A 97,098-nucleotide genomic window follows, 5' to 3' on the forward strand; every position below is an offset into this window, starting at 1 on the left:
GCTCGAAGAAACCTGCCATGCTGACCTCCATGATACGGTTTTCCTATCATTTCGAAGGCTTCAGGCGTAGGTTCCTTCAATATTGTACCTACCACTACTTCGGAGATGTCAAAATGCGTTCGCCCTGCCGGCGGTCTTTGCCAAATCCGCCCGAGTCGACTATAATGATTGTCGGCTTCATGCGGAGCCGCAACACAATCGAAGACGTGGGAGTGAAGATCAACATCATGGCTGCGGAAACATCAGCATTGCAGAGAGCACGATCAGCATACCAGCCGAAGCTGCCGGGGGCACTGAAGGGCGGCAATACTAGGGTGAAGTTTGGAGATCCGTCGCGCCCCGAGACAGATCAGGACGAGATCAGGAGTCTCTTCCCGAGCACCTACGGCCAGCCTATCGTCAAGATCGAGGCAGGAAACGGCGTGCTGAAATCGGACCCGTTGACGGTGGGGGTGGTTCTGTCAGGCGGTCAGGCGCCCGGCGGACACAACGTCATCGCGGGGCTCTACGATGCGCTCAAGGCGGCTAACTCTCAAAGCAAGCTGTACGGTTTCCTCAAGGGACCCGGCGGCGTCATCAAGGGCAAATATGCCGAGATCACGGACCAGATGGTCGCAGAGTACCGCAACACGGGCGGATTCGACATGATCATGAGCGGCCGCGACAAGATCGAGAAACCCGAACACCTGAAGACCTGCCGGGAGAACTTCGAGAAGATGGGGCTCGACGGCCTGGTGATCGTCGGCGGCGACGACTCGAACACGAACGCGGCGATGCTGGCGGAGCATCTCAAGACCGAGGGATGCCGGACGGTTATCGTCGGCGTTCCGAAGACGATTGACGGCGACATGAAGAACGAGATGATCGAGGCATCTTTCGGCTTCGACACCGCGTGCAAGGTCTACTCCGAACTGATCGGGAACATCGCGCGCGATGCGACCTCGGCGGTGAAGTACTGGCATTTCATCCGCCTGATGGGACGCGCCGCGAGTCACGTTACGCTCGAGTGCGCCTTGCAGACACACCCGAATATCACGCTCATCTCCGAGGAGGCGCAAGCGAAAGGGACGACGCTGGAAGAGATCGTGGACTACATCACCGATGTGATCGTCAAACGAGCCGAGAAGGGACGAAATTACGGCGTGCTGCTCGTCCCCGAGGGTCTGCCGGAGTTCATCTCCGACATCAAGGTCATGATAGACGAGTTGAGCGCACTGCTCGGTAAGGAAGAGGAGTACATCTACGGACTGCCCGATCACTCAGAGCGCGCGCAGTATATCTCCGGCCAGTTGAGCGCTCCGAGCGCAAAGGTATACAACACCCTGCCCGTAGACATCCAGAGAGTGCTGCTCAAGAGGGACAGCCACGGGAACGTGCCGCTCTCTCAGGTAGAGACTGAGCGACTGCTTATTGACCTCGTCTCGGACAAGATCCGGCGGTTGAACGAAGGGCGCGACGAGAGAGACAGATACAAGTTCAGTCCGCTCGGCCACTTTTTCGGCTACGAGGGGCGCTGCGCCGCCCCGACGAACTTCGATGCGGACTACACATACTCGCTCGGATACACAGCGGCCCAGCTCGTTCGAGCCGGGTTGACCGGATACACTGTGATGGTGCAGAACCTGACCAAGCAGTCGGACGAGTGGGTAGCCGGCGGAGTGCCGGTCACGATGATGCTCAACATGGAGACGCGGAAGGGCAGGAAGGTACCGGTGATCAGGAAGGCGCTCACGGACCTCGATGCACCACCCTTCAAGAAGTTCGCCGAGAATCGCGAGTCCTGGGCGCTGAACGACGAGTACACGTTCCCCGGCCCGATCCAGTACTTCGGCCCATCCGAGGTCGCGGACAGGACTACCGAAACGCTCGCTCTCGAGAGAGGGCGCTGAGGCGCGAACACCCCGCATCAAACGTCCGACACTGAGAGTGGAACCCCCGGCCGGAGCTTTCTTCGCCGGGGGTTCTGCATTACAGCGCCGTGATATCGTGCCGTTCGATCAGGTACTCCTTCGCGGCCTCCATCTGCTCGGAGGTCGGCTCGCGGAACGGGTTTGGGGCACGTTCAATTCCCAGGCGGAGGTACTTGGAGTCACCGAGAGGATGGTACGAAAGCAGTTCGATCCACCGGCAGTTGCGTAGTGACCGGTAGATATCGGCCAGCCGGTCGAGGTGCCGCTCATCCAGGTTGACGCCGGCGATCAGGAGGCACCGAAGAATCGTAACGCCGCCCGCTTCATCGACCAGACGCAAATTCTTCAATATCGGTGCGAGCGGCACCCCGGTATTCGCCTGGTGGCGCGCCTCGTCGGTGTCCTTGACGTCCCATAGAAAGAGGTCCACCAGCGGGACCATCTCCAGGAAGTGCCGGGACGGCCCGAAGCCGCAGGTCTCGACGCAGGTGTGCAGCGCAGGCCGCCCTTCGATACACTCGCTATGCGAGCACTCAGGGCTGTCGGTGCTGTTCCCGGGGTCTGCACCGCCCAGTCTCGAGTAGCGAAGCATATCGAGAGACGGTGGCACACCATACCTAGCTCCCTCAAGTATCGCACGAGTGAACTCAAACTGGCACAGCGGCTCTCCGCCGGACAGGGTCAGTCCGCCGCCGGACTCCTCGTAGAAGACGCGATCCTTCTCGACCTCGGCTATCACGTCGTCGGCGGTCATCTCCCGGCCCGCGACCTCGAGGGCCCTGGCGTAGCATACCTCGGCACAGATCATGCAGGCCCGGCAGAGGGAACGATCGAAGGCGTGACCCTCCTCAGTCATCAAGTGCGCGCCCTCGGGACAGGCAGAGACGCACTTCGCGCATCCGATGCAGAGCTGCGGCGTGTAGAACAGCTCACGGCGGCTGCTTTTCGATTCAGGGTTGTGACACCAGGCACAGTCGAGCCAGCAGCCCTTGAGGAAGACGACGGTCCGGATGCCCGGACCGTCGTGCGTGCAGAATCGCTGGATGTCGAAGATAGTTCCGGTAGTCAAGTGCCTGGCAAATCCCGAGTACGATTACGATTAGGAGTGCGAGTACGAGCGCCCACGCTCCCGCGCTCTGCTACACCACCTGCTGCGTGCGACCGATCACCATGTCCTGCCAGTTCTTGTCCAGGGTAGCGAATCGCGCCGACCATCCAGCGATGCGGACCGACAGGTTAGGGTACTTCTCGGGGTGCCGCTGGGCATCCAGCAGGAGTGCCGTATCCACGATATCCACGTGCATGAAGCACCCGCCGAGTTTCACGAAGCTCTTCATCAGCCCCACGAGCGCCTTGACGCCCTGCTCGCCCTTGACCGATGCCGGCAGGATCTTCAGCTCGAGAGTGCCGACGTTGGGCAGGTTGGTGTAGTCCATCTTGCAGTAAGACTTGAGCATCGCCGTCGGGCCTTTGCGATCAGTCCCGGGCGACGGGGAGAAGTTCGTGGCGAGTATCTCGCCGAGGTGGTGGCCGTCGGCGGTCGCCTTGCGATACGCCCGCCACTCGATCTCGCGGCCGAAGGTGCTGATCCCCGCCGGGCGGAGGACGCCGTTGCGATCTTTGACCTCTGAGGCCATCCGGGTGTAGTCGTCGAAGACGCGCTTGACCATCGCATCGGCCTCGTCGTTGTCGTTTCCGTAGGTCTCGACGCGGTTGAGCACCAACTGCCGGAGGTTCTCCTGCCCCTGCCAATCGGAGCGCAGGATGTCGATCAACTCGTTCAAGGTGAGCCGCTTCTCCTCGTAGACGAGCTTCTTGATCGCGAGCAGGCTGTTCGCCGTGTTGGCGATCCCTCCGATGTGCGGCGCGAGGGCAGTGTAGACCGGCCCGCGGTCCCAGTAGCCGCGCCCCTTCTCGATGCAGCCCTCGACGAGCATCGACACGACCGGCGGTGCGGCCCCTCCGAGGCAGTATCCGTCCGCGCCAGCATTGTGAGCGTCAACCGCCGCCCGGAGTTCCCTGCAGAACCCGGCGTATAGGCTCTCGAAATCGGTGTACTCGGGATGCTTGTCGCCATCGAGCATCAGCGCCTGCTGGAGCATCTTGAGCGAGTCCTGCGGCGAGTAGATGAAGTTCGACTTCCCGGGGATGATGGCCTCCCAGCAGCCGTCGTTGGCGAACCGTCGGGCCTCGTCGAGCGGGTAGCCGAACTTGACGAGCGCGGCGATGACTACCTCCTCGTTGTAGACGGCCACGATACCGCCGCCGTGGCGCTGAACCTCCGCGATGCGCTTGAGCAGCTTCTCCGGCGTGTGCTTGTTGAGCCGGACCGCGATCGGGTAGTCGCTGATATGAAGCTCCTCGACGACGTCGAGCACGAGGTAGGTCACCTCGTTGGTGACCTCCTTCCCGTCAGCATCGATACCCGCCAGGATGATGTTCTGGTAGTGCTGAGCGTCGCCGCCCCAGTAGCCGCCCGCGCCGCCGATCCACTCCGTGCCCTTGATCCAGAAATGGGCGAGGTCTTCGCGCGCCTCGTCGAGCGTCGTCGTCCCCTGCTCCAGGTCGCGCTTCAGGCAGGGCCAGAGCATCTCGTCGATGCGGCCGATTCCCGACCAGTTGCCGCAGAGACGCTGGAACGCATACGCGAACCAGAGCGACTGGACGGCCTCCGCGAACGTGGTCGGCGGGTTCTCGGGGACGTTCGCCAGATTGCGGAGAACGCGCTCGTAGCCGGACCTCTCAGCGCCGGTGGACTCGGCGATCAACTCGCGGAGGTGGCTGATGTTGCGCGCGTGCCATCGGTCAGCGGCGTCGAGGCAAGTCTTCATGGCGTTCAGCAGATCGACACCCTTGGCATCGAGGCCACCCCGTGCCAGTCGGACAGCGATCTCCTTGCGGATGCCCTTGTATCCGACGCGAAGCACCTTGTCGAAGCCGAGGGTGGTGTGGCTGACGCTGCCTTTGTTGTAGATCGGGACCGCATGCCCGACCGCCTCGGAGAATGTCGCCGATCCGACGATCCGCTCGCCTGGGAGGATGCGCAGAGGCGCGCGCTCGGCGATGAACATGATCGCGTGGGCGCACTTCATCTCCTCCGACGTGCCAGTGACGTCTATCAGGTCCTCGATCTTGACGCCTGAGGGGACCATCGAGCGCCCGAACTCACCGCTCAGCCCGCGCTCGGCGAGGGAGCGGGTGACGTCCGACAGCCGCTTCGGAGTCGGGAAAGGCGCCTCGATGCTCAGAGTCTTTGCTGTGCTCTCCGCCTCCGCCGACTCGCCCGTGCTCAGGTAGAACAGTCCGCCGCCAAGCGCGACCATCCCGGTCTTGATGAAGTCCCGCCGGTCGATGCCATTGTCCTTCGCCATGTCAGCCTCCCAAACGCAGATCCCACTTACCCTATTATACACGAAGACGCGGCATCCCTTACCGGTTATTCGTGGAGCAATCCGGCAGTTCGGGCTGGCGCGGGTGGTCTGCAGCATCAACCCAGCGGACGACATGCGAGCGAGGGAGTTGAAGGAAGCGGACTTCACCGACGAGGGCATCTACCGCGCCTGGTACTTCGAAGGCCGTAAGTGGCACGACGAGCGCTGGTTCTCCCTCGTTAAGTGAGATCTCTAACTAGTGGGGCACGAGTACGACTCCTGACGCAACCTACCGAAACCCCAATGGCTACCGATTCGGCAGACTACTCCGCAAAGAACGACTTCAGGAACTCGGACTCCGGGCCGGGGTAGACCGCCTCGGCGAGGTGCTCTACGCCCTGCTGGTTGCCCCATGAGTAGACGATGTGCGTCTTGCCCTCGAACTCGCAGAAGTCTACGTCCGAGTTGTTGCTGTCCACCGCGCCGGCGATCCGCTCGCGCTCCTCCTGCGTAAGCTTGGGGTTGGCGATCAGCTTGTCCTCGATCGAGTAGTGCATGATCGGGTTGAGCGCACTACTCTCCCACTTGACGAGGTCCTTCGAGCGCACGATGCAGGGGTTGTACGCCGGTCCGGGGTACGCCTCGAGATAGATCATGTAGTACCGGCCCTGAACGTATCGGATCGCGGGGCAAGCGGTATAGCGCTCCTTCGAGTAGACGCACTCCGAGGGGGCAAGCTTCCATTCGCGGCAGTCCTTCGACTCGGCGAACCGGATGGTGAACGGCACGCCGGTCTCCTCCGCGGGGCGGCCGATCTCGAACGCCATGATGTAGCCGTCCCGACCCTTGCAGACCGAGGTGTTGAAGATCCCCCACCCCGGCAGGTTCAGCGCGGTCTTGCTCTCCCACTGCTTGAGGTCCTTCGACCAGAAGACTTCGACTTTCTCACCGTCCCACTTGTTCACGCCGAACGCATAGGCCGTGTCGCCGTCCACGAACGCGCTCCCGAGGTGGTAGCCCTGCGCGAAGCCGGGGGTTTCTTCGCCGGTCTTCATGTCAACGAACCGGAAGTACGACGGCTTGCCCTCATTCGGCTTGTAGTACTGATCGCGCACGTACTCGAAGCGGTAGAGCTTCCCCTTGAAGACGACCGGTGTCGCCTCGACCAGGTCGCACACGGTGATGCCCAGCTTCTTGATCTTCGGCGGCTGGGGAGGGAGTGCAACTCCATCCCCAACGTCTGTGGTGGCGCGGTACTCATCTTTCTGCAAACCGATCTCCTCCATTGGAATGCGCTTGAAGCCGAGCTTGAAGGCGGGTGAGTCGTCCCTCAGCCGGAAGTCCTCACCAGCGAAGTCGACAAACCCAGGATCGGCGTCCACCATGTTGTCCTTGAAGGTGAAAAGCTCGTTGCAGATCGGGTCGATCACCGGCAGCCACCGCCCGCCGAAGGACACGTTCTGCTGAACCCTGTTGTACTTCGGAGCGCCGGGCTCGTCGTCGTAGAGAGTGAGCAGTTCGGGGTAGCGGTCCTTCCAGGGCGACGTGCGGTAGGGCATCGCCTCGAGCTGCTGCTTCATGTAGCCATCCACCGTAGGCTTGGCCCAGTTCATGCCGCGCGCATCCACAAAGACCGAGGGATGGCAGTCGACGAACAGGTTGTTCTCCACGATGCAGTCCCGGCCGCCGCCGATGCAGACGCCCATCTTGGCCTTGTGGAAGACATTGCCGTAGATGCGCATTCCGCTCGCGCAGTCGTCGATGTAGACCGAGCGGACGTCGCCCGTGCCCATGTGATGGAAGTAGTTGTAGCGGATGACGTTCCCCCGCCAGGAGAAGTCGCGCCCGGTGTAGAACCCGCCCGCGTCGCTGGTCTCCATGCAGACGTGGTGCGTCTCGTTGAACTCCATGACGTGGTCGTTGCCGTGGAAGAGGATGGCGCTGTGCGGCGCATCGTGCATCAGGTTGTGCGCCGCCCGGTTGCCGACGCCGTAAATCAGGATCGCGGGTCTATAGGTGCGGCTGAACCGGCTGAAATGGTGAATGTGGTTGTTTACGGCGAAGCACCGGCCCGGAGTGAGCGTGGTCCGGTCGCCCGCGTTGATGGCGATGCCGGTCTCGCCGATGTTGTAGAGATCGGAGGACTGCACACCTGATACCGTGCTCCCCTGGATGCTTATGCCCGTGCAGCCGATGTTCCGGACCGTGCACCCGGCGATAACATTTTGCGAACCGCCGTGGATCAGGAAACCGTCGCCGCGCACGTGCTCGAACGTGATTCCCTGGAAGATGATCTGGGAGGCGCCTTCGATGCTGACGAGCGGAGTCTCCATGATAGAGACGAACACCTCGGCGTTTTTGATGGGCGCGGGCGGCCAGAAGTAGAGTATGCCGGCCTTCCGGTCTACATAGAACTCGCCGGGCTGATCCAGTTCCTCCAGGATGTTCTCCCAGTAGAAGCGCTTGCCCTGAGTGTAACCGTAGACCCCGTGAGGCGGCTCGGTGGCGACGACCCGGTTCGCCGAGTCGATGCTCTTGACCTTCTCGTGCGTCTCGGCCCAGTCCCAGGTCCAGTAGCCGTGGACCCAGATGTCGTCGGCCGACTTCCAGCGGGACGGACGGTCTCCCTCGTAAGAGAACTTGCCGCCCTGGGGTCCGTCGGGGACGCCCGCGATCTTCGCCCACTCGCCGTTCGGGTACCGAGCGATCTGCATCGGCTGGTCGTTGAAGAACAGCTCGAGCGCGGCGGTGCCGCCTCCGCTGAAGCCTCGCCGCTTGAGGGAGCCGAAGTCGGTGATGCCCTGAGCCTTCAGGTCGGCCATGAGGACCGACTTGCGGGCAGCTTCGTCGAGACGAGCCAGGGTGTCGGGACCGGTGACGGGCCGGAAGCCCTTGACCTGCCGACCCCCGGTGATGCGTACGGTCTCGCCCTCGCGGGCACGGTAGACGATCTCCGCACCCTCTGTACCGCCGTCTCCCGCGGTCAGCGTGAACGTCTCGGTGCGGTTGTAGACTCCGCCGCGAATCCAGACGGTCGTGGCGCCGGGGCCTCTCTTCGTGAGGCGTAGGACGTCGCGGGCGCGCTCAAGGGTGGCGAAGGGCTTCGCTTTGGTGCCGGGATTCCTGTCGTTCCCATTGGGAGCAACATAGAACTCCGTCGCCTGAGCGGCCGCGGCAAGGAGAAGCAGTAGCAGAATAGCGAATGGTCTCATGTCGGCTCACCCCCTGAAGTCATTACTCAAGGAGTTCGACGAGGGTAGAGACATGACCTGTCGGGCGTCAGCCGTTCTGCCTGCGCAGCCGCAGGATCAATCCATCGACCCAGACATCCATCACGGAGTATACGAGCCAGAGGAAACCGGCAAACGCGGTGACGATGAACATCAGCCCATGGTTACGGAGCGCACCCATGACTGACATCCACACATACTCCGGCCTGGTGATGATATCCCAGCTGTTCAGCCGCAGGATGAGCCCGAGGTAGACGCCAAGCGACATCAGCAGGAAGAACGGGATCGCCCAGACCCACGGAGTGAGACGAACCTGCCGCATCAGCCAGACGACGGGCCGAATCGCGAGGGCGAACGTCAGCACACCGATCCCACTGTAGAACATGTAGAAGAGGGTGTATGTCATGAGTTCGACCGCGGCCGTCCTACTGACATGCCACTCCGAATAGAGGTTCGAATAGCCGACCCTCGCGAGGAAATGGCGCCACTCGGTCAGCAGGTAGCAGGTGTTCGGCATGAACGCGAGCCACACGATACCGAGGAGAACCATCGCGACCTTGACGGGGATCGTTCGTCGGCGCGGGATCCTGTAGAGGGTATACATGGCATACCCTGCGACAACCGGAATCAGCGCCAGAAAGGTGTTCCAAGTAACCCAGCGAATGAGGTAAGGGCTCGCATACATATCTGAGAATACGCAGAGCAGCCGCGCAAAGTTTCCCGGCGAAGGCCGCGCGCGATACCAGTCTAGTTCAGCACCCGAATCAGGTCGGACGAGGCAATGAGCGACGCATCCGTCGAGGACGGCCGCTGGAGGATACCCCGGACGATCACATATCGGCCGCTCGTCAGGCCATGGGACGGGCAATATACCGTAACAGGCTTGCCGGAACCGTCGTCCACCGTGAACGAGTTGCTATCGAGCACGGCCGCTTTACCCCAGACCATGAACAGGAACTCCCACTGCCTCTCAACCGTGAGTTCGTCGAAGATCGCCCGGTTGGCCGTTGAGTACACGGGAGCGGTGGTGTACGCGCCGTTCGAATCGCTCGCGACGTTGCCCGCCGCGTCTTGGACTTCAACCAGAACGGAATGCGAGCCGAGAACCGCATCCGCCGGTACAGAGCCGGACCAGATTCCGCCGTCTGCAGCAAGGGGAATGCCGTTTGCCGTCACCGTCTGGACCCACAGATTGTCGGATGCACTCACCTGCACCAGGACCGGATCTCCGGCCGCGGCCAGCGACGGAGACACCGCAACCGAGGTCACGACGGGCGGAGTCACATCGGCGAAGAACACCGGGCTCAACGAGGTCCACTCGCCCCACGCGCCGCCGACGGCCTGCGACCTGCCCCACACCCTTCCGTCGGCCCGGAAGACAAAGACCTGGAGTCGGCCATCGTCATGGTGACCCACGATGGGCGCGCCGACGGCCGATCCGCCGAGCGACGTCCAAGCGCCCCATGCACCATCCGCGACCGCCTGGAAGCTTCGCATGACCTGTCCCGAGTCGTCCGTAAAGAACATCTCCTGAAGGCCAGACGGCGTGCGGGCAAGCACGGGATCGGACCCGGAAGATGCGCTGATCGCGGTCCATCCTAACCAGGATGTACCCACGTCGAGGCTCGCCTGACGATTGTACCGCAGAGTGCCGTCGGCGAATCGGCAGAAAACCTCGGTTCGGCCGTCGGAGGCTCTTCCCATCGCAGGCTGCCCGACGATTGGTCCACCCAGGGAAGCCCAGACAGGCCAAGACCCGTTGTTGGCCTGGTACTTCCAGTAGAGCGCGCCGTCCACACCGCGCACGTAAAGCTCCTGCCTGCCCTCCCACGTAAGCGCGACGACGGGATCTCCGGCTGCGATGCCACCGAGCGATTCCCACGCCTGCCAGCCGCCTCCCGAGGCCTCCCACTTGTGGTGGATGCTTCCATCGGACATCCTGCAGAAGATGTCCAGGCGCCCGTCGGGGCTCTTGCCGACCGCAGGTTCGCCTTGTATCGGCCCGCCGAGGCTCGCCCAGTCGGACCAACTCCCGCCCGCAACCACCTGCGCGCGGTAGTAGAGGTTGCCGTCAGTGAATCTGGCGAAGACCGTGTTGCCCTTGAGGCGGTTGGTGGCGGCAACCGGGTCGGAGGCAACCGTGCCGCCCAGGTTCGTCCATCCGCTCCATCCGCCGTTCGGAGCCGTCTGCCGCATGAAACAGGTTTCGCCTGCGATGCTGCGGGCGAAGAGACCAATCCTGCCTCTGGTATCGGTGACGATCGGTGCGGCGGCCTGATAGGTGTAATAGGGATACCGGCCGTACACCAGATTCGGCATCACGGCGATCAACACTCCGCCCGCGTGATAGAGCCACACATGCGCGATCTGGTTCGCATTGTAGACGACATGATCCCACCGCGAGTCCGCGCCGGCGGGGTCGTTGCAGATATAGTCACCCGAAGACGTCACTCCGACCATCAGCACCAGGTGCCCGTTGGTGGAAGGAATCGGCGAGTTCGTGAGTTCGCCCGCGCTATATGCCATGCTCATGATCACGGCGTTGCCGGCGGCAAACTGATCCCTCAACGGCTGCTGCCCGTTGGCGCGGAAGGTGTATGCCTTGAACCCGTGCCTGGCCGCGCCCTGCGCGATCATCGGCCAGTTGCCGTAAAGATCATTGTAGTCGTCATAGCAGTCCGCCGCGACGGTCGCGGTGGGCAGGTTGCAGCCGTAATAATCCTCGGCCATGGTAAGAGAAGTGGGGCCGCAGATGACATCGCCGATGTCCGGTACCCAGTACTGCGAACGCCAAGGGACGGGCAGAGAGGTGGTGGCTCCCGGGCCGGGCAACGGAGAGTATGATATCAGCGTGCCGGTGTCGGCGTAACAGAGAGACATCAGGCGTAGCGTCGGCGTCGCACCGAGCCTGTTCGTGTACAAGGTGACCCGGTATTCGATCCGAGGCCAGGCAGTGTAGAGCATGAGGGTATCTATGTCAATGTACCCGTACGAATCGCTCTTGTTGCGCTTGATGCCACCCGGGATGTAGCCCATACGGGCGACCTCGTACCAGATCGTCGAGGTACCGCCGTTCACCGCTCGGACCTCCGTCCTGGCCCCTGTGCCTTCGGGGAAATCCAGATTCCAGGAGGGCACGACGTTGTTCACCAGGAAAGGAGCGTTCGTTCCGGTGAAGCTCGCAATACCGCTGGTCGCGGTGGAAGTCAGACGTATGCCCGTGCCTGAGACGTACTGGGTATTCGCATCCAGGGCAACCGGCGCAAGGGCCGTCTGAAGGTCAAAGACGCTTGTCGAACTACGAGGCGAAGTCGTTTGTGCAAAGGCGGCGGAAGCGAGAGCCAACACGGCCACGAGAACTGCATGTGGCGCAAGACGCATGGTATAACCTCTTACGGACGGTCCGCACTACATGCCATTATACGCGATGCCGCCGAAATGTCAATCCGTATGCCGTTTCGTGAGGCGCAGGAGCGGCGTCCTCAGCCTTTTATGCCTGTAAGAGTTATGCCTTGAATGAAATACCGCTGGGTGAAGAAGAAAACCAACAGGACAGGGAGCATCACGAGCGTCGAGGCGGCCATGAGCAGGCCGTACTCAGCGCCGTGCGCGCCCTGGAAGAGCTGAAGCGCGTACGCGAGCGGCATCTTCTCGGGCGAGTTGACGTAGATGAGCGGACCCATGAAGTTGTTCCACGAACCCATGAAGGTCATGATAGTGAGCGCCGCCAGTGCGGGCTTGATGAGCGGAAGCATGATCCGCCAGTAGATGCCGAAGTAGCTGCATCCGTCTATCTTCGCCGCATCCTCCAGATCGTTCGGGATGGTCATGAAGAACTGGCGCAGCAAAAAGACACTGAACGCTCCGCCGAAGAACGACGGCAGCCAGAGCGGTCTGAGCGTGTCAATCCATCCGAGCGCGCGGAAGATCAGGAATACCGGGATCATTGTTACCGCGCCGGGGAGCATCATCGTCGCCAGCAAGACCACGAAGAGCTGGTCGCGCCCGGGCCATTTGAGGCGTGCGAACGAGTAGGCCACTAGCGAACTCGACATTATCGTGCCGAGGATGCTCAGAATCGTGATGTAGATGGTGTTCCAGACGTAGATGAGGCCCTTGCGAGTCTCGACAGGCAGGTATTCCAGCGCATCAGAATAGTTGTCCCACTTGAGCGCAAATCGCCGGACCCTGGTCAGTTCCGACCTGGCGACGACGGCGGTCTCGCCGGCTCGCGGCTGAGGGGGCAGCACCTTGATTCGCTTGCCGCCGTCCTCGAGTTCGGCGATCTCGGCTACCGTCACGTTCCCCGACTCGGTCTTCCAGGTCGAGACACCACGAGGTTCACCGTCCACCATCACCTCCACCTGTCGAGTCGGCAGCCAGACCGGCGGGTACTTAAAGATCTCGTCCTCCTCCTTGAGCGACGTCGTCAGCAGCCACGCGAACGGTACCGTGAAGATGACGGATCCGGTGAGCAGTACGAGGTGCAGGGAGACCTTGCGTCCGTACTCCTTGCGTTGCTTGATCCGCCGCCAGTCCATCACGGTCCTCTCGATCACGATCTGCGCCAGAGCGAGTCCGATGACGGCCGCCGCGACTACGGCGAAGTATCTGACCGGGCGAGCCGACTGCACCTGCGCAGCGACTAAGGCAGCGGGCGCCAGCGAGACGATCGTGCCAAGGAGCATCGCGGGCGCGCGGCATCTGGCGGCTTCGATTACCTGCACGAGCAGGAGCCTCAGCACCGCGTAGAGCAGAACCGTGCCGAGCATCCAGAGCAACGGGTAGAGCGTCTGGTTCATTTCCCCTTCTCAGCCTCGTAATGGACCCAGCGCGGCGCGAGCTTGAGCTGAACCACCGTCAGCACGAGTATGATCACGAACAAAAGCCATGCGAGCGCCGACGCGTATCCCATCTTGAAATATGTGAATGCGTTGTTGAAAAGATAGAAAACCGGAACGATCGTCGAGTCCACCGGACCACCGCCTGTCATGATATAGATCGTCTCGAAGGTCTGCAGCACGCCGATCGTTCCCATGATCAGGTTGAAAAACAGGTACGGCGTCAGCATCGGAATCGTGACGTTCCAGAATCGGCTCCACCAGTTTGCGCCGTCAATGTCGGCGGCCTCGTAGAGATGCTGAGGTATCCCCTGAAGGCCCGCGAGCCAGAGGATCATGCCTCCGCCGGCGCCCCAGAGTCCCATCATGATGAGCGCAGGCTTCGACGTTGACTCGTGGCTGAGCCAGAGCGGAGCGGAGAGGTTGAACCAGTTGCCAAGGGTCGCTCTCCACGCGGCGTTGATAAGGCCGAACTCGGGATTGAGCACCCAGACCCAGAGGATCGCGTTGGCGACGATCGGCACGATCGAGGGCAGGTAGTAGATCGTACGGTACCAGGTCATCCCGCCCACCTTGGTGTTCAGCAGCATGGCGATGGCGAGTCCGGTCGCCATCCCGAGCGGCAGCCCGAAGACGGCCAGGAACCCCGCGTTATAGAGCGCCTTCGACAGGTAGTACCAATCGTCCTTCAGCAGCTCTCGGTAGTTCAGCAGGCCGACCCAGCGCGCCGCGTGAAGGACGTCGTAGTCGCAGAAGCTGAAGATGATCGAGGCGACGATCGGCCCGATGGTAAACACCAGGAAGCCGAGTATCCACGGCGCGGCGAAGAGATAACCCGCGATCGCCTCACCTTGCCCCAGCTTACCGATGGGCCCGTACTCGCGGAGTTTCCTGCGGATGTATGCCGCGAGCAGAAGCATGCCACCCGCAACGATCAACCCCGGGTACAGCCAGTTGAGCCGGGGGTACTTCTCACGGTTGAAGACCTTGTCGAGTTCTTTCTGAACAGTCCGCGCGCCATCCGCCATCGCAACCTGGGGAGTCTTCTTGTGATGCGTCGCCAGGTCGAAGGCCCGGACGTGCTCGTCCCAGAGCCGCTGTCCGACGAACGTGACCGGGCGGTACTTCGAGACCTGCATCAGGTCCAAGAAGAGGCGCAGGGGTTCGCGAAACTTGAGCGCACCCGGGGCGAACTCACGGAAGACCGTCTCGTTGACCCTCCTGTTCGCGGTCATACTCGGCACATACGGACGACCCTTGCTCAGATTGTACTCCTGCTGGGCGGCGCACGATATGCGGTTGGCCTCCTCGGAGCACATCCACTTGATGAACTCCCATGACTCGTCCACGTTCCTTGCCCCCCCTCGGGATCGCCAGAGAGAACCCTCCGCTCCAAGTGATGAACTTCGGCTCCCCGGCGAACCGTCCCCTGCCCTCCAGACGCTCGCGAGGGACCGGCGCGGGGGCGACCCCGAAGTCGAGGTCCGGACCAAAACGCGCGATGCCGTTGAGGAACCAGTTGCCGTCAATCTTCATCGCCACGAGGCCGGTCAGGAACGGGTCGAGTTCGTTCGACTTGAAGCCGGACGAGAACGAGTTGATCGAATCCACACCCTTCAGCTCGTCGTAGACCCTTACCATGAACTCAAGCGCCTCGACGGAGTACTTGTTGTCAAGGGTGCACGTCCGGCCGTCCGGGCTCATGAACTCGCCGCCATTCTGCCAACTGTAGAGGTAGAGCCAGCTGTTGCCGAAGTTGGGAATGAAGCCGATACGCTTGAACCCGCCGTCCTTGCGGTAAGCTGTGAGCTTTTTCGAGCAGGTGAGCAGTTCGTCCCAGGTCCGGGGCGGCTTGTCGGGATCGAGGCCGGCCTCGCGGAAGAGCGACTTATTGTAGTAGAGGGCGCGGTCGTCGGTGCTGAAAGGGATCGCATAGACCTTGCCCTCGTAGCAAGCCTCGGCCCAGCAGGCCTCGTAAAACTCCTCCTGTCTGATTGGAGGAGTGCGACCGGCCTGACCCATCCGGCCTGTCTGGCGCAAGTCCCGCGCGATCAGATCGTCTAGCGGCATGAAGGTGTCCCGCGAAGCCCAGTCGCCGATGGTGAAGCGGTCCTGGTGGACGATGTCCGGCGGGACGTTGCCCGCGATGGCGGTCATGAGCTTCTGGGGGTTCATGCCGCCCGCGCCCATAGCGAGGATGCGGACGTCAACGTTCGGGCGGCGCCGCTCGTACTCAGCGACTGCGGCATCCAAGCCCTTGGACTCCTCGCTCGACTGGAGTCCCCAGACGACGAGCTTGATCTTGCCCGCGTCCTTCGCCATGCATCCCGTGATGAGGAGGGTATTGATGATCACGGCCAGCAGAATAATATGGCTCTTTCTCATGGCTTGCACTCAGGCAGGGACGGCATCGCTTCGAGCACGTGGCAGACGGTGTAGAGGTGCTGTGAGTACCAGTTAGACCTGGGCTTGGCGTTCGGCTTTTCGTTGACCTTCTGGAAGAACGTGGCGAACAGCCCGGCGGGCGACTGCATGTAGGTAAGCGCGTTGACGCCCGAGATTGCCTTACGCTTCGCCTCCTTGTCACCCGTGGCGGCATAGAGGTCGGCCAGCGCCAGGCAGTAACGGGCCGTGTGGCCGGGCATCATGTGCTCGAACCCCTCCTGCTCCGACACAGCGGGCGCGGGTGCGGCGGGATGTCCCTCAGTGTGAACCAGCCGCCCCTCGAGCCGACCGAGGATGCGGCGTCCCATCTCGATGTACTCCGGGTGCCTTTTCGCGTGGCGGAAGAGATAGTCGGCTGTGAAGCACATCGGCTCGGCGGAGTACTTGTTCTGCGGCTTGTTCTTCACGTCTTCGTGGTACGTGCCCCAGAGGTCCTTCTCGACGTTCCGCTCGATCATCAGTTTCAGCGCCCGGTCATGGGCCTTCCGGTAGGCTGGCTTCTTCTCGTAACGCAGCATGTCCTCGAAGAACTGGACGAAGAAGACAGGCGCTCCTCCAAACTCCTGATAGACCTTGCCATCGCCCCACACGACTCTGAACGGCCAGCTTCCGTCGTCGTTCTGGCGCTTGACGAGCGTCTCGGCGATGGCCTTCGCGCCATCGAGGTACTTCTTCTCGGAGGTGACTTCATACAGCGCGAGGTAGGCGCTCCCGATGAAAGCCGCCTTGTCCGGCTCGGTGCTGTCAAGATCCCCTGAGCCTCCGGGTTTGCCGTCGACATACGCCGAGTAAGGGATATTCGGATAGTGGGCATCCGATGGAGTGGAATGCGCAAGGTTCCAGTCTGCGAGGTCGCGTGCTCGGATGAGCCATTCCTTCTCGCCGCTGTACTTGTAGTAGGCGATGAACGTGCGTATGAAGTAGGCATGCTGGCGCGCAGGGAATGCGAGCTGCCGATCCACGCGCGATCCATCCTCATTGACGTGGGCGCTAAGGAAATAGCCGGCCAGTTCGCGGTCGATCCTACCAGGCACATAAGCGCCATCGGCCTTCTTCAGGAACTTCATGGCGTCGGCGATGGCCTCGGTCACGGGCCGGAGCGGCATGACGAGGCCGTCTTTGACCACGACCTTCGGGGTCTCCTGTGCGGAGCATGTGATCAGCACGCATCCAATGAGTATGGCCACGAAGACACCCCAACCGACCGACTCTCTCACGTTACTCGTCTCCTTCTATGCTTTGAGTCCGGATATCACGATCCCGCGGACGAAGAACCGCTGGTTGAAAATGAACACCAGCAGCACCGGCAGCAGCACGATCAGGGACGCCGCCATCAGCATCGTCCAGTCGGTGTTGTACTGCCCCTGGAACGATGCCAGGCCGACCGGGAGCGTCTTCATCCCGGTGCTGTCCGTCACGATCAGCGGCCACATGAAGTCGTTCCACGAGCCCATGAAGATGATCGTGGCCAGAGTCGCCAGCGCTGGCTTGCTGAGCGGCAGGATCACGTTCCGGTAGACCCCGAGCTTCGTGCAGCCGTCTATTCGCGCCGCGTCCTCCAGGTCCTTCGGGATCGTCAGGAAGAACTGCCGCAGCATGAACGTCCCATACGCCGAGAACATCCCCGGCAGGATCAGCGCCTTGTACGTGTCGCGCCAAGGGACGCCGGTCCATGCGTCCAGGTACTTCATCAGGACGAACACCGGGATTATCGTCACGACGCCGGGCACCATCATCGTCGCCAGGTAGCCGAGAAACAGCCTGTCCCGCCCCGGGAACGTCAGCCTGGCGAACGCATACGCCGCGAGCGAACTCGTCAGCAGTTGGCCGAACATGATGCAGAACGCGACTACCAGGCTGTTCACGTACCAGACCAGGAAGCCGTCCGCGTTCCGTATCAGGCCGAAGAACGCCTCGTCCACCGGGAACGCCTTCCATGCGCGCGTGTAGTTCGACCAGACGAACTTGGTGCGCTCGACAGGCGTGAGGTCCCTCCGCCGGACGGTCAGGATCTCGCCGCCCTCCGCTCGGACTATGGTGTATGATTTCTTCTCCAGCAGGCGCAAGACCTTCATTCGCCGACCGTCATGTTCGAGCCGCGCGGCCTTGAGGTAACGGTCGCCCTCGCGCACGACGACCTGCTCGCTCGGAATCCACTTCGGGGGGAAGCGGAAGACCTCGCCCTGCTCCTTCAGCGATGTCGAGATCATCCACACCAGAGGCGCAAGCATGGTCACCCCGCCCACCGCGAGCACGATGAACACCAGTACGCGGAGCATGCGCGCCTTGAGTTTCATGAGTAGTGAACCAGCTTTGAGCCGACCCGCCAGTTGATGATCGTGAAGCCGAGCACCAGCATGAACAGCACCCATGCGATCGCGCAGGCGTATCCCATGCGGTAGAAACCGCCGAACGCGTTATTGTAGATGTAATACATGATCGTCGTGGTCGAGCCGGCAGGCCCGCCGCTCGTCATCAGAAACGCCTGCATGAATCCGCCCTGGAATCCGCCGATGATGCTCATCACCGCAATGAAGAAGGTCGTCGGGCTGAGCAGCTTCCACGTGATGTGCCGGAACTTCTGCCACGAGCCCGCGCCGTCGATGTCCGCCGCCTCGTAGTACTCCTGCGGGATGCCCTGGAGGCCTGCGAGGTAGAGCAGGCAGTTCATCCCGCCGACGCCCGCCCATAGGCCCATGATGATCAGCGACGGTTTTGCGAGCGCCGGGTTGTAGAGCCACATCGGCGCTTCTCTGAAGTGGACGAACTTCGACAGGAATGCGTTCAGCAGGCCGTATTCGGGATTGTAGATCCACCTCCAGAGAAGCGCGACGGCGACGCCGGAGCAAATGCTCGGCAGGAAGTAGATCGTGCGAAAGACGGTGACGCCGCGGATCTTCTGGTTGAGCAGCATCGCGGTGAGCAGCGACCCGGCGATACCCAGAGGGATGCCGAGCATCAGGAATACTGTGTTCCAGAGGTACTTCCAGAAGTCGGGGTCGTTGGCGATCAGTCGTCCGGCCTCGCGGTGGAATCCGAGCAGCTCGCCGAAGTTGCTCAGCCCGACGAAGTTCTTCGCGTTAAGGGGCTGGAGGACATCCCAGTCTGTGAGGCTGAGCGCGAGCGACGCCAGGATCGGGAGGAAGGTAAACACCAAGAAGCCGATGAGGTTCGGCAGCAGGAACGCATACGCCCCGAGCGCATCCTTGAACCGCCCTCCCCTTCTCGACACCGGATACTGGTCACTGGTCACTCGATCCCCGGTTTCCATGCCATGTCCCAGCGCTGATTGTACCGGAGCACCAGATGCGGTGGCAAGTGCTAGCGTGTCAGCAGTTGGCAGATAAGCGCGAGCGTGGTAGAATGCTGTCGGAAGAATCAACAACAGGTGCGACTATGGACATCAAACAACGACCGAACCACAGATTGTATATAGAGACGCTGCGGCGCATGACGCCGGAACAGAGGCTCATGAAGGCGTTTGAGCTCACAGAGTTCACACGGTCTTTATTCATGCACGGGCTCCGTAGCCGCTTCCCTGATCTCCCGGAAGATGAACTGACTGAGTTATTCATGGAGCGCCTGGACAAATGTCACAACCAGAACTACTGAAGAGAGTAGTAGAGGCTCTGGATGAAGCCGCCATCGACTACATGGTAACAGGCTCGGTTGTGTCCAGCCTGCAGGGTGAGCCACGCTCCACCCACGACATCAACGTGGTCATCTCGCTATGCTCTGAATCCAGTCCCAGACTGATTCAGCAATTCCCAGCGCCAGATTTCTACCTCGACGAGAACGCCGTCAGCGATGCAGTCGCACGCAAGAGCATGTTCAACCTGCTTGACGTCAATGGCGGGGACAAGGTGGACTTCTGGATGCTGACAGGCGAGCAATACGATCTTGCAAGGTGGGCTCGGGAGTGTGTGAGAACATACTCGGCGAAGACGTCATGGTTTCTGCCCCAGAGGACACGATTCTGGCGAAGCTGAACTGGGCCAGAATGTGCGGAGGCAGTGAGAAGCAGTTTACGGATGCACTCCGGGTCTACGAGGTTCAACTCGGAAAACTTGATCTGGATTATCTGCACGACTGGGCGAAGAAGCTGGGGGTGGAAGATCTGCTGGAGCGCCTGGAGTCACAGGCCACCGCATGAGTAAGCCCGTTATCGGAATCACAGCAGGGCGGAAGATCGAGGAGTACGCGAAGTACCCGGAGGCGATCGAACTCGCGGGTGGGGTGCCGGAGTTCCTCAACATGGAGAAGAACTCCCCGGCGGAACTGGAGGAGATCGTCGCGCGGTTCGATGGGATCCTGTTTACTGGCGGATGGGACATCCACCCCGACTACTACCCCTCGCGGGCCAATCCCGGCGATGAGAGCCTCTCGACCGACGATCTGCTCACTGAGTATCACATGACCTGCACCCCGGAGCGCGACGCCTTCGAGATTCCGCTTGCGAGCTTGGCCTACGAGAAGAAACTCGCTATGCTCGGCATCTGCCGGGGATTCCAGGTGATGAACGTAGCACTCGGCGGAGGCCTGATCAAGGACGTACGCACCAGCCTTCGACATAGGGCTTATGTGGAGGCTGACGCCCCTAAGCACGAGCCGGGAACGAGTGCTATGCACGGAGTATCCGTCGATCTGAACAGCCGATTCTATCACATCACGTGGACCTGGCCCTGCGTCGTGAACAGCAGGCATCATCAGGGGATCACGCTCAAAGAGATGTCGCCAAAACTGAAGGCATCGGCTTTCGCGCCGGACGGGATCGTGGAAGCCGTCGAGGCGACCGAACACCCGTGGGCAATCGCGGTGCAGTGGCATCCCGAGAGGCAGGCGGATGAGTACGTCTACGAGCCGTGCAAGGCTCTGTTCAGGGCGTTCGTGGCGGCAGCGCGCCTCTACTCGTCGCCGAAGTCCTCATAGAGGCCGTCGTCGGGAGACATCTCGATGATCTCATCAGCCTCGAGCCAGATCGGCGTCACCCCGCGGTACAGGGTGTAGAACCGGCCGAGTTCCTTCGATACGTCCATCAACTTGTCGGATCGAACTGCGAACCGCTCCCTGTTGGTCCCCGTCTCCAGAGGATAGCGGTACTTGATCTTGAAGCTCTTTCCGAGGGTCATCTGGTCTTCCAAGGCCGCCAGGTCAAACTGCATGTCCTCTCAGCCTCCTCGGGCTGCATTCGCAGGCATCCCGGATTTTCGACGTTTCGCTTCTGAGAAACCTGGGTATGAAACACTAGTGCCGATATAGCATAGTGCATCGGACGACGTAACAACGCATCCGGAGCCCTGCTCGTTTCGGTCCCAAGCCGAGACGTGATGCTATGCGGTTACCTCTCTCCATAGGCGCGGCAGCAGACGGAGCGGCACCGGCTGCTGCCGCAGCCATCTCACTCTCATCACGACCGCGCCTTGACAGAGGCTTTCTTCGCCGCAATTCTAGCAAAGCCGCGACGCGGTGTCAAATGAGCCGGTCGAGCCATTCCCGGCTTCCGACGTCGAGTCCCTCGATGCAGATTTCATACCTGTTGCCGTCCACGTCCGTGAGCACATATCGGCCGACCTCGACCTCGGTCATCGTGTCATGGATGCCCTTGGTAATCAGGCGCTTTGGTCCGCGGTCGGTGTCCACGCGCCATTCGATGCCGCCGAAGCGTTGGCGAATCGTCTCGATCTTCCTGACCTGGGGAACGTAGTAGCGCATCTCGAGATCATCCTCTATCAGGGTCCTGCAATCCTTCGGCAGTTCGTGCAGATTCGCTACGATGCCGATCTCGCCGTCGGACCCGTCTCTGATGGAGATGAACCTCTCCGGGAGTGAGTAGGGAAAGCACCGTCTGCACTTGACCCGGAGAACCGACTTCTCGCCGTGGAGCGTGAGCCTGAGCGCGCCTCCGCCGGTACGCCACAGAGAGAAGTCGTCGGCCCCGAGATAACGCACGGCACCCGCATCTCCCTGCCAGTCGCTCATCCGCCCACCCCTATCGTCTTCGAGAGCTCGCTCTGCATCTCGACGAGCTTCGCATAGGTGCCGCCCTTCTTGACGAGTTCCTCGTGAGTGCCGAGTTCAGCCTGTTTCCCCTTGTCGAGAACGAGCAGCCGGTCGGCGTTGCCGAGTGTAGAGAGACGGTGGGCGATGGCAAAGGTCGTGCGATTCTTCACAAGCCGTCCGAGCGCCTCCTGAATCTGCTTCTCCGTCGCGGAGTCAATCGAACTCGTCGCCTCGTCGAGGATGAGAATCCGCGGATCGTGCAGGATCGCGCGGGCGATGGCAATGCGCTGCCTCTCCCCCCCGGAGAGCGATTGGCCTCGCTCGCCGACCTGCGTCTCATAGCCGTCGGGGAAGTTGACGATGAAGTCGTGCGCGTTGGCCGCCTTCGCGGAGCGGATGACTTCCTCCAGGGTCGCGTCGGGCTTCGAGTAGGCAATGTTGTCATAGATGGTGCCGCTGAAGAGATAGGACTCCTGCGGCACCATCCCGATCTGCCTGCGCAGGTCTCCGAGGCTGATCCGCCGGATATCCACGCCGTCAATCTCGATATCACCTTCCTGCGCGACGTAGAACCGCGCGAGCAGGTTTATGATCGTGCTCTTGCCTGCGCCGGACGGGCCGACGAGGCCGATCATCTCGCCCGGACTCACCTCGAGGTCAATATCGTGAAGGACCGGGTTGTGCTTGTCGTAGCCGAACTTCACGTGGTTGAACCGAACCCGACCCTTCATGTCCTCGATCCGCACCTGATGCTCAGGATCCGTCTCCTCGCGCGGCGAATCCATGATCTCAAATACGCGCTCCGAGGCGGCAAGGCAGCGGCCGATCCAGTCCCACATGCGAGTGACGATCTGGAGCGGCCCGTAGAGCATACCGATGTAGCCGATGAACATGATGAGCGTTCCGGTCGTCAACCCGAAATCCAACACGCCGATGCCCCCCGCGTACCACACGATGAACTGCCCGGAGCTGAGCACGAACCACATGATCGGAAGCATGGTCGCCCAAGTCTGCTCGGCATGCATCGAGGCCTGGTAGAGATCGCGACTGCGGCGCTCGAACCGACCGATCTCCTTGTCTTCCTGGGCGAACGCTTTCACGACCCGCAGGCCCTGCAGGCTGTCCGACATCACGCTGTGGAGCTTCGACCACCGGTGCCAGACCCGCCGGAAGACCCACCGTAGCCGAGTGAAGATGAACATCGCCGCAACCGAGGCGATCGGAGCCGGTATGATCGTAAGCGCCGCAAGTCTCCAATTCTGCTGGAACATTATCGCCAGGACGAATACGAGCAGAAGCGTGTTCGACACGATGAACTGGATGTCGAATGCGAGGAACTCCTGCAGTGCGTTCGTATCCTGCGATACCCTGCTGATCACGGCACCCGTCTGACGCTTGTCGAAGAATCCAACCGTCAGCCGCTCGAGTGACGAGTAGAGCTCCATCCGTATGTCATGGATCATCCGCGATCCCAGGTACGCTGTCATGCGCGACTGGAAGATTCCCATCACCATTGAGATCAGCCGCGTGACGACCAGCGCCAGTACGATCAGGCCCAGCATGTGCAGCAGGTCCGCCCGAAGCTCTCCCGGCACCTTCCCCCGGTACGGCTCTGCTTTGCGAAGCACATCGTCCACCAACACCTTCGTAAGGTACGGTGGCGCCAGCATCATCAACTGGCTCGCGAGCATGAGAAGGCCCGCTGCGATCGTCAGCGTACGGTACGGCCGTACGTAGCCGAGCAACCGCCGGATCGCGCGCGCCTTGTTCACGCAGTTCGGGCATACGTCGGAACCTGTCTCCAGCGGGAACGCGCATTTCGGGCATCTGCGCGTGCGATCCTCGTCGGTTAACGGTGGGGCTTCCTTGCCCTGGGCCTGGGCCTCCACCCGCTTCGCCGCATATCCGAACTCCTTCGTCATGGCATTGGAATATCGAATGAGAGGAACGAACTCGCCCCCGACATTGGCGATCAGACAGCCGCTGCCAACCTGGGCTTCGGCGTTGACGCCGATGACATCGGCCAGCGGGAGATCGCGACTGACCGCAGGCCGCCCGTGATCCCGGCTGATTACGTAGACGCGGTCATCGGTGGTGATGAGCCACTGCCTGCCGATCTCCCCGTCGGGCGAGAGGTCGCTCTCGACGGACAGGCGGACCGTAGGGCTATCGCTCAGCCCCTCGACGTGCTGTTTGATTTCCTCAGGAAGAGGGTGCATCGCTCGACCATCCTAGAATGCGCAACCAGTTAGTCTATCCTCTTCAACCCGTCGGCGGTCACGTAGTGATTCTTCACACCAAGCTGATCCATCCATGCGCGGACCTCCAGAGTCCGCCACGGGCCGGTACCCTTGCCCTGCCCCCCGATGTTGTTGTCCCAGAGCCAACTTGGGGTCGGCCAGAGACAATACTGGGGTGATGCGGCCTGATAGACATCGAAGTTGACGCCGTTCTGCCCATGGTGCGCCATCTGAACATAGTCGCAGTCCAGGCGATCCCGGTACTTGCCCTCGAGCAGCTTCCTGCCGCCCTCGGGCCCAAGATCGCCGAGGAACAGGACCGACTTCGAACTATCACTCACCCTCAACACGATGCTGGAGTTGTTGATCCCGTTGACACGTATCTCCGGGTTCGCGACGCCGAGAACCTCTACGACCGCTCCGTCCACATCCATCCTTCCCCCGGGCCGAAGCTGGATGAGCCGCCGCCCGACGCTGCGCAGAGCCTGCTGGAAATCGATCCACGAACTGAACTCGCCCTCACCTCCGTATTGCCTCACCCACTCGTCATCCAGTGTAGAGGCGTAGATGCGGCCAATACGCAGACCAGACGGCTTCCGCAGAATCTCGCCGAGCGCGCCGAAGTGATCGTCGTGCAGGTGTGTGACGAACCAGATGTCCACTCTGTTCCCACACTCAGCCAGGAATGCCCGGAGGTAGTCAGCGTCACCGGGCATGCCGCCGTCTATGACAATAACCCTGCCGCCGACCGTACGGACGACATAGGACATCATCTGGCTGTGGGTCTGCTCGGGAAGCTGCCAGAGAGTGAACCCAGATCGGGAGGGCCTCTCGGCCAAGGCGCAGATCGCAGGCAGGCATATGGAACAGAGCAGAATGCAGAGTATCAAGGCAGTTGGTTTCACGACGTTCGGCATCTCTTTTCGTGCTTCCGCGCAGGTCTGGAGTATACGCCGCGCGCTCTGCGGTGTCAACTCCAGGAAACTCCGTCCGGGCGCAGACGACTACGCCGGCAAGAGCACTTCCGCGTTCCGAAAGGCGATCTTCTCGTATGCATCCTGGGGCAGACCGACCGTGCGCAGGTGCTCGATGATCGGCGTCTCCTGGTCCTCCTTCAGCTTGTCCGTGCCGAAGAGCAGCTTGTCCTGGTAGGTCTCGAGGAGCCAGCGTCCGAACTGCGGGTCGCGCGTGACGGCATTATGCCCGCTGCCTGCTGAGAGATCGCCGTAGAGGTTCGGGCACTCGGCGATCAGCCTCTCGGCCGGTCCGACGCGCTTCACCGGTCCTTTGGGGTAGATGCTGAACTCCTCATCCCTGACATCCGCGGATATCTCCGACCAGAAGTGCTGTCCATGCCCAATAAAGATCGTCTGCGGGAAGCTGCGCACCATCGCCTCGAAGCGCGGGAGGCCCTTCTCGTCGATGCAGCGTAGTGCATCGAGGTGAAAGACGATCGGCAGCCCGAGTTCACCACACGCCGCGTAGATCCTCTGCAGGCGTGGATCGTCTACGTACAGGCCTGCGAGCACCTCGCCGAATCCCCTGCATCCACGGTCGCGGTATTCTCTGAGCATGCCCAGGAAGTCGGTCGAGAGATCGGCGCTCCTCCTCCTCGGGTCGATGTTGCAGAACGGGATGAAGCGATCCGGATGCCGCCCGGCCTCTACAAGGATCTGGTCCGTGGTGACGTAGTAGTCGGTCTCCTCGGGGTTCTCGATCGGCAGAAGGCATGCCTTCTGGATGCCGTTTGCATCCATGAAACGAAGCGCATCGTCGGCTGTGAACGGCTTGTCCATGGAGGTGTAGAGCCGCCCTATGTGCAGATGGATGTCGATCATGTTCCCCCTCCAATTCTGTCACCAGTCTAGCACATATCGCCGCCTCCATGGTATGCCTTGACAAGGCGCGGCAGCCGGGGCTATCCTGTCGGCAAGACAGGGAGGCGATAGGCCATGACGCCAAGAGACCGAGTCTACCGCGCGATTCAGTTCCAGGATACCGACATCGTCCCGTATCACGTCACCTTCACGATCCCCGCGAGGGAGAAGATGGCCGAGTTCTACGGCGACCCCCACTTCGAGAAGCAGATCGGCAACCACCTTGCGATGCTGCGTCTCGGCAGCCTGAGGGAGTGGGAGGAGATCAAGCCCGGCTACTTCCGCGACGTCTGGGGAGTGGTGTGGAACCGGACCGTCGACAAGGACATCGGCAACGTCGAGGGCCTGGTGCTTCCGGAGGCCGATCTCCGAGGGTGGAACCCGCCCGCGTGCGAAGGCCAGGCGCTCGACGCCATCTACAGCAAGTTCGTGGCCGGTCATCCCGACCAGTTCCGCGTGGCGAGCCTCGGTTTCTCGTTGTTCGAGCGGGCTTGGACCCTCCGAGGGATGGAGCGTCTCATGATGGACATGATCGGGAACCCCTCGTTCGTCCGTGAGTTGCTCGACCGCATTGCGGAGTACAACCTCGAGCAGATACGCATCGCCACCTCCTACGACATCGACTGCGTCCGGTTCGGCGACGACTGGGGCAGCCAGGCGGGTGTGCTGATGGGCCCGTCGCTCTGGAGGGAGTTCATCAAGCCGAGGATCAAGCGCATGTACGACGCCGTTCACGAGGCGGGCAAGTACGTGATGATCCACTGCTGCGGCGACGTGAAAGCGATCCTGCCGGACCTTGTGGAGGTCGGCGTCAACATTTTCAACCCGTTCCAGCCCGAAGTCATGGACATATTCGAGACGAAGAGGCGCTACCACGGACAGCTCTCGTTCTTCGGCGGGATAAGCGTCCAGCGACTTCTTCCCCTCGGAACGCCCGATGAGGTGCGGACCGAGACCCGCAGGCTCCTCCGCGAACTTGGACCGGGCGGCGGGTACATCGCCTCCCCCTCGCACGACATCCCGTCCGATGTCCCCGCCGAGAACATGGCGGCGATGATCGAGGTACTGCGGAACCAGTGACCGGCAGGTCCCGTCCGTCCCATGGGACGGATGGGGTTTATGGGACACATAGGAGAAACACGATGACCAATCGCGAACGATTCCGACGGGTGCTGAACTTCGAGCCGGTCGACCGGCTGCCGGTCATGGAGTGGGCACCGTGGTGGGACAAGACCATCGCCCGCTGGTATGAGGAGGGCCTCCCCAGGGACATCACCGACGGCTACATGATCCGCGAGTACTTCGGGATGGACCGCCATGCCCAGTTCTGGTTCTCGCCGATGAAGCCGGAATGCCCGCGCGCACCCGGACACGGCCTGCCGATCGTCAACAACGCCGACGAATACCGCGCCACCAAGCAGCACCTCTACCCTGACCCGCCGTTCGACCCTGAACGGATCAAGTCGTGGGCCGAGAGGCAGGAAGCGGACGACATCGTGATCTGGGTCTCGATCGACGGCTTCTTCTGGTGGCCGCGCGTGCTCCTGGGGATCGAGCCGCATCTCTACGCCTTCTACGACCAGCCGGAGTTGATGCATGAGATCAACGAGGATCTGCTGGCCTTCCACCTTCGGACCATGGAGCGGTTCTGCGAGATATGCGCGCCCGTGTTCATGACCTTCGCGGAAGATATGTCCTACAACCACGGCCCGATGCTCTCCCGAGCTCAGTTCGACGAGTTCCTCGCACCCTTCTATCGCCGGATCACGTACTCACTCCAGGAGCGCGGGATCACCGTCTTCCTCGATACCGACGGCGACGTGACCAAGCCGGTGAGCTGGTACGAGGAGGTCGGCATCCAGGGGTTCCTGCCGCTCGAGCGGATGGCAGGCGTCGATGTCAATCAGCTCAGATGCGATCATCCCCGGCTTCGGATGCTCGGGGCGTATGACAAGACTGTCATGCACCTGGGCGAGGAGCGCAACCGCCAGGAGTTCGAGCGCCTGATGCCTGCCATGAAGCAGGGAGGGTTGATCGTTTCGGTCGATCACCAAACGCCCCCGGAGGTCCCGCTGGATGAGTACAGGCTCTGGCTGGGATTGCTCAGGGAGTACTGCGAGAAGGCGGCAAAGTAGAATGGCACACTTCAGCCATCGCTCGTGCTATGTGAACTTCGCGGAGCATCTGCAGAATCACTGGAACCCGAACATGTACTATCCCGGCGCGCCGAACCGCTGGTCGATGGACGACTGGGCGCGCTTCCTCAAGATGCTCCATGCGTACGGCTTCAACTGCTTCGAGTACTGGCTCGTCCCGACGCTCTACGACCGTCGCGCACTCGACGGCGGCGGCATCTACGCCGAGTTCGCCTCCACCATGCGCCGGGTGAACGAGATCGCGCACGACCTCGGCATGAAGACCAAGATCATCAACCCGCCGAACACCATCGGCCCGGACTGGTTCTTCGCCTGTCCCAACGTGCCTGAGGAGAGGAAGCTGATCCTCGAAATCTGGCGGCACTGGATGACCGAGCTTGCCGGCACGGACATCATCGGCATCTTCCCCGGCGACCCGGGTGGCTGTAACCGGTTCGGTTGCACGCACGAGACCTTCATCGACCTCTGCCTCGACCTGACGGAGATCGTCAGCGAAGTGAACCCTCGCGCCCGCATAGAGATCGGCACATGGGGCACCCCGTTCTCCGGCTGGGGTACGGACCTGTGGAGCGTCCCGGACTGGGACGGCACCTGGGATATGCTGGTCGAGGCGAAGAATGCGACTCCCGAAACGCCGGCCGCCATCTGGAACGGGAAGCCTCCGCGCGCAGAGGCGGCCATGGAGTATCTGATCAAGCGCCTCCCCGAGTTCCCGAAGGACACGATGGTGGCGATCAACCTCGGATTCAGCCCCGACGGTGATGCGACCTACGGAGGCGACGCACGTCCGTATGCCCGCGAGGTGGCGAGGATCAGACCGATCACGACGTGGGACTACTCGGCGGCGGAAGGTGAGTTGATCAACTACCCGCACTGGCGGCTTCCGAGAATGGCATCGAGGCGTCGAGAGGAACGTGCATGTGGTTACTCCGGCGGGATGTCGTACACCATGACGCCGAAGCTCAACCTGATGAGCCTCTACGCCGCGGGTCGGTTCTTCGCCGACCCCGATGCCGATCCGGACGTCGTCTCCAGGGAGTTCTGCGCCAAGGTCTTCGGCAAGGAACATGCGGAGATGGGTGAGCTGTTCGAGGCGTTCGAGGTCGTGCAGGGCTGGGGGCATTATCCCAGGCGCAAGTGGTCGAAGGATGGGCTCGTCGAGAAGTACGACCTGATGATCGAGCACCTGGAGGCGGCGGATATGTCGAAGTGCGCGCTCCCGCTGTTCCCCGACCCGGAAACCTATCGAGAGGACCTGCTCTGGTTCGCCCGCAGGTTCCGCGAGATGGCCGGCCCCGAGCCGGACCGCGAACGCATTCGGCAGGAGTACTGGGAGAAGTCGCTCTCGATCTACGACTCGATCCGCATGTCTGTAGACCAGCGAGCCCACGCCGCCGCCCAGGGCTTCTCCCAGATCCTGTCTGGCTGATCTGCGGACGCACGCCGTCCTACGGAGGAACACATGAGGATTCTTACCCTGATACTCGGGCTGATGCTTGCGAATACAGCCGCCGGAGCCGCGGGGAGCGACATGAAACAAGACCCGATCACCACCATAACGACATTGAAGACGCAAGTGCCCGACACGCTGATCGTGGAGAACGGCGTCGCGAGGGCGGAGATCGTCGTGCCGGATGTATCGGAATATCGGGAACTTGGGAAACAGGTCCAGGACGCGGTGAAGTCTGCGACGGGAGCCGAGCTTGCGGTCCGCACGGACTCGGAAGTCGCCAGCAAGTACGGCGTACTCGAGGCGACGCCTTCGAAAAGCATTGTCCTGCTCGGCAATATGGAGACGAGCAATCTCGCGTCGCTGCTCTACGCACGTAAGCTCATCTGCGAGGACGCACTCTACCCCGGCAAGGGCGGATATACTGTCCGCACGATCAACGACCCGTGGGGCAACGGGGCAAACGTCATCCTTCTCGGCGGGAGCGATCTCGACGGCGTGTCGCGTGCGGTCGAGGCGTTCGGCGCCTCGATGCCGAGGGGCTCAACAATGGGGTATTCCTGCGCGCTGAGAATCGTCTTGGGCGCCGAGTTGGCGGCGCGGTTCAAGGACCTGGTGACCGAGCCGACGGACGCGGAGATCGCAGAGCAGATCAAGGCCGCCGACAAGGCGTTCCGCGCAGGGGCTCATACAGGTGTCATGCCTTACATCACAAATGCGGGAGCATGGTATCTCCGCACGGGACGCGACGGGTATGCCAGGCTGTTTCGCGAGATGGTTTTTCTCGCTCACGACCTCTACAAGCAGAACCTCGGCACGTACGGCGGTCCCTGGGGCATGGACGCGGACTTCAGATTTGCTGACTTCATCGCAACGTGGGACAGCGTGGAGGAATCGCCGGCACTCAGCGACGATGATCGTCTGAGGATTGTCAACATTATCCTCGAGTACATCCGGTACTGGGAGAGCTACTGGAGCATCACTCCCGTTCTCACGCCCGGACTGCGGAACAACCATACAACGTTCACAAGCCTTGGCTTCATGTTCGCGGCAGACTACTTCGCAAAGTATTACGATCTCCCGCAGGCGTCACACTGGACCGCCCTGGCCGACGGGTGCTTCCAGTCGCAGGCCAGGTCGTTCAAGCCCCAGGAGGACTCGAACAGCTACCAGTGGATAACGCTGAACCACATGATGACCTATGCCCTGGCACGCCCGGACCCATCCTATATCACCTCCGGCAATGCGCGGATCGGCGCGGACCTTGCGATCATGACGATGGACAACCTGGGATACCAGGTCAGCTTCGGCGACGTCGGATCGTTCCATGGAGGAAACATAGAGATGTACCTTTGGCGTTCGCTCGCCGCTATGGAGCGCGACGGGCGGTACATGTGGGCCTATCTGAAGGGTAACGAGGTGAGGCCGAACGCGGGCATGAGCGCTTACCAGAACTCCGTCGAGCCGTCCGAGCCTCGAGACCTGCTTGGAGTCAAGTGGCTTCCCACCGATCCGATGTTCTACGCGCATCACAACGGAAGCGGGACCGTCCCACAGAAACACACCTTCGAGAAGATCTCATTCCGTACCTCTTTCGACGTGGAGAAGCCATACCTGCTCCTCGACGGGATCAGCGGCTGCGGGCACGGACACAGCGACGGCAACTCCGTGCTGAGGTTCAGCGACAAGGGGCGCATCTGGCTCGCCGACTGCGACTACATCAAGTCACAGCCGAAGTACCACAACATGATCACCGTCTACCGCGACGGGCAGTCGTTCCCATTGCCGACGTTCTCCGAGCGCGAGATCGTCGCCGACCTCGGTCGAGTCGCGTTCACACGCACCACGACGCCCGGGTGTTCCGGCGCGGACTGGAGCCGGAACATCCTCTGGGACAAGGGTGACACGTTCGTCTTCATGGACAAGATCGAGGCGAAGGTTGCCGACGAGTTCAGTGTGCGCTGCTTCTGGCAGGCGCTGGGCCAGCCGGAGATGGACGGCAGCAGCCTCACCGTGAAGCAGAACGGTCCCGCCATGACGATCCACAACCTGGACGGTTCGCGCCTTCGAACATGGGACGACCCCGTCATCGGCAAGAACTGGTCTGCCTACAAACAGGCCGAACCGATCATCCGGGTCCTGCAGCAGATCAAGACCAAGCGAATGGACGCCGCCGAGAGCATCTGCTTCATGAACGTCGTCTCGACGCAGAAAGAGGGTGCACCGCCGGTAGAAGCGGAGCGGGTCAGCGACACTTCGATACTGCTTGGCAGCGGGAGAGACCGCTCTCTCGTCGGCATAGGGTCGGGGAGTAAGGAGATCGCGCCAGGCATCTCCACCGACGGCGCCATGTACTGGCTGAACGGTGGCTGCATTGCAGTCGGGCAAGCCACGATGCTCGCTCTCAGCAATCGGACTGTGTTCAGTACCGACAACCCGGTCTCGGTGGAACTAGAGCCGGGTGGACGCGTTACCGTCTCCACGGACGAGCCGGCAACGACCAGGATCGCTGCGGGAAAAGACGGACTTCGCCTCGGCGGCAAGCACATGAAGGGCAAGACCGACGGCGGTCTGACCAGCGTGTTCATCCCCGCAGGCAGGAGCGTGATCGAGGGCGCAGCTCTCCCAGCGGCGTTCGCCATCAAGTTCCCGAGGCCGAAGCCGGCGGAACGGCCGTCGGCCGCGACCGCGACGGACAACGTCAAGAAGCTCATGAGGAGCGGCGGATTCCGTGCGGCGGTCGGTACCGAGAAGCTCGTCTGTCTCGCGTCGGACACGGACGGCGTCTGTGTCGGGAGTGACACAGGCAGGGTGTATGCCGTCTCCGCCGATGGGACAGCGGGTTGGACGTTCGACGCGGACAGCGAGATCAAGGCCCTCTGGATCAGCAAACTGGCGAAAGATGAACCGAAGAGGATCGCTGTGGGAACCGCCGGCTCGACAGTCTACCTGCTCGACGAGAACGGCAATCAGCTCTGGAAGCAGGAACTGCCGTACTACAAACGCGACGCGAAGGTCGTTTACTTCTCATCTGCGGATCTCTGGGGCGACGGCAACCGGGCCCTGATCGCAGGTTCGGAGAACTGGCACCATTACGCATTTGACTCGAAGGGGGCGCAGCTCTGGAAGTACGAGAGCGTCCATGCGTCGACCGCCGGCACACCAACGGACCTCGACGGGGACGGCAGGGAGGAGTACATCGCGGGGACGGAATACTACTGGTGGCACGGCGTGAGCCCGACGGGTGAGCGGCTCTGGCAGTACCGAACCCCGACCGGCCCGCGCGCGACCTGCGTGGTCGCCGGCAGGATCATGAAGGATGCGGCGCCGACGGTTCTCTTCGGAGGTGCGGACGGCAACATCCACGCCGTCGATGCGGACGGCACTTCGAAATGGCGTTTCAACACCGGAGACGAGATAACGGGAATCGCTCTCTGCGACCTAGACGGCGACGGGCTACCGGAGATCGTCGCCGGGTCGCTCAGCTTCAGCGTCTGCGCGGTTTCCGGCGACGGCAGGCGCGTCTGGCGAAGGGATATCGAAGAGCCGGTGAGAGCACTCGTAGCGGCTGATATGGACGGTGACGGCAGAGATGAGATATGCGTTGGTGGGGAGGACGGCAGGATTGTCGTGCTGGACAGGGAGGGCCGCGTGACTGCCGAGTGGCGCGCGAGCAGCGGAGTGAAGGCCTTGTCCGTGATATCCGGGGCGCGCGACAAGCTCGCGTGCATCACGGCGGACGGGACTCTAACGGTGCTGGGAGATCATTGACCTGCGGGGCGATCGTTCACTGCAAGCGCCTGCCGCGCCGCATCGAGATCGTTGGTCACTACGAAACCGGGCAGCAGTTCGGGGTGAATCAGGCGGAAGATCGCTTGAACATCCGGGTTCGAAAGGCAGAGCGCCAGTACGCCGTCCTGAGTCCGCAGGCGCTGATAGGCCGATATGACCGCCTGTATGCCGGCGCTGTCAATGTAAGTGACGTCGCACAGGTCCACGAGCACGCCTGTAGGCGATTGGGAGACCGCAACGTCGAGCGCCTCGATCATCCTGCCGACGTTGCTGAGGTCCACTTCGCCGCAGACCTTGACCGCCGCCGGGGTGCCCGGTACTGACTGAACATCCATGCTGATACCTCGTCGCCCTCTCTGCGCCAACGGTTATTCTGTTGATCGGACTCGGACGGAGAGTGCCGGGATCACCACACGGCGCCGCAACTGTTGCTGGGTAGTCCGGGATGGTCGCCCGCCGGCACAAGCTCCATCTCAAGCCCCACCACCGTCCCGTCGGGGCCGGTATAGAGATAGACCCTGTCGGCGAAAGAGATCATCACCTTGTAGCCCATACCAAGAGTACCCGCCGTAGAGTACCCGGGGGCCAACGCGACCTCAGGCAGGTTCAGTTCGCCGATGCCAGGCCCCTCGTCGGACACGAGGACTATCACCCGGCCCGCAACCCGGTGCAGAGTCGCCGTGCCTCCACCCGCGTGCTTCAGCGCGTTAGTCAGCGCCTCGCCCAGGCATATCGAGAAACGCGACAGTCTCTCTTCATCCAGCCCGGCCGCCTCGCATGAGTCCGATACCTCGCGCCTTATCCGCCCGAGATCGGCCGCCGTCGTGATCGCCCAGCACTCCTCCGGGTAGCCGGCGAGAGTCTCGATGTCGCTCCGATCCATCGTGAGGAGCTTCCCGCCGGTCGCCGCGAGTAGCGTCCGCCGGTAGAAATCCACCCGCTGATTCTCGACCTCGTGCAGTGCGTCGGCGGCCGCCTTGCGCTCAGTCACGTCACGGAAGTAGACAGAGAGACCCTCGGCGGACGGGTATGCATGAATCTCGAACCATTTCGCGAACGGAGGATAGTATTCCTCGAATGAAGCCCTGACGTGCCCTTCCATGGCAGCCATAAGATTTGCTCGTATCGGGGTGCCCGAGACCTCCGGGAACTCTTCCCAGAAGCTGCGCCCGATCAGATCATCGGGCTCTCGACCTAGCGCCAGTCCGGCCTCGGCATTTACGTAAGTCAACCGCCACTCGGTATCAACGGCAAAGAAGGCATCCGTGATGCTCTCGAATATGTTCCTGATCCGCTCGTCCGACTCCATGACCCTCAGCGCCAACCTGTGCGCCTTCCTGCGCGAACGGCGAACCATCAGCGCACCGGCAACACCTGCCCCGCTTCCCAGAAGGAGCGCCACCAGACTCGCCCAGCCTTCCTCGGTTGAAGCGATCGGCCACCATTCGACGCGCATTTCCGCGAAGAGCCCGCTGAAAAGTACAAATGAAGCTGCAAAGGCGAGCAAGGCCGGACCCAGACCGAACCAGTACGCGACGGCCGTGGTAGTCAGGAAGTAGAAGACCGGAAAATGCGCTAGGGGCAAGAACCGGTTGATCAGGAGAAGCGCGGCAGTGAGACCAGCCGGTATCACAAGCGATGCTGCATATGCTATCCACGCCGGCCATTCCTGCCCCTGAAACGCACGCCTCAATGCATCGGCAGCCAAGGGCAGACTGCCCGATGCTTCTCGCGTCATCCCTCTCACACGTTCCCCTACACGCTTCACCGACTAAGTTCCTCCACTCACTTACTGGTCTTCTGCAACTCACCAGAGCACTGCTCGACGACGACAACCGCCGAATCGTCCTGCAGCCTCCCGTCGGCATGCTCCCGCGCCGAGTCCATTATCGCGGCAGCGAGTTCCTGTATGCTTGATTCGAGTTTCCGGCTGACACACTCGAGCAGCCCCTCCACCCCGAACATTCGCGATCCCCGGCATCTTGCTTCCGTGATCCCATCCGTCACCAGAACGATCCTGTCGCCCGGGTTGAGGCGAAGGCTGTCCTCGGGGTACTCGATGCTCTCCGATATGCCCAGCGGAAGCCCGGGAAGCCTGATCGACCGCCAATCACCGTCGGCGGTGATCAACAGCGGCCGCTCGTGGCCCGCGTTCGAGTACGACACGGCACCGATGCGGCTGTCTATAACCGCGAAGAAGGCGGTCAGCATCCCGGACTGCTCAAGCCTGTCCCTGCAGAGCGCCCTGTTCGCCAGCGTCATCACACGCCCGGGACGGGGATCGAGGTAGACGTAGCTCCGGATGGAGTATCGGGCCGCCGCGACCCGTATCGCGGCCTCGAGTCCCTTGCCCGCAACGTCGCCTATCAACACCGCGATTCGCCCATGGGCGAGCGAGTATATGTCGTAGAAATCGCCGCCGACGGACGCCTCCTCCAGGGCGGACTTGTACTGAACCGCAAACGCGTAGTCACCGATGCGCTCGGGTACCTTTGGAGGTATCAGCGCCTGCTGCAGTATCTGCGCTATTCGGTGCTCGCGTTGATAGAGCTCATCGCGCCTACGCTCAATCTCGAACCGCTCGCTGATGTCGCGGAATATCGTCGCCGCGCCAACCACGCGACCCCGCGAGTCGCTGACCGCCGACGCGCTGACGCTTATCGCTCTTTCGAGCCCGGACGGGCTGATCAGCCTGTACCTCACGTCGCGCAGCGTTTCCCCGGCGAGCGCTCGAGAAGTCGCTTCCTCCCGCCTGGACATCGGCCGGCCCGACATCGTCTCGAAACGACACTTCTCAACGCACTTCGAGAAGTCCTCGCCATCCGGGGCCTCGAAATATGCGCGAGCGGCGGAGTTCGCAAGCAGCACCTCACCCTCGGTGTCCACGAAGATCGCCGCGTCCGTGATGCTCGAAAAAAGCGCTTCCAGTTCCGCAGCGTGCCTGATCGCCTCCGCGCGCACTTTGTCGGAAGCACGTCTGCGCTTCCTGCCGGGAGCCTCCGCCATTACCGGCGCCCTAGCCAGTATCTGAAACGTCGAACCGTCCAGGGCGGACGGGTCCACTATGACCCTCTCGCATCCACCGGCATGGTGCCTATCTATAGCTTCCGGCAAGGATGAGACGACCTCGACCCTGGCAATGTCATCAGGATCGAGACCCGCGCGGCCGATGCTTGCCGCGTCGCCTACGATCAGAATCGTACCCTGCATGGAGTCAGTATCCACGGGTGTCTTGCCACCATCTCCAGGCTACCTCGCAAGAGAGTGCTCTGCCGGGTGCTGGAAGTGCTTGGCGCGCGGGGATGGAAACGGTCGGTGCGAGGTCGGTCCGGTCTCGTTGCGTTTCGCCCGCGGCCAGGCTGTTTCTAAACCTGTATACCCGCCGACGGGAGATTCTAACCAGAAGAAGATGAGTTCGGGAGCTGAAGCGGTGCGCCTCTTCGAGGGGTTACCTGGCCTGACGGAGAGCCTCGAGAGCGGCCGCGAGGGCCGCGACTCCATCGGCGCCTGAAGGCAGGCCGCGCAGTTCGCCCGCGCGAACGCTCTCAGCGAATAGGGTATACATGGTATCGAAGGCCTTGGACTTGCCCTCGACGGGAATACGCCGGCACTCGCCCTTCGTGTAGACGCTCAGTTCCTTGCGGTCCTCGCAGCCTTCGATCGAGCACTGCCAGTCCACCTGGCTGAGCATTCCCTCCGTTCCGATAAGATCGTAGCGGAGGTTTGCCTCGTGGCAGGGGGTGTTGTGCGTGTAGGCCCAACCGTTTTCGTTCAGGACCAGGACACCGTTCTCCATACGGCAGGTTGCGATGACGTGATCAGGGTTCGGCCAGTCCTCGACATACGTCCCTCTGGCGTGGATCTCGGCGTACTCGGACCTGGAGAGCCAGCGCGCGAGGTCAAAGTAGTGGATTCCGCAGTCAACGATCGGGCCCAGCCCCTCGGTGATCAGCATCTCGTACCGATCTTCACCGGCCCATCGGCCGCCCATCCAGTTGCCTACACAGCGAATCACCTTCAACTCGCCGATAGCTCCCGAATCGAGGAGACGCTTCATCTCGGGTATCGCCCCGGAATGGCGCAGCTCGAAGTTGATGGCGAAGAGTTTCCCTGCCTTCTCCATCGCTGCGACCATCTCACTTCCCAACTCGACGGTCGGCGCGATAGGCTTCTCGGCTAAGACGTGCTTACCGGCGGCGGCGGCATCCATCACGACAGGATGGTGAGCGGAGAGGGGCACAGCTATGCCGACGGCCTCGATGTCATCGCGGGCCAGGAGGTCGTGGTAATCGGCATAGACGGCATCGAGACCGTAGGTCTGGCTAAGTTCCCGGAGGCAGGCCTCATCGAGGTCGGAGATCGCGACGAGTTCCACCACATCGGAGAGCGAGGCGAGCGCGGGAAGATGGCCGTAACACGCCACGGTGCCGCAGCCGATCATGCCGATACGCAGTCTATCCATCTTTGCCCCCCATGCGATGCGCACGACGCGCCCCAATCGCCAAAAAACCGGCCATCCGCGTGGAAATGACCGGCTCCTGAGCTTAAGAACCGCAGCCGGACGCTACAGGTTGAACTTGACGTGGAGATAATAGACCAGCGCCGTGAGAACCATGAACGAGATGGCGGCGTATCTTGTGAACAATCCGAGCTTCTCGTCCACTCCGGGTTTTCCTCGGAAGCTGGACGACATCTTGCCACCGATCGTGCCGGTAAGCCCCTCACTCTTGGTGGTCTGCAGCATGACCAGGGCAACGAGCGACCCCGCGCTCAGAAGCTGCAAAACTGTCAGTATGATCTTGAAGAAACCCAATGCCGTTCACCTCTCAAAAAGGCGACCCCCTGCGCGGAGGTCTATCGCTGGAGTATACCACTTCGGCCGCACCTTGTCAAACCTCAGGCGTCGGACGATTCGTTCTCTTCTTTCTTCTCCGGCTCGTCCGCATCGTCTGCGACGATCTCCTTGGTAGATTTCTTGAACTCCTTGATCCCCTGTCCGAGCGACTTGCCGAGTTCAGGGAGCTTCTTGGCCCCAAAGAGAACCACTACTATCAACACGATGGGCAACGCTTCCTGCCAGCCAATCATAGCGGATACACCTTCCTTCTGCCTGACGCAGGCCTAGTCCCTGTCAACCGATGACACATCGTCCGAGACCGAGGCGACTTCATCTTTGATATCGGACTCCATCTGCTCGATGGATGACGTGAACTCCCGCGCGGCCTTTTTCAGTTCCCTGACGGTACTCCCGATGGTCCGCCCGATTTCGGGAAGCCTCCTTGGGCCGAACACCAGAAGGGCGAGCAGCATTATGACGATTATCTCCTGGGTCCCGATCGGTCCCATAGCGACTCACCATCCACAGCGCGCGAGCATTGTCACCAGTATAGCAGGAAAGCTCGAAAAATGCACGGGGAACGTCGCTGCCGCTCAGAGCCGGGTTATCTCGACCTTCTCGGCGAGAGACAGGACGTGCTCGCGGGAGCAGTATCCCGCCCCGAACGTGGTCGCGTTCGCGGCGCCGGCTGCGGTTCCGAGGCGAACCGCTTCCTCAACCGAACCGCCCTGAGACAGAACGAACACGAAGGCCGCCGCGAGAGCATCTCCGCTGCCAACAGCGCTCAGGAATTCGATCTCAGGCGGACGCGCCCAGAGCGTCTCGCCGCCTGAGCAGGCCAGACACCCGTCGCGCCCGAGGGTCACGATCACTATCTCGACTTCGCCGCCGCTCAACCCCCGAGCGACCTCCGCGGTCTCCTCGACGGTGGCGAGTTGGCGGCCGATGATGGCGGACAGCTCGTTGACGTTCGGCTTGGCGACGTACGGGTGGGCGGCGAAACCCTTCTTGAGAGGCTCTCCGCTCGAGTCGAGGACGGCGCGGACCCCGTATTGCGCGGCGACGGCGATCATTTCCGCGTAGATGCCGTCCGGGACGCCAGGCGGGGTGCTGCCGGACATCACCACGTACTCCTTGCCCTGGACGAGCGCCTCGTACTTCGCCATGAACTGCTCGAGTTCCTCGGCGGACACCTCAGGGCCGACTTCGTTCAGTTCGGTCTGCGTCCTATGCACGGGGTCGAGGATCGCCACGCAGACCCGCGACTCGCCCCTGATGCGCACAAGGTCGTGCTCGATGCGCTCGTCCAGGAGGCCTTCGATGATCTGCTCACCGTTGTGACCGCCGACGAAGCCAGTGACGAACGCCTCTCCGCCCAGTTCATTGTATACGCGCGCGACGTTTATGCCCTTTCCGCCGGCAGTGATCCGCCAGGCGGACGGGCGGTGCACGCGGTCAATCCCGAAGTTCTCGACAGTGTACGTCTTATCTACGGCCGAGTTCAGGGTGACGGTAAGGATCATTGGCATCGCTCCGCACAAGGTCGTTCGCAGATTCCTCGCTCTGCTCAGAATGACACGATTGACAGGCGACAATCCGTCTGATATACTAGGGCATCAAGCGCGCCGAAGTGGCGGAATGGCAGACGCGCATGGTTCAGGACCATGTACCCGCAAGGGTGTAGGGGTTCAACTCCCCTCTTCGGCACCAACCTCCTCATCTTACGCACAAAACCTCCGCCTTGTCAAACAAATCCGGGTCCTCGCTGAACCGATGCCGTTGTCCGAAAACGCTGTAAGCGTACTTGGTTCCGCGAATTTACGCAAGCGTACTTGGTTCATTTCCGGCCTGAATACTCGCAATCGAGGTGCCAGAAATGAACGGTCAGGTTGTCCGAATCCATGCCAGTCTAGCCGACGACATGAACGCCGCAGTTAACGGGTTCATGAACTACTGCCGGGCGAAGAACCTTTCGCCGAACACCATCTCCTATTACCGCTACAGGCTGCAGGCTTTCGAGCGGTTCTGCGCGGATTCTCCCGTCGCGCCCGAGAACGTCACTCCCGAGAGAATCAGGGAGTTCCTTACCGCTGAGGCCGAGGAGAAAAGCGCGACGACAGCCAATCATGCCTACCTCACGCTTCAGGCATTCTTCAACTTCCTGGTGAGCGACGGTTTCATCGCCGAGAACCCTATGCAGAGGGTGGACCGCGTGAAACGCCGCAGGACGGTCATAGAGACCTTCACTCAGGAACAGGTCGAGCGCATTCTCAGCAGTTGCGGGAAGGACTTCGTCGGCGTCAGGGACCGGGCCATGATTCTCGTCATGGTAGATTGCGGACTGCGGGTCAGCGAACTGTGCGGCTTGACGATGGACGACATCTCATGGACCGAGCAGACGCTTCTGGTGGTCGGCAAGGGTGACATCGAGCGGGTCGTGCCGTTCGGTCAGGCAGCGAGGCAGGCGTTGACTCAATTCATGGCACGGCGCGGGGCACTGGACACCAAGACGGTCTTCGTCTCGACTCTCGGGCAGCCGTTGAACCGTCACCGTGCGCGGGACATCATCAAGGCGCGATGCAAGGAAGCGGGCGTCACCGGGGTCAGATGCTCTCCGCACACCTTCAGGCACACCTGCGCGGTATGGTATCTGCGGAACGGCGGGGACGTGTTCTCCCTGCAGAAGCTACTGGGTCACAGCGACCTGACCATGACGCGGCGATACTGCGAACTGTCTCAGACCGATGTGGCAGATAAGCACCGGCTCTACTCGCCTGCGGACAAGCTGACGAACAAGAACACGTCGGGAAGGAAGCGGTTGAAGTGAAGGGATGCCCACAGACCACTCCAGAATGACCGGGAAGCCGCCTCTGCCGTAGGACATATCGTCCACATGCAGAGGCGGCTAGTCCTGCGACTTCGGCCTTAGCAGGTTTCGCTTCTGGAGCGACTTGACCAGCTTCCACGCACGCACTTTCGCTTCCTTGCTTAGGACCGGATACCGCCGCTCCGGTGACTCGTTCGACGACTGCTCTCCATCGTCTGTTTCCCCCGCTGAGAATGACTCCTTCGTGTCGTCAGATTGCTCATCGAACCCCTTGCTCGGACTCACAAGTTCACCGCCTTCTGAATCAGGTCCGGCACGTCGGAGGGGTAGTGGGACACATCCCATGCCCACCTTCCGAACCGGCCGTCCTGGTTGACCGCCTGCACCCATTCCGCAAGGTACTGCCGCTTCACCCTGTCCTTCTGGCTGTCCTGCCCCTTCACCTCAAGGACGAGGTGGACTCCGGTGACGAGCCTGATGATGAAGTCCGGGCGGTACTTGTGGACCACTCCCTCGAAGGTGTAGTAGACCTCGAAGCCGAGGTGGTCATTCTTCACCCATGCGTCAACCTGCGGGCTGTGGTCAAGGTGGAAGGCTTCGCTCGCTTCCCATGTGCTGTCATAGACACAGCGGTTAATATGCGACCGCAGGGTGAACTCGTTCGGCTTGCCGGTATACCAGGTCCGCATATCGTCGGTGGAGCGGATTGGGTAGTCCTGGTCGAAGACGGGGACTATGCTCTCCGTGTTCTGGGAGCGAATGTCATGGAATACATGCTCCACCACCTTGCCCATGTTCAGCGTGAGCAGTATCCGCCTCTTCAAAGGGTCATGGTAGAACAACTCAGGGGTAATCCGCACCTTATCAGAAGCAAGGAACCTCTCCACGAGCCGTATGACCTGCGCGAGGAGATACTCCCTGCTGCCGGTCCATGTGGGGTTCACCTGGTCGTATACCCTTGCCGCAGTCTCAAAGGCGATTCTCTGGATTCTGAACTTCCTGCCGAGTTCGGCAAGCTCGATTTCCGTCATGTCGCCGATATGCGGCTTACCCTCAAGGACGGCGGCCAGTTCCGCGTGCGTAATGGTGGTAAAGGCGTCAATCGCCAATGGCGCTACGGCATCCATATCGAGGGTCAGAACCGGCTTAAAGGTGTGGTCAATGCGGATGATGTTCGGGAAGCTGATTTCGTACTGCCGCTTCTTGGTGTCCGGTTCGATGGGAGTCTTTGGCGGTGGAGGCGGTGGAGGCGGACCTCCGATTTCCTCATGCGGCAGGAAGGTGAACGGAATCCCGAAGATATTGACGTGCTCGGCCTCGAACCTGCCGGTCTCAGGGTTGACCTCATACGACGTGCGGCGCAGACCTCTCCCCACCACCTGCTCGCAGAGAAGCTGGCTTGAGAAGGCACGGAGACCCATTATCTGAGTGACCGTCTTCGCGTCCCAACCTTCCGAAAGCATACCGACCGATATGACGTTCTGAATCTGCTCGCCCGGCCTGCCGACTTTTCCTACCGTGTCAACGCACTGCCTCAGACTCTCCGCAAGCTCCTTCTTCGTCAGCTTTTTCCCGTTCTCCGGTTCTTCGTCGGAATCGCTATCGTCCGGGGTGACCGTGACCGGCTCCTCCTGGGATTCGGCCATAGCAAGTACCTTGGAGTCTATGTGCAGGGTCTTGTCAGGAGCGCAAAGCTCCTCGATGAGAACCGCGTTGTGGTCAAAGGCGTACTTAATCCGTGCTGCCGTCTCTGTCCGGTTGGCTACGGTTATCATTACAGGCGGAGTCTGGAACCCGCGTTCCCTCCACGTCTCAGCCGTCTCCAACCAGTCCTTGCCGAGAAGGTAGTAGGCATTGGTCACCAGGCTTGGAAGCGTCTCGTGCTCCTGCGCCGGTTTGTTCAGGTTATCCTGCACCTCGGAGTCTTTGTAGATATGGTAGAGCTTGGACTTGTACTGCGGGTCAAGCTCTCCGTCACTGCGAACAACCATTCTGGGAGTCTTCACCAATCCCGACTCGATAGCATCCCAAAGCCCGAAGTCGCTGACAACCCAGTCGAAGAGAGCCTGGTCATCGCTCTTCTTGCCGGAGGGAGCGAAGGGAGTCGCTGAGAAGTCAAAGCAGGCGAGGATACCCCGTGCCTTGTGTATCCGGTCCAGACCGCCGACCCACTTGGTAGCTTCCTCGATTTCGTCCTTCTTGACGCCTTTGACCTTAGACTCTGCCGGGATTCTCCATGCGTGGTGAGCCTCGTCGTTTATCACCAGCAGGTTTCGGCAGTTGGCAAGCTCCCCGAGGACATCCCGCGCATACGCTTCCAGGGACTTGACTCCCCGCTTGTCAACGCTCCGCCTCTTCGATGCCTGCGCTTCGGTCTCCCAGTCGAGCTTGTGCCAGTTACGGATGAGCACCTTGCCCTGCCTGAGCTTGTCTACCAGTCCCTGCGGTACAATCTCGAACTCCCCATAGAAGTTGTTCCTGCCGCTCGGCTGCAGTACCTCAAGACGGCGTCTCACTGTCAGTCCGGGGGCGACAACAAGCACATGCCTGGAGAACCGCGTATCCTGGGGATACGTGACCTTGTTCAAGACCTGCCATGCTATCAGCATCGCCATGACGACGGTCTTCCCCGTGCCAGTGGCGAGCTTGGAGCAGAGACGCCGGAACTCCCCACCGTCGGAAGGAATCTCGATTCCGACCTTCTCCGACTCCGGGGCTTCGATGAGCCATATCAGCGTTTCCATGGCGTCCAACTGGCAGAAGAAGAACGTGCAGTCACTGTCCCGGGCCTGGAGGTCGTGCCAGTGTTCGAGCAGACGGCGGGTTATGCCGGTGACGCCGGAGTATCCCGCCTCTCGCCATGCCTTCACACGTGGGCGAATCTGCTCCACCAGCGGCAGAGGCACGAAGATTCCTGGGTCATCGAACCGGCGTGAACCCGGAGTGGCGACCACGTATCCAGCCGGACGCCTGCCCTCCGCAAGCGAGAAGAGCCGTGTGGAGGGGTCATGCCTGTAGTGCTGGCTGGGTACGTCATACGGCGAGTTGATGATAAGCTGTGCTATCGTCCGGCTGCCCATCACTCCACCTCGATGATGCGTAGGCTCTCGATACCCCGGTCATCCACTATCTTCACGGCGACCTTCCTGTAATCGCCGGGGTCGAAGGGGAGTGATAACGTTCCCCTGTATGCCTCGATAAGCTCCGGGTCTATCTCCGCCTTGAGTGTCTTTGCGAGCTTCGACCATCCGTCCTTCTCGCCTGCCATCGGGAAGAAGACCTGTCGGGCGAAGAGACTCCTGCCGTCATAGTCCGTATCGAGAAGCCAGACCGCGATTCTCTCCGTGCCGCCGGACTCCACCTGCCCGGTCCTGGTATTGTAGTAGTCGAAACCGGCGACCTCCACCTGATACTTGCCCTCATGCTCTCCGTCTTTGATTTGCTCAAGTCTGACATCCGGCTGACCGATGAGCCAGAAGCTCTCATTGCTGGCGCGTTTCTTCTTCAAGTCTTCCGTCAGGAGGTCGGTGCTCATCTGCGCCTTGAGGAGGGTCACGCCGGTCCACTTGGTTTCGTCTATGTCCTTGGCGGCTTCCGGGTCGAACTGGAAGGCGGCGAAGACCACTATCTTCGGCTTCGGCCATGTGTTCTGGAATTCATCGAGCGCGAGGGACACCTGCCTCTGCTCTAGCGGGGCATGTTCGGGTCCGAAGGAGATAACGACCTTCTGAGGTGTCTCTTCCTTCGTCTCCGCCTCCGCGTGAAGCCATCGAGCGCCGGGAATCGGCTCGACGCGGGAGAACTGAATCGTCTGCCCGCCCTTGCCCCTGATGCCTGTCTTGAGAAGCTCGTCACGCCATTCCGCCTGCCGGAGCGTCTCCCCGGAGCGGGCGACCGACTGGTCCGCCTCCACGCCTTCCGGTGCGGGGGAACCCACCTCGGAGAGAGCCTTCACCGCCGGTGCAGGGACCGCTTCAAGGGTGAACGGACCTGTGACCCGGAGCTTTGACTTCTCGATTATGGGCTGGTCGTAGAGGGTCTCAGGCTCGGCATTCTTCTGAATGCTCTGGTCCATCTTCGTCTGCATCTCCCGCTTGAGCTTTCGGAATCTCTCGAACGGTTCTCTTGTCCCTTCCGGCCAGTCCTCAGGAATCTGGAAGGGGACTTCCCACTCCTCCAACGACAACCCAGCGACCGCATTAAGCTCTTTCAATGCCGTTTCTATCGCCGGATGCTGACGCTCATGGATGCGGTCAATCTCCTCGTTGTTGGCGATAGACTTCAGGGTTATGTGCGGCACGGTCTTGTACTTGAACCCGCTCCCCACTCCTTCCTCCGGGCGGGCAAGCTCGTAGTAGTCGAAAGGCTGCACCATTAGCCTCTGCTTTGCGAGGGCGATGGACACGCGGGAGCTATCGCAGGTTATCCACCGCCGTCCCCACTGCTCCGCAACGTATGCGGTCGTTCCCGAGCCACATGTGGGGTCGAACACGAGGTCACCGGGGTCGGTAGCTAGCAGCATGCACCGCTGGATGACTTTGGAGTTAGTCTGAACTACGTACATCTTGTCACGCATGAAACCACTGGCAGTATCTCGCCAGTCTGCGGTTATGGGCACGCAAGGGAAATCGTCCAAGAATCTCACATAGAGCAACAGGCTCTCAGATGCATGGCATCGGCCTGCTTTCTGGAGACGTGGTATTCCTTCTGCGGTCGTTGACCATCCCCGATTGCCTGTAGGGAAGAATGTCCGTCCGTCGTGCTCGACAGCAAAGTGCATAGCGGTACCTGGTCCCGATGGTCTCCCCTGGCGTTGAGAAGTCATATCTCCGAGCATAAACGGGCGAGCTCTACGGTCGAACCCAGGGTCGTCCAGGTCTTCCTCTCGGAGAGTAGCTGTCGTTCCGTCGGGTAGTAGCGCAAACCTGTACCCGGTTCCGCCGTCGCGCAATACCTGTTTCATCTGAAACCCCCGGCGAAACTTCAACTGCTCACGGTTCCTGCCGTACCAGAGGAGATAGTCGGTCGGATTCGCAAGGAAACCCGAGGTCTGACCTGTTGTGGTTGCGAAGGCAATCAGAGCGACAAAGCAACCAGCCCCAAACACCTCATCCATTATGCATCTGACGCGGTGTATGTTCCCATCCGATATTTGCACGAAGACGCTCCCGCTCTCGGAAAGGAGTTCCCTTGTAAGCCAGAGCCTGTCTCGCAGGTATGTCATGTAGGAGTGAATCCCAAGCTCCCAGGTATCGCGGAAGGCTTTCAGCATCTCCGGCTCCTGGGTCAAATCCTCATCTTTGCCGTCCTTTACTTCCCGCTTGTTGATGAACGGCTGGAAGTTGCTGCCGTAGGTGATACCGTAGGGCGGGTCTATGTAGACCATCTGCACCTGACCGCCAAGCCCCTCCTTCTCCAGCAGGGAGTTCATCACGAGCAGGCTGTCACCGGCTATGAGGCGGTTTGACCACTGGTGGGAATGTTTGTAGAACTCAATGGCCTTCCGTATCGGCAGGTTCTCGGTGGGAGTCTCGAACAGTGACGGCTGAGCATTCGGCTCGGGCTTCTTGCGAACGGCTTCGATGATGGTCCGGGGGTCAATGCGCTCGTGGACGTGCAGGGAGACGGTATCCACCTCGAAGGTGGTCCGCTCGGCCTTCCCTGCCCAATTGAGGTAGGGTTCCTGCCGCTTCTTCAGGTCCAGTAGCGCCTTCCGTGCGGTCTTCAGAGCCTCCACTGCTTCTTCCGGGTCGGTGGTATCGGCGGCCAACCCGTCGTCAATGATTCGCTCGACTTCGCTCCGCTGGGAGTCGAACTGGAGGGCGGGGTCAATGTGTGGGTCATAGGCATATACCTTCTTCCCGCCGTCCGGGTCGTTCTTGTCATCCACCAGACCGACCGGGGGATTGTTGACGCGTTCCTTGTCCTTGTGGTCGTACTGCTCGATGGACCTCTTTGGCATGGCTGATTCACCCTCCATATCGGTTGGCATTGCCGGGCGTTCCTTGGGACCGCACAGCACTTGGCTGCTCAACCATTATTCGTGATACAGGACGGCCATTCCTGTATCGAGATGGAACGGGATGGAATCGGATGGAGGCTGAGGCTCTGACCAGGCTTTCGTTCGACGGACTCGGAGCGCACGTCGAGGGGATGTGCGGGGATAACCCGGGGATGTATAGTGTCCGTCAGACGCAGGAAAATGGGCGTGAAATAACCCGGCAAAACCCCCCGCAAGAATATTGACACAGCACCACTGCTGAGCTTATAATGTCGGTAGTTCGGAGGCAGTAGGTAGAGCAGTAGACTCCCGGCGTCCGAGCGGCCAAAACAGAACAGTCTAGCGCGTGCGCTTCGCGGGTGCTTACAGCATCGTCTGCCGGAGTGCCGGACACTTTGAGTCGGCATTACCTAAGGGCACGCGGTCAAGGACAAATAGGATGCCTGTGCGTCAGTCTGACGCGCGTCCATTCTTGACGGCGTGCCCTTTTTGTATGTATGGAGGCTGATTGTTGGTGGTTGTCATAAGTAGAGTCTCTGCCAAACTTTGGCGTGCTCAAAATGGCAACATGCATGCTCAACCAAAGTCCATAAGTAGAGCTTGGCGGCATAGGACAGGCAGGGCTGGTGTCGTCAAGGCCTCTACAAGATGGGGGCGAGAGTCGCTCTCAAATACACACTGGAGGTGACGTAATGCAGAGTGGTAGTAGCGAGACGGTGGGCGTCCGCGAGGCTGGCGCAAGGCTAGGCGTTGGGCGATGCACGGTCTACAAGCTCGCGGCGACGGGTTGGCTCGGTCCGGTTCGGGTTCTTCGAGTCGGGCGGCAATTGCGCGTTCCCCTGCGGGAACTCGACCGGGCTCTCGGGATTCGCGATAAGGAGGAGGAGGTGGTGTGAGATGTGCGCGAGAGGAATAGTGTCCCACGGTACTCACTTGGCGGCGGGGACCGTGGGACGGAGGCAGACTCCAATGGGTGTGAAGTCTACGTCCGCATTATACCCGACCGGGGTCAATCTGACAAGTCACGACGGTCGGAGGTCGTTCTCCGCCGGGAAGCTGGTCGGGGGCGTCTTTATCAAGAAGTGCAAGCCCAATCACCTGATGCGTACCCCGCCGGGGATTGCGATTCAGGAGGATATCGTCGAGCAGTTGCGCGGGCTGGGATGCAGGCAGATTGAGGTTCTAGTCGAGGATGGGAGAGTCTTCGCGGTTGCCTTCGAGGACTTCCTCCGCCATGCGTTCCGGCTCGACCGGGGCTTCGGAGCGCAGGAGTGCCTTCCTCTGAAGTATTGGCACGACCCCAACGCTCCGAGGCAGGGGGAGCTTTTCGAGGAGGCGGGATGACGACGACCAGGACGGTATCGGCAGACGAGCAGGAGGTCCGCAGGACGGTGGACCTCCTCCTCGAACCCGGGGAGGTCGTCGAGCTTCGGGCGTTGGATGTGAGGCGAGGAGGGAACGGGTTCCGGTTCACCGCCTCGGGGTACTTCGACGACCGGGAGAAGCTGGTCGAGGAAGCGGTGAAGCTGTCCCAGAGGGCGAAGGGCGTCTACCTCGTTCCCAATGTCAAGCCGGAACTGTTGGCGCGGGCGAGCAACCGCGTGCGGGAGTGCGGCAAGGGTGACTCCTGCACGTCCGACGACGATACTCTCCCCCGGCGGAAGTGGTTCTTTGTTGACTGCGACCCGGTTCGACCGTCCGGCATATCCTCGACCGACCGGGAGCGCGATGCGGCGGGAGAGAAGGCGCAAGAGGTATGGTCTACGCTACTCGACCTCGGATTCCCCGACCCGGCGATATACGCTTCGAGCGGGAACGGAAGGCATCTTCTGTATCGCGTTGACCTTCCCGCCGATGATGGCGGACTGCTGAGGCAGTGTCTGGAAGCGTTGGACTTCCGATTCGGTGACGACCGGGTGACGGTAGACACATCGGTACACAACAGGGCGCGGCCCCTGCGGTTTTACGGCACTGTGAACCGCAAGGGAGACGACGTGCCCGACCGACCGCACAGGGTCTCCCGGATAGAGTGGACCCCGCCGGACGGCGCGGAGGTCGTTCGGGTCTCCGCCCTGGAGGAGCTTGCGCGTTGGCTCCCGCAGGAAGAACCTTCGCCGACGAAGCGCACGGCATCCGGGAAGGCGTTCGACCTCGACGGATGGATACAGGAGCACGGCGTCCCCGTCGGTCCTCCGTCGGACTGGAAGGGCGGGAGGAAGTGGGTCTTCCCGGTATGCCCGTGGGACTCGGCACACAGCAACCGAAGCGCGTTCATCCTTCAGTTCCCGTCGGGGGGGATTTCGGCGGGGTGTCTCCACAACGGCTGTCGGGGCATGGAGTGGAGGGACCTGCGGCTCATCTATGAACCGGACGCATACGAGCATGAGCACGGGGACTCTATTCCCTGCACCGGTGCAGGGAATATGGGCGAGGCGGCGTCTGAGGTGGTCTCCTCGATGTCCTCGACGTTGACTCACAAAGACCTCGTGACGGGCGAACTTCCGCCCGTTCCCTGGTTGGTCGAGGGTCTGATACCGAAGGGCGGTCTCTGCCTGTTGGCGGGTGATTCCGGCGTCGGGAAGTCCTGGCTAGGATTTCATCTCGGGCAGACAGTCGCAAGCGAGCTTCCCTTCCTCGGGAAGTTTCCGGTCGAGAAGGGAGCGGTCCTCTACCTCGACGCCGAATCGGGCGAGAACCTCATCCGGCGGAGGTTCAAGAAACTGTGGAAGGGTCTGGAGGAAGCGAATCCGGACCTCGACCCGGACATACCTTTCAGCGTTCTGTTGTCGGCGGTGGACCTCGACGCTGACGGCCTCCAGGCGTTGACCGAGCGGATACGCCGGGAGTGCATCCGCCTGGTCGTGCTCGACCCGATGATACACTTCGGCTCCGCCGACGAGAACGACTCCAGAGCTATGGCATCCTTCCTCGAAGGCATCCGGCAGGTATCGCGGGATACGGGAGCGGCGTTCCTGCTGGTGCATCACGTCCGCAAGGAGAGCCGACTTGCGAGCAACGCGCCGGGTCAGATGATTCGAGGCTCATCCGCCATAAGAGCGGTGATGGATTCCGTCCTCTACGTCCGCAGGTTGAACGACGGGAAGCTCCAGGTCGAGCACGACAAGAGCAGACAGGCGGAGGCGGTCCCCCGCTTCCTGGTCGAAGTGACCGACCCCGACGAGGAGACGACCTCCATCAGCTATGCGGGTGAATCGGGCACGGCGGAGAGCCGTCGGGAGCTTGCCGAGGAAGCGATACTGCGGACCATTGCGGACACGGGTGGAACGGCGAAACGTCAACTGATAGTCGAGCAGTGCAAGGCGGAAGGGGTCTCGGAGAAGACCGTCAATAATACGCTTTCGGCACTGGTCGAAGCGTCACGGCTGACCAAGGTTCAACGAGGTAAACCCGTGTTCTACTCGCTCCCGGAAACAAGCAATAAGAAGGCTCCGATGCTGGAGGAAGAATGGTGAAAAACCGGAACGTCGGCAATACGTCGGCAATACGTCGGCAATGGCGGGATGCAGGAATAACGTCGGCAATAACGTCGGCATTCTATATGTATTGCCGACTTGCCGAGGTTCGTTTTCTGGCCTGTCGTCGGCAACGTCGGCAAAGACGTCGGCAAACATGGCCTTACCGCTCCCCCGCTTTGAGCGGCGGGGGGACGCGGACGGTCGGAGTCATGCGGCGGTACCGACAGGCGAGTAACGCCGGAAAGATACGATACCGGGAGGTGCAATATGTACGATGAGACCTGCTTCGCAATCAGATGGAACAACTGCGCGACTAATGACCCGTGCGCTATATGCGGCGAAAGGACGGACCCGGTGGTAGGTCCCGAACTGTTCCTGCGGGACGGTTGGGCTCTGGTATGCTGGCAGTGCGGACGCAAGCATTCCCCGCGACTGACTGCGCTTCTGGAGTCGGGAGACAAGCGAGAATGACGCCGAAGGACTTGATGCAGACGATACGTTTCGAGTGGGAGTGCCTGTCGCGGGATGATATGCTCTTTATGAACCGGGTATCGGCCCGATGGATTGAGGACGGCGGGAAGTGGTTCACGTTTACCGCCGAGGAAGGGGAGAGGATGCGTCGGCTCTATACCGAGGAGGAGAAGGAACGCATAGTCGGGATACTCGCCAAGGTTGCCCGATTTCGTGACCCACGACCGGAGCAGCTCGGCATTCAATGAGCACAAACACAGCAACTTGACTGATGATTTCGGCAAAAAGGGGCGGGAGTGCGCATCATGGGCGGCCTGGGGTCTGGAGACTGGTACAGGTCTGGCACGAAGGATACGGTGGGGAGCTACCGGGCGATTGACGTGAACTTTCTGCATCGGCAGGGATTGCTCCGGGCAGGACGGCTATTCCACCTCTCATGGAGTCGGGGCGGTGAACCGTGTGGAAGCATCGGCGGATGGGCGGAGCCGGGGCTGGTAATGCTCGACTATCGTATGAGGTCGGACGATGGGGACGGGGAGGAACTGCGGTATGCCGTCCGATTGACCTTTACGCCCTGCAACTTCGGCGGGCATCGGCCCTGGTTCAAGTGCCCGAGGTGCAATCGGCGCGTCGGGAAGCTGTTCGGAGGGAGGATGTTCGTGTGTCGGCATTGTCGCGGTCTGGCATACGACTCACAGAACGAATCGCCGTGGGACCGGGCGTTGAGCAAGTGCCAGAACATACGGCGGAAGCTGGGAGGCACGGTCAGCATGGCAGACTCGTTCCCGGATAAGCCGAAGTTCATGCATTGGCGGACGTACTGGCGACTGTGGGAGGAATACATGCGCCTGGAGCATGAGGACGTGGTGCTCATGGCCCGGAGATTTCGATTGCCGGGATACTAGCGGATGGTTTGCAGATTGGGTATTGACACGAAATTCAACATGGTGTAACATAATGGCACAGGCTGGCATGAACCAAGTACGGTTATCAAGGCAGTGCAAGCGTACTTGGTTCAGCGGAATCGGACCTTTGACAAGCGTACTTGGTTTTGAACCAAGTGAGGAAATCGTGCGGAAGGCGGGGTACCACGCGCCGAAGTGGCGGAATGGCAGACGCGCATGGTTCAGGACCATGTACCCGCAAGGGTGTAGGGGTTCAACTCCCCTCTTCGGCACCAACCCAGCTTCTCAGGCCCGGGCAGCCCGTCCGGGCCTTTTTGCCGCCTCATTGTACGACCAACGCAACCGGTAGTCAAACGGGATGCTTCGGCAGCGGGCAGCCCACTGCCGAAGCAGACCGGCAAGACGCGGTTGCAGATACCCGTGCCGCTATGCGGGACTAACGGGTTCGGGAGCCGGAGGCGGCGCAGGCGCAGAGACCGGAGGCTGGCCCTTCAGTCCGACGTAGATATGCGCGAATGCCAGCCAGACGAGCAACCCCGTGACTATGATGCCTATGCCGCAGGCGATGGCTCCAGCAGCGCCGACCAGACTGAGCACTATTGCGACGAGCAAGAGCTGCGGTCGAATCCCTTCGGTCATATCGCTGCTCTTCTTAAACGACTCCACGATCCCCTCGCCATCAGCCGCCGCGTAGTAGGCGAACATGAAACGCAGGGCGACGATGACGTACAGGACCAACGATACGAGGCCGAAGACAATCAGTACTGCCATGGCTCCGGCAGGAATGCCTGCCATGCCGACGGGATCGTCGGCATGGCAGGCATTCCCGGAACGCTCGGCATGGAGGCCGCATAGTCCGCGGCCCGGGAACTGAACGCCCCCATCCCAGCCGCGATAGCCGCGCCGATGCCGAGAGGGATCATAGTCACCAGTGCGATGGCAACAAAGAGCCAGTACACACCCATCCAGAGACCGTACTTCTGGAAGCCCGAGAACAGATCACCGAACTCGGGACCCTCGTCCCTGACGGCCTTCAACATGAGCACCATCATGCCCCCCATGAGGGGAGGAACGACTAGAATCGCGACCAGTGCCCCGACCACGGGGATGCTCCCGCCACCACCTGCGATAATGATGTAGACGAGGAAGGCGCCAATCAGCACGCCCGCATACTTGGAGAACGTCGCCCAACCAGCAGAGAGCGACTCGCCGATACCCAGCAATCTGCCTTGCATCACACGACCTCCTGTCTGATTTCCGGGAAAACCCGGTTCGGCCGAGACAATCTCGCAGTGAAGCCCGGAGTGCCGGCCCTAGCTAGCTCATCCATTATGCTCGCCTTGCCAAATATCCTCCTTCTCTCAAGCCGCAGGCGCAACGCAACCTTCCGACGCAATCGCGGACGCCGGCGCGAGATCCTTCGCTGTGCTCAAAATGACATCTCGGGACTCAAGGCAGGAGCTGAGGGGCAAAGTTTGTCTTGACAAATCCGATAAGGCAGTATACAATACAATCAGTCGGCTGGTGGATCCCCCCAGCGGCCGGACAATGCCCAACCAGTACCCAAGGTGCAACATGAAATACTCCCTCGGACCATCCACTCTGCGCAGACTCATCACCATGGTCGCCCTGCTATCATCCGGATCGGCACACGCGTTGGGCCTCGGCGCGGCGAAGAGCGCGATACCCGACGGAAGCGCCGTATCGCTTCAGGGCCTCTCAGTAACGGCATCGTTCTCCGGACACGTCTACGTAGAGCAGACCGACCGCGGGGCGGGTATACGTGTAGACACCGACGGGACTTTCGCGGAGGGCACCCTCGTCAGCGTCCTTGGCACTATCGAGACGGACATCGCCACCGGGGAGCGCTACATCGCGGCATCACCCGGACACCCGCTGGCGGAGGGCGGCATGAGCATCGTCAAACCGGTGGGCCTGATCAACGCTGCTTTTACCGGAGGCGATTCCGGCCTGCAGGAGGGGATCGAAGGAGACGGGCACCTGAACACGATCGGACTGCTGGTCACCGTCTGGGGCAAGATCACCGACTATGATCCCGAAGGTGGCTGCGATTGGTTCAGGATCGGCGCGCCAGGTGAACCGGAGATCAAGGTCGTGGCCCCCGACGGAGCCACTTTCGACAGGGACTGGGCTTACGTCTTGGCTACCGGCATCTGTACGGCAGAGAAGGTGAACGGCTCGATGATCCGCGTGCTGAAGGTGAGGAGCAAGGCAGACGTCGTATCGCGGCGCACCCGGTCCGAGATCAGACTGCAGACGATGACGCTAGCCGAGAAGATCGGGCAGCTCTTCCAGATACGGATCGACGGCGACACGCTCGATCAGTCCGAGCGCGACATCATTCTGCAGAAGCACGTCGGCGGGATCGTCTACTTCCAGTACAACGGCAACATAGACGATCCGGTGCGAACGGCGCAGATGAGCAACGACATACAGGCGTGCGCGATCGGAGCCGGGGGGGCTGGAGTCCCGATATTGATCTCCATGGACCAGGAAGGCGGCCGAGTGACCAGAATCACGGGCGGAACAGACTTCCCCGGGAACATGGGCCTCGGCGCGGCGAGAAGCCCGAGCACAGCCTATGCGACAGGAAGCGTGATCGGTTCCGAGATCAGGGCGATCGGCGGGCAGATGGACCTGGCTCCGGTGCTCGACGTGAACAACAATCCGCTGAATCCCGTAATAGGGGTGCGCTCGTTCGGCGAGCGGGCGGCCCTCGCATCCGAGTTGGGGATCGCATACACTCACGGCCTCCAGGGCGCCGGGGTGATCGCGACCGGCAAGCATTTCCCCGGCCACGGAGATACGGCGGTTGACTCGCACACCGGCCTGCCGATAGTGACATACGACTTTGCCACGCTCGACAACGTGCACGGCAAACCATTCAGAGACGCGATCGCGGCCGGCCTCGATGCGATCATGAGCGCGCACATCGTGGTGACGTGTCTCGATCCCGACCGACCCGCAACGCTGTCACCCGCCGTGATGACCGGATACCTTCGGGGCAACCTCGGGTTCGACGGGGTGATAATGACGGACTCGATGGGAATGGCGGGGATCACCGCGGGCTACACCGTGGAGCAGGCGACGGTGATGGCAATCCAGGCCGGCGTGGACCTGCTCTCCCTGCCACCGGATCTCAACCGAGCGACTGCCGCAGTCCAAGCCGCGGTGCAGAGCGGGGACATCACTCAAGCCCGGATTGACCAGTCGGTCGCCAGAATCCTTGCCCTGAAGTACCGCGCCGGGCTCTTCGACAACCCATACGTGGACCCTCAGGCCGCCGACGACATCGTGGGGTGCGCGGCGCACTGGGCGGCTGAGTTGAGCGCGGCGCGGGCGGCCGTGACGCTGGTCAAGAACCAGTCCGGCTTCCTTCCGCTGAACCTCACATCGGGACAGAAGATACTACTGGTTACCGTACAGGCATCCGAGACCACGACGGATGCGGCGACGAGGTTTGCATCATATATCACGCAGAAGCACTCCAACGTGCAGTCGCTGGCGCTGGCGGTCAACCCGACGTCGTCCCAGAGAGCGACGGTCAAGACCGCGGCGGCCTCGGCATACGTAGTAGTGATCGGAACGTCGAGAGCGCAGCTCTCGACGAACGCGGGCCAGGCGACCCTGGTCAACGAACTGCTCGCGATGGGCAAGCCTGTTGTTGTCGTGGGACTTCGGGAGCCTTACGAGCTTGCGAGTTTCCCCGGGGTCAACGCCTACCTGGCGGCGTACAACTACCGCAACTGCGGGTTCCAGGCGGCGGCGGACGCGCTCTTTGGAGATATCAATCCGTCGGGCCTTCTGCCCGTTACGGTACCCGGACTCTACTCATACGGCTACGGACTGAGCTACTGACGCAGGAGTAACCGCACATGGAAGTGCAACCCCGAGACCGTGTCAGAGAGATCATTGCTGAGCTGCGAACAGCTTTTCCCGACGCGAAGGTATCTCTGGAGTTCGGCACGCCTCACCAGCTTCTCGTCGCCACGATCCTCTCGGCGCAGTGTACCGACATCAAGGTCAACCAAGTAACGCCCGCGCTGTTCGCGAAGTACCGATCACCCCAGGACTTCGCCGATGCTGACCCCAGCGAACTCGAGCGCGACGTCCACGCGACCGGCTTCTTCAGGCAGAAGACCAAGTCCATCATCGAATCGGCTCAGGACATCGTGCATCTCCACGGCGGAGAGGTGCCGGATTCAATGGAGGAACTGACTCAACTCAGGGGCGTCGGGCGCAAGACGGCGAACGTCGTCCTCAGCGCAGCGTTCGGGAAGCCGGGCATCATCGTGGACACGCACGTGCTGCGAATCTCCGGCTTGCTCGGCCTCGCGGACCCGAAACTCGTGGCGAAGAAGGATGCGGACAAGGTCGAGCGGGAGCTGATGGCGGTCGTTCCGGAGGAGGACTGGTCGAACTTCAGCAACCTGATCGTCGCGCTGGGGCGTTCGATCTGCCCCGCGCGAAAACCCCGGCACGACGAGTGCCCGATACTCCACCTCTGTCCGACCGGTCAGAAGGGAGTGACTGTCGGATAAGTGAAAAGGGGCAGGAGTGCCACTCCTGCCCCAACAAATCTCTGCGGGCGGTCAGATGGCGCGGTCTGCTCTCCCGCCCCTAGGCTACTTCTCCTGCCAGCACTCGATGGTAGTCGCGATGCACTTCTCGATGGCCTCGTCGCCCTCGACATCATGGCTCCGCTCGCACTCATATCGAATGAACACTCTCTCCGGGAACGCGGACCTGCCTCGCGACTCGAGCTTGTGACGCTCGCGGAGGTGCCTGCACGCGCCCGGCACCGGCTTGATCTCTGTCTGCCCTGGCATATTCGCTCTCCTTCGCTAGAACCTCAGACCCAAGTTCGCCTGAGCCTCGTACTCGGTCTTGCCCTCCATGTACATCCGGTTCTCTTCGTAGGTGGTCATGCGGCCGCCCAGGTACAGGTTGAAATCGGAGCCGACGCGGCGGCTGTACCCAAGCGAGTAGACATTTGTGCATAGAGCAGTCTGCTCTCTATACTGGTCGAGCTTGTAGTTTGTCGTCAGCATCGAATGGGACGACAACTTGTAGTCCACGCCTACCTCGGTGACTTCGCTGCTCTTGCCCGCCAGGTAGTTGTCCCTCATCGTGAAGCCGCCCTTGAGCTTCAGCCTGCCGAAGTCCGTCAGCAACCCCAGCTTGCGGTTGTTCTCTCGGAGGACTACGCCCTTTTTGTCCTCAGGATTGTCCTCGTATTCACCGGTGAACTTGAAGAAGCCTCCCGGATCGAGCACCATGGCCATCCGATAGCTGTTGACGTCCTCACCTCCGCGATTCTCCCGCTGCTTGAACCCACCCGATAGCTCCACGAAGTCCGCCGGCTTGGTCGCGGCGCTAACGTCGGTAACCCTGGCGATCACTGCGCCGTCGGACTCAAGTTCGCTGTATCCGCCCGATATCGTGGTGCGCTCGAAGGGCTTGAGCGCGAGCCTGGCTTCACGTGTCAGGTTTCGATACTCATCGTTATCCTTCAGGCCGATCGCGGCGGAGACGCTGATCATCTTGCTCGGATCGGCTTTCAACTGGAACATACCGACCTGCTCGTCGCCTCTGATCTCAGAATCGCGGCCCGACCAGTCCATCTGGACGTTCAGATACGAGAGCGGCGAGGCCAGCACCTTCATCGCATGGCCGAACTCGGAGCCGTCCAGCTCGGAGTCCTGATGAGCGACGTTCATTTCGATGCTCAGCTTGTCTGAGGGCTTGGCGGTCAGTCTCAGCGACTCGGTCGCATCACTGCCTGATGCATCAGTATCGCGCCTGGCCACAGCCGCCTTGACACTCAAGGTCTTGGACGGAGCGGCGTCAATATCGAACTTGACGAGCGTGTCCTCACCCGTATCGCTTGAGTCACGCTGAGTCAGATTGCTCTTGACACCGATCTTGTCGCTGACCCTGGCATCCACCGCAAGCTGGTTGGTCGTAAGCCTCGAGTCCGAGCCGCCCGCTTCGGTAACGACGTTCTGGTGCGTTGCCACCGCCCTGACACCCGACGAGAGCTGATGCTCCAACTCGACCTGATCGGTCGTCGTCCTCTGTGAATCCGCGTCCGGGCGGTCCTTCTCGACCTCGGTGCGGGAGACGTTCAGTTTCGGCGCGTTACCATCGGCGTAGGCAATCGAGTAGGCGTTGGTGGTCGTAACCTCGCCTTCTCTGGCACCCGCGAGTTCTTCAATGCGTCTAGTAGACGCGCTCAGAGCGAGAGCGTCACTCGGCTTGAACGCCGCCCCGAAGTCCAACACCTCCGCGCCGGGCTTCAATTTGTACTCCTTCGCGCCCGCGAAGTACTCGCCGATGCGGCTGTACGACGTCGTGAGCTTGACACCGCCGACGTCCGTGTTGCCGCCAAACTGCATGGCCGCGCGATCCAGGAAGCCGGCGTCTTTGCCGCCCCCGCCGCTCTCGGCGCTGAACATGAGGAGCGAGGAGAGCTTGCCCTCGTGAATCTTCGTGTCGCCGGTAAGACCGATCACTGTGAGATCGGAAGTCTGCTTAGGATCGGCGCCGGCCTGCTTGTAGAGGGCGCTGAACTGAAGCTTGCGGTCAGGCCGCTTTACCAGATCGAAGCTGAGCGGCAGGCTCAGCCCCTGGACGTTCTTGCTCGCCGTCTTGGGGTTGAATCTGTACTCGACCTTGATCACGCTGCCCGTGGGTATCGGCGAGTTGAACGCCAGGACGCCGGAGGAATAGTCAATCTGATAGTCTATGGTTCGCTCGACGCGGTGATTGTTTATAGTAACGGACTCGCTGTTGCGATCAATCGGCTTCCACGACAGAGTGTAGGGCCCCTTGGTATTCTTGCCGAAGAGGACATCCTGGGTGCCGTCGAACATCTGCATGGGAGCGGCCAGGGAAGACGTGCCGACGAGTTCGGTGTTGGCAACGCGCCCCGGAATCTCCTGGGCGCAGGCACCGACTGCAAACAGGGCCAATATGAGGATGTGAACCAACACCAGCGCCCGGGCTGGATCCTTGCTCATGACGCCTGAACTCCTCGTGATCAGTCTTCCTGCCATAGTGTTTGACGTGCAAGCAGGCCGTGAAGTTTCACAAAACGGACTGATCCGGTTTGCCGGAAAACCCTTTGGTAGTTTACCACAATCGGCGCTCAATCTCAAGCATTGAGCATTGGTCAGACGCCCTGACTCTTGACCCACGACCTCTGCCCGGCGGAACGCTTCCGTTCAGGATACCGCTGCCGGTCGCCTGAGATGCCCTCATTCCTATGTTCGGGAGTGAGCGGCCATATCTTCCTCGCTATGATTGACAGGCCGCGCTCACCCATCCGCTCGACCTTGCCTTCGATGATCAGTCCGGGACTGTTGAAGATCACCGGGCCGTACTGCTCGTAGACCTTCGGGAAAATGACCGTGTCCATCAGGCCGAACTCGTCCTCTAGCGTGACGAACACCACGATGACCCCTGATTTAGTCGGCGGGCGCATGCACGTGACGACGACTCCCGCGATTCTGACGATTGAGCCGCCGGGTTTTCCCTTCGCTTCCGTGCTCTTGACTATCCCCGCCTGCGCCAGCGTCTCCCGGTAGAAGACCATCGGATGACATAGAGGCGATAGTCCGAGTATCTCATAATCCATCCGCACTCGGACGTGCATCGGCGGCTCGGGCACGTCGGGCAGATCGGCGAGTTGGTCATCGGCTTCAACCTCCATTAGCCGGAATGTTTCAACGGACGGGCTCCCCTGGCGTGTGACACCCAACGTTTTCTCTCCGAGCAACCAGAGCAGTTTCCCGCGCGGATGGCCGAAGCACTCGAACGCGCCGCAGTTGACCAGGTTCTCGATGGTCGGGCGATCGACACGCGCGCGCCGGCAGAAATCGCTGAACGAGTCGAACTCCCGCTCAGCCCTCGCATCCACGATCGATTTGATCTCCGCATCGCTGATCCCCTTCACCTGCATCAACCCGATGCGGATGTTCCCTTCCTCGACACTGAACTTCTTCCGGCTTCGGTTGACATCGACGCCGAGAATGCCGATACCGATCCGGCGTGCCTCCTCGACGATCACATTCGCCGGGTAGAAGCCCATCGGCTCATTGCAGAGAATTCCGGCGAGGAACTCGGGCGCGTAGTGTGCCTTCAGGTAGGCGGTCTGGTAGGCGATCTTGGCGAACGAGGCGGCGTGCGCCTTGCAGAACCCATACGCGGCGAACGCCCTGAGCTGCGAGAAGACCTTCTCGGCGATCTCCTCATCGACGCCATTTTTGAGCGCGCCACTGACAAACGTCTCGCGGATCTTCTCCATCTCCTCCTGCGAGCGGTCGGTGGTCATCGCGCGCCGGAGCGAATCCGCCTGGCCGGGGGTGAATCCGGCGAGCGCGCTCGATACCCGCAGGACCTGCTCCTGGTAGAGGATGACGCCGTAGGTCTCCCTGAGCGCCGGCTCGAGACTCGGATGGAGATACGTGATCGGCTCCTCGCCGTGCCGCCGCTTGATGAACGGATTGATCATATCCGCCTGCATCGGTCCGGGCCGGAAGAGCGAGATTTGCGCGGTGATGTCGTTGAACCCCGTCGGCTGAAGTCGTCCGAGCAGCCCACGCATACCGGGCGACTCGACCTGGAAGAGGCCGACCGTATTCGTGGACCGCAGCATCTCGTAGACTTTCGGATCATCGTATGGCAGGTTGTCCACATCGAGGTCGATGCCGTGATTCTCCCTGATCAACACGAGCGCATCCTCTATCGCCGAGAGGTTCCGCAGGCCGAGTACATCCATCTTCACCAAGCCGAGCGTCTCGATATCGTCCTTGTCGAACTGCGAGACGATCACGCCCTTCGTCGCCCACTCCAGCGGCACAAGGTCGGTGAGCAGCCCGCGGCTGATGACAACGCCGCCGAGGTGGACGCTTAGGTGGCGCGGGAAGCCGTCCACCTTCTCGCAGATGTCCACCAGCGTCTCCATCTTCTCGATCGAGACGCCGCCGTCTCGAAGCTCGGGCAGCTTGTCCATCGCCTCACGGATGCGCCGAGCCTTCGTGTGAGGCAGCCCGGATGCCAGTGTGTCGATCTGATCCTGCGGGAAGTCCATCGCCTTGCCGACATCGCGGATCGCCGACTTCGCGCAGAGCGTGCTGACGGTGCAGACCATCGCCACCTTGTCCTCGCCAAACCGCTTGTAGATGTACTCGATGATCTCGTCGCGCCGGGCGGCGTCGAAGTCGATGTCAATGTCCGGCATACCTTTGCGCTCGGGGTTGAGAAACCGCTCGAACAGCAGGTCGTGCTCGAGCGGATCTACGATCGTGATGCCCAGGCAGTAGGCGACCATCGAGTCCGCGGCGGACCCTCGTCCTGAGCAGCGGATACCCATCTCCCTGGCCTTGCGGACGATGTCCCAAGTGACCAGGAAGTACTCGGCGAATCCGAGTTCGTGGATGATGGTCAGTTCGTGCTGGAGGCGCTTCGTGGCCTCGGGTGTGATCGGTTTGTACAATCGTGCTAGGCCTTCAAAACATAACTTGCACAGGTAGCTGTATGCCGTCTCGCCGCTCGGAACCGGGAAGTCGGGGAATCGATACGTGCCGAGTCCGAGGTCGAGGTTGCACTGCGCTGCGATGCTGCCGGCGGTGGTTAAGGCACGCGGATAGGCGGTGAAGAGGTTCGCCATCGCCTTGGGCGACTTGAGGTAGTACTCGCAGTTCCGCTTGCGGACCGGATGGCGGTCTGCCAGCTTGGTGATACTCTGCACACAGGCAAGGATATCCTGCACTCTGAAGTCGTCCTTGCGAGCGTAGTGTACGTCGTTCGTCGCCACTGCGCCGAGATTCAGCTTCCGGGCGAGCGAGCATAGCTCCTGATTGAGGAGAGCCGTTCCGGGCAGGATGTGGTTCTGCATCTCGATGACAAAGCTCTTCCCGAAGATTTCGGCATATCGGGAAGCGGCCTCCTCCGCGGCCTCGGGACATCCCTCGCGCAGTAGGGAGGTCACCTCACCCCTGCGGCATCCCGAGAGGCAGAAGAGGTCGCCCCTGTGGCGATCGAGCACTTCGAAGCTCACGGCGGCCTGGCCCTTTTCATGAGAAAGGTGCGCGCGGGTGACGATCTTGCAGAGGTTCGAATAGCCGGAGAGGTTCTTGGCCAGCAGCACGATGTGATGGCCGCTCTCCATCGCCATCTCAGCGCCGACGATCGGCTTGATCCCGGCCTTCCGGGCATAGTCGTAGAACCGGACAGCGCCATAGAGGCCGTTGTGGTCCGTGACGGCGAGCGAGTCGCAGCCGACCTCTTTCGCGCGGTCGACGAGCGCCTCGACCGCGCTCCCTCCGTCGAGGAAAGAGAAGTTCGAATGTACGTGAAGGTGAGCGAATGCCATTTGAAACCGCAGATGAACGCGGATATCGGTACTGGATAATACAACCGTCTAGCCCTGAGTGATGCGGAGCATCGTATCGAAGGGCGGTCTAGCAGCACAACCGTTGGCCAGACCTGACCGTTCTTCGATACGCTTCGCACTCAGGACTGGACGGTTACTCCTCAATCCTCCACCCGGTCGAGCAGCCAAGATTGGTGGACGTGATCGTATACAAGCTCGAAGATCCCACCGGTATCCGTCTGCACACGGAAGAAGGTCCGCTCCCCTTCCCCATCCCACCATGCGCCGAGAAGCCGCCAGCATTCCCGGATGGCGGAGACCCGGTAGAACCTCCCACGCCATCGAAATGCGGACGGCGCGTGCTTACTGCTGTCCAAGGCTATCTCAACTGAACGGTTCATGCCGCACCGCATGCGATGGCTCGGTCGCCGAAGCGAGAACGGATCGTCTCCAGCACGGCATCGAGCCGCATCCGTCGCTCGGTATCGCCCATGAAACTGAGTTGTATGCCCCCGCCGGATTCCAAGTCACTCAGGGTGAGTCTCAGACCGTGGCAGGCTGACAGGCAAGACGCATCCGACGTGTTTGACAGAACCTCCATCAGAATCCGTCGTGCACCTATGTAGATGCCGTGCGCTGAGGAGACCGGCGACTTGAACGCGTAGAACCGGTTCACGGGCGTCGATCCTTCGTGCTCCAATGAGAGTTTGAGCGACCCCGCACGTCGGCCGCGCTTCCTCATCTGCATTGCCAGCCGCTCGCACATCCTGAGCATATACGCCTCTACGACCGCAGGCTCGGACGGCTCACCATCGCCGTATGAGAACGTATGTTCGATAATAATAGCCGACGGCGGATAGAGCGCCGCCACCGGAGAATGATCAATCCCCTGCGACTGTGTGCGCAGCCTGCTCCCGAGCGCGCCGAACTGCCGAATCAGCAGCCGCTCGGGGATCGCCGCCAGATCGCCGACGGTACGCACACCGAGCCCCTCCAGCCGCCTAACTATCTTCGGACCCACCCCGCTCAGGACGCCAACTGGTAGCTGCGACATAAACTCGGCCTCCGTGCCGGGCCGAACCGCCGTGTATCCGCCGGGATTGCACGCCGAGGACGCCGCGCACGCCGACAGCTTGTTCCGCGCGAGCCCGACCGACACCGGCACACCGATCTGGTCGAGCACTGTACGCTGGACCTCGCGGGCGATCGTTTTAGGCGACCCGAAAAGTTTTGTACAGCCCGTAACATCCATGTACGCCCTGTCCAGCGAGTGCGGCTCGAGCAGCGGCGAATACTTCGCGAGGATATCCATCACCGCCCCGGATGCCTCGCGGTAGTGATCCCAATCCGCCGGGATTACAACCGCAGTCGGGTTGTATCTCAGGGCATGGCGGGCGGTCAACTCATTGTTGGGGCAGGAACTCGACTCCTGCCCCAACAATGGAAGGTCACACTCCACGGATGCCGAGACGACGAACTCCCCGCGGCCGGATTTGCGAGTCACCAGCAGCGGCTTCCCAGCGAACTCCGGCCTCCGGATTTGCTCCAGTGCCGCGAAAAACGAGTTGAGTCGAAAATGGATTATAGAACGCATGTTCGATTACCGCCATGCCAGATTATAGGCATCGAACATCCGTTTGTCAAGATGTTTTTTGCGCCCCATGCCTCAATACGACTCACTCTGCACAAACGCACCTCTGTAAACGTTTACTATTGACGGCCAAGGCCGGGCTTGATATACTGTTTTGCGGTACTGTAGACACCCTCTCTTGACCGATAAGCACTCTCCAGGAGCAAGACTTGCAGCGACCCATGACATATATCTCGTGCATGCTGGCCCTGCTCGCATTCACGATGCTGCCGCCCGCCCTTCTTCCGGCCGCGAACGGCTCACCCGTCCAACAGGACGCCATCGAACTCCGCCTATGGGGCGGCGACTGGGGGATCCCGGCGAAGGACTCGACTGACCCGTGGCGCCGGGCTCAACGCAAGGTCTTCGAGCGATTCGCAGAGCTTCACCCAGACATCAAGATCATCAGCGCGAGCGGTTTGCAGGTGCAGGGACCGGCACAGGAATCAGGTCTGCTGATGGCGATGGCGGGCGGCACCGCGCCGGATGTTTTCTACGTCAACTTCAGGAAGCTCGACAACTACATCAACCAGGGATTTCTTCTCCAACTGGATGAGTATATCAAGAAGGACCCGGAAGTACTCGCGCGGGTACATCCAACGATCCGCGAGGTCATCACCGTTGACGGTCACGTGTACAGCATGCCGTGGTTCCAGTGCGTGATGGCGCTCTACTACCGCAAGGACCTCTACAAGATCGCCGGCCTAGACCCAAACAAGCCGCCGAGGGACTGGGATGAGTTCTACGAATACTGCCAGAAGCTGACGATACCCGAGAAGGGCCAGTACGGTTTCGGATTCCAGGCTTCTCCCAGCGGAACGGCATTCCACTGGATCAACTTCCTGTGGCAAGCAGGCGGAGACGTGGTAGCAAAGGACGAAAAGGGAGAGTGGCACTGCGTCTTCAACGACGAAGCCGGAGTCACCGCGCTGAAGTTCTTCCGGAAGCTGGTAGTTGACCCCTGGAAGCGTCCCTCGGACGGCAAGATCATTAACGGCGTCGCCTCCCACACCACTACTTACGCGACCGACATCGCTCAGGACAAGCTGGCCCAGTGGTTCGGATACTCATATGACATGGTTACCAACCGGCAATCGAGCGTGAACCCCAGCCTGATAGGCATTGCGGCGCTGCCCGCGGGTCCGGCCGGTCGCGCGAACGAGATCAACGCGGGTATGTGGGGCATCAACTCCCAGATCAAGGACAAGCGCACGCGCGATGCCGCGTGGGAGTACATCAAGTTCATGTCGAGCGACGAGGCCGACCGCATTCGCACGACGGCGTACGTCGAAGCGGGTCTCGGGAAGATGGTCAGCCCGGACAAGCTGGAGCGCTTCGGCTACAGGGAGTACCTGCGCGGCATACCGAAGGGATGGATCGAGGCCAACAAGGAGGCCTTCAAGCACGGCCGACCCGAACCCCACGGCAAGAACTGCGAGATGATATACATCGAGTTGGACTACCCGCTCGTTGACATGAAGCTTCATCCGAACAAGGACCCGAAGGCGATACTCGATGCCGCGGCCAAGCGGATCGACACGAAGATGCTCGGGTACGTTGACCCCGACGTCATGAACCGACGGCGAAAGATCGGCTGGGGTGTGTTCGCACTTCTCCTTGTCGCGCTAGGCTCGATAGCCACGGTCTCCATACGGAATCTTGCCAGGGCACACTCGGAAGATGCGGCGGACACGCAGCTGGTGCGCGGTAAGGGAAGCAAGATGATCCACGTAGTGGCCTGGGCGTTCATGCTGCCCGCCGTGCTGTCAATCCTGGTCTGGAACTATGTGCCCCTCGTTCGAGGCATGACGATGGCGTTCCAGGACTACCGCATCCTCGGCGGCGGTGCGTTCGTCAGCCTCGACAATTTCATCGAGGCCGTGAACTCCGAGACGTTCCGCGTCGGCGTGCTGAACACGCTCACCTACGTTGCCCTGAACATCGGCCTGGGGTTCTGCGTGCCGATCATACTGGCCCTTCTGCTGAACGAGGTTCCCAGGGGCAAGATGCTCTACCGCACCCTGTTCTACCTGCCCGCGGTGACCAGCTCGCTCGTGGTCATCTTCCTGTGGAAATGGTTCTACGACCCGTCGCCGCAGGGCTTGTTCAACACGCTCATCGGCTACTACAACCAGATGGCGATGGCCCTGGCCGAGAGCATACACCCGTGGTTGAGCCACCTTCAGATAACCCAGCAGACTTGGCTGTCGGATCCCAAGCTGGCGATGCTCTGCATCATCCTGCCGGCGATATGGGCGGGGGCTGGACCGGGCAGCATCATATACCTGGCCGCCATGAAAGGCATCCCGGACGACATGTACGAGGCGGCCGACCTCGACGGCGCCGGAGTCCTCAGCAAGATATGGCGGGTCACGGTTCCGACGCTCAAACCGCTTATCATCATCAACTTCGTCGGAGCGTTCATCGGCTCGTTCAAAGCCATGGAGAACATCTTCATCATGACCGGCGGCGGGCCTCTGAATGCGACGCATACAATCAGCCTGGAGATCTGGTACAACGCCTTCATGTACCTGAGGTTCGGCTATGCGACCGCCGCCGCCTGGATCATGGGAAGCATGCTGATCGGTTTCACGATGTACCAGTTGAGGATTCTCAAGAACGTGCGGTTCTCGACGTCCGGGCGGGAGGAATAGCAGCATGGCAATCATCCCAACCGTGGGCCGAAAATCCCTCTCGATGCGTTTGATCATCGCCGGAATCTACCTCGTGCTGTCGGTCGGCTCGGTCACCATGATCTACCCGTTCCTGGTGATGCTATCAACCGCGGTCAAGAGCAGTGTCGATGTCAACGACTACCGCGTCGTGCCGAAGTACTTCTACAGCGAGTCGGCACTCTGCGCCAAGTACGCCGAGATCAAGTTCGCAGGTGACATCGAAGCGATCAACGGATACTACCGAGCCGACTTCGCCAAGCTGGAGGAAGTCGAAGCCCCGCAGACGGAGCCGCTCAGCCCCGGTCAGAAAACCCTGATCAGAGATTGGACCGAGTTCGGCCGGATTCTGCCGATGACGTACAGGCAGGCAAATTACTTGCCGATACCCGGCACGTCTCACTGCCCGAGTCTGCTACTCGACGCGTATCGGGCATTCCTTCGAAAGCGTTTTGACAATGACATTGGCGCCCTGAACAAGCTCTACAAGGAGGAGAACAACGGTTTCGAGACGGTTTTCTCCCCCTTCGAGCGGACGGATCAGCGCGAGTGGCAGCCGGACAAGTCGGCCAAGATGCAGGAATGGCTGGAGTTCGAACAGTCACTGCCCGTGGACTACACGCGTGTCGTAGGCTGCGAACTCCTGTTCACCAAGTTCCTCAGGGAAGACAAATACGATGCGGACATTGCGAAGCTGAATGCCGCCTACGGCACCAAGTACAAGGCGTTCACCGACGTGCACCTCTCCCCCACCCTGCCCGCAAACCCGAGGGAACGCCCGGACTGGGAGGAGTTCGCACGGAGCACCCTGCCGTTCCGCTTCATGAGAGTGTCCGACGAGGCCACACCTGCGTACAGGCATTTTCTGTCAAAGCGGTATGTGGGCAGCATCGGCGAAGTCAATCGCGTCTACAAGGCGGACTACGCTTCGTTCGATCAGATCGCGCTACCCACGTCCCTACCGGAGGAAGGCACTCCGCTCACCGATTGGATGGAGTTCGTATCCCAGGCGGCCCCGGTGACGGCCATTCACGCGCTGAACGCCGAGAACCTGTTCCGGGACCACGTCATGAAGCGGTACGGCAGCACGGAGGCGGTCAACAAGGCATATGGCGCGAAGATGAAGAGCATCCTCGAACTGGATGCTCCCTATGCTCTCGCAGACATGCAGTATGTGCAAAACAACCACCGTTTCCTGCGTAAGCATTTCCTCACGCGGAACTACGCGACGGTCATCAGCTACATGGCGCTGCACGGCCGCGCCGTCATCAACACCGTCATCTTCTGCGCGGCGGTCATCCTGATCCACCTGATCGTCAACCCGGCATGCGCGTATGCGCTCTCTCGGTACAATCTCAAGTACTCATACAAGGTGCTGCTCTTCCTGTTGGCAACCATGGCGTTTCCCGCTGAAGTGACGGCGATCCCGAACTTCCTGATGCTGAAGCAGCTGCACATGCTGAACACCTTCTGGGCGCTGATCCTGCCGGGAATGGCCGGGGGATTCTCGATCTTTCTGCTCAAGGGGTTCTTCGACAGCCTCCCGAAGGAGTTGTACGAGGCGGCGATCATAGACGGGGCGAACGAGCCGACGATGTTCTGGCGAATCACCGTACCGCTCTCAAAGCCTATCTTCGCGGTAATCGCCCTGGGGTCGTTCACGGCGGCGTACGGCGCGTTCATGTTCGCGTTCCTGGTCTGTCAGAATCAGAAGATGTGGACGATGATGGTGTGGCTCTACGAGATGCAGATACTGGCTCCGAAGTACATCACGATGTCGGCGCTTACCCTGACGGCGTTACCCACGCTGCTGATATTCATCTTCTGCCAGAACATCATCATGCGCGGAATCATCCTCCCGAGCTTCAAGTAGGGTTGGGGGCGAGGATTCGGAGAGGCAGGGCATTGAGGATCGCGGCGGACTGTCTCGCAGTCGGCTCAACCAGCCTTGGCAGATGATAGAAACCGGCTGAGCGGGCCGAAGACGTAGTCGTAGGCGGCATCCATCTTGCTCTCGATGCCAGTCAGGTCGTCGAACGGCTCGGGATGCTGGACATCGAGTTCGATGAAGAGCTGGGATGTGTCGTTGAAGAACGGCTCGATCTTCAGTTCGTGAATCCCGTTCTGATGAAGGACGATGCGCAGGCCGGCACCCTTCCTCCCCGGGCCAAGCAAGTCCCACTGCGAGCCGGTGACGCTCAACATCCTGTCATCTATGAACCTCGCCGCTTCGTCCGGGCCGTCGAGCGGCAGGAAGCATGTCAACTTCACACCGAACGTCATGAACTGCTTGATATCGAGCCATCCCCGCGCGATCGAGAAGATCTCCAGACTCTTCTCTTTGCTCGCCTCAAAGTGCATGACGTTCTCGTTCACCTGAATGCGCGCCTGCTGAACGAAACAGTCACTGTCCGCGTTGGCCATGCGGATTCCGTCCGGCAGGTGCTGGAGATTCTGGTACGGAAAGCGCTCGGTGATCTCAGCGTAGAGGCGGTTGAGGTTTACGTTTTGCAGCGCGATCGGCGGAAAGATCAGCCCGGCGGTCAGTCTTCGGCAGCTTATCAGTTCAGGGTTCATCGGAAGGCTCCTGGTGTCCGTGCGTGGAATCTGCAAGTCATGCTATAATCACGCCGATTGTAGCACCGACTCCGCCCAGGGTCAAGGTGCGCGGTCTCAGGAGACGCCGGCTTTGCCCAAGCTGCTCATCGGCTATGATACCGAGTGTATGCACGACCCGGAGATCACCCGCGCCTTTCTGAGGAAGGCCGCGGACGTCCACGCCCGGCACCCGTGTACTCTCTTCCTTGTCGGCAAGGTCATAGAAAGCAACGCCCGCGACCTGGAGCTTCTGGCGGACAATCCGATGTTCGACTTCCAGCAGCACACCTACTCCCACCAACTGCTGAAGACGGTCTGCATTGACCGGGGCGACGGCAGGACCGAGGTTCACCGAGCGATGCCGCTCTCGCAGATCGAAGATGAGGTAGGCCGCACGAGCGACCTCATTCGGCGTTACTTCGGCAGGGAATGCACGGGCATCACCGGGCCGTATGCCTACTACAGGGGACTCGCGGACAGGCCAGACATACTGGAGATACTGCACGGCCTGGGCATTCGTTTCACACGAACCTACGGGCGGGACCATCACGATTTCCAGCCTGTCTCGTTCGACATTCAGCCGTTCCGATACGCGCCTCAGGGGTTTCCCGACATGCTGGAGTTCCCAATCCACGGCTGGCAGGATGTGTACTGGCGCGAGATGAACGGTTGGGGCAACCTGCGCGGATACCGGGAGTATCTCGAAGAATGCCTGAGCCGAACGGCGGAGCAGGGCCTGACGTGGAGTTACGGCTCTCACGACTGGTCGAGCATACGTGAAGACCCCGACATGACCGTCATGCGATCACTGCTGAGATCCGCGGACCTGATTGGAGTGCCTACCATATCATACCTGGAGTATTACGAGGCGGACAAATGACCGAGAAGCTTGCGATGGACGGCGGAACGCCGGCGAGGAGCAGAACCGAGCCTCCGATGTATCCGGGGGCGATGGAGATTGCGGAGGAAGAGAAGCGCGCAGTCTGCGAGGTTCTCGATGAGAAGATTCTTTTCCGCTATCACCAGCGTCCGAGCGGCCCCGGACGAGTCGAGGAGTTCGAGGAGAGGCTCGGCCGTCACCTGGGAGCTGCACACGTCCTCGCCGTCAACTCGGGCACGAGCGCGCTGATATCGGCACTCGTCGCCGCGGGCATCGGTCCGGGAGATGAAGTGATCATCCCGGCATACACATTCGTCGCCACGCCGGCGGCGGTGATCGCGGCGAAGGCGATTCCGATTATCGCTGAGGTAGACGACTCGCTTACGCTCGACCCTGATGACTTCGAGGAGAAGATCACAGATCGCACGCGAGCAGTCATCCCGGTGCATATGCGAGGCGCCCCTTCGGACATGGGCCGCCTCATGGAGATCGCCAATGCTCACGACCTCCGGGTGATAGAGGACTCGGCGCAGGCCGTCGGGGCCAGCTACAAGGGTCAGAGACTCGGAACGATCGGCCACGCTGGATGCTTCAGCCTCCAGATGTCGAAAGTCATCACGTCCGGCGAGGGCGGCGTACTGATCACCAGCGACTCGGGGCTGTACGATAGAGCCCGGATGTACCACGACGCCGCCGTCAGGTTCTGGGATCAGGACGCGGGGATGCGCGCATTCCCCGGCGTCAATTTCCGCATGAGCGAGGTTGCCGGAGCGCTGGCACTGGTCCAGCTCTCGCGGATGGAGGGTCTGATCGAGCGCATGAGGGCGAACAAGGCCGCGATCAAGAGCGCGTTAGAGCCGAGAGAGGGGATGGAGTTTCGCAGGATTCACGACGACAGAGGCGAGGCTTCGCTGTGTCTGATCTTCTACCTGCCGGATGCAGCCCTCGCGAAGCGGTTCGGTGAGGCGCTTCGCGCCGAGGGAATCGGATCCGGAACTATCTACGATCAGGGCATTCCCGACAGGCACATATACACCGCGTGGGCGGAAGTCCTCGCCTATCCTCGCGACGTCCAGAAGGGCTGTCCTTTCACATGCCCGATGTACAAGGGCAGTGTCCGGTACTCGAGCGATATGTGCCCTCGCACCCTGGACTATCTTGGACGGACGATACACATCAACGTCAGCCCGATGCTGACACCCGATGACTGCGCCGAGATCGCGCTCGGCATCAACAAGGTTGCGGCCGCGCTGCTCTGAACGTATCTGCTCGGAGGAGTCGCACGCGCCGCTCGCCAACATATCGTATGTCGAACGCACGACCTATGCGAGGTAGACCATGACCAAGCTGATACAGACATCACTCGCAGCAACGATCGCCGTGATGCTCACCATCGGACTCGCGAACGTGCCCGGGCGGCAGCCGCTGGCTGAGGATCAAAGCGCATGCGTGACTTGCCACAACGTCTCCACTCCGGTCATCGTCGCACAGTGGAAGGAGAGCAGGCATGCCGCTTCGGGAGTTGAGTGCAAGATGTGCCATGTCTCCGAGGAAGGCGCTCCCGGGGCAGAGAAGCATTTCGACGGCAGCTTTATCATCCCTGCGATCAGCCCGAAGGTGTGCGGCAAGTGCCACTCTGACAAGGAGAAGCAGTTCACCGCGAGCCATCACGCAAGCGGCGCCAAGTTCATCGGATCACTCGACAATATCCTGGGCGAGATGGTCGAGGGAGGTCCCGCCGCGAACCTTGGATGCAAGCAGTGCCACGGAAGCACAATCAGGATCGCCGAGGACGGAAGCCTTGACGCAGAGACTTGGCCGAACTCGGGCATAGGGAGAATCAATCCAGACGGCAGCAATGGCGCGTGCTCCGCCTGCCATTCCAGACATACTTTCTCGGTCGCTCAGGCACGCGAGCCGGAGACCTGCGGCAAGTGTCACCTAGGGCCCGACCACCCGCAGCTCGAGATCTACAACGAATCGAAGCACGGGGTGCTGTACCGAGCGAACAAGGACAAGATGAACCTGAGCGCAAAGCCGTGGGTCGTCGGGAAGGACTACTCCGCCGCGCCGAACTGCGCCACGTGCCATATGTCGGCGACGCCGAGCCAGCCGCTGACGCACGACGTCGGCAAGCGGATAAGTTGGACGCTCCGCCCGGCTATTTCGACCAAGCTCGAGAATTGGGAGACGAGGCGAGAAGCGATGCAGGGAGTCTGCAGGCAATGTCATGGACAGAGCTACGTCAAGAGCTACTACAAGCAGTTCGACGCTGCCGTCAACCTGTACAATGACAAGTTCGCCAGGCCGGCGAAGGACGCGATGGACAAGCTATACGCGGATAAGTTGCTGACGGATACGCCGTTCGACGAGAAGATCGAGTGGGACTACTACCTGCTCTGGCACCACGAGGGACGTCGCGCCCGCCACGGCGCATCCATGATGGGGCCGGACTTCGTGCAGTGGCACGGGTTCTTCGAAGTAGCCGAGCGGTTCTACAACGAGTTCATCCCTGAGGTCAGGGAACTCAAGCCTGAGTACGCTGAGAGCATACTCAGGCAAGACGACCACAAGTGGAAGTCCGGACTCCCAAAGGAAGAGCGCGAGAAGATCCTGCAGTACTATAAGGAGCGGTACGGGCAGTAGTAAGGCGCGAGACCGAAGGCCGGAGTGAGAGCGGCGCCGTCCCCGGTGTCTCGTTCTGCCTGTTCAGATCAGTTCCATACGCGCGAGCGATAGAAGGTCGCCAGCCTTGAGTCCGTAGAGCGCATCGTAGAGGACCGTATGGAACGTGCCCGGCTTGTCGCCCGACACGTGCGCCGCGATCTGACCGGCCACGCCGAAAGCCGTCAGGCCGCCCAGTGCGGCAACGAACCTGTCCGGCTGAACAGCCGCGAACGCGCCGACTATGACGTTCGACATGCATCCAGTACCGACGACCCGGCTCAGCATCACGTGCCCGTTCGAGACCCTAACGCTCCGTATTCCGTCGCTGACAACGTCCACGACACCAGTGATGGCCACCGTGCACCCGTAGGTCCCGGCGAACTGCAATGCGATCACCTCCGGCGGTTCGGCCGCCGCGACGTGCTCCACACCGCGAACTTCGGCCGCGATCCCCGCGAGCGCCGCAACCTCACCGGCGTTGCCGCGAACTATGGATACCTTGACGTCCCGAAGCAGCCGCTTGCTCGACTCCGTCCGCAGGCTGGTTGCGCCCGCTCCCACCGGATCGAGTATTACGGGGATGCCCCGTTCGTTCGCCGTCTTTCCGGCAACTACCATAGCATCCACCCAATCCGGGGTCAGCGTGCCGATGTTCAGCACCAGCGCCCCGGCGAGGCCGACCATCTCCGCAACCTCCTCTATCGCATGCGACATAATCGGCAGGGCTCCGATGCACAGGGTCGCGTTTGCGGTCTCGTTCATAACTACGAAGTTGGTGATGCTGTGGATGAGCGGACGCTTCTCGCGTACCAGATCGAGGTCCTCTGCGATTCTCGTGATCAAGTCCATGGTCTTCTCCCGTTAGCGCCTTGTGTGGCGATTCATTCTACCGGAATCCCTTCGCGCTGACAACCTGCGCGGACAGCCGATCCGCGGTCGCCATAATAAACAACAATGACTTATCAAAGTTTACGTTTTGGCAAAAATGGGCAAAATACCTAGGATGAGACAGGCCAGTCCCGCAGTCCAGGAGTTCCGATGCTGCTGACCTCGCTACATATCCTCAGAAGGTGCTCGCTCGCACTTGCGCTTATTCTTGCGGCGCCTGTCGCGTGCAATGCACTAACCGGCGCACCGTTCCAGATAAGGACGAGCCTCAAGAATCCGATAGTGTGGCAGGGCATCGGAAACTGGCTGATCATGACTGAGGACAAGACGAACGGGCGCGTCTGCTACTTCTATGATCCCGTGATCAAAATCAGTTCGATCCTCATGGAGGGAATGTCGCTTCAGCTCGCACCACTCGGATCTGAGATCAAGTGGTTGATGTACACCGACTACTACCAGAACCTCGACCGCCTGATGGCGGGCGACGTGGACAACGACAACTTCCACATTGCGTGGCCGAGTAACCTGAAGCAGGTCGGCTGCGGCATGAAGTACACGAACTGCGTTTTCGGTCAGTACAGGCAGCAGAAGGTCGGAGATCGCTACCCCGTGGACCTCTTCAGCTTCGATGTCGCCCGCGGAGGCGCCACCCTGATCGTAGGCAGCGACTCCGAGAAATCCCAGTTCGCCCACGATGGCGACACGATAGTCTACCAGGCCAACAACGGATTCGGGGAGACCGCCATCCGAGCAATCCGGTTCGACAACCCGGCTGAGCAGACCGTATTCGTCGGGCCCGCCTTCGAACCCTCGGTGTGCTACAACCTCGTCGCCTGGGCGCAGTCCAACGGCCCCGGATTCGACATAATCGCAAAGAACCTCGATACCGGCGAGATCAGGACGGTAGCCTACACCACCGCTAACCCACCCAGGCCCGAGGCAGGCAGGGGCGCCATATTCTGGCAAGACGCCCGAAACGCCGCCTCCACCGGCATTGATGTATACGGCTACGACTGGGCCACCGCGCAGGAGTACTGCGTCACCAATGCAGCCGGCGACCAGTTGAGGCTTCGCGTCTGTGATGACCTCGTCACATGGACGACCGGCACTTCCACCCAGACCCTCTGGGGCGCACGGATTCCGACGCCGACAATCGTCTCCGATCTGATCGTCACCCGGGTTACACCGAACTCCGTCTCCCTCGCATGGACTTCAATCGGCGACACCAACAACCCGGGCGCGTTGTACGACCTCCGATACCGCACCGACGGCCCGATCACAGAGGCCACATGGGCGACTTCAGCTACCGTCGCCGGGCTTCCCATCCCGCAGGCAGGCGGTCGCAGGGAATCCTTCGCTGTTGACTCATTGTGTTCGGGACGCGTCTATTTCGCGCTCAAGGTGAAGTTCCGGAACAACACATGGTCCCCGCTCTCCAACTGCGTCAGCGCGTACGTCGCCGACGAGGCCAGCGCGCTCCGGAACGCCGGCGAGGGCGATTCGATCAGCTTCACGGGAGTCGCGAGCGGCATCGGCGCGGAGGGGGCATTGTACTGCCAGCGCAGCGACCGATCCCAAGCCGTCCGCGTGATTCCGATGTCCGCCGCTTCACCCGCGCTCGGTCAGCGGCTGACGGTCACGGGCCGGCTGGCACAGGACCCGGAGTTCATGGGACCCGTGCTGGAGGGTGCCGTCGTAGCGCTGAATGAGGGCACTCAGGAGATCAGGCCGCTCGGAATGCGCCTCGACTCCCTTGGCGGTTTCGATGCCCGATGGGGAGGCGTCGCGGTCGGCGGCCCGTCGAACCTCTGGGCGCGCGTGCGGATATGGGGACGCGTCACGGGCCTGGCCACGACGGGCGGATGCTCGTTCTTCCTCAATGACGGCTGTGACCTACCCGACAACAATGTCAGGGGCGCGCTCGTGTCGAGCCCGTTCCCAGCACCGGACGGCCTGGCCGATGGGCGGTACGTCCTCGTCGAGGGTATATGCCGCTTCTCCCGGGCCGACGGCAGACAGATCGAGGTCGTCGAGCAGTCCGGCATCGTCCTGAGATAGCGCGCCGAGCTACGCCAGCGCCTCATCAATCGCAGACAGTTCTTCGGGTGCGAAGTCCAGCCGCTCGAGCGCCGCTGCGTTCTCCTCAATCTGGGATACCTTGCTCGCCCCAATCAGGGCTGACGTCACCCGCTCGTCGCGAAGCACCCATGCGAGCGACATCTGCGCGAGCGACTGCCCGCGTCCCGATGCGATGTCGTTCAGCTTGCCGACCTTGGCGATCACGTCCTCAGTGATGCGGTCGGCCTTCAGGAATCCCCAAGGCTTCGCGGCGCGGGAACCCTCCGGGATGCCATTGAGGTATTTCGATGTCAGCAATCCCTGTGCCAGCGGGCAGAACGCGATACACCCGATCCCCTCGGCCTCGAGCACGTCGAGCAGTTTCTCCTCGATCGAACGGTTGAGCATCGAGTAGCTCGGCTGGTGGATCAGGCACGGCGTCCCGAGCTGCTTCAGGATCTTCGAGGCAGACGCAGTCCGCTCTGCATCGTATGACGATATACCGACATACAGCGCCTTGCCCTGCCGCACGATCTGATCGAGCGCAGACATCGTCTCCTCCAGCGGGGTCTCGGGGTCCGGGCGATGGTGGTAGAGAAGGTCCACGTAATCGAGCCCCATGCGCTTCAGCGACTGATCGAGGCTCGCGATGAGGTATTTCCTCGATCCCCAGTCGCCGTAGGGACCGGGCCACATCCCCCACCCGGCCTTGGTCGAGATGAAGAGCTGATCGCGGTACGGGCGCAGATCCTTGGCCATGACGGAGCCGAACGACTCCTCTGCCGATCCGGGAGGCGGGCCGTAGTTGTTTGCCAAGTCGAAGTGCGTGATCCCCAAGTCAAACGCCTTGAGGATCATCTCACGGCTGTTCGAGAGGGTATCCACCCCGCCGAAATTGTGCCAGAGCCCGAGTGAGATCAGAGGCAGCTTGACTCCGCTGCGCCCGCTTCGGCGGTACCGCATTGTATTGTATCTGGTATCTGACGCCTGATATGACATATTCCCTCCCCGTCCTGCTATGAAAATGCCCCCGTCTCCCGGTACGGAAGCGGGGGCATCACAGTGATATCCTCCGGCTAGAGCGCGATCGCGCCGGCCGGGCACTCGTCCACGCAGATGCCGCAGTCGGTACACAAATCCGAATCTACCTGCGGACACGTGCCGGGAGCCGACTGAACCAGCGCCTCAAACGGGCATGCCGCTGCCGCGGGGCACTCGTCTTCCTTGGTACAGACCTCGCAATCAACAGTAACGGCCATTTCGTTCGTTGTCTCCTTTTCGCGTATTCTCCACCATGCCGGGGCCGGCATGGGTCAACGGACGTCGTTCAGACGATCCAGTGCACAGTTTACCTCAAGATGCCTATGATTGCAAGCGATGGGGCACGGACGAGGTCCATGACCTGGTTGGCGATCTCGATGCGCTTGTCCACTAGCGATAGTCCTCTCTGATCGGGTAGAAGACATCGATGACGTAGCAGGCGGTCAGCGCCTTGGTGGAGTGCAGCGTGTTCGGCGGGATGATCACTACCGAGCCATCGTGAACGAACTTCGTTTCGTCGCCCACCGTCAGCTCCATTCGGCCTTCGATCATGTTGCAGACCTGCTCGTGCGGGTGCGAATGGGACGGCAGGTCCGCGCCCTCCTCGAGGTTCCAGTATGATAGCGTCATGTTCTCGGAGTGGACGAAGCGCACGTGGCACTTCGGGAAGATCTCCCGCTGCTCGGTGTCATCAAGTTCTGCAAAGGACATGCTCTCCTCCGTGCCCTCCGTGTCCTCTGTGGTTTTCTACTGCTGCACCGCAAACTCCGGCGGCGCCCCCGTCGTGCGGAGATCGACGAACCGGCGGGTGAAGCCGCCGTCGCTGACGGTGAAGACCGAGTAGCCGGTAAGCCCCTGGTCGGAGCCGGTCGAGAAGCTGATCGCCGGCGTCGTCAGGAAGGTGATGCCGTAGTACTTGGCCTCCATCGAGCGGTGGTAGTGACCGGTCAGGACGGCCTCCACCTTGTACTCCCTCAGCAGAGCGAGAATCTGGGCGCGAGCGGGGTTCTCTACCGCGTAGTAGTCGCCGTTCGGATCGGCGGGCGTCTTAGTGAAGATCGGGGCATGTTCGAAGACGAAGATGCGCTTGCCCTGAGCCTTCTTCAACTCCGAGTCGAGCCACTGGGACTGGCGCTCCTCGGCGGCATACCCGGTGTTCCAGAGCGTGTAGTTCAGGCCGATGAACACGCATCCCTCGTGCTCGAACGACACGCGGTCGGGGCCCACGGCCTTCTTCCAGGCGGCGATCTGACGCGCAGCCTTCACGGCGCCGATGGCCTTCATGTTGAGCAGGTCGTGGTTGCCGGGGGAGACATACATCGGCGCGGCGAGTGACTTGCTGATCTCCATGAAGAGCGCGGAGCTCTCCGGCGACCAGACTTCGAGCGCGTCACCGGTGTGGATGACGAACGCGGGTTTCAGCGCGTTCACCTGCCGGATGACCTCGCGGTATCGGGCGTTATACGCGTCCTTCCCCCTGCCGACATGCGTATCGCTGATCTGCACGAATGTGAAATCTGCGCGCGCACAGGCGGCACAGAGAACAAACGTGAGTATCGCGATTGTCTTTCCTACCATTGCCTTGCCTCGGCTGAGTGATCTCTACTCAGATCATAGTTCGCAGGCACCGGTGGTGTCAATCTGCACCTGGGGACAGGCACAGCCGATAATCGTGGTATAGCGTCAGCGTGTGCCTGTCATGCGGCGCGATGAACGGATTGTCTTCCCCGATCATCCAACTCATCGGTGGTGAGAGTAACATGCATCTACTGCGAGTCTCCGTCTTCCTGCTCTGTCTGGCTTTCTTTTTGGGCCTGACGCCGTGTGCCGTCCGCAACTCCGCCCCAGCCCTGGCCGCGATCGTCGATGTTTCCGGTATCGAGGTGCCGCCTGTGGGCGATCCGGTATGCGCCTACTGCAACGGCTCCGGATGCGAGCACTGCCAGCCGTCCGAGCCGGACGATGAGCCTGAGCCCGCACCCCAGGCGCAGCCACAGCCGACTCCGCAACCTCAACCCACGCCGGCACCTCAGCCTGCGCCTGCGCCGCAACCGGCTCCGCAGCCTCAGTTGGTTCCGAAGCCGATCGCTCCGCCCGCGCCGATTCCGGCTCCGGACCCGCAGCAGGTGGCGTTTCAGCAGGTGAGGCAGGTACTGCTGAATGACTTTCAGCTACCCTCGGCATCGGCGACGGACTTGGATACGGCGCCGGCGGTCAGCATAGATTCAGTCGTGCCGCTGACGCTCGGCACGGGGCCGGTGCCGATCAACCTCAAGCAGGGCGGACTGACGCAGGAGGAGTGGGACACCGCGCGTGAGTGCCAGCGGAAGATCGACCTGCTCAGCCCGAAGTGGCCGCCGAACGCCCAGGAGATCGCGCAGTTGGACCAGCTCATCAGCAAGAGAAACGCCCTGTGGAAGAAGGCAGTCGGTATCCCCGGCCTGACCGCGGATGAGCGCGAGCGGTTGAGGATCAAGCTCTACACGCGCGATGTCCATGCCACCAATGGAATGCTTCCGACGGTGACATCCGAGCAGATCAAGACGTGGTCGAAGCCACCGCCTCCCCTGCCCGACCCGAAGCGTCTTCCCGATGAGCCGGCGCCCGAGCAGGTGAACCCTGTCGCGCTCCGATTGATCGCCGACTTCACGAACGATCAGATTGAGTCCGAGATCGAGGACCAGGCCTCGGACTTCGCCGAGTCGGAGTTGGGCAAGCTCGGCGAGAAGTTTGGCGACTTCCTCAATGTTGGCAAGATCGCGGTCGCGTACAAAGATGGCGGCGCCTCCTCCGCGCTGGCGGAGACGTTCGACATCCTGATCGGCAAGATCCCGATCCCGCAGGCGTCGTTCGCCGTCGAGGGCGGAAGGCTGTACTCCAACGTAGTCTACGAGGCGCAGAACAGCTTCATGACAGGCGCGATGAGAGCGACGGGCGGCGAGTTCAACCGTGAGGAGTTCTGGTCGGAGTTCGACGCGAGCCTTACGGTCTGGCAGAAGGCAGTGAAGGAGTGGGTGTCCTATGGCGAATACTAGTCTATCACTACGGCGCCCGATCGCCCCTCGATACATCCGCTCCGCGGACACTCGGGGTAGTCGGGGTGGAGCTACCACAGACACTCGAGGCAATCGGGGTATCGCTGTGATCTTGTCTGTTCTGGCGGTCCTACTGCCGGCGGCGAACTCCCTGTGCGCGGAGAAGCCGATGATCCATCGGGGCATCACCGTCGCACTACCCAAAGAATGCAGTGTCAAGCTGCGTTGGGTGTGCCCGCCGCTCGATGACAAGGTTGTCGAGGAATCGAAGTGGTACTACGTCAACTTCACCGTGGACAACAGCGGTCGCCCGTGGATCGGGCACGATCTCAGCCAGATCATGAGCCCGACTCAGCAGTACCAGTACTCGGTGGACAAGTTCTTCGACAATATGGTCTACCTGGACAACGGCGCGCTGATCCTCAGCACGACGACGCACATCGGTTCTCCGATGCCGCCCAAGGACAAGGAGTTCGACTATCGCGGTCTGCCCAGAGCATCGTTCCAGCCGATCGCGCAGATGCCGTTCGCGAACTGCCGGCTCTTCGCCGGCGCGTCGAACTGCCTCTACCTGGTCGGGCACAACCCGGCGACCGAGCAGAAGGAGGTCTACCTCCTGCGCCCGGAGAAGGGCAGCCTGCGCCAGTACGCGAGGGTGTTCACATCGAAGGATTCCATCGCGTCCGTGACCGGCGACGGCGAGCGGACCTACATCGCCACGGATCGCGTGGTGCTGAAGGTGCTGACCACAGGGGCGGTATCCAAGGTCTACGTGCATCCCACACAGACCATCAGCGGACTGGCGTACGATGCGCAGATCGGGCTCTTCTATGCCACCGATACCGGAGTCGGCTTCGTCGGCGCGAACGGGTCAGTCGATCTGCTGGCCGCGCAGGAGCCGAGAATCTGCCTGCGACAAGGCGCGCTCTACGTCTTCCTCCCGAAGTCTTACGGCGTGCTGGCGCTGGACAACGTCAAGGACCTGAAGCGGTTCAACCTGGCGTTCAAGGACGTCCCGGCGACGAAGTCGGCCGAGGTCAAGGTCACGGGCATCCGCTTCTTCGAGGGTGGAGAGCCCGCCCCCGAGCCGGAAGCCCGGAGTTTCGCATTGAAGTTCGATCGCGCCTCGACGAGATACGTCTACTGCCAGGTCGACATGGACAATCTCCTTTACGAGAAGCGCGCTCACAAGCAGGCGCTCGCCGTCGAGTTCCTCGCCCCCGGCCAGGAGTGGGGCGAACCGGCCAACTGGACAGTCGATTTCACGACGGATATCGCCGGCGTGTGGTCTTGGGCTCGGATCGGCGCCGACGAGCCGGGCACGCTCTATCCCGGCGAACACACGGCAAAGATCTATCTCAACGGCTCCAAGATCGACGAGCGCAAGTTCACCATAGAAGGCGACGCCACCGTGCTGGAGGCAGCCTATTTCAAGGACACCGCACGGCTGAAGTCGCTTCTCGCGAAAGGCGGCGACCCGAACGAGATCGGCGAGGACGGCCGCACTCCCCTGATGTGGGCTGCGTGGAACAACTCGATCGAGGACGCCGGACTCCTGCTCGCCCGAAAGGCCGATGTCAACATCCGAAGCAGAGACGGCGACACCGCTCTCCGACTTGCCTGTTCGCAAGACGACGCCGAAGGGATGGTGCAACTGCTCCTATCACACGGCGCCGACACGGGCACGAGAGACGAGGACGGCAAGACGGTCCTTCACAACGCGGTGTTCTACGCCAAGCCCGAACTGATACGCCTGCTGCTCGAGCACGGCGCGGACCCTAACGCCAGGGACAACGACGGTGAAACCGTTCTGCGGAACATGAATCTGATCTACTCCGATCCGACGCTCGCGCCCAAGCTGGAGTCGGTCGAACTGCTGCTCAAGCATGGAGCCGATCCGGACGCCAGGAACGAGTACCACGAGACCCCGTTGTTCGACTGCTGCCGGAGCGGAAACGTCGAGGCCGCCCGACTGCTCATCGAGTACAAGGCGGATGTGAACGCAGTCAGAAAGGGCACTGAGGGCCTCTCGGACACGAGCCTGCTCGGCCACGCGATCATGGAGTACGGATGGGAGCAAGACCCGGGGATTCGGGATCGGATGCGGGTGGTGATCCGGCTACTCAGCGCATCGGGAGCACAGCTTCTCCCCGGCGAGACATCTCTCGCTCTGGCTAAGAGCATCGACGGCCTTCTCGACAGGAGCGTGATCAAGGCGTGTCTCGAGAAGGACGACCAACTCGTGTTCAGCTACACGCCCGAGGACCCGGCACTGCGCGGGGTCGTGCTCGAACGGCTGATGCGGATAGCGTTCTCGGCGATTGCATCGGCGAACTCGGCAGACGGCTTCTCCAAGGCGCTGAACCTCTGCCTCGACGCGCGCGCGAAGGCCGACATGTGGGGGCTGCTGGCGAAGTACCCGGAGATCTCGTTCGACTGCGGGCTGCTTTGGGTGAGGACCGGAAACCCGTCGAACGCGCGGATGTACCTCGAGGAGTACCTTCGATTGGCACCGGAGGGAAGTGCCGCATCCAAAGCCGGCGAGCTACTACGGTCTTGAGGGCGGTCGTCCTACAACCTCGAGTGCCCTCCACCTACCGTGATGGCGTCTGGACCGCAACCGCGACCGCTTGAGCGCGAAGACCTCATCGTGGCCGTCGAAACTCACGGTGTCTCCGGCCTCTATGGGCGTCTCTCGTTCAATGGCATGGGCAGCTACGTTCATGAGGAGGTCGTAGTAATCGTCGCTTAGCGCGTCATCCGAGAACCTCACCTCGAGGTCCGGCAACCCAAAGTACCGCATTCCATGAGTATGCAGCCATACGCCCTTGCCCGCAGAGACGAGATGCACCGAGGTACACACGGCCAATAGCAATTGAGGGCTGTGAAGATCATCGTCCATGAAGGGTTCGACTCGACTGCGCTGGTAGTACACCTGCGCCGAGGCATTGGCATAGCCGACCCCCGGATACAGCTTCATCAGAGTGATCAGCATCCTTGCGACCGAGCGGACACACTGGACCGCATGTTCGGGGTCAGGGACGGACTCGATGGTGAGCACGGCGGTGTGAAACTCCAGGTCGTCCCTCTCCTGGTTCGTGAGAGCGTGGGACGTCATCAGGGCGAGTCTGGTCAACCGCTTCGGGAGGGGTATGGCATAGTCGGAGATCACAGCTTTGCTCACGCCGTCGTCCACGGCATATCGGCGCACCTGATCCTTCTCGTCGGCCCAGTCCGGGTTCTCGTCGCAGGTAGTGTCCCCGCCCCACTGCTCCCGGAACGCCCGTGTGAACGCGGTCGGATCGAACTCGACCGGCTCGGGCAGAGGCACGACGAACCGGAGAAAGGACTCGTCGATCTCGGCACGCTTTCTGCCGGACCAGTACATGTAGGCGAGCAGCAGGACGATGACGGCGATGAGGACGTATTGCACGGAAGGTCTCCTAGTTGCTCGTCCTCGCGATCCTGAGTTTCGGCTTCGTGTCGGAACATTCCCTCTGCTCCCAGAGGGTCTTAGCGAGCGGGAACGGGTCGAGAGCTCGGTCGAGTATGCCGTGGACATACGCGAGGGTTACGCCGTAGTTGGTCATAGGGACGCCGGCATCCTTCGCGACCTGCTGACGGTAGCAGACCTCGCGCCGGTTGAGCGTGCATGCGCCGCAGTGGATGATAAGATCGTAAGTCTTGAAGTCCGCCGGGAACTCGATCCCTGAGCTGAACCCGAACTCGAGCTCGCCGCCGACCATCTGCCTGAGCCACCGGGGGATCTGCACCGTGCCGATGTCGTCGCCCTGCCGGTGGTGCGTGCAGCCCTCGGAGATGAGCACCCGGTCGCCGATCTTCAGCCGCCGGAGCGCCTTCGCTCCCCGCACGAACTCGGCCAACTCGCCCTTGTAGCGGGCCATCAGGATCGAGAAGCTCGTCATCCAGACCTCCTTCGGGGTGTCTGCGGCGACTTTGAGGAAAGCCTGGGAGTCGGTGATGACGATCTTCGGCTTGCGGTTGAGGTTCCCCAGGGCGCTCTTCAACTCGCGCTCCTTGACGACCATCGCGTAGGCATCGTGATCGAGCGCGTCGCGGAGGGTCATCACCTGCGGGAGGATGAGTCGTCCCTTCGGCGCGGCCTTGTCTATCGGCACGACGAGGACGACGATGTCGCCGGGGACGATCAGATCGCCGATGATCGTCGGCTCGGCGAACCCCGCGGGCGCATTAGAGATGAGCGCCTGCTTGAGGGCATCGATGTTCTCGCCGGTGACCGCGGAGACGCCGACGAACGGCAGGCCGTTCTGCTGAGCCCAGGCGGCCGCCGGACCGATCTGACCAGGCGGACCTTTCGGACGAAGGTCTATCTTGCTCTCCACCGCCACCATCGGGATCTTGCGCTCGCGGACCATATCGGCAAGCTTGTCCTCCCAGTCGGATGGAGCGCTCCCGGCTTCGATGGTCAGTACGGCGAGGTCGGTCTTCTCGAGGACCCTGAGCGTCTTCTCGACCCGCAGCTCGCCGAGCGTGCCGACGTCGTCGATCCCGGCGGTGTCCGTAATGACGACCGGCCCGATCGGCAGAATCTCCATCGCCTTGGTGACCGGGTCGGTCGTCGTGCCGGCTACCTCGGAGACGATGGCGACCTTCTGCCCGGTGAGAGCGTTGATCAGGCTCGACTTGCCGGAGTTCCGCCGCCCGAAGATGGTTATGTGCATCCGCTCCCCGGATGGGGTCTGGTTCAGACTCGTCATGCGTCGTGCTCCTGCAGCACCCGTGCTCGACCCAGAAGATGAAGTACGGGGGGATCAGTCAGTTAAGTGCGGTTCATCCCCGCAAGCCCTATTATATCACGCCGGGCGACGGCAGGTGAATGCAGGCGCGTTCCATGCGGATACTCCGAAAAACTGGTAATAGTACCAGTTGACAGCTATATACTATAGGCTTATCCTGTTAGGTAATACTGCGTTAGCCGGATAGATCTGGCCCTATGTTGTGGGCCATACGGACAGACGGGCTCGGAAAGATAAGGGCAACCGTCGGCCGGAAACATCTGCTCTGCGCGATCTCGCCCCAGATGGCGGCGCGACATGAGCGGAAGGAGAAAGAGATGAAGCGTTCCAATGCAGCAGTACTTTCAGTACTGCTCTGTTTGGCAACATTCGGACTGGCACAGGCTGATCCCTGGCCCGACTACTCCTCGCACACCGACTACGTCCCGTACGTCGAGGTGTTGACGATCAACACCACCAACAACCTCTGGGACTATCTCGTCACCGTGGGCCAAGGATCATCCGAGCCGGAGCATGGAGGACTCGCCGGCGTGAAAGCCTTGGCGGTCTTCCCGAACGGGGGGAATGCGGAGCCAGCGCTTGACGGCTGGACAGGTGACTCGTCGTATGTGCGCCCGAACTGGGACACGAACGGCGGATGGCATACTCAGCAGGGTGCGTTCGGCTATCGCACGAGCGCTCCGTCCTGTTACATCAAGCCCGGACAGCCGAACGTGTTGCCAGGAACCGCAAGCTTCCCTTCCGGATACGCCCCGCCGAGTCAGGTATACCTGGTGCATGTGGCATGCAACGATGGGTATACTTACTGGGCCCGGCCTGGTGTGGTGCCCGAACCTGCAAGCGGAGTTGCCCTTGCAGCGGGATTCGTCACACTTCTCGGGATGATTCGCAGGAAGAGTCGCTGGACCTCTCGACATCCTTCCTAGCTGCGGCGACCTGCTCTATGGCGGTGACGTGCTTTTCGCGCCACCTGGGGGTAGTCTGACGCCAGATCGTCTGGAGGAAGCCCTTCAGCCGCTCGGGAGCGATGTTCTCCCGGGCAAACTTCACCGTGTCGCCATAGTTGGTGTCGCACGACCAGTTCGCGCCGGTCGGGACCTGGTCGTAGCCGTGCTCCTCGAGGTCTAGGTAGGCCTTCACGTAGGTGTCCTCTCTGTTGAACGGCTCGCCGTAGTACCAGTTGCTCTGGAGGACCGATTTGGGCATCTTGTCCCAGAAGACCTCGGGGTGATGCCAGAGGTAGTCCGACCAGACCCACGGCCGCACGCCGCCATCCTCGACCTGCTTGAAGAGGAAGTAGATGTCGTGCCACCAGAGGTCGAACTGGCGGATGGTGACGTACTCGAAGTGCTGCTGGTGGGCATACGTCTCCTCGTCCATGCCGAGGTGGAAGAAGCGCGGCGTGTCGAAGATGCCGATGATCTCGCCGATGAGGTCCTTGCAGACGGCGTAGTAGGTGTCGGTCGAGAGCATCCGGGAGTATGGGCCGAGCCATGCGTCGTGGCACGCGGAGAAGTTGAGCTTCGGGTTCGGCTCGATGCCGAGCTCGCGGAGGCGCGCGATCTCCTGCTTCATCCGGTCGACGGTCCACGCGCCCTCGACGGCGATCTCGGGGTGGCTGGCGTACTGGATGGCGTCGCCCAGATCGAGGACGACCATGTTGACCCCGGCCTCGACCATGCGCCCGACGAGTTCGTTCCAGAGGTTGGAGTCGAAGCGCAGGTGGGGACTCACGACATGATCGTGGTCCCACCGGGAGTCCTCGCGGTCGATCCACATGTTGGTGCTGAGGTGTATCAGCTCCGCCCAGATGAGTTGGCAGTTCGTCATGCATCCTCTCCTTCCGGCGTCTGGATGCTGAGAGAGCCTCCGACCATTCGCTGGAGGCTGGCTCTAAGTTCGTCAAGACCTTCGAAGAACGGAGGGATGAGTACGGTCTTGCCGTTGGCCAGTCGAATCGCCGCGCCCCTAGGCATTGACGGAGATATCTCTCGCTCCAAATCGAGCGATTCGATATCTGATCCGGATATGTGGAGTTCCTTCCCGAGAAGATGGCAGACGATCACTCGCTCGTCAGTGAACTCGACACGCGACGGGTAGAAGTTGAGCACGTAGCCGATCAATACCAGGACTGTGCCTATAAAGGCAAACGGTAACCAGTTCGGAAGTATCCCCATTCGCGACATCGGTACGAGCACGACTAGGGGTCCCAGCGGACCGACTACAGCCATTGCAGCGAACCGATAACGCCAGCGCGCGGTCCAGCGAAAGGTCAAGTCACCAGAGGCATGAGGCACAGGCTCGGCCTTTTCATCTGCTGACGGCATCGCCAGCGTATTAACCACAATGACCAGCGCCACCATCGGCCACACCATCTGCATCAGTCCAAAACCAGCGAACGCAAGGTCATGACCGAAACGCCCCAGCAACGCGGCTGCCAGAAGATAGCTCGCCCACTTCATTCGCGCGGCCGCGATGCCGGCGGCAGCCACAGCGAGACTCCAGAATGCAGTCATGCCGGGCGTTTCGCCGTACCATGCCCACATCAACCGGTGAGAGAAAGCGTAAGCGTCACGCCATGTCAGAAGTGTCACCAGCAACTGCAGCAAGGCGGAGACTGCCAGAAGCCATATGAACAACATTGAGATCGTATCTCTTCGCATGCGTGTATTCTCCCGTTGCTCGTCCTTCTTCAGCCGTCCCGATCGCTGTATGCCTCGAAAGCCGATACCAACCGGCGGCCGATATCCCGATAGCCATCGATGTCGAGCCGGCGGCCCGCAAAGCTCTGGTAGCTGGTCTCGATGGATGCGGCGGGTGTGTGATCGAGACGATCCCAGGCCCAACTCACGAAGGTAGCATCCACGCCCCAGCGGCTTGCGTAATTCGTCTCACGCTTCAGCTCCGAAGCTTCGACCTCCGTGAAGACGGAAGCCAGCACCGAGGCTATGCTTTCGGAGACCACACGCTGGGCGGCCGGCCTGTGCGATCTCGGCATAAAGACCCAGAGTCCGTCCTCCGCGTGGCCGGGCGCATGCAGGTCAATCAACAGTCTCTTCGGGTACCGTGACGCGAACCTGTGCAGGTCGGCCTGGATGCTGAGCACCTCCGGACGCATCGGCATCTTCTCCCACGCGCGGTTGAAGTCCCAGGGATGCGCGTCCTTGCCGTAGTCGCCGTTCTCGACGCCGTCCAGATCCACGAACGGCACGATCCACCAGTCGAATTCCCCGGGGCCGTCCTTCGCCAGAGCGCGGATGAGTCCGTCGAGCACCCACGAGCCGGGCGTCTCTCCGGCGTGCTGGCGGGCCATGAGGTACACGCCGGCCCCACCGGAACCCGGGAGCCTCAGGCGAGGAAGCGGACGCCCCTGCCCCGTTATGCCGATGGTAGCGGGCGCGGGCAGTCTCGTCTCGTCGAGGGTGAGTTGGAAGTGATCCGAGCAGTAGGGATAGCAGAAGGCGACGGCGACCCGGTCTGAGGGCCGGTTGTGCTCGAATGCGAGTTCGAGCCGACCGTCATCGGCGGTCACGACCTCCACCTCCAGGCAGCGCATCCATCCTCCGCCGGACACCCTCAGCACCGGGCGTATGTTCCCCAGAGCCCCGGCGTTCCCGAGCGTGTGATCCGCGTTCATCCAGACGAACCGCACCGGCTTGCCCTGGAGGTTGTCGGCTTCCAGACTAAACCACAGCGACTGCGGGCTCGTGCGCGGCTCTGATAGGAACCGAACGACCCAACGACCGTCCTCCCACGTCACCTCGTGGACGACACCGTTCCCGCTCTTCAATGCGCGTCGTACACGCGGCTCGGACATGATCGCTCCTCGGACTCAGTAGCCGACCTTGTTGTACTCCGCAAGCGACTTCTCGTTGAACTCCGGGCCGCCCTCGCGGTTGTGGCTCATGTAGACGTGCGGCGTGAGGCCCTTCGCCAGCATCGCCTCGATCGCCTCGCCGCAGATCGCCCAGAGACATGCGATGAACCCGATCCCCGAAACCGGGAGCGCCTTGACCGCCAGCCCCTCGACCTTCTGAGAAGCATCGCCATAGGGAGCGCAGATGTCGATCACGAGATCGCCGACGTCAGCGAGTTTCTTGCCGGACGGATGCGCCGAGGTGACGTTCGCCGTGTACCGCAGAGCGGTGAGCACGATCACCTTCGCGCCGATCTCCCGGCACTGGATCGCAAGCTCGATAGGCATCCGGTTCCGGCCCGAGACGGAGCCGACGAGCACGACGTCCCCTGCCCTGAGCTGGCTCGTGCGGACCGCGCACCGGATGTGCTCCAGGTCGGGCTCAATTGGCTCTGGGCGCGGGCGGTTCTGCATACACTCCGCGATCCCATTGTCGAGGTTCATGCCGAAGTGGAAGCGGCGGAGCGACATCAGCCCGCCGGCGCGGTTGGTCATCTCGGAGGCGGTGCCGTGGCCCATCTCGGTAATGAAGACCGATCCGCCGGACTCCCAGCAGTCGGCGATCATCCGCCCGGCCTTCTCGATGTTGGCGACCTGCTCCCGCTCGATGCTGTTCAGCAGGTCGTGTATGGCGTTGAGGTAGCGCGTTGCCAGCATACGTCTCTCCTATTGCCGATCAAGTTTGTCGAGGAACGGCTTCTGGGTCTCCTCGATCCGAGCTAGCAGATCCGGAGTCCATGAAACGCCCATATCCTTCAGCGCGAGCAGGCCCGCACCAATGCAAGGGCGGACCATCGGCCGGACCGGGCGCAGGTTCGGGGCGATGGCGAGTGCCCGCTCACAGACCCGGTCCCAATACATCGCGCAGGTCTGGGCGATCCCGCCGGACGCAACCAGCGCATAGTCCGACTCCTGCAGGCTCATCCTTGCGATGACGTCGGCAAGCGTCTCCGAGATGTCATCGGCCGCCTGCAGGACGATCTCCCCGGCGACGCGGTCTCCATCCTCCGCCGCGTCGATCACCGCTTTCGCGGCGGATGCGATCCGCGACCGGCCGATCTGTTCGTAGTAGACAAGGTTGAACACCTCGTTGGCGTTGGCGACACCAAGGCCGAGGGGCACGGCCTGCTCCAGTACAGTTGCGCGCTCCGGCCCCCACGACGCGGTCATCGCGGCGCGCATGCCCATGAGCCCGATCTGGTAGCCGCTACCACGGTCGCCGAGCACCGGGCCGAGGCCGTCGAAGGTGAGATGCTCTCCGGTCTCGGTGAGAGCCGCGACGAAGGCCCCAGTCCCGGAGAGGACAAGGATTCCGTGGGTGACCATGCCGGTGGCGAGGCCGCGGGTGAGCTCGCCCGCGCGTACCCAGTGGATCTCGGTCTTCTTCAGGTCGAGCAGATCGAGCACGCGGTCGTACAGGCCGGCGACCCAGAGATCGCGAGGCCTACGTCCGCCGAGCGCGTCCCGAACGGCCAGCGAGTAGTTCTCCAGCGCGGCATCGTGCCCGGCCCAGAGACCCTGGCCGGTCCCGCTTCGGCCCCAGCCGAGAACCGCGCCTTGTTCGTCCATGAGGACGGCATCGCTCTTCGTGCCGCCACCGTCTACGCCGAGTGCAAGTCTTTCCATCGTCAGGCTGCAGCTGTGGGGTGGTTGTCATGCCGAACGTCATTCAGCATGGCGGCAGCCAACACGCCACTGCTCCATCACTCCATTCTGCTATTCGTCCAGCGTGCCGTGCCGGAGCCCGAGCGGGAGAGGTGCGGGCTGCGCGACGGTACTCTCGAGCATTATGTGCTTGCCCTGGTTTGACGCGTCGTGGAACGCATGCATGACGTCGAGCACGTGGTATGCCAGGTCGCCGCTAGCGCGGTGCGGTCTGCCGCTTCGGATGGAATACGCCATGTCCGCGACGCCGACGCCTCTGCTGTTCTCCGCGTAGCCGTGAGTCAGCGGCACATCGCTCCACTCATTCGCGCCTTCGCGCCTCACGCGGACCGGTCCGCCGAAGCTGTTCGGGTCGGGGACGCTGAGGGTGCCCTCGGTGCCGTAGATCTCGATCCGCGGAAGCTCGGCCGCCCAGACATCGAACGTGGTGATGATGTTGCCGACCGCCCCGCTGGCGAAGTCCATGACGCCGACGACGTGCGTTGGCACGTCCACCTTGATGACCTGACCGCGCTTCGGCTCGCTCCCGATGACGCGCTCGGGGAAGGTGATGCGGGTCGCGCCGGTAACCCGCTTCACCGGGCCCATGAGGTTCACGAGCGCGGTGAGGTAGTACGGACCCATGTCGAACATCGGGCCGCCGCCGGCCTTGTAGTAGAACTCGGGATCGGGATGCCAACCCTCGTGGCCATGGCACATCATGAACGCCGTCGCGCCGATCGGTTTGCCGATCCATCCGTCGTCGATGAGCTTCCGACAGGTCTGGATTCCGCCGCCCATGAAGGTGTCCGGCGCGCATCCCACCAGTACGCCCTTCGCCTTCGCGGTATCGAGCAGCTTGCGTCCGTCCTCACGAGTAATCGTGAGCGGCTTCTCGTTGTAGACGCTCTTTCCGGCCTCGACAGCCTTCTGCGCGACCGACGCGTGCGCGATCGGGATGGTCAGGTTGATGATGATCTCAATGCTCGGATCGGCAAGCACATCCTCAACGGTGATCGCCCCACACCCGTACTCCTCCGCTTTGGCCTTCGCGCGCTCCGGGATTATGTCGGCAGATGCGACGATGTCCAGAATCTCGAACGTACGCCCGGCCTGGAAGTAGATGCCCGATATGTTTCCACATCCGATGATGCCGACTTTGGTTGGTTTCATTGCTCGCTCCTTACTTCGCCGCCCAGATCGCGCCGCGCCTGATGATCTCCATCACCTCGGGTACCTGGAAATCCGATGCCACATGGCCGAGCGACATGTAGAAGACCTTGCCCGCGCCGTACATGCGCTTCCAGACCGCCGGCATGACAGTGCCCGCGACCCACGGATAGGTGTCGCCGCTCACGGTCGTCGTCGCCAACACCTCGTTGCCCGGGTCGGTGTGCATGTAGTACTGCTCGGACTTCATCTTGAAGCTGCCCAGCCCCGCCACGATCGGGTCCGACGGCTTGGTGATATCCACCGTGTAGTCAATGATCCCGCCGGGGTGCTCGACCCACTGGCCGCCGACCATGAACTGGTAGCCGGTGTTGTTGCGGAACGAGTCGCCCATCCCGCCGTGCCAGCCCGCGATGCCGACACCCCCTCGGACTGCCTGCAGGAGTCCGTTCGACTGCTCGCCCGAGATCTCGCCCATCGTCCAGCAGGGGACGACAAGATCTATCGAACCCATCAGATCGGCGTCCGTGTAGGAATCCATCGTGTCCGAGATGATCGTCTCGAAACCGTTCGCCTGCAGAACAGGAGCGACCGCCTCCACGCACTGCTTCGGCTCATGGCCGTCCCATCCGCCCCAGACCATCAACGCCCGCTTCATACCTTAGCCTCCATCGTTTGTGCCTCTTGCCAACCGGCAAGGGAAACCTTCGCCCCGCATGGAATCTGAGTGTGATGCGAGGCACACTGCGCACAGGTTAGCACAGATTCTGCGCATGGTGCAAGGGTAGATTGCCGACTCTGCGCCGGAGGTGTTGATATGCGAGAACTGCTGGTCCTGATCGTTTTGCTGACTGCTCTCTGCCATACGCAGGCGGCCGATATCGTGAAGAACCCTCTATTCCTCGACGTGCTCCCGGACAAGACGCCCGCGAACTGGCAGTTCTTCTCCGAGGGAACGGGCACAGGCCGATGTGAACTGGTCACCAAGGGATCGACACGTCTGGTCAAGGTCACACGCGATACGGGCGGTGACTACACCGGAGTCAGGCAGCGGCTCGATGGGTACCAGGTCGATCCCACGAAGGACTACTGCATCTCCGGCGCGTACGGCAGTCAGGTGGACGGCCTTGCGCATCCCTGCGTCTACTACCTCAACGAAAACGGGCAGTTCCTCGGAGCCTATGAGTTCACCCTCTCCGCCGCCCGCGATGAGCAGGGCTTCAAGAGGCGGTTCCGACCGCATCCGGATACCAGGCACTTCGAGATTCAGCTTCGGGCGCAGGGCAAGCAGGGCGAGGTACGCTTCTACCGCTGTAACCTCTGGGAAGGGAACCACTCGGACCGCATCATGAAGCTGAAGGACCTGGCTGCCAAGATGCCGGTCTCCGGCGAGGCAGCCCGATACGCCGTCCTGAACCCCGGCACGAACTTACGGGTCACGGTTCTGGGTGACACAGGAGCGGAGGTGTATGCTGACTACGGCGATCTCAGCCAGTTCCTGAGCTACCATCCTCGCATACCAGTCACCGTCGACGGAGAAACCCTGGACCCGATCGTCCTAGTCTATGGGCTGCCCACGCTATGGAAGCGCCTCTGTGAGACAGGCCGGGAGAAACACACGCTCGAAGTCACCGCGCCTAGCGATGGCCCCAGCTTCCCGCTTCTAGTCGGCATCAGACCCGCCGAGGGAGTACGCCTCAAGCCGCTCTCCGTCGAGTTCGGCGGATGGGAGAACGGCAACTTCTCTGCGAAGGCACAGTGGATCGGCGATTCGGAGAAGCTGATCGCCGAGGACATCGACCTCGCCACCGCCGAGGCGATGCAGTCGCTAAACAACCATGGCACGAGCCCGTACATCGTCGAGAGCAGCCTCATGAAGCCGGTGAGAGGCGACATCGTCCGCCGATACATCCTTGGGACCGAGAAGCCGTCATGGGGCATAAACCTTCGGGCCGCGCAGGGCGAGTCAGAGGCGTGCCAGGTCGTTATCCTGCCGGATGCGAACGGCAAGGCCGAGGTATCTGACGTCGAGTGCACCGGCCTCACCAGCCCCGCAGGGAGGAAGATCAGTTCCTCCGCCGTCCATGTATACCGCGTCGGATATGTCGATGCTCCCTGGGGCGAACGAATCCCCGATCCGCTGTTCCCCGATCTCAAGCAAGGCGGTCCGACAGACCCTGTCGTCCTCCTGGTCGAGATTCGCGCCCCCAAGGCGATCGTCCCACGCAACTACCACGGCCACCTGACTATGACGGTCAACGGCAAGGCGACAGAGGTTCCTATCCGGCTGACCGTCCGGGGCTTCGCTGTTCCGCAGGAAAATCATCTGAAGACGTGCTTCTGGTTCTTCCGCGGACAGATCAGGCGCCACTACGGCATGGACCGCGATCCCAAGTGGGAGGAGTACCGCCCGTACCTCGACATGTCGCTGAGGTATCGGCTCACTCCGGTCGACTGCAATGAGGGGAACGTCGAGCCGCTCTTCCAGGTCTACCGGGAGTCCGACGGCACGTTCTCGATCGACTGGACCGAGTTCGACCGGTTCGCGGAGTACATACTTGCCCGGGGAGCGAACGTGCTGCACCTCGCGCCGACTCAGTGGTTCGCCTACTGGTTCAGCGACAAGCTGAAGGGCGCGTACAACCCGGAGACGTTCACCGATCGGGCGACCGGCAAGGTCGAGACGTTCGCCTACCCCTACCTCTCCGACGAGCACAAGAAGATGCTCCAGTGGTATCTCCGCGGGGCCTGCGACCATTTCGAGAAGAAGGGATGGCTGAAGTACGCCTATCTCCAGCCGTTCGACGAGGTGGGCGAGAACCCGGAGGTCTTGAGCATCCTCAAGACGTGCGAAGAGGCCGATCCGCGAGTCAAGATCCTCATGGACGTCCTGCGCCCCGGCGACTCGAAGGCGATGACCGACGTGATCGACATCTGGTGCCCGCTCTCGCCGAACCTCCCGGGCGGCGGGTTCGATCAGGTGCGCAGAGAGGGAGACGAGGTCTGGTGGTACGTTTGCATCGGCCCTAAGAAGCCGTATGCGAACCTCTTCACTAACTGGTCAATGGTGGAGCACCGGCAGCTCTTTTGGCAGTCGTGGAAGTATGACGCAGAGGGCCTGCTCTACTGGGGCATCAACTTCTGGAACTGGTGGGGAACGGAGAAGCCGTACGACAGGCAGATCGCCTGGCCCGCCGGAAGTTGGACATCCTCGACCACGAGCCAGGACACGGTCGGCGACGGGTACTTCATCTATCCCGGGCCGAGCGGCCCCCTGCCCTCGCTCCGTCTCCAGGCGATCCTCGACGGCATCGAGGACTACGAGTACCTCTGGCTGCTCAACGATCTGGTGAAGAAGGCCGAGGCCAAAGGCGTCCCGGCATCCCAGTTGAGCGAGGCCAAGCGGCTGCTCGCGGTGCCGGAGAGCTTCTGCAAGTCGCTCACCGAGTATTCCCTTGACCCGAGGGACCTGGCCTCCCTCCGAGAGCAGGTGGCGGCCGAGATCGAGCGGCTGAGCCGCAAGCCGAGGTGACAGACTCCGAGTCTCCAGAAGGAGGCTTCGCGCAGTCGCCGCCGCGGTCCCGACCTCCACCCCCTGCGGAACTCGGGCCAAGACTCCGAGATTCTGCGCGCCCGGTTTGACTTAGGGCAGCGGAAGCTGTACCATTGGGCCGACCTACTCGCAGACCCGTTCGGAGGAAACATGACAGAAGGCGCCGATCTTCACCTCGCCCCCATACCGAAGAGGCTGTCGCCTAGACAGGGGACATTCATATGGACTGACACAGACCCGAAGCGGTATATCAAGCTCGAGGCGGATCAGCCGCAGACGCTCGTCGCCGCTGCCAGGAAGACCGGACTGCCGTGGGAGATCACTGCAAGCCCGAGGGCTTCGAGAGGACAGACCGGGCTGATCATCAGGCTCGACGCGAGCCGAGGCATCCGAACCGAGGGGTACAAGCTGATCATACGACCCGAGAGGATCGAGATCGCGGCATCCGATCCCGCCGGCGCGTTCTACGGGGCGTGTACGCTGGCGCAGATAGTGAGGCAGTGGCGGCAGACCACTCCCCGGTCCACCCTGCCTCGGGGAGGGAACTTTGAGCTTCCCTGCCTGACAATCTCCGACTGGCCGGACTTCCCCACGCGAGGCGTGATGCTCGACATCAGCCGGGACAAAGTGCCGACGATGGAGACACTCTACCATCTCGTGGACCTGCTGGCCGAGTGGAAGATCAATCAGTTTCAGCTCTACACTGAGCACACGTTCGCCTACCTCTCCCACCCTACGGTCTGGGAGAACGCCGACCCGATGACCGGCGAGCAGATCATGGCGCTCGACATGTACTGCCGGGAGCGCTTCATCGAACTGGTGCCGAACCAGAACTCGTTCGGCCACATGGAGCGCTGGCTCAAGCACGACAAGTATCGTCCCATTTCGGAAGCGCCGTACGGGTGCGACACGGCATGGGGACGCTTCGACAACCCATTCAGTCTCTGCCCGACCGACCGGCGCAGCCTGCCGCTGGTCAAGGGGCTCTACGAGGAACTGCTGCCCCACTTCACAAGCGGGATGTTCAACGTCGGCTGCGACGAGACCGTTGACCTCGGGCGCGGGCGGAGCGACAAGGCCTGCGAGGAGCGCGGAACCGGGCGAGTGTACCTGGATTTCCTGTTGGAGATCTACAAGCTGGTGCAGGCGCACGGCAAGACGATGCAGTTCTGGGGCGACATCATCATCAAGCACCCGGAACTGATTCCCGAGCTGCCGAAGGACGCCGTCACTCTCGAGTGGGGCTACGAGGCCGACCACCCGTTCGCAGACCATGGGGCGAAGTTCGCCGCGTCGGGCATACCGTTCTATGTCGCGCCGGGCACGTCGAGCTGGAATACGATCGCGGGGCGGACTGAGAACGCGATCGGGAACATCACGAGCGCCTGTCGGAACGGCCTCAAGCTCGGAGCGATCGGCGTGCTGAACACCGACTGGGGCGACTTCGGACACTGGCAGCCGCTCTCGGTCTCCTACCTTGGGTTCATGGTCGGCGCGATGGCCTCGTGGAACGCCAGGGCCGACGTGAAGAAGGGCCTCGCCGAAACGCTCTCCCTGCACGCATTCGGCGACCCGACCGGCAAGGCTGGCCGCGCCTTCTACGACTTGGGCAACGTGTACCTGTGCTTCAAGAAGAAGACGTTCAATTCGACCGTGCCCTGGCAGATGCTCTTCCGCGAGTTGAGGGAAACGAAGTGGTCCGAAGACCTTAGGGCCGCTGAGTTCCAGGCGATGGAGAAGCGGCTGGAGGAGATCGAGACGGCGTTCGAGGGCGACGGTATGACCTCGCTGGACGCCGAGACCGTGCGCGAGGAGGTCGATCAGGTGATCCGGATGCTCAGGCTGGGGTCGGCGGTCGGCAAGTGGAAGCTCGGCGGCCGCGTACCGAAGGACCTCGATGCGAGGATCGAGGAAGTGAAGCTGGAGCACGAACTCGTCTGGCTGATGCGCAACCGGCCCGGAGGACTGCACGACAGCGAGAAGAAGATCAAGGCAGGGCAAGAGATGAAGAGTTAGGGGGCAAACGCCATGAACTACGACGTGATTCTGATCGGACAGCCGGGGCTTGGTGCAGGCGATATGCAGCTCGGTGGGCTGCTGCTGGCGAACTTCCTGCGGCTGCTGGGTGAGCGCGACGACAATCCCGAGTATGTCATCCTCTGGAACGAGGGCGTGCGCGTCGCGGTCGAGGGCTCGAACTGGATCAACCACCTCAAGAAGCTCGAGGAGCAGGGCGTGAAGATCGTCTGCTGCCAGACATGCATCGAGTTCCTCGGCCTCGAGGGACAGATCGCTGTCGGCGTGATCGGCAACATGCCCGGCATTCAGGAGATTCTGTTT

General features: G+C 61.5%; 78 protein-coding genes and 2 tRNA genes. 31 read left to right on the forward strand and 49 right to left on the reverse strand.

The features are described from left to right. Window positions 1-227: 227 nt before the first annotated feature. Window positions 228-1,889 (forward strand): diphosphate--fructose-6-phosphate 1-phosphotransferase, encoded by a 1,662-nt coding sequence (locus KBC96_05320; GenBank protein ID MBP6963810.1) that lies wholly within the window; start codon window positions 228-230, stop codon window positions 1,887-1,889. Between the two features lie 79 nt (window positions 1,890-1,968). Here the strand turns inward: KBC96_05320 and KBC96_05325 are convergent, their stop codons facing one another. After that, entirely contained in the window at window positions 1,969-2,979 is a 1,011-nt protein-coding gene (locus KBC96_05325) for a glycyl-radical enzyme activating protein (protein ID MBP6963811.1), read from the reverse strand. Window positions 2,980-3,049: 70 nt separating this feature from the next. Continuing rightward, window positions 3,050-5,281 (reverse strand): hypothetical protein, encoded by a 2,232-nt coding sequence (locus KBC96_05330; GenBank protein MBP6963812.1) that lies wholly within the window; start codon window positions 5,279-5,281, stop codon window positions 3,050-3,052. Between the two features lie 103 nt (window positions 5,282-5,384). Here KBC96_05330 and KBC96_05335 point away from each other — a divergent pair, with 103 nt between their 5' ends. Next, entirely contained in the window at window positions 5,385-5,528 is a 144-nt protein-coding gene (locus KBC96_05335; protein ID MBP6963813.1) for a hypothetical protein, read from the forward strand. Between the two features lie 76 nt (window positions 5,529-5,604). Here the strand turns inward: KBC96_05335 and KBC96_05340 are convergent, their stop codons facing one another. From KBC96_05340 to KBC96_05380, 9 genes are all read right to left on the reverse strand, one after another. Further along, window positions 5,605-8,493, reverse strand: coding sequence for a right-handed parallel beta-helix repeat-containing protein (locus tag KBC96_05340; protein ID MBP6963814.1), 2,889 nt, complete (start codon window positions 8,491-8,493; stop codon window positions 5,605-5,607). A 67-nt stretch (window positions 8,494-8,560) separates the two neighbouring features. Beyond that, window positions 8,561-9,196, reverse strand: coding sequence for a DUF1361 domain-containing protein (locus tag KBC96_05345; GenBank protein ID MBP6963815.1), 636 nt, complete (start codon window positions 9,194-9,196; stop codon window positions 8,561-8,563). Between the two features lie 62 nt (window positions 9,197-9,258). Further along, window positions 9,259-11,892: a C39 family peptidase gene (locus KBC96_05350; protein ID MBP6963816.1), complete on the reverse strand. Its 2,634-nt coding sequence runs from the start codon at window positions 11,890-11,892 to the stop codon at window positions 9,259-9,261. A gap of 101 nt (window positions 11,893-11,993) precedes the next feature. Continuing rightward, window positions 11,994-12,866 carry a carbohydrate ABC transporter permease gene (locus KBC96_05355; protein MBP6963817.1) on the reverse strand — a complete coding sequence of 291 codons (873 nt, stop codon included), beginning with the start codon at window positions 12,864-12,866 and terminating at the stop codon, window positions 11,994-11,996. Between the two features lie 443 nt (window positions 12,867-13,309). Next, window positions 13,310-14,272 carry a sugar ABC transporter permease gene (locus KBC96_05360; GenBank protein ID MBP6963818.1) on the reverse strand — a complete coding sequence of 321 codons (963 nt, stop codon included), beginning with the start codon at window positions 14,270-14,272 and terminating at the stop codon, window positions 13,310-13,312. A 274-nt stretch (window positions 14,273-14,546) separates the two neighbouring features. After that, window positions 14,547-15,737, reverse strand: coding sequence for an ABC transporter substrate-binding protein (locus tag KBC96_05365; GenBank protein ID MBP6963819.1), 1,191 nt, complete (start codon window positions 15,735-15,737; stop codon window positions 14,547-14,549). Next, window positions 15,734-17,014, reverse strand: coding sequence for an AGE family epimerase/isomerase (locus KBC96_05370; GenBank protein MBP6963820.1), 1,281 nt, complete (start codon window positions 17,012-17,014; stop codon window positions 15,734-15,736). Before KBC96_05370 ends, KBC96_05365 begins: the two co-directional genes overlap by 4 nt. A 15-nt stretch (window positions 17,015-17,029) precedes the next feature. Beyond that, entirely contained in the window at window positions 17,030-18,094 is a 1,065-nt protein-coding gene (locus KBC96_05375) for a carbohydrate ABC transporter permease (protein ID MBP6963821.1), read from the reverse strand. Continuing rightward, window positions 18,091-19,068, reverse strand: a complete 978-nt coding sequence (locus KBC96_05380) for a sugar ABC transporter permease (protein ID MBP6963822.1) — start codon at window positions 19,066-19,068, stop codon at window positions 18,091-18,093. Before KBC96_05380 ends, KBC96_05375 begins: the two co-directional genes overlap by 4 nt. Window positions 19,069-19,387: 319 nt before the next feature. Here KBC96_05380 and KBC96_05385 point away from each other — a divergent pair, with 319 nt between their 5' ends. From KBC96_05385 to KBC96_05395, 3 genes are read left to right on the forward strand one after another with little or no spacing between them, the layout of a single operon-like run. Continuing rightward, window positions 19,388-19,786: a hypothetical protein gene (locus KBC96_05385; protein ID MBP6963823.1), complete on the forward strand. Its 399-nt coding sequence runs from the start codon at window positions 19,388-19,390 to the stop codon at window positions 19,784-19,786. Beyond that, window positions 19,747-19,950, forward strand: a complete 204-nt coding sequence (locus KBC96_05390) for a hypothetical protein (GenBank protein MBP6963824.1) — start codon at window positions 19,747-19,749, stop codon at window positions 19,948-19,950. Before KBC96_05385 ends, KBC96_05390 begins: the two co-directional genes overlap by 40 nt. Beyond that, a complete protein-coding gene (locus KBC96_05395) occupies window positions 19,947-20,726 on the forward strand; it encodes a gamma-glutamyl-gamma-aminobutyrate hydrolase family protein (protein ID MBP6963825.1) in 780 nt (259 codons plus the stop codon). Before KBC96_05390 ends, KBC96_05395 begins: the two co-directional genes overlap by 4 nt. On the opposite strand, the gene KBC96_05400 is transcribed toward KBC96_05395, so the two are convergent. The 5 genes from KBC96_05400 to KBC96_05420 all read right to left on the reverse strand — a co-directional run bounded on the left by KBC96_05400 (window position 20,702) and on the right by KBC96_05420 (window position 25,875). Continuing rightward, window positions 20,702-20,959 (reverse strand): hypothetical protein, encoded by a 258-nt coding sequence (locus KBC96_05400; protein MBP6963826.1) that lies wholly within the window; start codon window positions 20,957-20,959, stop codon window positions 20,702-20,704. The genes KBC96_05395 and KBC96_05400 overlap by 25 nt on opposite strands. 307 nt (window positions 20,960-21,266) lie before the next feature. After that, entirely contained in the window at window positions 21,267-21,776 is a 510-nt protein-coding gene (locus tag KBC96_05405) for a DUF1854 domain-containing protein (protein ID MBP6963827.1), read from the reverse strand. Beyond that, on the reverse strand, window positions 21,773-24,016 hold the full coding sequence (locus KBC96_05410) for an ABC transporter ATP-binding protein (protein ID MBP6963828.1): 2,244 nt from the start codon (window positions 24,014-24,016) through the stop codon (window positions 21,773-21,775). Before KBC96_05410 ends, KBC96_05405 begins: the two co-directional genes overlap by 4 nt. 29 nt (window positions 24,017-24,045) lie before the next feature. Then, window positions 24,046-25,011 (reverse strand): MBL fold metallo-hydrolase, encoded by a 966-nt coding sequence (locus KBC96_05415; protein MBP6963829.1) that lies wholly within the window; start codon window positions 25,009-25,011, stop codon window positions 24,046-24,048. Window positions 25,012-25,041: 30 nt separating this feature from the next. Further along, window positions 25,042-25,875 (reverse strand): amidohydrolase family protein, encoded by an 834-nt coding sequence (locus KBC96_05420; GenBank protein MBP6963830.1) that lies wholly within the window; start codon window positions 25,873-25,875, stop codon window positions 25,042-25,044. Window positions 25,876-25,989: 114 nt separating this feature from the next. Between KBC96_05420 and KBC96_05425 the strand changes: the two genes are divergently transcribed. The 4 genes from KBC96_05425 (at window position 25,990) to KBC96_05440 (ending at window position 33,291) form a co-directional block, all read left to right on the forward strand. Next, window positions 25,990-26,994, forward strand: a complete 1,005-nt coding sequence (locus KBC96_05425) for a hypothetical protein (GenBank protein MBP6963831.1) — start codon at window positions 25,990-25,992, stop codon at window positions 26,992-26,994. Window positions 26,995-27,056: 62 nt separating this feature from the next. Next, window positions 27,057-28,049, forward strand: a complete 993-nt coding sequence (locus KBC96_05430; protein MBP6963832.1) for a hypothetical protein — start codon at window positions 27,057-27,059, stop codon at window positions 28,047-28,049. A 1-nt stretch (window position 28,050) separates the two neighbouring features. Continuing rightward, complete coding sequence (locus KBC96_05435) at window positions 28,051-29,499, forward strand: hypothetical protein (GenBank protein MBP6963833.1); 1,449 nt, start codon at window positions 28,051-28,053, stop codon at window positions 29,497-29,499. A 33-nt stretch (window positions 29,500-29,532) separates the two neighbouring features. Further along, entirely contained in the window at window positions 29,533-33,291 is a 3,759-nt protein-coding gene (locus KBC96_05440) for a PQQ-binding-like beta-propeller repeat protein (GenBank protein ID MBP6963834.1), read from the forward strand. Here KBC96_05440 and KBC96_05445 read toward each other — a convergent pair. The 8 genes from KBC96_05445 to pfkB form a co-directional block, all read right to left on the reverse strand. After that, window positions 33,285-33,647 (reverse strand): STAS domain-containing protein, encoded by a 363-nt coding sequence (locus tag KBC96_05445; GenBank protein ID MBP6963835.1) that lies wholly within the window; start codon window positions 33,645-33,647, stop codon window positions 33,285-33,287. The genes KBC96_05440 and KBC96_05445 overlap by 7 nt on opposite strands. Window positions 33,648-33,718: 71 nt before the next feature. Then, on the reverse strand, window positions 33,719-35,050 hold the full coding sequence (locus tag KBC96_05450) for a PAS domain-containing protein (GenBank protein ID MBP6963836.1): 1,332 nt from the start codon (window positions 35,048-35,050) through the stop codon (window positions 33,719-33,721). A gap of 47 nt (window positions 35,051-35,097) precedes the next feature. Beyond that, on the reverse strand, window positions 35,098-36,522 hold the full coding sequence (locus tag KBC96_05455; GenBank protein ID MBP6963837.1) for a SpoIIE family protein phosphatase: 1,425 nt from the start codon (window positions 36,520-36,522) through the stop codon (window positions 35,098-35,100). Between the two features lie 238 nt (window positions 36,523-36,760). After that, complete coding sequence (locus KBC96_05460; protein MBP6963838.1) at window positions 36,761-37,774, reverse strand: Gfo/Idh/MocA family oxidoreductase; 1,014 nt, start codon at window positions 37,772-37,774, stop codon at window positions 36,761-36,763. A gap of 102 nt (window positions 37,775-37,876) precedes the next feature. After that, window positions 37,877-38,125, reverse strand: a complete 249-nt coding sequence (gene secG, locus KBC96_05465) for a preprotein translocase subunit SecG (protein MBP6963839.1) — start codon at window positions 38,123-38,125, stop codon at window positions 37,877-37,879. Window positions 38,126-38,208: 83 nt separating this feature from the next. Beyond that, entirely contained in the window at window positions 38,209-38,400 is a 192-nt protein-coding gene (tatA, locus tag KBC96_05470) for a twin-arginine translocase TatA/TatE family subunit (GenBank protein ID MBP6963840.1), read from the reverse strand. A 33-nt stretch (window positions 38,401-38,433) separates the two neighbouring features. Next, window positions 38,434-38,658 (reverse strand): twin-arginine translocase TatA/TatE family subunit, encoded by a 225-nt coding sequence (locus KBC96_05475; protein MBP6963841.1) that lies wholly within the window; start codon window positions 38,656-38,658, stop codon window positions 38,434-38,436. Window positions 38,659-38,742: 84 nt separating this feature from the next. Next, window positions 38,743-39,672, reverse strand: coding sequence for a 1-phosphofructokinase (gene pfkB, locus KBC96_05480; GenBank protein ID MBP6963842.1), 930 nt, complete (start codon window positions 39,670-39,672; stop codon window positions 38,743-38,745). A gap of 101 nt (window positions 39,673-39,773) precedes the next feature. Between pfkB and KBC96_05485 the strand changes: the two genes are divergently transcribed. Continuing rightward, a tRNA-Leu gene (locus KBC96_05485) sits at window positions 39,774-39,859 on the forward strand. Between the two features lie 166 nt (window positions 39,860-40,025). Next, window positions 40,026-40,976 carry a tyrosine-type recombinase/integrase gene (locus KBC96_05490; GenBank protein MBP6963843.1) on the forward strand — a complete coding sequence of 317 codons (951 nt, stop codon included), beginning with the start codon at window positions 40,026-40,028 and terminating at the stop codon, window positions 40,974-40,976. A 78-nt stretch (window positions 40,977-41,054) separates the two neighbouring features. Here the strand turns inward: KBC96_05490 and KBC96_05495 are convergent, their stop codons facing one another. From KBC96_05495 to KBC96_05505, 3 genes are read right to left on the reverse strand one after another with little or no spacing between them, the layout of a single operon-like run. Further along, on the reverse strand, window positions 41,055-41,261 hold the full coding sequence (locus KBC96_05495; protein ID MBP6963844.1) for a hypothetical protein: 207 nt from the start codon (window positions 41,259-41,261) through the stop codon (window positions 41,055-41,057). Then, window positions 41,258-44,056: a DEAD/DEAH box helicase family protein gene (locus KBC96_05500; GenBank protein ID MBP6963845.1), complete on the reverse strand. Its 2,799-nt coding sequence runs from the start codon at window positions 44,054-44,056 to the stop codon at window positions 41,258-41,260. The genes KBC96_05495 and KBC96_05500 overlap by 4 nt, the downstream gene beginning before the upstream one ends. Then, window positions 44,056-46,938, reverse strand: coding sequence for a site-specific DNA-methyltransferase (locus KBC96_05505; GenBank protein ID MBP6963846.1), 2,883 nt, complete (start codon window positions 46,936-46,938; stop codon window positions 44,056-44,058). Before KBC96_05505 ends, KBC96_05500 begins: the two co-directional genes overlap by 1 nt. Before the next feature lie 731 nt (window positions 46,939-47,669). On the opposite strand from KBC96_05505, the gene KBC96_05510 reads away from it, so the two are divergent. From KBC96_05510 to KBC96_05535, 6 genes are all read left to right on the forward strand, one after another. Further along, complete coding sequence (locus KBC96_05510) at window positions 47,670-47,873, forward strand: excisionase family DNA-binding protein (GenBank protein MBP6963847.1); 204 nt, start codon at window positions 47,670-47,672, stop codon at window positions 47,871-47,873. A 73-nt stretch (window positions 47,874-47,946) separates the two neighbouring features. Further along, on the forward strand, window positions 47,947-48,321 hold the full coding sequence (locus tag KBC96_05515) for a hypothetical protein (GenBank protein MBP6963848.1): 375 nt from the start codon (window positions 47,947-47,949) through the stop codon (window positions 48,319-48,321). Next, on the forward strand, window positions 48,318-50,450 hold the full coding sequence (locus KBC96_05520; GenBank protein ID MBP6963849.1) for an AAA family ATPase: 2,133 nt from the start codon (window positions 48,318-48,320) through the stop codon (window positions 50,448-50,450). The genes KBC96_05515 and KBC96_05520 overlap by 4 nt, the downstream gene beginning before the upstream one ends. 470 nt (window positions 50,451-50,920) lie before the next feature. Then, window positions 50,921-51,172, forward strand: coding sequence for a hypothetical protein (locus tag KBC96_05525; GenBank protein ID MBP6963850.1), 252 nt, complete (start codon window positions 50,921-50,923; stop codon window positions 51,170-51,172). A gap of 57 nt (window positions 51,173-51,229) precedes the next feature. Further along, window positions 51,230-51,829, forward strand: a complete 600-nt coding sequence (locus KBC96_05530) for a hypothetical protein (protein MBP6963851.1) — start codon at window positions 51,230-51,232, stop codon at window positions 51,827-51,829. 189 nt (window positions 51,830-52,018) lie between these two features. Then, window positions 52,019-52,104 (forward strand) — tRNA-Leu (locus KBC96_05535). A gap of 151 nt (window positions 52,105-52,255) precedes the next feature. Here the strand turns inward: KBC96_05535 and KBC96_05540 are convergent. Next, entirely contained in the window at window positions 52,256-52,600 is a 345-nt protein-coding gene (locus tag KBC96_05540) for a hypothetical protein (GenBank protein MBP6963852.1), read from the reverse strand. After that, a complete protein-coding gene (locus tag KBC96_05545) occupies window positions 52,588-53,064 on the reverse strand; it encodes a hypothetical protein (GenBank protein MBP6963853.1) in 477 nt (158 codons plus the stop codon). The genes KBC96_05540 and KBC96_05545 overlap by 13 nt, the downstream gene beginning before the upstream one ends. A 340-nt stretch (window positions 53,065-53,404) precedes the next feature. On the opposite strand from KBC96_05545, the gene KBC96_05550 reads away from it, so the two are divergent. Continuing rightward, on the forward strand, window positions 53,405-55,708 hold the full coding sequence (locus KBC96_05550) for a glycoside hydrolase family 3 protein (protein ID MBP6963854.1): 2,304 nt from the start codon (window positions 53,405-53,407) through the stop codon (window positions 55,706-55,708). A gap of 17 nt (window positions 55,709-55,725) precedes the next feature. Continuing rightward, window positions 55,726-56,391, forward strand: coding sequence for an endonuclease III (gene nth / locus KBC96_05555; GenBank protein ID MBP6963855.1), 666 nt, complete (start codon window positions 55,726-55,728; stop codon window positions 56,389-56,391). Between the two features lie 84 nt (window positions 56,392-56,475). Here the strand turns inward: nth and KBC96_05560 are convergent, their stop codons facing one another. The 5 genes from KBC96_05560 to KBC96_05580 form a co-directional block, all read right to left on the reverse strand. Next, window positions 56,476-56,679, reverse strand: coding sequence for a hypothetical protein (locus KBC96_05560; GenBank protein ID MBP6963856.1), 204 nt, complete (start codon window positions 56,677-56,679; stop codon window positions 56,476-56,478). A gap of 15 nt (window positions 56,680-56,694) precedes the next feature. Continuing rightward, entirely contained in the window at window positions 56,695-58,872 is a 2,178-nt protein-coding gene (locus KBC96_05565) for a hypothetical protein (protein MBP6963857.1), read from the reverse strand. A gap of 152 nt (window positions 58,873-59,024) precedes the next feature. Further along, window positions 59,025-62,228: a DNA polymerase III subunit alpha gene (dnaE, locus tag KBC96_05570; GenBank protein MBP6963858.1), complete on the reverse strand. Its 3,204-nt coding sequence runs from the start codon at window positions 62,226-62,228 to the stop codon at window positions 59,025-59,027. Window positions 62,229-62,389: 161 nt separating this feature from the next. Continuing rightward, window positions 62,390-62,629: a hypothetical protein gene (locus KBC96_05575; protein ID MBP6963859.1), complete on the reverse strand. Its 240-nt coding sequence runs from the start codon at window positions 62,627-62,629 to the stop codon at window positions 62,390-62,392. Beyond that, on the reverse strand, window positions 62,626-63,822 hold the full coding sequence (locus KBC96_05580) for a DNA polymerase IV (protein ID MBP6963860.1): 1,197 nt from the start codon (window positions 63,820-63,822) through the stop codon (window positions 62,626-62,628). Before KBC96_05580 ends, KBC96_05575 begins: the two co-directional genes overlap by 4 nt. Before the next feature lie 206 nt (window positions 63,823-64,028). On the opposite strand from KBC96_05580, the gene KBC96_05585 reads away from it, so the two are divergent. Both KBC96_05585 and KBC96_05590 read left to right on the forward strand, forming a co-directional pair. Then, a complete protein-coding gene (locus KBC96_05585; GenBank protein MBP6963861.1) occupies window positions 64,029-66,512 on the forward strand; it encodes an extracellular solute-binding protein in 2,484 nt (827 codons plus the stop codon). Window positions 66,513-66,516: 4 nt separating this feature from the next. Continuing rightward, window positions 66,517-68,403: an ABC transporter permease subunit gene (locus KBC96_05590; GenBank protein ID MBP6963862.1), complete on the forward strand. Its 1,887-nt coding sequence runs from the start codon at window positions 66,517-66,519 to the stop codon at window positions 68,401-68,403. Window positions 68,404-68,468: 65 nt separating this feature from the next. Here KBC96_05590 and KBC96_05595 read toward each other — a convergent pair whose 3' ends face one another. After that, the gene (locus tag KBC96_05595; protein MBP6963863.1) at window positions 68,469-69,107 is read right to left on the reverse strand and encodes a hypothetical protein; all 639 of its coding nucleotides are present in this window, start codon (window positions 69,105-69,107) and stop codon (window positions 68,469-68,471) included. 112 nt (window positions 69,108-69,219) lie between these two features. Here KBC96_05595 and KBC96_05600 point away from each other — a divergent pair, with 112 nt between their 5' ends. The 3 genes from KBC96_05600 to KBC96_05610 all read left to right on the forward strand — a co-directional run bounded on the left by KBC96_05600 (window position 69,220) and on the right by KBC96_05610 (window position 72,654). Next, a complete protein-coding gene (locus KBC96_05600; protein MBP6963864.1) occupies window positions 69,220-70,008 on the forward strand; it encodes a polysaccharide deacetylase family protein in 789 nt (262 codons plus the stop codon). Further along, window positions 70,005-71,267, forward strand: a complete 1,263-nt coding sequence (locus tag KBC96_05605; protein ID MBP6963865.1) for a DegT/DnrJ/EryC1/StrS family aminotransferase — start codon at window positions 70,005-70,007, stop codon at window positions 71,265-71,267. The genes KBC96_05600 and KBC96_05605 overlap by 4 nt, the downstream gene beginning before the upstream one ends. A gap of 79 nt (window positions 71,268-71,346) precedes the next feature. Further along, window positions 71,347-72,654 (forward strand): cytochrome c3 family protein, encoded by a 1,308-nt coding sequence (locus KBC96_05610; GenBank protein ID MBP6963866.1) that lies wholly within the window; start codon window positions 71,347-71,349, stop codon window positions 72,652-72,654. Window positions 72,655-72,717: 63 nt separating this feature from the next. Here KBC96_05610 and thiM read toward each other — a convergent pair whose 3' ends face one another. Then, a complete protein-coding gene (gene thiM, locus KBC96_05615; GenBank protein MBP6963867.1) occupies window positions 72,718-73,524 on the reverse strand; it encodes a hydroxyethylthiazole kinase in 807 nt (268 codons plus the stop codon). A gap of 189 nt (window positions 73,525-73,713) precedes the next feature. Here thiM and KBC96_05620 point away from each other — a divergent pair, with 189 nt between their 5' ends. Further along, window positions 73,714-75,621, forward strand: a complete 1,908-nt coding sequence (locus tag KBC96_05620) for a fibronectin type III domain-containing protein (protein MBP6963868.1) — start codon at window positions 73,714-73,716, stop codon at window positions 75,619-75,621. 9 nt (window positions 75,622-75,630) lie between these two features. Here KBC96_05620 and mgrA read toward each other — a convergent pair whose 3' ends face one another. From mgrA to KBC96_05640, 4 genes are all read right to left on the reverse strand, one after another. Next, a complete protein-coding gene (mgrA, locus tag KBC96_05625; GenBank protein MBP6963869.1) occupies window positions 75,631-76,620 on the reverse strand; it encodes an L-glyceraldehyde 3-phosphate reductase in 990 nt (329 codons plus the stop codon). A gap of 77 nt (window positions 76,621-76,697) precedes the next feature. Beyond that, window positions 76,698-76,880: a 4Fe-4S binding protein gene (locus KBC96_05630; protein MBP6963870.1), complete on the reverse strand. Its 183-nt coding sequence runs from the start codon at window positions 76,878-76,880 to the stop codon at window positions 76,698-76,700. Between the two features lie 172 nt (window positions 76,881-77,052). After that, on the reverse strand, window positions 77,053-77,373 hold the full coding sequence (locus KBC96_05635; protein MBP6963871.1) for a cupin domain-containing protein: 321 nt from the start codon (window positions 77,371-77,373) through the stop codon (window positions 77,053-77,055). A gap of 36 nt (window positions 77,374-77,409) precedes the next feature. After that, the gene (locus tag KBC96_05640; GenBank protein ID MBP6963872.1) at window positions 77,410-78,240 is read right to left on the reverse strand and encodes a metallophosphoesterase; all 831 of its coding nucleotides are present in this window, start codon (window positions 78,238-78,240) and stop codon (window positions 77,410-77,412) included. Window positions 78,241-78,422: 182 nt separating this feature from the next. Here KBC96_05640 and KBC96_05645 point away from each other — a divergent pair, with 182 nt between their 5' ends. Beyond that, on the forward strand, window positions 78,423-79,697 hold the full coding sequence (locus KBC96_05645; protein ID MBP6963873.1) for a hypothetical protein: 1,275 nt from the start codon (window positions 78,423-78,425) through the stop codon (window positions 79,695-79,697). Between the two features lie 106 nt (window positions 79,698-79,803). Next, window positions 79,804-82,257 carry an ankyrin repeat domain-containing protein gene (locus KBC96_05650; protein MBP6963874.1) on the forward strand — a complete coding sequence of 818 codons (2,454 nt, stop codon included), beginning with the start codon at window positions 79,804-79,806 and terminating at the stop codon, window positions 82,255-82,257. Here KBC96_05650 and KBC96_05655 read toward each other — a convergent pair. Both KBC96_05655 and hydF read right to left on the reverse strand, forming a co-directional pair. Beyond that, window positions 82,246-83,130, reverse strand: a complete 885-nt coding sequence (locus KBC96_05655; GenBank protein ID MBP6963875.1) for a DUF4261 domain-containing protein — start codon at window positions 83,128-83,130, stop codon at window positions 82,246-82,248. The two genes, KBC96_05650 and KBC96_05655, sit on opposite strands and share 12 nt — an antisense overlap. Window positions 83,131-83,140: 10 nt before the next feature. After that, entirely contained in the window at window positions 83,141-84,427 is a 1,287-nt protein-coding gene (gene hydF / locus KBC96_05660; GenBank protein ID MBP6963876.1) for a [FeFe] hydrogenase H-cluster maturation GTPase HydF, read from the reverse strand. A gap of 365 nt (window positions 84,428-84,792) precedes the next feature. Between hydF and KBC96_05665 the strand changes: the two genes are divergently transcribed. After that, a complete protein-coding gene (locus KBC96_05665) occupies window positions 84,793-85,401 on the forward strand; it encodes a PEP-CTERM sorting domain-containing protein (GenBank protein ID MBP6963877.1) in 609 nt (202 codons plus the stop codon). On the opposite strand, the gene KBC96_05670 is transcribed toward KBC96_05665, so the two are convergent. The 7 genes from KBC96_05670 to KBC96_05700 form a co-directional block, all read right to left on the reverse strand. Next, window positions 85,343-86,305, reverse strand: coding sequence for a Tat pathway signal protein (locus KBC96_05670; protein MBP6963878.1), 963 nt, complete (start codon window positions 86,303-86,305; stop codon window positions 85,343-85,345). The genes KBC96_05665 and KBC96_05670 overlap by 59 nt on opposite strands. After that, window positions 86,302-87,138 (reverse strand): hypothetical protein, encoded by an 837-nt coding sequence (locus KBC96_05675; protein MBP6963879.1) that lies wholly within the window; start codon window positions 87,136-87,138, stop codon window positions 86,302-86,304. Before KBC96_05675 ends, KBC96_05670 begins: the two co-directional genes overlap by 4 nt. A 29-nt stretch (window positions 87,139-87,167) precedes the next feature. After that, complete coding sequence (locus KBC96_05680) at window positions 87,168-88,292, reverse strand: hypothetical protein (GenBank protein ID MBP6963880.1); 1,125 nt, start codon at window positions 88,290-88,292, stop codon at window positions 87,168-87,170. A gap of 15 nt (window positions 88,293-88,307) precedes the next feature. Beyond that, entirely contained in the window at window positions 88,308-89,048 is a 741-nt protein-coding gene (locus KBC96_05685) for a sugar isomerase domain-containing protein (protein ID MBP6963881.1), read from the reverse strand. 9 nt (window positions 89,049-89,057) lie between these two features. Further along, window positions 89,058-90,017, reverse strand: coding sequence for a hypothetical protein (locus KBC96_05690; GenBank protein MBP6963882.1), 960 nt, complete (start codon window positions 90,015-90,017; stop codon window positions 89,058-89,060). A gap of 90 nt (window positions 90,018-90,107) precedes the next feature. Continuing rightward, window positions 90,108-91,208, reverse strand: coding sequence for a Gfo/Idh/MocA family oxidoreductase (locus tag KBC96_05695; GenBank protein MBP6963883.1), 1,101 nt, complete (start codon window positions 91,206-91,208; stop codon window positions 90,108-90,110). Window positions 91,209-91,218: 10 nt separating this feature from the next. Further along, window positions 91,219-91,863 carry a ThuA domain-containing protein gene (locus KBC96_05700; GenBank protein ID MBP6963884.1) on the reverse strand — a complete coding sequence of 215 codons (645 nt, stop codon included), beginning with the start codon at window positions 91,861-91,863 and terminating at the stop codon, window positions 91,219-91,221. Window positions 91,864-92,022: 159 nt separating this feature from the next. Here KBC96_05700 and KBC96_05705 point away from each other — a divergent pair, with 159 nt between their 5' ends. The 3 genes from KBC96_05705 to KBC96_05715 form a co-directional block, all read left to right on the forward strand. Continuing rightward, complete coding sequence (locus KBC96_05705) at window positions 92,023-94,737, forward strand: DUF4091 domain-containing protein (protein ID MBP6963885.1); 2,715 nt, start codon at window positions 92,023-92,025, stop codon at window positions 94,735-94,737. A gap of 171 nt (window positions 94,738-94,908) precedes the next feature. After that, window positions 94,909-96,774 (forward strand): family 20 glycosylhydrolase, encoded by a 1,866-nt coding sequence (locus KBC96_05710; protein MBP6963886.1) that lies wholly within the window; start codon window positions 94,909-94,911, stop codon window positions 96,772-96,774. Between the two features lie 12 nt (window positions 96,775-96,786). Further along, window positions 96,787-97,098, forward strand: a 312-nt coding sequence (locus tag KBC96_05715; GenBank protein MBP6963887.1) for a DsrE family protein, incomplete at its 3' end; no start/stop codon positions are given.

The sequence above is a fragment of the Armatimonadota bacterium genome (assembly GCA_017993055.1).
Taxonomy (GTDB): Bacteria; Armatimonadota; UBA5829; order DTJY01; family DTJY01; genus JAGONM01.

Bases quoted from the DNA above. Each gene is read 5' to 3' on its own strand.
- KBC96_05320 (MBP6963810.1), top strand. From the start codon at position 228: ATGGCTGCGGAAACATCAGCATTGCAGAGAGCACGATCAGCATACCAG.
- KBC96_05330 (MBP6963812.1), bottom strand. From the start codon at position 5,281: ATGGCGAAGGACAATGGCATCGACCGGCGGGACTTCATCAAGACCGGG.
- KBC96_05340 (MBP6963814.1), bottom strand. From the start codon at position 8,493: ATGAGACCATTCGCTATTCTGCTACTGCTTCTCCTTGCCGCGGCCGCT.
- KBC96_05345 (MBP6963815.1), bottom strand. From the start codon at position 9,196: ATGTATGCGAGCCCTTACCTCATTCGCTGGGTTACTTGGAACACCTTT.
- KBC96_05350 (MBP6963816.1), bottom strand. From the start codon at position 11,892: ATGCGTCTTGCGCCACATGCAGTTCTCGTGGCCGTGTTGGCTCTCGCT.
- KBC96_05355 (MBP6963817.1), bottom strand. From the start codon at position 12,866: ATGGTGGACGGTGAACCTCGTGGTGTCTCGACCTGGAAGACCGAGTCG.
- KBC96_05360 (MBP6963818.1), bottom strand. From the start codon at position 14,272: ATGCTTCTGCTCGCGGCATACATCCGCAGGAAACTCCGCGAGTACGGG.
- KBC96_05365 (MBP6963819.1), bottom strand. From the start codon at position 15,737: ATGAGAAAGAGCCATATTATTCTGCTGGCCGTGATCATCAATACCCTC.
- KBC96_05375 (MBP6963821.1), bottom strand. From the start codon at position 18,094: ATGAAACTCAAGGCGCGCATGCTCCGCGTACTGGTGTTCATCGTGCTC.
- KBC96_05380 (MBP6963822.1), bottom strand. From the start codon at position 19,068: ATGGAAACCGGGGATCGAGTGACCAGTGACCAGTATCCGGTGTCGAGA.
- KBC96_05385 (MBP6963823.1), top strand. From the start codon at position 19,388: ATGTCACAACCAGAACTACTGAAGAGAGTAGTAGAGGCTCTGGATGAA.
- KBC96_05390 (MBP6963824.1), top strand. From the start codon at position 19,747: ATGGTTTCTGCCCCAGAGGACACGATTCTGGCGAAGCTGAACTGGGCC.
- KBC96_05395 (MBP6963825.1), top strand. From the start codon at position 19,947: ATGAGTAAGCCCGTTATCGGAATCACAGCAGGGCGGAAGATCGAGGAG.
- KBC96_05400 (MBP6963826.1), bottom strand. From the start codon at position 20,959: ATGCAGTTTGACCTGGCGGCCTTGGAAGACCAGATGACCCTCGGAAAG.
- KBC96_05405 (MBP6963827.1), bottom strand. From the start codon at position 21,776: ATGAGCGACTGGCAGGGAGATGCGGGTGCCGTGCGTTATCTCGGGGCC.
- KBC96_05410 (MBP6963828.1), bottom strand. From the start codon at position 24,016: ATGCACCCTCTTCCTGAGGAAATCAAACAGCACGTCGAGGGGCTGAGC.
- KBC96_05420 (MBP6963830.1), bottom strand. From the start codon at position 25,875: ATGATCGACATCCATCTGCACATAGGGCGGCTCTACACCTCCATGGAC.
- KBC96_05425 (MBP6963831.1), top strand. From the start codon at position 25,990: ATGACGCCAAGAGACCGAGTCTACCGCGCGATTCAGTTCCAGGATACC.
- KBC96_05430 (MBP6963832.1), top strand. From the start codon at position 27,057: ATGACCAATCGCGAACGATTCCGACGGGTGCTGAACTTCGAGCCGGTC.
- KBC96_05435 (MBP6963833.1), top strand. From the start codon at position 28,051: ATGGCACACTTCAGCCATCGCTCGTGCTATGTGAACTTCGCGGAGCAT.
- KBC96_05440 (MBP6963834.1), top strand. From the start codon at position 29,533: ATGAGGATTCTTACCCTGATACTCGGGCTGATGCTTGCGAATACAGCC.
- KBC96_05445 (MBP6963835.1), bottom strand. From the start codon at position 33,647: ATGGATGTTCAGTCAGTACCGGGCACCCCGGCGGCGGTCAAGGTCTGC.
- KBC96_05450 (MBP6963836.1), bottom strand. From the start codon at position 35,050: ATGACGCGAGAAGCATCGGGCAGTCTGCCCTTGGCTGCCGATGCATTG.
- KBC96_05455 (MBP6963837.1), bottom strand. From the start codon at position 36,522: ATGCAGGGTACGATTCTGATCGTAGGCGACGCGGCAAGCATCGGCCGC.
- KBC96_05460 (MBP6963838.1), bottom strand. From the start codon at position 37,774: ATGGATAGACTGCGTATCGGCATGATCGGCTGCGGCACCGTGGCGTGT.
- tatA (MBP6963840.1), bottom strand. From the start codon at position 38,400: ATGATTGGCTGGCAGGAAGCGTTGCCCATCGTGTTGATAGTAGTGGTT.
- KBC96_05475 (MBP6963841.1), bottom strand. From the start codon at position 38,658: ATGGGACCGATCGGGACCCAGGAGATAATCGTCATAATGCTGCTCGCC.
- pfkB (MBP6963842.1), bottom strand. From the start codon at position 39,672: ATGATCCTTACCGTCACCCTGAACTCGGCCGTAGATAAGACGTACACT.
- KBC96_05490 (MBP6963843.1), top strand. From the start codon at position 40,026: ATGAACGGTCAGGTTGTCCGAATCCATGCCAGTCTAGCCGACGACATG.
- KBC96_05500 (MBP6963845.1), bottom strand. From the start codon at position 44,056: ATGGGCAGCCGGACGATAGCACAGCTTATCATCAACTCGCCGTATGAC.
- KBC96_05505 (MBP6963846.1), bottom strand. From the start codon at position 46,938: ATGCCAAAGAGGTCCATCGAGCAGTACGACCACAAGGACAAGGAACGC.
- KBC96_05510 (MBP6963847.1), top strand. From the start codon at position 47,670: ATGCAGAGTGGTAGTAGCGAGACGGTGGGCGTCCGCGAGGCTGGCGCA.
- KBC96_05515 (MBP6963848.1), top strand. From the start codon at position 47,947: ATGGGTGTGAAGTCTACGTCCGCATTATACCCGACCGGGGTCAATCTG.
- KBC96_05520 (MBP6963849.1), top strand. From the start codon at position 48,318: ATGACGACGACCAGGACGGTATCGGCAGACGAGCAGGAGGTCCGCAGG.
- KBC96_05525 (MBP6963850.1), top strand. From the start codon at position 50,921: ATGACGCCGAAGGACTTGATGCAGACGATACGTTTCGAGTGGGAGTGC.
- KBC96_05530 (MBP6963851.1), top strand. From the start codon at position 51,230: ATGGGCGGCCTGGGGTCTGGAGACTGGTACAGGTCTGGCACGAAGGAT.
- KBC96_05540 (MBP6963852.1), bottom strand. From the start codon at position 52,600: ATGGCAGTACTGATTGTCTTCGGCCTCGTATCGTTGGTCCTGTACGTC.
- KBC96_05545 (MBP6963853.1), bottom strand. From the start codon at position 53,064: ATGCAAGGCAGATTGCTGGGTATCGGCGAGTCGCTCTCTGCTGGTTGG.
- KBC96_05550 (MBP6963854.1), top strand. From the start codon at position 53,405: ATGAAATACTCCCTCGGACCATCCACTCTGCGCAGACTCATCACCATG.
- nth (MBP6963855.1), top strand. From the start codon at position 55,726: ATGGAAGTGCAACCCCGAGACCGTGTCAGAGAGATCATTGCTGAGCTG.
- KBC96_05560 (MBP6963856.1), bottom strand. From the start codon at position 56,679: ATGCCAGGGCAGACAGAGATCAAGCCGGTGCCGGGCGCGTGCAGGCAC.
- KBC96_05565 (MBP6963857.1), bottom strand. From the start codon at position 58,872: ATGAGCAAGGATCCAGCCCGGGCGCTGGTGTTGGTTCACATCCTCATA.
- dnaE (MBP6963858.1), bottom strand. From the start codon at position 62,228: ATGGCATTCGCTCACCTTCACGTACATTCGAACTTCTCTTTCCTCGAC.
- KBC96_05575 (MBP6963859.1), bottom strand. From the start codon at position 62,629: ATGAACCGTTCAGTTGAGATAGCCTTGGACAGCAGTAAGCACGCGCCG.
- KBC96_05580 (MBP6963860.1), bottom strand. From the start codon at position 63,822: ATGCGTTCTATAATCCATTTTCGACTCAACTCGTTTTTCGCGGCACTG.
- KBC96_05590 (MBP6963862.1), top strand. From the start codon at position 66,517: ATGGCAATCATCCCAACCGTGGGCCGAAAATCCCTCTCGATGCGTTTG.
- KBC96_05595 (MBP6963863.1), bottom strand. From the start codon at position 69,107: ATGAACCCTGAACTGATAAGCTGCCGAAGACTGACCGCCGGGCTGATC.
- KBC96_05605 (MBP6963865.1), top strand. From the start codon at position 70,005: ATGACCGAGAAGCTTGCGATGGACGGCGGAACGCCGGCGAGGAGCAGA.
- KBC96_05610 (MBP6963866.1), top strand. From the start codon at position 71,347: ATGACCAAGCTGATACAGACATCACTCGCAGCAACGATCGCCGTGATG.
- thiM (MBP6963867.1), bottom strand. From the start codon at position 73,524: ATGGACTTGATCACGAGAATCGCAGAGGACCTCGATCTGGTACGCGAG.
- KBC96_05620 (MBP6963868.1), top strand. From the start codon at position 73,714: ATGCTGCTGACCTCGCTACATATCCTCAGAAGGTGCTCGCTCGCACTT.
- mgrA (MBP6963869.1), bottom strand. From the start codon at position 76,620: ATGTCATATCAGGCGTCAGATACCAGATACAATACAATGCGGTACCGC.
- KBC96_05630 (MBP6963870.1), bottom strand. From the start codon at position 76,880: ATGGCCGTTACTGTTGATTGCGAGGTCTGTACCAAGGAAGACGAGTGC.
- KBC96_05635 (MBP6963871.1), bottom strand. From the start codon at position 77,373: ATGTCCTTTGCAGAACTTGATGACACCGAGCAGCGGGAGATCTTCCCG.
- KBC96_05640 (MBP6963872.1), bottom strand. From the start codon at position 78,240: ATGGTAGGAAAGACAATCGCGATACTCACGTTTGTTCTCTGTGCCGCC.
- KBC96_05645 (MBP6963873.1), top strand. From the start codon at position 78,423: ATGCATCTACTGCGAGTCTCCGTCTTCCTGCTCTGTCTGGCTTTCTTT.
- KBC96_05665 (MBP6963877.1), top strand. From the start codon at position 84,793: ATGAAGCGTTCCAATGCAGCAGTACTTTCAGTACTGCTCTGTTTGGCA.
- KBC96_05670 (MBP6963878.1), bottom strand. From the start codon at position 86,305: ATGACGAACTGCCAACTCATCTGGGCGGAGCTGATACACCTCAGCACC.
- KBC96_05675 (MBP6963879.1), bottom strand. From the start codon at position 87,138: ATGCGAAGAGATACGATCTCAATGTTGTTCATATGGCTTCTGGCAGTC.
- KBC96_05680 (MBP6963880.1), bottom strand. From the start codon at position 88,292: ATGTCCGAGCCGCGTGTACGACGCGCATTGAAGAGCGGGAACGGTGTC.
- KBC96_05685 (MBP6963881.1), bottom strand. From the start codon at position 89,048: ATGCTGGCAACGCGCTACCTCAACGCCATACACGACCTGCTGAACAGC.
- KBC96_05690 (MBP6963882.1), bottom strand. From the start codon at position 90,017: ATGGAAAGACTTGCACTCGGCGTAGACGGTGGCGGCACGAAGAGCGAT.
- KBC96_05695 (MBP6963883.1), bottom strand. From the start codon at position 91,208: ATGAAACCAACCAAAGTCGGCATCATCGGATGTGGAAACATATCGGGC.
- KBC96_05700 (MBP6963884.1), bottom strand. From the start codon at position 91,863: ATGAAGCGGGCGTTGATGGTCTGGGGCGGATGGGACGGCCATGAGCCG.
- KBC96_05705 (MBP6963885.1), top strand. From the start codon at position 92,023: ATGCGAGAACTGCTGGTCCTGATCGTTTTGCTGACTGCTCTCTGCCAT.
- KBC96_05710 (MBP6963886.1), top strand. From the start codon at position 94,909: ATGACAGAAGGCGCCGATCTTCACCTCGCCCCCATACCGAAGAGGCTG.